The sequence below is a fragment of the Fictibacillus norfolkensis genome (assembly GCF_014836645.1).
In the GTDB taxonomy this organism is placed as follows: domain Bacteria; phylum Bacillota; class Bacilli; order Bacillales; family Fictibacillaceae; genus Fictibacillus; species Fictibacillus norfolkensis.
Genome location: NZ_JACSQM010000003.1, coordinates 173015 through 288357 on the forward strand (window position 1 = coordinate 173015; position 115343 = coordinate 288357).

Here is a 115343-nt window from a genome sequence, read left to right on the forward strand (position 1 = left end):
CTTGTACAGCGTAAACTCCAAAGACAGAGATAGCGATAATAATAGGCAGCAAGTATTTAGCTGGTGTTTCAATAATTTTCGCAAAAACCTTAACAAGCGGCATGTTAAGGATAAGAAGCATCAAGTTTCCGATAAACATCGAAGCGATTAGCCCCCATGCCACGTCCGGGTGATCACTAAATAATAAAGGCCCTGGCTGAACGTTATACATGATAAGAGCTCCCATAAGAATCGCTGTCGTTCCAGATCCCGGAATTCCGAGTGTTAATAATGGAATCATTGCTCCTCCTGAAGCTGCGTTGTTTGCTGACTCAGGAGCGGCAACTCCGGCAATCGCACCTTTTCCAAACTTTTCAGGATTTTTACTTATCTTCTTCTCAGCGATATATGAGAAGAAAGAAGCGAGTGTTGCGCCTGCACCTGGTAAGACACCAATAAAGAATCCTAAAAAAGAACCTCGGGCAATCGGTCCAGCACTTTCTTTTAGATCTGCTCTAGAAGGGAGAACTCTCCCAACTTTCGCTACCTTTTCTGCATCTTCTTCCTTATGCAGAATCGTCTTAAATACCTCACCTAATGCAAATAGACCTACAGCAACCGTTAAAAATTCAAGTCCTCCAAATAGAACAGGAATATCATAGGTGAATCGAGCAACACCAGAAACCGCATCGATTCCGATCGTGGCGATCAAAAGGCCGGTTACGGTCATCATCCATGCCTTCGTGATCGATCCTCCTGCCAAGCCACTAACTGCGGCAAGGCCTAACAGCATTAAAGAGAAATATTCAGCTGGTCCGAATTTTAAAGCCATCTCTGAAAGTGGATCTGCTAATAATACCAATCCGATGATGGAAACAATTCCGGCAAAGAAAGAACCGATTGCTGCGATCGATAAGGCAGCGCCTGCTCTGCCTTGCCGAGCCATCTGATAACCATCAAGTGTTGTAACAACAGATGAAGATTCACCAGGTGTGTTTAATAGAATGGATGTAGTAGATCCACCATACATAGCTCCATAATACACACCCGCTAAAAGAATGATAGAACTTGTAGCTGCTGCAGAAGGATCCATTCCGCTAGTAAAAGTAGCTGTTACAGGAATTAAGAGTGCAACACCACTCATCGGTCCTATTCCAGGTAAGACGCCTACTGCCGTTCCAATTAATACACCGATAAAAGCAAAGAATAGATTTTGTGGCTGTATCGCCGTTTGAAATCCTTGCATTAAAAAATCCATAACTCCCATTCTAAAACCCTCCTAACTAAACCAAATTGGCATTCCAGGCAAAGAACCTTCCAACACAACAACGAATAAGAAATAGACAAAGAATGAGAAAGCCAAAGCAATGATTCCATTTTTTATCCAACTTCCTCTTTCCATAGCTTGAAAGGAAACATACAAAAATAAGAAAGTACTTAATATATAACCTAGTGTTTCGATGAAACCTGCGTACAGAAGGCTTGCAGTTAAGATAATGATAAATCTTTTAATCTGTAAACTTTCTGTGTTCTTTTTTTCTTTTTGTATATTTTTAAAAGATTCAAGAAAGAGTTTAACGCTAAGTAATATAAGAATAAGTCCTAAGAGAAAGGGAAAAACGTTAGGTCCGACTTCACTTCCATAAGCACTTTTCGAAATGTTGCGGCTTTCTATTAAAAAAGCTGCCCCAAGTAAAGCAAATAAGATGCTTGCATAACGATCAAATTTTCCTGTTTGCAAAGTACTTCCCTCCTTATTTGAAAAAAGGAGAAGTAGAAATACTTCTCCAAGTCCCATCTATTTATTCATTCCTAATGATTTCAACAAGTCTTCTACTTGTTTTTCTTGATCTTTTAAGAAGGTTTCAAATTCTTTACCATCTTTAAATTCCGATTCCCAGCCGTTCCGCTCTAGCTCGTCCTGCCACTCTTTACTTTCGTTTAATTTCTTCAATGTTTTATCCCAATATGCCACTGCACTATCAGACATCTCTTTCGGTCCGAAGACACCTCTCCAAATCGTGAAGTCTGCATCGATTCCAGCTTCCTTAAATGTCGGAACATCTGCCAGGTCACCTTTTAATCGTTCCGTTGAAGAAATACCAAGCACTTTTACTTTCCCAGCTTTTAAATATTCACCTACCGCAGAAGCATCAGTTGCGATATAATCCGCATTGCCCCCCAAAAGGGCTGCAATTGCTTCCCCACCGCCATCGTATGAAACATACTTGACTGTTTTAGGATCAATGTCAGATTTGTAAGCAGGTAGAACAGCTACGAGATGGTCCATAGATCCTGGTGCGGATCCTCCAGCTGCTGTGACAGACTTTGGATCATTTTTAACAGCTTCCATCAATTCTTTAAGATTGTTGTATTTTGAATCTTCTTTTACAACGATTGCTCCAAAGTCTTTTGTTAATTGTGCAAGTGGTGTCGTATCCTTAAACCCGTACGGACTATTTCCTTCTTTTTTCAAGTTATTGATTAAGATCGGCGGAGAGTTCACATAAAGCTTGTAATCATCTTTTTTATGCTGTGTCGCAAATTCCGCAAGATAGACAGCTCCGCCTCCTCCAGGTTTGTTTTCAACAGTCATCGTTTGGTCAACTGTTTTCGTTTCACCTAAGATTTTGGTCAACGAACGTGCCGTAAGATCCCAACCACCTCCAGCACCCGATGGAGCAACAACTGTTATTGGTTTTTTCGGATAATCAGATTCTCCTGCATTTGAACCTGATCCTCCGGTACTACAAGCTGTTAGTGAAGAAAGTATGACGCCTGCTACAAGCCAATTTTTCCATTTCTTCGTTTTCATTTATTCATATCCCCCTCTTTTATGGTAGCGCTTTCATTTGCTTTTCATTATCCTACCATTCACATTTTTAAATGGAAGTTTAACAGCATAAAATGCATTTTGTTCATATTGTTCACGAAAAAAAGACCACTAAGAATATCTTAGTGATCCATTGCTACAAGCTGTTAACGTTGTGATGAATTTATATTTCTTCCGTAAAAAATCTCATCCATCTCAGCATTGATCCGTCCAGTGATGTGTTCTTGAGTATCGCTATCTATTTCATCCTTTGTATAACCGAAAAGATAGTTATTGAGTTCAAAATTCTTTAATTTGCACTTTGTGTGAAAGATATTTTCTTGATAGATATTTGTATCAATCATGGTATAGGTTTTTTTAATATCTGCAGACAAATAGTTTTGTATTGAATTGATATCATGATCAATGAAAAGCTTGTGGCCTTTTATATCCCTCGTAAATCCTCTAACCCGATAATCCATCGTCACAATATCCATATCGAATGAATTAATAAGATGATTGAGTGCTTTAAGCGGTGAAATTTCTCCACAAGTAGAAACATCTATATCAGCTCTAAACGTACTAATTCCCTCTTCAGGATGAAACTCAGGATATGTATGAACGGTTAGATGACTCTTATCAAGCTGCATAACAACAGATTCTGGCATGGCTGTTGAATTTTCATCAAATGAATCGGTTGGTACTTCTACAATTGGTCCTTCCGAGACAAGTACAGTAACACTGGCTCCTTGAGGCACATAATCTTGTTTGGCTATATTTAGCACATGAGCTCCAATCGTATCGGAAACAGTTTGCAAAATATTCGTAAGCCTTTCCGCGTTGTATTGTTCATCAATATACTCAAGATAAGCTTCTCGCTCTTCTCTCGTTTTCGTATAACAAACGTCATACAGATTAAAGCTAAGCGATTTAGTTAGATTATTGAACCCGTGTAATGTTATTCGTTGATCTGGTGAGATAGACATATGTTAGACTCCCCTTATGTTTAGACATTGAATATTCATTTCAACGATGGAAATATATCTATAATACCCATTTATACAATTTAAAAAACGGTTTGAGGATGAAATGGGGAAACAGCACTTTATGATGGTTTGTTTCCTGGCCGTAGAATCAGTCTATAAAAGGTGAATCCACAAATGTAGAACCCCAATCCACGAGTTTTGGGGATGAATCCACAAGTTTCGTGGCTTAATCCACGAGATTTTGCTGTTTATCCACGAGTTTACAATCCTCGACACTTATCGACACGAACCTCTTTGCAATTTTCAGCTTAAGCCAACACGAAGCAAAAAAAAAATCCTCAAAAGCCATACCAAGCTTTTGAGGATTTTTACATTTAGGCTTTCTCAACTTCAGCCACTGGAACAACCTTTTGTCGAATAAGCGGGAGCATCGTTAATATACCGATTGCAAATAGAAGTGCTGCCCCTTCAAACATCAATACCAGTGAAAATGTCTCTTTTAGCCAACCCGTAATGGACATCGTAAGAACCATCGCACCCATAAATAATGGATTTAATATTCCGTTAACACGGCCGATGAATTTAGCCTCCGTATTCTGGAGAATGAGTGTATTGATACCGATATGAACGCATGGCATGAATAGACCACTTATAAACTCGGCAGATAAGGTTAACCAGAAATGTTCGGAGAATCCCATAATCATAAATCCAATCGCACTTGCTCCCATACCTAATGCCAATAATAATTGTGGCTTTACTTTGCTTGCGATTCCGATGGTCAAACCTCCACCTAGAATCATTCCAGTACCGAAAGCGGCCATGAGCCATTGAAGTTCTTCTTTCGGAAGACCTAGTTGTTCTGTTACTAAAAAGACGGTTAATGGCTGTGTTAAGCCTAAAGCTAACCCGGCTACGGCGAAACATGCACCAAGTAAGGTTAAAGAGCGTCTGTTGAGCACATAGCCGAAACCTTCTTTCATCTCTAACCAAATAGAAGGTTTCTCTTCCGTTTTTTCTACTTCTTCATCAGGAGGAAGTAATAGAAGAATTACGGCAGACAATACGAACGCTATTCCCATGATTGCGATTGCAGCTGTAATCCCAAATTGCTGGTATACGTAAGTTCCGAGAATTGGACCTAGAATCATAAATACAGCAAAAAGTGTTTGATACATCGACATCCCTAACTGTACCATTTCCTCAGGGACATGAATCTTAAATAACTTCATACCTGATGGCTGAGAAAATTGAGACAAGATCGATGAAACGAGCGTTGCAAAGAATATGACTTTCCAGCTTCCAAAAAGCAGCGTTAATAATACAACAAAGATAGAAACAGCGCTTAATAAATCACACCAAATCATCGTCTTTTTGGGTTTCCATCTATCAGCAAACGTTCCACCGATAAATGAAAACAAAAATATTGGAGCAAACTCTGCTACAGATATTAAAGATACAGCGATTGGATTTTCGTTCGTTTTTTCTATCACGTACAATAAGATGGAATAGTTACGAACCCATATCCCTATCTGTAAAAAGAGTACCGAAAAAAGAATGGTACGAATTACTTTGTTTTGAAAAAGCATACCCATTGTGATCTTGGGTTTGTTTTGATCTTGTTCCACTTTATTAATCCCCCTTATTCGAAGAGACGTTATTTCCACTCTCCAAACCAATGTTTCCATTTATTTAAAATTATATCCTTTAATGGTGGAGAATCAATTCCTTTTTGTTTCTTGAATTCATTATAACTAGCAAAACCTATGAGAAGGATACCTGTTAATAATAAATATACCCACCATGGCATGTTCCCCCAGTATGGGCGAGTTTGAACCAAGACATTCAGAAGTAGTACGATCAAGCCAGTAAAGAAATAACTTTTTTGCTTGGAGATAAATCCATATATGATGCTAGTGAATGATAAAGAACCAAGTATGATCGCATCCATAACTTGATAGCTCTCTATCGCATCGATCATCAATGTTACCCCTATTACACCAAGTAACACATATTGAATCAGGTTAGCTATACGTTCCGAAATGTCCCACATTTTTCTTGTGATCACATAACTTAATAAGATCCACGGCAGTACAATGAGTTCAGTCTGAATAATCTCTGGAATTTCAAATTGATCAAGAAGTGAATAATAAGAGAACAGGACAAGCAAGCTGGAACACGTTTGGAGTATTCTCTTTCCGATCAAAACATCCAAGAATCGATTTCCTTGAACGTAAAAAAGAATAGCAAGTATGACTAGACCAATCGTTGTTAACATATTTTCCGATCGCACCAATCCTGTAAGTACATGAATCAATCCAAAAGCTGCAAAGAAATCAAATTGAACAAAATCAGATTTACTGTATAGCTTTTTAAAGAAATACATACCCGCCAGTGAAATCAGTATGCCTGAGATGAACCAAGCAAGTGAATACATTTCAGCGGCTATTCGATGTATGAACAACCATTCTTCTAAATCGATCATTAAGTAGATCAACATGATCACTGATGTGTATTTCCAGTACCTTTTTAACGATTGATAGAACAATATAAATCCGATTAGTGCTGCTGCATGAATAATAAGAAAGACCTCATCAGATCCTCTAATCGTTATATACTCTCCTAAGAAAATGACGGAAAAAGGTACAAGGAAGAATCGTAATCGTGTTTTCCATTGATTATTTAAAATAAAATAAAACCCTGCTAGAAGAATGCTGTAAACAACAGGACCTTCATTCGTCAGCCATTCTCTAATAAAGTATTGGAAACCAATAGCTAAAAATATCAAACTAGCATAAAGATTATACCTGATTTCGTATTCTTTACGAGCACGGTATACGTACATTCCATAAAGAATCGCAAGTAAAATGAACGGAACGGTTGATGTTGTTATGAGTAAAGCATATACTCCTAAGATTAAGGTGATTAAGTGCGATACAACCTTCGTTGGATATTCACTGCTTGAGTCGATCTTCTGGAATACCTCGCTACTCATTAATAACAAATAGGAAATGATGATGAATGCATAAACGGATTCCTCAGTCCCTAATGTAAATCCTAGTAGTTCTGCTACATGATTCAGTGTAAAGAATAATGCAATCTGTATCCCAGAGAATCCTATCGCCAAATTAAAATGTTTAGTGAAAAACCATAACACGATCATTAGGAAAATAGACGATAGAATCTTTAGCCACGTAAAATCACTTTCGACTAAGATGACCAGGAAATTCATAGTCGTCGTAATGGTTGTAATTGAAACAAATGAAGTCGCAAGCTGCTTCTGCTTTCTTTGCCAAAGATAGACTACTAAAGTGACGACACTGCCAAGAAGTAAAGAGTATGATAATGTCGGTGATGGCAAGTACTTCATCCCCAACATAGAGAAAGTAAAAAAAGTAAAAATCGGTACCAGCCAGGTGGCTACCATTTTTTCTTTTCCATTTTCAATTAAAAAGTGACGAACAGATATTATGAATAAGATAGCGGAAATCACACTTCCTTGACCATAATGAGCGAACTCCAAGGACAATAGAAAACTAATAAGTAATCCTCCACCACCGACTAATAAACTTGCTCTGTTCAGTGGTTTGAGATACTGTCCGATAGAATAAGATAATGCGCTTGAGATACCAATTGCTAGAGTCCAATAATCTTCAAAGCGATCACCCGTCACATGATACACTTCCATAAACGCACAGAATAGATAAAACGGTGCCAAATATTTAAAGAATGAAAACGTAGAGTTGTAGCTTAAGAATATAAAGTTACCAGCTAAAACTAGATACCCTAATAACAACCACACACTGCCTTCTCCTACAGACAATAGCACGCCTTCAACGGTTATATATAAGAAAGCAAGTATAGATATTACTCCATTAGCAAGCTGATAATATTTTTTTAATACTGTATCTGAAAAATTAGCAACCACCACTAATACAATCGGTATAAGCACGATCAAGAACAAACGATATTCTATTAACAGAGAGTTTTGAATCAATTGATAAAGACCGTACGTGATAAAACCGATAAAGAAAAGTTCATATTCTTTTCTTTGATTGACCATTCTCATCGACAAGTATAATACGGCGGTTAAAATAATATTGAAGCTTTGGTATAGTTGATTCTCAAATAGAATTAAAATGAACAGTGTCGATAGAATCAAATTAACTTGTATAAACAAAGGCAAGATTTGAAGAAATATAGATTGCTTTCCTTTTTTGAAATGATACAAAAGAATAAATCCTACATTTCCTAATGCATAAACAAAATAAAAAGCTTCCTTTGTTAATCCAAACGAAAGGATTAAATACGCATACCCAATTGCGATAGCGACAAAAGTAAACCAGCTGAATAGCTTGGATTTAAAGTACATCCCAAAATAATAATAGATCGGGGCACAAACGACAGTCGTCATAACGCCTAATATATATCTTCCCTCTCCATAAAAACTGAGCCATTCCCCAAATAATTCAAAGTAACCCGCTGAGAGTACGGTAATCGGAATAAACAGGGCAAACAGAACAAAGAACGTAAAGGCCGTTTTTCTGATCTGAAGTATTTTTTCCGAAAGTACGCCAAGGCCACCAAATAATAAGGCTATACCTCCAACTAGCATTGTTTTTGTAATGGAACTAAACACATCCCAGTTGCTTGTAGCAAGAGTAAGTCCTCCTAATAAAAGCAGAATCACTCCCGCTGCCATAATGGTTGTAATATTTCTTTCTCTTCTCTGTTCAGGTGTGATTTCCACTTTTGGATTAGGTGGAGGAGCTACTGTTTTTACTGGCTGTGGATTTTGTTTAGGTTCATCACTCGTAACTTCTGCTGTATGTAAATTCGATTCGTTAATTTCTTTTTTTCTAACATCTTCTCTATATCTGTAATAACCATCTAGAACCTTTAAATAATCCTTCTCTTTTACATATCCTCCTTCTTTTAACTCGTTAAGATCTTTAATGAATCTGGACTGGTCCATCATACGCCCCCCTAATCTTCTCCTTTGTTGAATGTATGTAACAAAAAGAAAAGAGATAACATGTAGTTACCTCTTTCTTAACTTCTGTATCATCGTCATAATTTTACATTAATTACCTTTACGTGTCACTAACAACTATTAGTGAAAAAGTTCATCTCACACCCTTTTCTTTCTCATCATACTCTGTATTACATCACGAAAGGGCTAAATGCCCATTTCAACGGGGAGGAATACAGATGGGCGTTGAACTAACAGCGCTGCATTGGATTTATGTTGTGTTTATCGGTTTGATCATTGGTTTTATGGTTAAGAGACGCGATACTACATTAATAAGTATTCTCGGTATCTTCTTAATCTCTATTACTGCGACTAGTTCATTAACGGGTTCTGTCAGCAGTATTTTTAATAGTTTTATTTATGCGATCACTGAGCTTCTTCCTACAATACTTGTAATCTCAATCATCGTTGCCATGAGTAGAGTTCTGACCTCAACAGGCATCAATGATGTGATGATCTCTCCATTTTCGAAATTCATTAGAACACCCGGACTCGCTTATTGGACAATAGGTATTCTAATGATGATTATTTCTTGGTTTTTCTGGCCATCACCTGCAGTGGCACTCATGGGTGCCGTGCTTCTTCCCGTTGCCATTCGGGTTGGTCTTCCTGCACTTGGCGTAGCCATGGCTATGAACCTGTTTGGCCATGGTATTGCTCTATCAGGAGATTTTATCATTCAGGCAGCACCTAAACTAACCGCTGATGCCGCAGGTTTGCCGGTAAGTGAAGTAATTAATGCGAGTATCCCACTCGTGTTTGTTATGGGTCTTGTAACGACAATAGCGGCTTTCTACTTTTTAAAGCGGGACTTGAAGTCTGGAAAGTTAAACGAGAGTACAGGGCTTACTGTGAACCCAGTAAAAACTTCAAGTGATCAAGAGTTAAAGTTGCTGTCGAGTAAGCAAAAACGATTCTTTGCTCTCTTTATCCCTGTCATGTTTGCAATGGATGTAACAGCGATGTCCATGTTTAATCTACAAGGCGGAGATGCAACTGCACTAATCGGCGGTACCTCTGTATTAATTCTGCTTTTAATTACGATGGTCAGCCATAAGAACAAAGGATTAGAGAAAACAACTTCTTACATGATTGATGGTTTCCAATTCGGATTTAAAGTGTTTGGTCCTGTTATTCCGATCGCCGCCTTTTTTTATCTAGGTGATTCAGGATTTGCTAAGATTATCGGTGAGTTCCTGCCTAAGACATCTCATGGTATCGTTAATGATCTTGGTGTAGCACTTGCTTCTGTGGTTCCGTTAAGTAAAGAGGTAGGCGCCATAACATTAACTACTGTGGGAGCTATTACTGGTCTCGATGGCTCAGGATTTTCAGGAATCTCACTGGCAGGATCTGTCGCAAACATATTTGGTACTGCAATAGGAGCAGGAGCAGCGACATTAACAGCACTTGGTCAGATCTCGGCAATCTGGGTTGGAGGAGGTACACTCGTCCCTTGGGCGTTAATTCCAGCTGCTGCAATCTGCGGAGTTGATCCTTTTGAACTTGCTAGAAGAAACATAAAACCTGTTTTTATCGGATTAGTTGTAACTACCATTGTGGCGATCTTTTTGATTTAATACGCAGAAAAAGAGGAGTGGGCTGGTTGCCTCCTCCTCTTTTTCATATTATTTTCTAAAAGATTGTTGTTTTTAGACGTTTATTTCTCTTCTTGTGCGAGTTGATTGAAGCGTAAAAACTACTTTCAAAGAGTATTAATGAATACGAAAATAGTTATTAATTATTTGTAAATGTATCCTGAACAAATTCAATAAAACGAATCATATCCTCTTTTGAAGCAAATCCAGCTTGAGCAGATTTGACAATTCCGCCGCCCTTACCATTAAAAGAACTAAGGTTTTCTTTGAAGAATGAGCCGCAAGAAACATGTGAAGAACCATCATGCATGACGATGATACGATTTTCTAAGCTGGAAGCAAGTAAGATCAATAAAGGTTCCTCACTCGCTATTTTTATAGCAAGATCTTTCGTATCATTAAAGCTTTTATCTTCAAAAACATGTATGAGCAGTCCTGCTATTGCTTTTGAAATAAGCTCTTTACTTAGAAAATGATTATTCTCCTCTTTTAGTCGTCTGTTCTCCAATTCAAGTTCCTTCTGATTGTGCTCCCATTTTTCAAGACGATTCATCACTTCATCTCGACCCGTATTAAATTTGCCTGAAATCATAGTAAGCATTTTCAAAGCTTCATTGTAGTCTACTAATGCACGCTGACCACATTTAAAATACAATCGTGTGGCACCTTTTTGTTTTTCGGCTTTCAAAAGTTTGATGATTCCGATCTCAGCGGTTGAACGAACATGAGTACCTCCACATGCATTATGCTCGATGCCTTCAATTTGAACAATTCGAATGTTCTCCTTAACTTTCGGCATCTTTAATAATGGCAATTGTTGAAGCTCTTTATCGGAAACAAAGTATGTATGTACCGTTCTGTTTTTATAAATCTCCTGGTTAACGGATTTTTCAATGAAATCCATTTGATGTTGACTCAGTGTGTCTGTTTCAATATCAATCGTTGCAATCTCTGAACCTAAATGAAAACTAATGGTACGTGCTTGATACAACGAGTAACAAACAGCAGATAGCAGATGCTGTCCGGTATGATGCTGCATATGATCTAATCTTCTATCCCAGTCTAACTCACAGGTTATCGAGGATGTTTCAGGCAGATTTCTCACTTTATGTATCACTTCGTCATCTTCAATAAAAACATCGAGTACATCATGTCCGCCAATCGTCCCTGTATCAAATGGCTGACCACCACCTGTAGGATAAAAAGCGGTACTTTCTAAGATCACAAAAAATTCTCCATGTTTATTGAACGTTGTTTTTACCTTTGTTTCCCAGTTTTTTGTATACGGTGAAGAATAATATAATTTTTCAGTCATAACTTTTCATCCCTTCTTACTCATTATTCATAGTTTAAACGAATTAGAGAGATGAATAAAACAAAAAGGAGAAAACCTAGATGGTTTCCTCCCTATGAGATGAGACACATTATATGATTTATTTAGAATCTGTATAAATGTGGATGGCATCTCGTAAAAATGCAGCGGTTCCTGGCTGTTCTTTATCATAATAGGCAGTGAACCGTTCGTCGTCTACATACATCTGTGCGAGATTCGCATGTGCTTCTTTGCTATATTCGTGCCAGTACAGCATCAACCACTTCTTGTGGAGCTCAGCTGCCTTTTGTGCTGCATCTCCAGCAGGGTCTCCTTTTTTAAAAGCTTTAGCTAGTATAGCGTGAATTTCCTCTGCAAGTTTAGTAGCATTGTCATGTTCGCTTTGAGTCATGTTCAAAACTTTTTTCTTAGATTGATCAACAGCTTGATCTCCATATTTCTCACGGATCTCTTTACCAAATTTTTGTTCGTTTTCTTCAACCATCTGTTTTTTAAATCCTTCAAATTTCTCTATATCTTTCATCGTTATTCTCCCTTCGTTCGCAGCGATCGTCTGCTCCACATTCAAAATCAGACGGTCTAACTGTTCTCGTTTGTTCAGGAGTTTTTCACGGTGTTCACGTAATGCTTCAGCTGGTGAGAAGCTTTGAGATGTGACGATTTCTTTAATTTGATGCAGTGGGAGATCGAGCTCTTTATAGAACAAAATCTGCTGTAGTCGATCCACTTCTGCTTCACCATAAATTCGATATCCTGAGGAGTTTATTCTTGCCGGCTTAAGAATATCTATCTCATCATAATATCTTAATGTTCTGGTGCTTACTCCTGCTAGTTGGCCAAGCTTTTGTATGGTGTATTCCAATGTGATCACCTCCTGACACACTTAACTCTACACCTTTACGCTGCGTGAAGGTCAATAGGCGTTTCATATATTTTTTTAGTTTTATTTAAATAAAATCATTATCAATACCCATAAAATGGTAAAATGAGATTGGAGGTAAATGCCATGAAAAAAAGTAGTACGTGGTCACTGGTCTTACTGATGTTAGGATTGTTAATTATTTTTAATGGAGATTTTTTAGGTCACAATGAATGGATGGTTCTAGGGGGATTTCTCATAATCCTGCTTGGGGCTATGTTATGTTTTGTAGCATTTTTTCAAAATGAAAAAGGCAACGCAAAATTTATAAATCTTGCTTTATCTATACTTGTGATATTTATCATCACCTGGTATAGACCTTTTGAGATTATAAGAATAATTAGTTGGCTGAAAAACATCTCTTAAATGCTATAAACCATTTACACCATGATGAAAAACGCATATTTTAATTAATATGCGTTATATTGCTTATGATATTTTAAACCTTTTTTTCGTCCTAAAAGCAGCAATAGCTGCTATTACGATTGCTCCAGCTGTATCGGCAAGTAGATCCACCATCGTGTCAAAATTCCCTCCGCCTTGTAAGGTCATTCCAAAGAATTGATCCATGCTGAATTCATAGATCTCCCAAACCACCCCTCCAAATACAGAGAAAGCCAGTACAAATAAAAACACAAGCCAATAGGAAATCTCTTTCCTAGCTTCGGGGTGCGTCATCCTTTCATAAAGTGCAATGGCTACAAAAGCCAATAATGCTCCACTTAAAAGGTGTAAGAAGGTATCCCACCACCCTAAGCGATAGAAATCTAAGATAGATCCTAAATACTGCGATGCAACCAAAAAGGCAAAGTATGATATCATAATAGGCATATTGAATTTAATCTTAGTGAATAGAATTAAACATAATGGAATTAGCCCACAGAATATACCACCGAACGCCACCTGATAACTGTGTGTCTCACCTTTTGAAAAATAATAAAAACATAGGTAAGCCATAAATATGGCATAGGCAGCACTAAGAACAATCAAGATTTTTCGTTTCAACCTATTTTCACCTCACGAAATTAATCTCTAAAACAGTAGCTAACTAAAATAACCTACAACTTTTCTTAAAATATCCTTGATTAACAGGTTTAACCTTTTGATTGCGATATATACTTGGTTTCTCTCCAAATAAAAAAGACACAGAAATGTGCCTTAAGAAACCCTTTATTCATACTTATGCATATTACGCTCACTCTATATCTTTAATGAAAGCAATCAAACGATTCACCTCTTTAAAACCTACACTTTTATGAAAGTGATAACTCGTGATATTGGACTGTTCAATATCTGAACCAATCTGACTGCAACCTTTTGTCTTTAACCAGCTTTCTCCTTTTTCTATTAATTTTTTCGAGATGCCCTTCTTTCTATACTCTGGTTTTACATAAATGCCTTCAATAAACCCTGTTGGACTGTCTTGAGATCCTTCGACATAATCACTTCTAACGGAAATATGAATAAATGCAATGAGTTGAGCATGCATTAGATATACAATCACTTTATCCTTATCAGAATTTAGAAGTTGTTCGAATTCTTTTCTCAAATCACTGAACTCATTATCTGGCCATAATGCTATAGCCAATTCGGTCAATGAATCAAGATCGTGTTCATTTGCTTCCTTAATCGATGCCATATTCAACACTCCTGTTTAGAATTTTAGACTTTCTTATTTCGACAAATGCACATGTGAAAACCTTTTTTTTGAGCGCCATAAGAAATAGTAAGCAACTTCTTTTCATTTTTTCTACCGTTGCTTTATAGTCTAAGATAATTATAGGGTTATTTTGGAAAAGAGGAGTTTTTGGTGAAGTATGCTATTAAGCTAATCTTCTTTTTTATAGGCTTATTAATCTTTAGTTATGGAATCGCCATGGCCGTTCAAGTAAAATACTTAGGAATCAGTCCATGGGACGTGTTGAACCTTGCTTTGTATGATCGGTTTGGTTTCACGATCGGAACTTGGAATATTATAGTGGGTTTTTTATTAATAACTTGTACGATGATTCTCAATCGAAAGTATATTAACATTGGAACTTTTTTAAATGCAGTATTAGTTGGAGTTTTTGTAGACTCCTTTTTATTTCTTCAGATACTTCCTAACTCAACGAACACATATATTGATACATTAATCTTGTTCTTTGGCATTTTATTAATGGGAATTGGTGGAGGTATGTATTCAGCAGCAGGAATAGGAGCGGGTCCGAGAGATGGACTCATGTTATCTTTATCAGATTTAACTGGATATTCAATTAGTAGAGTAAGAATATCCATGGAGTGCCTTGTCTTAGTGGTTGGTCTAACTATAGGTGGGCCAGTTTTTATTTTCACATTTCTATATACGTTCATCCAAAGTCCCATCTACCAAAAATCCTATTTGGGTTGTAAGAAGTGGATCGCAAAGTATATGTATAGATTTGACGAAAAAAAGAAGTTTGTTAGTTAACGCAAGCAAACATAAGAAGAAGGTTTTGCAATGAAGTATAAAAGTTTAAATCAACATAAGAGTTTTCAACTATTAGTAACATTGAGTATTGCCTTAGTAGGCGGTCTCTTATTCAACTTATTCAGTTGGCCGATTCCTTGGCTTTTAGGTACTATGACTGCCGTATTGATTGTAAATCAACTAAGTTGGACCCAGTTATACTGGCCTGTTCTTTTAAGAAATACGGGTTTGATCATCGTTGGTTATTCAATAGGTTTAACGTTTACGAAAGATACGTTAAAGCTTATGATCACTCATTTGCCATCCATGGCATTCATGACGATCCTATTATTATTAATCTGTTCAGGAATGGCATTTGTCATATCTCATTTTACATCCATCAATTTCCCGACTGCTCTTACCAGCTCAATTCCTGGTGGTCTATCACAAATTATTACATTTGCAGAAGAGACAAAGGGAATTGATATTACAACCGTTACGTTCTTTCAAGTCACACGTCTCATTGTAATCATTTTCGCTGTTCCATTTCTGATTTTCAGTCCTATATTTTCCTCAGGAAGTCCGGCTATTATTCCTAATGTTATTTCAGAAGGAACCTCTTCTTCCTTTTTCCCACAGATTATTCTATTTGGATTATTTTCTGTTGGGATGGCTTTATTAGGGAAAAGAATAAAGCTTCCTACAGCTTTTTTGCTCGGACCAATTCTAGGAATTGCAGCTTTAAATATCGTTGGTTTAACAGGACCTCCTCTTCCTGCTTCAATACTTGATGTTTCTCAATTTTTAATCGGGGGATATATTGGATTATTATTGAAGCCTGAAAAGCTTAGAAAAAAAGCTAGTATGATTCCAATTGCGTTGATCAGCGGATTCATGTTGGTAAGTATCGCACTTCTTCTGAGTCTTCTGTTGATCTATCAATTTAACTTTTCTTTCATCACTAGTTTCCTGAGTATGGCACCTGGTGGAGCTGATCAGATGGGGATTATCGGACATGAGCTAGAAGCGGATGTAACGATGATTACAGGTTATCAACTTTTCCGCATACTTTTTATCTTTTTTGCAGTACCCCCTCTCTTAAAATGGGTTTTGCGCGCTCAAATGCATAAAATAGTCTCAAAAAATGATTAATATTTCACTTTATTAAAGACTTAAACATCCCATAATTGAATGATGGGATGTTTGTTTTTTTGGAGGACTATTAAGATTTTTTTATTTTCTAATGCGAATGACTTGTCCTTTGTTTGCTTGTAACATACTATTGGTTTCTACTTTTATCAATGAAAACTGAGAACCGCCTCCCGTGTATATGTATGGAAGCTGGGTTACTTTTGGATCAACTAAAAAAATGGCTTTAAACCCAAATGACGGAACTCCTCCTGCAGGAAATCCAGTATGAGCTAATATTTCATCCTCTGTTGCGAGACGAGGGCGTTCAATATTCAGAGCTTTTCCAACTCGTGTTGTGCTCACCCGGTCTTCACCTTTCACAATGGCTAAAATGAGCTGTTCTTTATTATCTAAAAGACAAATGTTTTTTACGAAATCATGCTGGGATACATTTATGGCTATAGCAGCATCTTGAACAGAATGACAAGATTCCTTTAAAACCAGATGAATGGCACCTATATTATTCTCGGCTATAAAACTATTAATTGCATAATGATAATTTTCCACTCGTATCTCCCCTTTTACTGACGAGGTAACGCTGAAATCACGGCACCGACTGCCTGGATCCAACTTCCTGCAAAAATTATAGATTCACTATAGCTTTTATCTTCATTCGGATGGTCAAGTTCAAATTTCCCACCTAATGCCTGTAATGAGTTTCCAGCTACTTGAAGTAAATTTGAAATAATAGTTATCCCTTGATTTGATGGTGAATCGCCTAGTTCGTTATCGAATTCAACACCTAGAACAATTCCGGCTCCAAATGCTTGTAGTAAATTCCCTTTAATATTCAAGACTTGAGAAGTATCGTCCTCTAATGGTAAGACCATACCTGCGATTACCGTCGTATTTCCAATGGCTTGGACTTCATTTCCGATCCTCTTGAGGGTAAACGGGATTTGTCCATCAGCAATTAAACCATTTCCAGTAGCTTGCAGAACATTTCCTATTAAATCGAGATCTTCCTGAAACTGATCGCTCAAGACCGGAATCGGTGTGTTGGCAATCGCTGATATGACTGTTCCAATCGCCTGTATAACACCGCCAATTTGTTGTTTTTGCTGATTATCCATTCGGCAACCGTCCATTTAATGAGATGTTTTAATGTATTCGTGGACGAGAGGAAACGTTATTTTCGCTGAGGTGCTAAATTTAACTGCTTCCATATTTCAGCTAAATCATCACCGATGTCATTGATGACTTCATTCGTTTTAAAGTAATTATTGTGAGAGAGTGGTGTAGAACTGCTTATAAATCCGCCGCTGTTTAATTCTTTATCAACGGCAATTGCTCGATCATAAGAGTCATTGATCGTTTTTAGAGGATAACCGAACACGTCATCTTTATCGTACATATTTACCCATTTCCCTTGAATCTCAGGGTGATGATTCTTTAAATGTGGCGATGGAACTTGTATGGGCTTATCGAAATCTGTATACCTGAGACCCCATAACGCCAGTGGACTTCCTAATGTATAAAAGCTGGTTAGAGTCTCACCTTTTTCTAAAGGAGTCTTATGCATATTTCGCACGACATCTTCAGATATTCGTTCAGAAATGAATTGTAGATCATAAAAATAATTACTCGAAATCACGGTACCTAAACTATGTGCAATGACAAAGAGTGGTGCATCTTCACCAGCCACTTCACTTAATTTTCGAAGTCCCCTAGCATATATCTCATGTACTTTAATATAGTTCGGGTTGTGATCGACTACAGGCTGGTAGGCGATGGCATCACCAAAAAAGTGGATGACAAACTGTCTTAACTGCTTGAAATCTAAATTGTCTTCTTTATTAAGTCTTTGCCACAAGTGTGATTCCCTTTCATTAAAGACACTTCCCCAGTAAATGGGTTGGATGATCAATTCTTCTTCAGGAGTTGCATAAAACGGTTTGATCTGTTGAGAGAATCTTTTGGTAAGCACTTCAATAAACAAATCCGAAAAATCTTCGTTTTGATTACCGATTCCATGAAGAATAGCTACTGCGATTTTTTTAGACATGATGTATCACATCCTTATTTAAAAGTGTTTTTACGCAACAAAAGAATATGTTCCTAACTTAATATCAATACTAATGTTAGATTGTGAGGGATTGATCATGAAAGTTAACAAAATCCATGTGGTTCTATTAATCATCGTTTCCTTCTTTTTTCTGTGGTCACTTATTAAACCTGTACATTATCCAATATGGATACTAGAAGTCGCTCCATCTGTTATCGCTATACTCTTCGTTTTTTTCCTTTATAAAAAGCTAAGGTTCACTTCTCTTACATACAGCATCATTGCTTTATTATCGATATTGACATTCATAGGTGGACATTATACCTATGATGACGTTCCCTTTTTCGATTGGCTGCAGCAGCACTATGACTTTAATCGCAATCACTATGATCGCTTCGGCCACTTTATGAAAGGTTTGTTGGCGATTGTTATACGCGAGATCCTGCTTATAAAAACACCTTTGCACATTGGAAAATGGGTCCAATGTGTTGCAATTAGTATTACGTTGGCAATCGCCGCTCTCTATGAGATTGTTGAATGGATCGCGGGCAAGATAGCAAAACGTGAAACAAAAGACTTTTTAGGTGCTCAAGGAGATATTTGGGATGCTCAATGGGACATGTCACTTACGCTACTCGGTTCATTTCTCGCATTGTTATTGCTCACTTCATGGCATAACAAGTTGTTTCAAAAAGAAAAAAGTTAATTTTATTGTTTTATTAGTATTAGATCAATTTGATATAAACCCTTCTATTGTTTTCCCTTTTTTCGTCATAAACAAAACTGAGGTGAAAAAATGCAAAAAGTAAGCTCGGTCGTTTGTACATTTATTGCGGGATTTCTGTTGTTCTTTGCATGGTCTGGTTATTTAAAGGATGAATTTAATATAAGTGAGTATCGAGGTATCATCGTTAAAAAGGAAAGAACTGATAAAGTAATAAGCATTGGAGATTCATTCGTAACAGAACCACATTACATGGTATTCTTTGAGAACGGTAAGAATCTTCGTGTATCAAATGCTATATATATGAAGATAAAAGAAGGCACTCATACCGTGCTGATGAAACAAAATGATAACATCACCTTAATGAAATAAAGAGACTGAAGGGATATAGTTTCAGTCTCTTAAATCAGATAAATATCTCACATCGGTATTTGGTAGGAATGGATAGTGGGTAGAAAGAAGATATGCGAGTCCTAACAGAACAAGAAAATAGCATAAGAATAATAGATCATTTCTAGAAAAGCCGACCTCATAATAATAGGTCCTCTTTCTGTTCGATTGAAATCGTTTTGCTTCCATTGAAACGGCTATGCGATAAGCTCTGCGAATGCTTTGTGATAATAAAGGAATCGCGAGCCTCTGCATTCTTTTAAGAAAGTGATTCTTTTGTTCAATTCCTCTAACTCTTTGAGCATTCATAATGATTTGGTATTCCTCAATCATGATAGGAATTAATCGAATGGCTGCCATGAAACTATAAGCAAACTTGGGTGGCAGTTTAAGTTGTTGCATGAGAGAATAAAACAGCATAACTGGTTTGGTAGTTAAAGCAAATATCAATCCAAGCATCGCAAATGATAAAGCTCTAAATCCTAAGTGAATGCCTCTTATCAAACTCTCCTCTGATATTTGAACATATGCCCATTTAAACAGGATTGTTTCTCCCTTTCCAAATAGTATCATGGAAGAAGAAGTTGAAAGAAAAACAAACAAGAAGGGCAGGGATAGTAATAGTAATTGCTTATAAGAATATCCTGTACCAAATATAAACAATGTTAAGATCACACATGAAAAACCAACCATAAAACTAAGATAATGAATGTTGATGGCTAATACGAACAGACTCAACAACGTTAATAGTTTTAGAGAAGGATTTATGCTGTGTAACCAAGTGTACTTCCCACTAAATAATGAATTCATGCAGAATCTCCCTCTGTACTTTACCGCCTTTATTAAGTTGATGATCAGTTACAATTTTACCGTTCTGTACCTCCCATAACCGTGTTGCAAAACGTTCTGTGATATGATGATCATGTGTGACCATGAGAATGATTGTTCCTTTTTGACGCTCTTGTTCGATCCATTCCAAAATCCTAAACGTGTTTAAAGAGTCCTGACCAAAAGTTGGTTCATCAAGAAGTAATATATTTGGTTTTTGTAAAAAAGCAGTGGCCACACTTAGACGTCTCTTCTGACCAACAGATAATTGGTAAGGATGTTGACCCTTTTTGCTTGTCAACTCGAGAGAAGTGAGTATCTCTTTTACATCGGATTCAACTTCTTGCTCGTTTTGTAATCCATAGGTTATTTCATCGTAAACAGAATTTGTTAGAAATTGATATTCAGGGTTCTGAAATACGAGGTAAAGAAGTCCAGAGATGTCTTTCGTTTTTTGAATAGGTACATCATTGATTAAATAGTCTCCAGATGTTTTTATGAGCTGCATCATAGCTAGTAATAATGAACTCTTTCCTGCTCCGTTTTCACCCATTATTGTCACCCATTCTCCTGAATGGACCACTAAGTGATCTGCCACGATCTTAACTTCTCTGTTTCGATACCCTTTGAAATTCTGTAATTTCATGGTGTTTGAAAGTTCTTTCTTGTTATTCATGATTGGTTCTCGTTTATAATCATCCCATGCACCAGGGTACCAAATTCCATACTCTTTGATCTTTTCCTTATAATGAGTAAAGACCATTGAAGTGTTGCCATCAGCAAGGATTTCTCCATCTGGTGTAAATACAATAAGACGAACAGCGAAATCCAGGATTTTCTCAATTTTATGTTCAACAATGATTAACGTCTTATCTTTCCATATTCTTTTTACCGTTTCCCAAATTTGTTCGGTACCCTTTTCATCAATAAAAGCAGTTGGTTCATCTAAAAATATTACATCTGGTTTCAGTGCTAATACAGATGCAATAGCTAATCGCTGCTTCATTCCACCTGATAGATGTTGAATCGGTGTATGAATGTTCTCAAGTTCAAGCCCAACCTCTTTTAATAAAGAACAAATCTTGCTTGACATCTCTTCTCGAGGCACTTCCAAGTTCTCAAGAACAAATGCTAATTCTTCATCAACATATGGCATACAGAACTGAGTATCAGGATCTTGAAATACAAATCCCCATTGATCAGGGATTTGTATTTCATCACATTTCATGGGAATATCAATTGTTCGTGGTACTAGTCCAGAAAGAACTTGCAACAGTGTAGATTTGCCACATCCTGAGGTGCCAAGAAGAAGCACTTTCTCACCACGATTAATAGACAAACTCATATCTTTAAACAGCATTTCTGATTCGCCCGGAAACTTTAATCTCAGATTCTTCACAGAAGTTATGCTTGTCATCCAACCACCTCAGTTATTGATCTAATGCTTCATGATCCTTTTTTGACGAAGATCGTACTAAATTCGTCACTCCTGTAGCCTCTAAAGCTTTTGCGATAGAAACGGCAAAAAATCCTGTAAACAAGATAGAACCGATCATTCTAAATACGATTAATAAAGTTAGATTCCATGTTGAAAGATCACCGATATATCCTTTGTAAAAGTCCATGATTAAAGATCCTGTACATGAACTCAGCGCAGCGAGTGAGATGACGAAAAGGTCAAATCGTTTATAACGAAATGCGAATAGGATAAATTCTGCAAACAATCCTTGAATGAGTCCGTATAATAACACTTCAAGTCCAAATTCAGAACCCATTAAAAATTCTCCTGAAGAAGCAGCAATTTCAGCCAATAGAGCAACACCAGGCTTTCGAATGATTAGGAACGCAACTGTTGCCGCCATGAACCACATCCCATATATCAACTGATCGATGTGAAGGCCAAACGGTTTAACTGCATAATATAGAGGTCCCCAAATCTTATATAAAATGCCAAATGCGATTGAAATTACGATCGTTACAAGGATATCGGTTAACTTTAACCCTTTTTGCATGCTACCCTTCACTTCCAATCGGTGTTGTGGTCAGGCTGAATGGAATCGGCCACTTTTCCAACGTATAAGCCATTTCCCAGAAGGAATACTCATACTGACAACTGATTAAGAAATGTTGAATCATTTTGTTTTTTTCATGTTCACTTGCTTTTTCAGCCAATTGGTTCAATCGATCAATCTGTTCTTGTACAAGTTCTGAGAACCATTCTCCTCCATAGGCAGCAATCCACTCTTGATAGATAGGCTCTTGTGGTGAAGCCCCTTTGAACGTTTCACCAATCTCCTGATAGATCCAATAACATGGCAGGATGGCTGCGATGATTTCTCCTAAACTTCCAGACTCTGCTACACGATAAAGGTGAGATGTATAATGATAAGCGGTCGGTGCAGGTTCAAAATTATCTAGTTCTTCTTCTGTCACCCCAAGCTGTTTCATAAATGTCTCATGAAGTCCTAACTCCGCATCATTCGTACCTTGTGCATGCGCGGCCATCCTAGAAGTCGTATATAAATCCTCTGCTCTTGCCGCACCCATCGCTTGTATTCTTGCAAAATGAGATAGGTAATACGAATCTTGTAAAACATAGTACCTAAAGCGTTCTAAAGACAGGTCACCATCTGTAATTCCCTTCACAAATGGATGTTGAAGGTTCGCTTCCCAAATGGAAGCCGCTCTTTCTCGCAAGATATCAGTAAATGTGTTCATATGAATCCTCCTTGTTTTATCCAACAAAAAAACCACTCTCAGCTAAGAAAGTGGTTGTATATGGAGAATTCAACACAGGAATAAAGACTCCGCAACACCACTTCCCTACGCTGGTATAATCCAGATCAGGTTCTAAGAGTCTCAAAGTCACACTTTGATCTCAGCCTTATAAAAGGCACCCCTAGTGGTTAGTTTTTATGTAGTTGGTTTATGTCTTAAATGATAGCAGTCTCGTTTAGATTGTCAACTGTTTTTAAAAAACCCAACCTTTGTATAGCAAAGTAAAGGGCAAAGCCGTAGTAGGCTTTACCCTTTAAGGCCTTCATTTACTTACTCATCGTTTCTGTTAATACAGGTACGATTTGTTTTTTACGAGAAACAACACCTTTAAGGACGGCTGTATTGTTTTCTAATTTAACGTTATAAGCTTCTTCAACAGATTGTGATCTCTTACCAAGAGCTAACGCTGTCGAGTCATTTGTTAAAATATCTGTTACAACAAACATGAATAAGTCTAGACCTCTGTCAGAAATCACTTTAGTAATCGCTGATTCTAATTCCTCTTGATGCTTTAATACATCGCTGGCATCAACCGTATTCACTTGAGCAACTTCAATTTTGCTTTCACCGATGTTAAATTCTTTTGCATCCAGTGAGATTAACTCTTCAACAGATTTATCACTTAGGTCTGCTCCTGCTTTTAGCATTTCTAAACCGTACTTTTCCGCATCTACTCCTGCAATTTCAGCAAGTTCGCGTGCTGCAGCAACATCTTCTTCTGTGCAAGTAGGTGATTTGAACAACAAAGAGTCAGAAATAATCGCAGAAAGCATAAGTCCTGCAATATTTTTCTCTACTTGAATACCGTTCTCTTTGTACATCTTGTTCAAGATTGTAGCTGTACAGCCAACAGGCTCTGCACGATAGTATAATGGATCGCTTGTTTCAAAATTCGCGATGCGATGATGATCGATTACTTCTAATACTCTTACTTTTTCAATATCATTTGCACTTTGTTGACGTTCATTATGGTCAACTAAGATTACTGCGTTTGCTTCAGCAGAGACATGTTCTACAAGTCGAGGAAGCTCAGCATTGAAATGATCTAATGCATATTGTGTTTCACCGTTAATTTCACCTAGGCGAATAGCTTCTACATTTTGTCCTAATTTAGATTTCAAGTCAGCATAAACGAGTGCTGATGTAATCGTGTCAGTATCTGGATTTTTGTGTCCAAAAATAAGTACTTTTTCCATGCGTCTACTCCTTATAAATGAAAAATTGTGTTTTGCCTAAGCCTTATTTTATCATAGATAAAAAGCTTATGGCTTTTGGAGTTTATTGTAGCATGGAAAAAAGTATTAAGGCAAAACCGTACTGCCCATCAACGATAGATCAACTTGACGTGCACAATCACGACCTTCTTGAATTGCCCAAACGATTAAACTTTGACCTCGTCTAGAGTCACCTGCTGCAAACACTCCATCTACATTTGTTCTATAGTCACCATGTTTAGCATTGACTTTATTATTATTAATTTCTACACCAAATTCTTTTAAGACTGGAAGTTCAGCACCTTCAAAACCGATCGCAACAAAAACAAGATCTGCCGGCCAAACCTTCTCTGATCCTGGAATTTCTTCAAAAACCATATTTCCAGCATCGTCTGACGTACGTTTCATTTGAATCGTATGAAGTTCTTTTAATCGACCATTATGATCTGATACGATTTTTTTCGTTTGTACAGAGTACTCTCTTGGATCATGTCCGTATTGAGCAGTCGCTTCTTCATAGGCATAATCCATTGTAAAAATATTCGGTTGCTCAGGCCACATGTTTGCATCACTGCGTACATCAGGAAGTTTAGGGTGTTTGCCAAATTGAACGATACTCTTACACTTTTGCCTTAGAGCTGTTGCCACACAATCAGCACCCGTGTCTCCACCACCTATTACGATGACATTCTTACCTTCTGCATCAATAAATGGTTCAGAAACTTCAATATTCAATAGTCTTTTTGTTGCCTGAGTTAGATAGTTCATAGCAAAATGAACACCTTCAGCTTCTCTTCCAGGAAGAGTCAAATCTCTTTGTTTCTGTGCTCCTGTACACAGAATGATTGAATCAAATTGATTTTTTAGTTCTTCAGAAGTAATATCTTTTCCTACCTCTGTGTTAAGGATAAAATCAATGCCCTCTTGCCTTAATAACTTGATTCTTCTTTCCACTACATCCTTATCTAACTTCATGTTAGGAATTCCATACGTTAACAATCCGCCAGCTTTGTCTGCTCTTTCATAAACTGTAACAGAATGACCAGCTTGGTTCAGCTGATCTGCTGCTGCAAGCCCGGCTGGTCCTGACCCAACGATTGCGACCTTTTTTCCTGTTCTTTTATTTGGAATTCTAGGTTGAATCCAACCGTTCTCAAAACCTTTATCAATGATTGCTTTTTCAATGTTCTTTATCGTAACAGCAGGACCAGCTAACTCAACTGTACATGAACCTTCACAAGGAGCCGGACAAACTCTACCAGTAAATTCAGGAAAATTATTTGTTTTTAATAGACGATCTAAAGCTTCTTTCCATTTCCCTCTATAAACAAGGTCATTCCACTCTGGAATGAGGTTACCAATGGGACAGCCAGCTGCAGCCCCATTAATCTCAATACCGATATGACAAAAAGGTGTTCCACAATCCATACATCTAGCGCCTTGTCTTTTTAACATATCTTCAGGTTGTTTTTTCGTATATTCTTTCCAATCTTTAAGACGTTGGAGAGGCTTTCTCTCTATCGTTTCTTCTCTTGGGTATTCCAAAAATCCGGTTGGTTTGCCCATTTAAATCTCTCCTCTCATCTCAATTTATTTCAGAATTAATTTTGTTGGTCCAGGTCTACCACTTGCTTTCGCTGAGCTTGATCCAGCTTCAAAAGCATTCATGATCGCTTCATCTTCTGTATAACCCGCTTTTTTCTCTTCTTCTATTTTCTTAATCATTTCTTTATAGTCATGTGGGATGACTTTCACAAAATGCGACTGTTCTAATTTCCAATTTTGCAGAATAGCAGAGGCTTTTTTACTTTGAGTGTATGAAAAATGATTGATGATCATCTGCTTAACCGTTTCTGTTTCTTCAGAATCCATTAATCTCTCAAACTCAATACCTTCTTTGTTGCATAACTGTTTTAGTAAAAGTGGCTGATGCGTGTAGATGTAGGCGATTCCTCCACTCATACCTGCTCCAAAGTTCTTTCCAACATCACCTAAGACAACTACACGGCCACCTGTCATATATTCACAGCCATGATCTCCGATTCCTTCAACAACGATGTTGGCTCCACTATTTCTAACTGCAAATCTTTCTCCAGCTAATCCATTAATGTATGCTTCACCACTTGTTGCTCCATAAAAAGCAACGTTTCCTAAGATGACATTGTCATCAGCCAAATATTCTGCTGATTTAGGAGGTGCAACAATTAATTTCCCGCCAGATAAGCCTTTTCCAAAATAGTCATTGCTGTCTCCGTTCAGATAAAGCGTCATGCCACGTGGCACGAATGCTCCAAAACTTTGACCAGCAGATCCAGAAAAGTTAAGTGTTACAGTATCTTCTGCAAGACCTTCTTCCCCAAATCGTTTTGTTATTTCACTACCTGCAATCGTACCTGCTACACGATTCGTGTTCTTGATCGGTAAGTTGAGTGAAACAGATTTCTTCGTTTCTAATGCTGTCTGGAGCTCCGGTAGTATTTCATTCATATCAAGGGATTGATCGATCTTATGATTTTGAGAGATCTGTTTCGTGCGATTACCTTCTGCTTGATATAGCAGTTTTGATAAGTCGAGATGCTTCGCTTTCCAGTGTTTTCTCGCACGATCTCCCACCGTTAATACGTCAGTACGCCCGACCATTTCCTCCATCGTACGGAAGCCTAGTTCAGCCATAATCTCACGAATTTCTTCAGCCACAAATCTCATATAGTTTACAACGTGATCAGGATCACCCATATATTTCTTTCTTAATTCAGGATTCTGTGTCGCTACACCAACAGGACAGGTATCAAGATGACAAGCTCGCATCATGACGCATCCTAATACAACGAGTGGAGCTGTAGCAAATCCATATTCCTCAGCACCTAACAATGCAGCAAGCACAACATCTTTTCCTGTCATCAGCTTTCCGTCTGTCTCAAGTGTTACACGTTCACGAAGTCCATTAAGCATCAACGTTTGGTGTGTTTCAGCAAGTCCTAACTCCCATGGAAGACCAGTATGCTTGATACTTGTTTTTGGAGAAGCTCCTGTACCTCCGTCATAACCACTGATTACGATTACATCAGCTGCGCCTTTTGCAACACCTGCCGCAATCGTTCCAACACCAGATTTCGCCACAAGCTTAACGCTAATTCTTGCTTCACGGTTTGCGTTCTTCAGATCATGAATAAGTTGGGCCATATCTTCAATTGAGTAAATATCATGATGCGGTGGAGGGGAAATCAATCCTACCCCAGGAGTTGATCCACGGACATCTGCTACCCAAGGATAAACCTTATTGCCAGGCAACTGGCCGCCTTCACCTGGTTTAGCTCCTTGTGCCATCTTAATCTGCAGTTCATCTGCGTTTACAAGATAGTGGCTTTTTACACCGAATCTACCTGAAGCAACTTGTTTAATGCTGCTTCTACGGTTATTGCCAAGTTCATCAGGGATAAAACGGGCTGGATCTTCTCCGCCTTCACCACTATTGCTTTTTCCGCCTAGACGGTTCATTGCGATAGCAAGAGATTCATGTGCCTCTTGACTGAGAGAACCGAAAGACATCGCACCAGTTTTGAAGCGCTTTACAATCTCTTCAACAGGTTCAACTTCATGGAGTGGTATAGACGTTGTTTCAGGCGCAAACGAGAATAAGTTTCTTAAAAAAGTTGTTCTCTCGTCATCAGCCAGTTTTGAGAACGTTTTAAACAGTGAATAATCATTCTTGCGACAAGCCCATTGAAGGGTGTGAATCGTTTTTGGATTAAAAGCATGGTGTTCACCATTATTTCTCCATTGAAAATCACTTCCAGAATCCAAAGTATCATCGATGTTCTCTTTAAAGCCTTGTTGATGTCTTAGAGTAGCCTCTTTTTCGATCTCAGCTAAGGTGATTCCATCAATTTGAGAAGAAGTAGCTGGGAAATAACGATCGATCACTTCTTTTCCGATTCCGACTGCTTCAAAGATTTGAGCACCTCGATAACTCTGAACCGTTGAAATACCCATTTTTGACATCACTTTAACGATGCCATCTGTTATTCCTTGTTTATAGGTTTTGATGGTCTCAGATAAAGAAAGATTGATGTGTTCATCTTGGATCGCTTCTTCAAAGGTTTTATAAGTTAAATACGGATAGATAGCATCTGCGCCGTATCCAATGAGCGCTGCAAAATGATGAACTTCTCTAACTTCACCTGATTCTACGATCAAACTTACTTTTGTCCGGAGTCCTTCTTTTACAAGATGATGATGCAGAGAACTTACAGCAACTAAGACAGGAATAGGAATAGAAGATCTATTCATTTCTCTGTCAGACAAAACTAATAAAGTTGCTCCATCTTGAATCGCTTCTTCCGCATATTTAAATAGAGATTGCAACCCGAGTTCCAAATCTTCCGAAAATAAAGTCTGTAGAACTGCTGTTTTAAATTCATAAATCATGTTGTCTGTGATTTGATTAAACTCATTCGATGTTAACACAGGAGAGTTCAATTGAATTCTCTTCGCATTCTGTGGTCCAGGATGCAGAAGATTTCCTTCAGCTCCGAGCAGCGTCATCGTAGAAGTAACAATCTTCTCGCGAATAGCATCAATCGGAGGATTCGTAACTTGGGCAAATAGCTGCTTAAAATAATTAAATAGGGATTGCGGGTTATCAGATAGAACCGCTAAAGGTGTATCGTTCCCCATTGACCCGAGTGGATCTTTTCCTTCTGTAATGACAGGAATCAAATATTTATGAATATCTTCATACGTATAGCCGAATGCTCTTTGTTTACTTCTTACATTTTCAATAATAATTTCAGGCTCTTCGCCATTTTCATCTAAGTGATGCAGTCCATTCGTCAGCCATAATTCGTATGGTTCTTTACTCGCCATTTCTGTTTTGATCTCATTGTCTGTAATGATTCTGCCTTCTTCTAAATCAATCAAAAGCATTCTTCCTGGACTTAACCGCTCTTTATATAGAACATTCTCTTCTTCAACTTCAATAACTCCTACCTCAGAAGAGAAGATAATATAATCATCCTTCGTTACATAATATCGCGCCGGACGAAGGCCGTTTCGATCGAGTATCGCTCCAATTTGCTTTCCGTCTGTGAAAGAGATAGCAGTCGGCCCATCCCATGGCTCCATCAGACAACTATGATACTCGTAAAATGCTTTTCTCTCTTCTTCAAGATGAGGATTCTCACTCCATGGTTCTGGAATAAGCATCATAGCTGTATGGGAAGGCTTTCTCCCTGCCAGTACAAAAAATTCAAAGGCTTGATCAAGGATAGAAGAATCGCTGCCATCGGCATCAAGAATAGGAAGCAGTTTTCCAATATCATCTCCGAATGCTTCAGAAACAAATTGCTTCTCACGTGCCTTCATCCAGTTCATGTTTCCTTGTAAAGTATTGATTTCTCCATTATGAATGATGTATCGGTTTGGATGCGCTCGTTCCCACGTTGGAAACGTATTTGTGCTAAAACGGGAATGCACTAAAGCGAAAGGAGACACGAAATCAGTATCTTGCAGATCATAATAGAAGGCATCCACCTGTTCTGGTGTTAACAGACCTTTGTATACGATCGTTTGTGATGATAGACTAGAAAAATACGTTTGAAGTCCTTGTTCTCTTGCCCAGTGCTCTGCTTGTTTTCTGATTACAAATAGTTTCCTTTCAAAAGCTAGATTCTCTGAAATCATATCGTTGCAAGCAATAAAAACTTGTTTAATTAAAGGACAAGTTTCTTGAGCCTTTTTCCCGATTGTTGTTACGTTGACGGGTACCGTTCTCCAGCCTAATAATTGTTGTCCTTCTCGACTAATAAATTGATTGATTTGATTCTCTAATCTCTGTTGAGCTGCTGGATCATTGGGAAAGAAGATCATTCCTACCCCGTAACGTCCTTTTTCAGGCAGTTCAAAATCTGTAACTTTTTTAAAGAAATCATGCGGTATCTTTGTCATTAAGCCGGCTCCATCTCCCGTTAAAGGATCACTTCCTTGTCCTCCCCGGTGGTCAAGCTGACATAGCATATGAAGGCCTTTTTCAACAATCTCATGGGTAGCATGCCCTTTCAAATGAGCATATAGACCAATGCCACAAGCGTCATGTTCGTTCTTTGGATTATATAAACCTTGTGGTTCTGGAAATTGACTAAAGGTCATTTTGAACTCCCCCTTAAGTTTATCAACTGAAATATTCGAAACTTTCTTTCATTTAGTTTAGGTTTTATAATTAATCGAAACAATATATAATTTAGATTAAAACGATCTCAAATTGAGAATGATTGGTTGTGACAAGGCATGGAATTCAGACAATTACAATATTTTATTGAAGTTGCAGAACGAGAACATGTTTCGGAAGCAGCAATTGCTTTGCATGTTGCACAATCTGCAGTCAGTCGTCAGGTTGCAAACTTAGAAGCTGAACTTGGTGTAGAGTTGTTTGAAAGAGAAGGTCGTAATATTAAGCTTTCTCCTGTTGGTAAGCTGTTCTTGATACACGCAAAAACAGCTATGAAAGCAATCGAACATGCAAAAAAACAGATTGATGAATATTTAGATCCTGAAAGAGGAACGATCAAGATTGGATTTCCTACAAGTCTTGCAGGACATCTTCTGCCAACTGTTGTATCAGCTTTTAAACGTGAACATCCGAATATAGCCTTTCATTTAAGACAAGGTTCTTATCGATTTCTTACAGAAAGCGTTAAGAGTGGAGATATTGATCTAGCATTTTTAGGACCTGTCCCTACAAATGACCCTGATTTAGAAGGACATATCCTTTTTACTGAAAAAATTTCTGCACTATTACCTGAACAGCATCATTTAGCAGAAAAAAGAAGTTTATTATTAAGTGATTTACGAAATGATGAATTCGTGCTATTTCCGGATGGGTATATTTTACGAGATGTAGTTGTAAATGCTTGTAAAGAATCAGGCTTCGTTCCTAAGATTGCATGTGAAGGTGAAGATCTAGATGCGATAAAAGGGCTAGTAACAGCTAGTATGGGTGTTACCCTTTTACCCGATAGTTCCTTTTATGAAACGAAGCCACGTTACACAGTAAAAATACCGATCGAGATACCAGATGTTAAACGTACAGTGGGAATCATAACCCCACGCAGTCGTGAACTAGCACCTGCCGAACAAGTTTTCTTTGAATTTGTGATTAAGTTCTTCTCTGTTTTAGAGCAATATCAGTAATTGACTGTTACTTAAAGATGTTGAATGATGAAACAGAAAAAGCTTGGCAATTTTTTGCCAAGCTTTTTTATCTTAGTCAATTACGTTTAACTAGCAACATGAGATTGGCTGTTTTCTTTTCTGATGTTCCGAATATTGATGCGAATAAGCAGGGAGATAGCAAGGGCCAGAACAAACGCACCTGTAAAGATATACAGCGTTAAAGAATAACTGTTCGTGGATTCACGTATCCAAGAGACAACTAATGGACCTACTAGTCCAGCTGCGGCCCAAGCGGTCAAAATATACCCATGAATCGCTCCAAGTTGCTTCGTTCCGAACAAGTCTCCTATATATGCAGGTATGGAAGCAAAACCTCCGCCATAACAAGTAAGAATTAAATATACAAGCAACTGAAAGAAAAAGGCGTTCGTAACATTTGGTAAAAGAACGAATGCCACCGTTTGTATCGCGAAAAACGTAGTATAAACGTTGGGGCGACCGATATAATCTGAAATCGACGCCCAGCCGATTCTTCCAAAACCGTTAAACAATCCCATGATCCCAACCATCGTAGCAGCTGAAGCGGCACTGAGATTTGCAATATCTTGTGCCATGGGAGACGCCACAGAAATAATGGCGATCCCGCATGTAACATTTATAAATAACATCGCCCATAAAGCCCAAAAACGAATTGTTTTTACTGCTTCATTTGCCGTTAATTGCGCAAGATCTTTTGTTTGGCCATCTTTATTCTTACTTTCTTCTTTCATTCCTTCTGGCTTCCAATTCTTTGGAGGTGGCGTTAAATATAAAGAAGAAAGTAACATAATGGTAAAATAAACAGCACTTAGTACGTAAAACGTATTTGAAATACCTATACCTGTGATCAGCCTCGCGATTACAGGGCTAGCAATAAGGGATGCAAAACCAAACCCCATAATAGCAAGACCTGTGGCTAATCCTCTTCGATCAGGAAACCATTTTACAAGTGAAGAGACAGGTGTGATATAGCCAATACCCAGTCCGATCCCTCCTAAAGCACCATAAAAAAAGTAAAGCAGATAAATAGAGCCTAATTGATCAGCAAAGCCTGAACCTAGCAACCCTGCACCAAAACAAAATGATGCTATGATGCCTGATTTACGAGGTCCATATCGTTCAACAAAATGCCCCATAAAAGCAGCGGATAAACCTAGAAACAGGATTGCGATACTGAACGTTAAAGAGATTTCACTTAGTCCCCAATCGTGTTCTTCCCGGAGCGGATTTGTGAATACACTCCATGAATAGACAGATCCGATCGAAATGTGAATACCTACAGCAGCTGCAGCAATCAACCATCGGTTTTTTACCTTTTTAGCCATCCGGAATACTCCTCTACACTTTTATTCTAAGGTTTTCTCCTTACTCTGATTTACACGTTTTTGAGGTGAGTTCCCTGTTGTCTTTTCAATATGTTCTGTTTCTTGGCCCATGCCTTTTAAGAACTGCATGAGAATGGTCACAGCTTTATTAATTTCAGGATCTTTTAGTGAACGAACTAAATCAAAGTAACTCGTCTTCTCTTCCGTATCTTTGTATTCAGCCACTCGTGCGATGCCTGCATCTATTTTTAGAAGAAAAGGTTCAAGTTGCTTTACATTAATCATTCCTAGAGTACCTAAGAGCAATAGAAGATTTTTTAATGTATTTGTGTTCTCAGGCTTGTCCATCGCTTTGACCGCAATATCCATTACTTTATCTCCTTGCCCGAACAATCCATTTAATAGAGGCAAAATTCCTTTATCGTGCATATGGTTCATGATCTCAAGTGTTTGAAGAATCGCAGTCTTGTTCTCAATTAGAGCATCTTCGACTTCTCGGAGGTCATTAGAACGTTTCTCTTCTGCTGTTATCGTTTGTTTTTGAACGTTTTTAATCGCCTTAGCCATGTTGATTTCGCTCCTTTTTCACAGCATCTCCTGGGAAAATATAATCCTTTCTTGCCCATTTCTTCTCTACGTTAACTCCGATTTGTGGTTGTGGATTTCCGTACCTGAAATTTGTTTTTGGCAACGGATTCACACCCTCTTCCAACAAGATCTCAAGTTTAGCACTTGTCTCTTTGTAGGCAGGTGTATCTGTATCTTTATCTGAATAACTGCTCGTAAGTAGATTGATAGCCGCTTCTCCGCTATCGTTCATAGGCAGATATACTTCTTTGCCTTTTACACGATCCGTTATTAAACAATGAACTTTTACATTTCCGTAAGGCGATGATAATCTTACTTGTGTTCCATCTTTAATTCCTCGTTCTTTTGCTAGTTCAGGAGAGATTTCAAGAAAAGTGTTAGGCGTCTTAGATGTAATCCCCTCAGATTGATACGTCATGTTCCCTTCATGAAAATGTTCTAAAAGTCTTCCGTTGTTAACGTGAATATCGTATTCTTCTCCGAACTCAACAGGCTCTGTCCAGTTTACTGGAAATAGTCGCGCTTTCTTATCTTCAAAAGGAAATCCTTCTTTAAAAAGTATTGGAGTATCCGTTCCGTCTTCAGCCACTGGCCACTGCAGGCTTTTGTACCCTTCTAATCTTTCATAGGATACTCCCGCAAATAATGGCGCTAGTTGTGCAGCTTCTTCCATAATGTCACTCGGATGTTTATAATCCCATCCAGCTCCAAGCCGATTTGCAATATCACGGATAATCTCCCAATCTGGTTTAGAATCTCCGAGTGGCTCCAGCACCTGATACAATCTTTGGATTCTTCTCTCCGTGTTTGTAAAAGTACCTTCTTTTTCGAGACTTGGACTTGCTGGTAAGACAACGTCAGCAAACTGAGCCGTTCGTGTAAGGAATAGATCTTGAACAACAAAAAAGTCTAGTTTCTCATAAGCTGCGTGAACATGGTTTATGTTTGAGTCAACGATTCCCATGTCTTCGCCTTTTAAATACATACCTTTTACATGACCATCATGAATACCTTGAACCATTTCATGATTGTTAAGACCAGGTTCTTCTGGAATCTTTACACCCCACGCTTTTTCATACTTCTCTCTAACCTTTCTATCGGCAACTTTCTCATATGAAGGTAAGCGATCTGGCATGCTACCAAAGTCACTCGCTCCTTGAACATTGTTATGTCCACGTAACGGGTAAGAACCTACTCCTTCTCGTCCATAGTTTCCTGTCACTAAGAGTAGATTGGATATAGCCGTGCTCGTATCACTTCCGCCCATATGTTGAGTGACTCCCATTGCCCAAAGAACACAAACACTTTTTGATTCTGAAATGGTTTTTGCTAACTGGATAAGGATATCTCCAGAAAGTCCTGTTACTTTTTCTGCATATTCTAATGTGAATTTTTCAAGGTTCTCTCTAAAATCATCTAATCCATTCACATGCTTTTGCAAAAAATCATGATCAGCTAATCCTTCATCCAAAATATACTTCGTAACGGCAGAGAGCCACACGAGATCCGAACCAGCACGTGGCTGAATGAATAGATCGGCACGTTCAGCCATCTCATGTTTTCTAAGATCAGCGACGATTAGTTTTTGGCTGTGTAATTTATGTGACCGCTTAACACGTGTTGCTAAGACGGGATGAGATTCTGATGTGTTTGAGCCGATTACGATAACCAGCTCTGATTTTTCAATATCTTTTATAGATCCTGAATCACCACCGTGTCCTACCGTTCGAAATAATCCCATCGTGGCTGGAGTTTGACAATAACGCGAACAATTATCAATATTATTTGTTCCGATAACACCACGTGCTAATTTTTGCATCAGATAGGATTCTTCATTCGTGCACTTAGATGAGCTGATAAACGTAAGTGCTTGAGCACCATCCTTATCTTTTATCTCTGTAAATTTAGAAGCGATTAGGTTGTATGCTTCGTCCCAAGAGGCTTCCCTAAACACATCACCTTCACGGATTAAAGGTTTTGTTAATCGTTCTTCACTGTTAACAAAATCCCAACCGAACTTACCTTTAATACATGTTGAAATGCCGTTTGCAGGTGCTTCGATCTGCGGATCTACTTTTAAGATTTCTCTGCCTTTTGTCCAGACATCAAAGCTACATCCTACGCCGCAGTAAGTGCAAACGGTTTTTGTTTTCTTTATTCTTTGTTCTCTCATCGCAGCTTCCATATCTGAAATAGCGAGTATAGACCCATAACCTGTCTCAACACCTTTTGTGATCTCAATCATCGGACGAAGTGTTTCGCGATTGATACCCGTCATATAACCTGTTTCACCCTCCATACCTTTTTCCATCATGGCGTTACAAGGGCAAACAGTAGAACAGTGACCACACGATACACATGATGATTCATTGATTGGAACGTCTTTGTCCCAAATCACTCTTGGCTTTTCTCGTTCCCAATCTATTGTGAGTGTCTCTGTTACTTGGACATCTTGGCATGCTTCAACACATCGCCCACACAATATGCATTGATCAGGATCGTATCTGTAAAATGGGTTTGAGTTATCTACTTCATATGGCTTATGTTCAAAAGGAATGCTTTGGTGGTTGATCTTCATTTCTTTTACCGTGTTATGTACTTCACAACCGCCATTGTTATAATCACAAACCGTACAATATAACTCATGATTAAAAAGGATTCGATCCATTCCGATCACTTGAGCTTCTCTTACCTCATCAGAATTTGTATCAATGTCATCTCCGTTATTAAGTGTCGTGGAACACGCTCTAACAAATTCACCATTCACTTTAACGATACATGTATCACAGGTTTCAATCGGTCCTAGGCTCGGATGATAACAAACATGAGGGACTTGATCTGGAGAGCCATCTAGCAGATTTAATACGGTTTCTCCACTACTAGCACTCGTTTTTGTTCCGTTTATTTTAATCGTTAAATCTTTCAAATGACCTTCACCCTTTCTTGAAATAAACATACAAAACATTCTGACATCTCAAACATCCGTTTCCCTAATCGTTATTTCCTTAAACAAATGCAAATTATTCATTCCTTGGCAGATAAAGAGACACTCTTAATGAGTGCCTCATTTGCCTCTTTGTTTAATCATCTAAATCAATCTCAATAAGATCATAAGAAGTAAAAATGCCTAATGGTTTTTCGTTCTCACTTCCATTTAAAGTGATGATGATTGCCTCAAGCTTTTTCCCTTCCTTATGGATGCTTTCAAAGATCTCTTCTGCTTTAAAGATACTTGAAGTTTTAGAAATAAAAGCAACCAGCTGTTTTTGTTCATTGCCTGCAATATCTGATATTCTTGCGTTGTTAAGATCGATTACTTGATCGGCAAGCCGGTCTGTCAACCAATTCAATAAGTATGTAGCCGTTAAAAGCCATAGGTACTCTCCTTTGTCATTATAAATTGGAAAACGTGAATACGATGTTTTTCGAATACAGCTTAAAACATTTTCCAACCGGTCACTTTCTTTAAAATGATGAACTTTTTTTGTTGCAATGTTCAGCGCTGTTTCAGGTTTCATAAAATAACCCGCTATTTTTTCTATTCTCTCTACGATCTCTAAATGTGGTTCAGCAATGTAAAAATCATGATCAACTTTCTCATGGACTATAGCATTTCTAAGCTTTGCGAACTGACCCAGCTCATTATAAAAAGATCGGATAAGAGAATGCTTTTTCATTCCTGTTTCCACCAGGTTTTTAAACCGATCATCTTTCGTATCTTTGACTTTGTCGATTAAACATTTGTGTATCTGGTTAAAGGCGATCTCAAAGCGTTCTGAAAGACTGTTTTCTTTATTGGATTTTATATGAGTGACGTTCATGGATCGATCTCTCCTTCTATCTCGCTATACCATTTTACTACCCAATTTTCCAACAACTTCAAACTAAAATTTCTTGTCAATATGTAAAGTTTTGGAGAGTGCTCATGCTAACATTTTGTTAATCCTTTAAAGAACTTATAGAAAATAAAAACGAACCCAGAATGGATTCGTTTGTTTATATTATTCACTTTCAGGAAAACGAGGTAACGGATCGTTAAGTTTATCCCAATCTTCGTTATCCATTTCAGAGTCAGTTAATAAGCATCGATCTAATTGTTCTAACAACTGTTCTTTGTTGTAATCAATTCCGATAAACACTAGTTCAGTAATTCGATCACCATATTCTTCATCCCAGTTTGGATTCTGACTCTTTTCCTCTTCTATGATTTCCTCTTGTTCTTCTTTCGGCAGAGCTGCCACCCATTGACCAGCTGGCTGGAAGATAATACTCGTTCCTGCTTGACTTAACAAGATTGCCCAATCGTTTCGTGAGGCTACCTAAATAAATCCTTTTGCTCGAACAATTTCAGCTGGCCAATTCTCTAAAAAGGTAAAAAGTCTTGCAGGGTGAAAAGGTCTTTTCTTTCTGTATACAAAAGAAGAGATCCCATACTCATCTGTTTCTGGAATATGTTCTGTTTCAAGCTCTTTCATCCATCCCGCAGATTCACTTGCCTTCTCAAAATCGAAAAGACCTGTAGATAGAATGTCTTTGGGATCTACTTTACCGAATTCTGTTTCAATCAGTTTTGCTTGTGGTTGTAATTTTTTCAATACTCTTCTGAGTTCTTCTCGGTCCTCTTTCTCCAATAAATCACACTTATTTAAAACTAAAACATCACAAAATTCTATCTGATCAATGATCAGGTCTACTACTTCTCTCGTATCGGTCTCATCTAATGCTGCTTTTCGATCTAATAAACTCTCTCCAGAAGCAAAATCGTTCCAGAATCGATTTCCATCAACTACAGTTACCATCGTATCCAATTTGCATAAAGAAGCAAGATCAACACCTGAATCTTCATCTAGATAAGTGAAGGTTTGTGCAACTGGAATCGGCTCGCTTATGCCCGTTGATTCTATGAGAATATAATCAATATCACCGTTTTTTACGATTCTTTCTACTTCTATCAGTAGATCCTCTCTTAGGGTGCAGCAAATACAGCCATTTGTCATTTCAACGAGCTTTTCTTCTGTTCTAGATAACTGCGTCTCATTTTTTATTAATGCAGCATCAATATTGATCTCACTCATGTCATTAACGATTACAGCAACCTTTAAACCGTCTCGATTTGATAAGACATGATTCATCAATGTGGTTTTACCTGCTCCTAAAAATCCGCTCAACACGGTTACTGGTACTCGTTTTGTCAATGTATGAAGCATGTATAAAAACTCCTTTTAAATCGTAATCATTACGATTAATATCGTAAATCAGGTTACAGCACAAGTCAAGGCTTACTTGCCAAAGTCTTATTTTTCTCATGTTATGGATAAACGAGCACAAAAAAAAGACGTGTTTTCATTTCAATACACGTCTTCTACTTAAAAATCGTTCCATTCAATTTTTCCGCATTTATTTTCTGGATCAAGTTCAATTGCAAAATTATGCTTTTCATAAAAATGAATGAGTCGATCTACATGTCCCCAATCTCTTTTTGCAATATCGCCTTTTATCGTTGGGATATTTTTATCCGATGCTGTCTCTTTCAAATAATGCATACAGATTGAGCCGTATCCTTTATTAGCAGGCCCTTTAATATCACCAATATGAAGGGTGTTTTCATCTTCATAGACGGCATCAATTGAAAAATCCCATCCATCATACCTAGATTCACAATCATTGATCATAATTTTACATTGATCCAGTTGTTCAGATTTATAGACGATCACAAGGTTATCGTCCTTTGTTTGATCCACTCCGATCACATCATAACTTTTAGCAATTTGCTTCATATCGTTCTGCATACGCAATAATTGAAACTCGAGTTCGTTGCGATCGAGTGTTATTTCTTTATCTTGTTCTTGTCCAAGCAATAGCATTTAATCTAATCTCTCCCCTACAACAAGCTGAAACACACAGTTTCTCATTGTACAAGAGGTTAATAGATATTTCAAATGTATTTTATTACCACTTCGGCTCGATTAGATAAAATTCTGTTTGTCTGCCTGTAAAAAACTGCATTTTACCTTCTCTCAAACAAACCGTCTCCTCTAGATAGATCGGAACAGCTTTGTTCCATTCTGGTATGAAATGTCTAATGTTAAATTCTAGTGCATAGCATGTGTTATTCTCAATCCTTAGCTCTCCCCGAACAGGAATATACTCTTGTTTATCATACAGTCCGATAATCGGTCCTGCTCCATGACAATGATAGCCGATCGGATGTGAATAAAGCATAGCATCGATATGATTTAGTTTTGCTTTTTTTAGTACACTTAAAAAAACTTCATTACCCGTCATTCCAACTTTACTTTCTTCAAAGAAAAAATCTTCAAATTTGTTCGCCTCACTTAATGCGTTTATTAGCCCTGCAGGAGGTTCTTTTTCGTTATCTCTAAGAACATAAGCTAATTGTTGTGTATCTGTACAAAGACCTAGATATTCAATGCCAAAATCTAGATGTAGAATATCGCCTGGAAGTATAACGTCTTCCAATCTGTCTGAAGATCCATCCTTTCTTTGAATATCTACAGTAGGATAGAAGGATGTTTTCAAGCCTAAGTCTCTAACGTGTTGTCTGATCCTCCCAACTATATCCTGTGTTGAGGTTACATGAGGTTTGATTCGTTCGTTCGTAAACGTTTGTTTCACAATCTCTTTTGTTATGCCTTCTAATATTTTATACCAATTAAGTTCAGATTCTGTCCTTGTTTGAAGCCAGTCAACCGCAATGGATTCAGATGACATCAATTTTTCTGCATGTCTCTTCTCTAAGACTTTCAGTAATTCCACATAATTTGAGTGGCTTAATCCATCACAAAAAGCATAATGCAATGAAGTATTAACGGCTATTGATTCAGGGTCGTATTTATCAACCAACCGTTTTAAACCAGTAAAAGAGTCTTCACTATCTCGCAGTGGAAAGCATGAGTAAAAAGGTTCGAAGTTTTTGTTTGAAGAGATAACAAACCGTTTAATTTCGTCAGAATGGATATCCTTAACAAATGCAAAAATGGTTAGTCTTCTCGAACTATCGATCGCAGCCGGAAAGAAAGTCTCTCCAAGTGGATCTTCCTTGTATTCTTTGCCGATCGTCAACCACATGTCTACGTTATGTTTCTTCATTAATAAAGGCAATAATTGCTGCAGTCTTTCAAAAAGCAACTGATCCATAATCTTTTCTTGTTCTGTTAATGATAGAATTTGAATGGCATTTTGTTCTGTATGTAATGTCACAATAATCTCTCCTTGTTCTGCTATAAGCTTATCTTCTCCTTTCAATGTTTAAAGTCCTTCGAGGTCTTGTTTCATTTTTTTTGCATATGAATAAAAGGACAACGTGTACAAGGAGATGCACTCATCGTATGAATATATTTTTCAGAGGAGTATTGTTGCTTGCTGCTGCTGCTTTAGTCGGCGAAAGTTTAGAATTTATTGTGAACATGGTTTTAGCTAGAGAATTAGGTGAACTAGGACTCGGTCATTATATGTCGATCTTTCCGACAGTCATTTTAATCATCATTATCGCGAGTTTGGAATTGCCGATCTCCATCTCAAAGTTCGTTGCAGAAAAAGAAGAAAAGCAACACTATAGCATGTTAAAACATGCCACAAAAATGACAATTTTATTGACTGTAGTAATGATTGTATTTGCATTAATAATCTTGCCTTTCATACCTGTTTTCAATAGTTATCATCCTTTAGTGCGATGGCTTATGGTCTTATTGATCCCTTTAATTTCTCTAACATCGATTGCTCGAGGGTTTTTTATGGGCAAACAGCAGATGGGTAAGCTGGCGTTCTCAAATTTATTTCGAAAACTAGCTCAGCTCATCTTATTAACGGGTATCTATCAGATGTTTTCTTTTGATAATGAAACGGCAATCCTTATAGCTTTAGCCACATTTGTAGGTAGCGAACTTATCGTTTTTGTTTATTTATTCACAGCCTATTTGATTCAATACAAAAGAATGCAATCACACAATAATGAACACCTCTCTTCCAATGAAGTAACTAGAAGCCTTATGGCCGTAACGATTCCAACCACGGGCCTGCGACTATTTCATGCAGTTACGAATGCGATACAGCCCTTTTTAATTAAGTATGCGTTATCGCTTGCAGGCTTTTCTGGAGTTGCAGCAACGGCAGAGTTTGGTTTATTGGCAGGAGTAGCAATATCAATCGGTTTCTTCCCTGCGTTTATTGCTCACTCTCTTTTGGTCGTCTTGATTCCTACTGTCTCAGAAGCTACGGCTAAAAAAGACGTAGAAAAATTGAAAAGCCTTTTAATTCGTGTAATGGGCATAACTGCATTATATGGGTTTCCAGCCGTCGCTATCTTCTTAATGTTCTCAGAAAAACTTACCTTAATGTTCTTCCATTCACAATCCGCAGCCACGTATTTAGAACTTTTGTGGCCGAGTTTTTTATTTACTTTTTTCTTGATACCTCTCCAAGCATATTTAATCGGTTTGGGTTTAATTACAACAGCATTGGTTCAATCAATTTGGTCAACTACTTTATCATTTGTTCTAATGTACATGTTAGGATCTCAACCATCATTAGGAATGCATGGCATCATCATTGGAATGAACGCAGGTTCCGTGCTCTTAATGCTTCTTCATTATTTCTCAGTATGTAAAGCGATCGGTTTCAACACATGGTTGAGTGCAAGAAATAACTATCAAGATTAAAAAAAGCGCAAAAGCAGGATATATTTCCCCGCTCAAGCGCTTTTTTGTAATCTACACGTTAGTTGAAGTCGTTTGCGTTAAGAAAGCCTGAACGCCGTACTTTGTATGTTCCTGCTTCTTGAATGCCCATTGCGAAGGGATTCGTGAACGAAGAAAATCAAGCTGCTCATCTGAGAGGTTCATTTCCATTCCAGATTCACTCAATAAAAAATCTTCGTTTTCTTTTAGCTTATACTTGGTCTGCATTAAGTTCAACAATCCCCTGATCGTAATAAACTTGAACGTGTAGCCCATTGTAATCGCAGAAACAACCATTTCCCAGTTCTGTTCTGCAAAATCGAAAAAGTAAGCCCAGCTCGACTCTTCTTTACCCACATGCTGAAGTGCTTCGTAATTTCTAGATTTAACAACTTCTAACAACCGTTCTCCAGAAACACCGCCTGCTATAGCAGATTCCAACAATAAGCCGACAGGCATCGATAACTTAACCATTCTGTATTCTCCTCTAAATCCTATTTCATTGCTACTTCTCCGTTTCTTCTAGTAGCAAGTCTCCAAATAACGAATAACAAAAGTAAAATAGCTAACGTAAAACTCGTGTAGGTAAGAATATCGATCTCTCCCTTATGTCTAACCCCTATTCCTACATAGGCCCATACAAAAACGAGTGGATAGATAACATCTTTGTTCAAAAGGGTAAAAAAGATCGCTAATCCTGTACCAACGATTAGCATGATCACAGTCCAAGTAACTGATGAAAGTCCAAAACCATTCCAGCCGCTATATTTTAAAACAACAGCGGTATTGACGATTGTCGCCACACTGATCCATCCTAGATATACCGAGAACGGAAGTCGAATGAACGAAGACTTGTTATCTTGATTTTGAATTTTCGTATAGATCATAATGAGTGACAATAAGAGGCCGATCATAACAATCCAAGACAAACCTAGAAGTTCATGATGCCAAACAAATATCCATGTACAATTTAAGATACAGTTCAAAACAAACCACAGACCGATACTTTCATACACGGGTTCATTTCTGTTCTTAGGGAGCACTTGAATGATCACCCAGATCGTTAGCAGTACATATATGAGTCCCCATATGGAAAATACATAACCTGCTGGAGTGATCAACACATTATATTTTGCTGATAATTCTCCTGTTGTCCTTCCATTCAATGGTAGTGCATTAGCAAGATAATTAACAAAGATTACTGCTGCAAGTGCTACAATGTTCAAAATAGCTCTAAATGTTGCTGACATGAATGGTTCCCTCCTTTGGATGTATAGTTTCATATATACCCAAATTGGAGTGGAATTATGAGAAAAAGGCAATCTTAGTTAAATTACCTAACCATTGTTAACTGCTAAATGCTTGTGTTCCAATATCCGCTTCACGTTTAAACAACCTGCTGTATACACCATTATCAGACTTCAGCAACTCTTCGTGAACCCCGTCTTCGATCATTACTCCGTTCTCGATGACGATCACTCGATTAGCAGCCAAAACAGTTGAAAGCCTGTGCGAAATAATAAAGAGCGTTTGTTTTGATTTTCTTTTGTTGATCGCTTCATTGACTTGCACTTCTGTAATGGGATCTAAAGCAGAACTTGCTTCATCAAGAACAAGAACGGCGGCATCTTTTACTAGAGCTCGTGCTAATGACAACCTTTGCTTCTGACCTCCAGACAACAAACTTCCTCTTTCACCGACAAGGGTGTTCAGTCCTTCAGGAAGAGTAAGTAAGAAATCTCCAAGACCGCTGTCTTGAAGAGCAGAAATCAATTCATCATCTGTTGCTTCAGGTTTGGCGATTCGTAAATTATCCGCTAAAGAACCATTTCGAAGCTGGACATCTTGTGAAACGATCGCAATTTGTGAGCGAAGCCATCCTGCATCAATCGTTGATAGCTCTTCCCCATCTATAAAGATAGCTCCACTCTCGGGCTCATACAATCGCAATAATAAATCTACAACCGTTGATTTTCCAGATCCACTCGGTCCTACAAGTGCTACTGCTTCTCCAGGCTTTACAGAAAATGATAAACCTTTTAATACTTTATCTTCTTTTTCAGGATAACCGAATGCAACATCTCTAAATTCGATCTCTCCTTCAACTTCTTTAGGTATAAATCCTTTTTCTGTTTCGGCACTCGATACATTTTGACTGAGTAAAAGTTCAGATCGATCTAATGCAGGGCCAGTTCTTCTTACAGAAAGCCAGTTTCTTAACATTCGTTGCATCTCATTTGCGGCGATTGCCACGAGCCCAGCTGCAGTTAGCATCTGACCAGCAGTTAATTTATCGGTCCAGATCAAATATGCGCTTAGTCCATACACGACAGCTAATGCAAGACCGTTGTAGCTTCCGATAACCACAATCGATTGCATCCTAGCTTTTAATTCGTGTCGAGATTCTCTAATGAACGATTTTCTAATCTCAGCTACGCTTGATACCTCACCATCAGAAACGCCTAATACTCTTGAAAGGTGGATCCCAGTTACAGACTCCCGAAGTCTCTCTAGATAACGAGAAGCTTCTTTTCTCGCATTCGCAGAAGATTGCCGTGTCCGTTGACCGACAGCGTTTGATGTTAAATAGAAGATAACGCCTAACACAACACTCGTAATCATTAGATATGGATGAATCCAAAGAAGGACGATACTGTATAAAATAACACCTTGAACGGATGCCATAAAAGTCGAACCTTCCCAAGCCAGGAAATTATGCAGTGTATCTGGATCATCAGAAACACGAGCCATCATTTCACCAGATTGGTTGTTTTGATAAAAAGAAAAGGGTAGGTTCTGCAGATGTTTAAACAATCTTAACTTTTGCCAGTTCGTTACGGTCTTCGCGACTTGGTGACAAAAATATTCATCGATAACCATTAGAATCAAGTCAGCAACAGCAGCAAAGATCAATAGCCACATCAATCCCCATAGAAGTTGATTGGATTCACCAGGTAAAATGGAATCAACAAGCCAGCCTAGTGCGAGAGTTGGTATAAGGGCAGAAAACACTTGTGATACGGCAATAACAAACGCATCAGCTAATACCCACTTTTTATGTGGCTTTAAAAAGGCTAGAACGCGTCTGCCGTCTCGATTTTTTTGTTTTAATGCTGTCTGGCTCATATCGCTCTCTCCTTTTCTAATTCACTGTACTGCGCCATATAAAGTTCATAGTACTGCCCCCGCTCTGTAAGAAGCTCTTCGTGCGTACCAGATTCTGCTACAACACCTTTGTCTAGAAGTATGATTTTATCTGCACCCCTAACCGTGATCAGCCGGTGAGCAATCGTAATTGTCGTTCTGCCTGGTATGAGCTCTTCAAGAGCGGATTGAACGCGTTCTTCTGTCTCGCCATCCAGTGAAGAAGTTGCTTCATCAAAGATTAATAGCGCAGGGTGCCGAAGAATTGCTCTTGCAAGTGCAACACGTTGTCTTTGTCCACCAGAAAGTTTAAGCCCCCGCTCACCAACAATAGTCTCGTAGCCTTCTGGCAAAGCAGCGACAAAATCTGTAAGTCCTGAAGCCTCACATGCTGCATCTAAATCGGCTTGAGTTGCATCTTTTCTTCCATATAATAAGTTCATCCGCAGTGAATTGTTTAAAAGAAACGTTTCCTGCGAAACGACTCCTACCTGCTGACGAAAAGAATTCCTATTATACTCAAACAAGTTTTGTTGGTCGATTTCAATAGAGCCTGCCTCAGGTTCATAAAGACCGAGCAGCAATTGGATGAGCGTAGATTTACCGCCGCCGCTAGTACCGACAATACCAATATGTTGGCCAGCTTTCATATTCAATGAAACGCCTTTTAACACATATTCTTCGTTGCCCGGATAACGAAACCAAAGATTATCAATATCAATGTCCCCTCGAACAGGTTGCATCTTTGGAAGATCATCTTCATGTTCTTTTGGTAAATCAAAATATTCATAGATTCGCTGAAGAGCAGGAATAGCCTGTTGTATGATCAATGCATTCTCAGCTAGTGAACGAATGGGAAAAAACATCGTAGGAATAAACCCTAAACAAGCAACAAGTGTACCGACAGAAATCGTATTATTCCAGACTGCGATTCCTCCAACAAGCATGACTACGCCTGGTGTAGCGATATTAAATAGATTACCAAGACGCCAGTTTACTTTTCCGATTAAAGCGGCACGTATGGAATAATTCTTCCAATCTGTAAGCTTTGTATCTTGTGTATGTATTTCTCTTTCTTGAGTTTGAAAAGTACGAACTAGTCTGGTTGATTCGATACTTTCTTGAAGGTGGTGATAAATATCTGCGCGCATATCCCTCTGAACAGCACTCATTTTTCTCATAGTCGTTCCAAGTTTAAATGATGGGTACAGATAGATAGCGAATACACAGAACATAACGATCGCAACTGGCCAGTATAGAGCAAAAACTGCAATAAAAGCAGCGATCGCACTAACTACTTGTTGTACGAATCGAGGCACGACCGTATTATTTAAGTTCTGTACAGCTTCTACGTCGTGAGTGAGACGATATAACATATCACCACGAGGTGTAGTCGTAAAAAAGGACATCGGTGTTTTATGCAACCTTCCAAATGCACGCATCTGCATATCTGTGATAACATCTAAACCAATCTGAATTTGAATAAATTCTTGTATTGATTCAAATACTACCTTAAACAAAAATGAGAAAAGAACTCCAGCTACTAGCCAACCGATCATATCCGACATCTCATTCGGCAGAATTTCATCAACAAGCTTTCCTGCTAGTATGGGTGGGATTACGGTAAAAGCGCCACCGATCAGCGAACAGATAAAAGCCAGAAGAAGCCCCCTCCAATAAGGCTTAAAGTGCTTTAATGTCTCTCTTAAAAGCTTCAATTTCATTTCCCCCTCTCGCTTTCAAGCACTTTATTTTATACTAAATTCATAAAATTTTCATTATTTTTACTTGTTATTTTTTTGAAAATATAAGAATAAATTCATTTATATTTAGTTAGCACTATATTAAACATGTAAGATTTTTATTCAAATTTAGTGTTCAATCAAAAAAATAACTTATTAAAGCTAATAAGCACTTTAATAAGTCATCTTCTTGTTCGTTTATTGTAGTTCTACACGTTTGAGAGGTTTTTTTGCTGGCCCTTCAACGACCGAACCATCGAATGAAAAACGTGAACCATGACACGGACAATCCCATGTTCGATCACCGCTGTTCCATTCTGTTTCACAACCAAGATGTGTACATGTGGTGTCTACAATATGAAGTTCACCATCTTGATCACGATAAGCCCCACACCTTTCACCATCAACCGTAACGGCACATCCTTCATCTTTATTTAAACTTCTTGGATGTTTAGACGGTTTGTCTAACTTCCCAGAAACAAAATGCTTTGCGACATCTGCATTTTCTTTTATAAACTGTTTAATATCAGAGGGATCACCTTGAAACCTTTGTGGTTTGTATAGATCAGCATATTCATTCTCTCTACCCATGATATGATCTCTTATAATTAATGCAGCAAGAGTACCTGTCGTCATCCCCCATTTTTTGTAACCGGTAGCTACAAAAATGTGATCATGCTTATGCGTAAGCTTGCCGATGAATGGTATTTTATCGAGTGTAATCAAATCCTGAGCCGACCAGCGATAAAGGACTCTATCTAATTTTAATGATTTTCTTGCTTCTTTCAATAAAGCCTCATAGTGCTGATGCGTTGGAATTCCCTGTCCTGTTTGATGACTTTCTCCACTTAATAACACGATCTTTTCTCCATCTTGTAAGATAGAACGATAAGAAAATGAGGTTTGATCTACTCCCATATACATCCCATTAGGAAATGTATCTTGTGTTTTTACGGCCAATACATATGAACGCTCTGCCATCATTCTTGTAAAATAAAAACCTAATCCATCAAAAAACGGAAAATGTGTGCAACAAGCTACAAAGTCAGCAATAATTTTGTGTCCATGACTTGTTTGCACTACAGCTTTTTTGTCATTCTCTTCTATAATATCTGTTGCTGTCGTGTTTTCGTAGACCTCAACACCTAGCGAGTCCATCTCTTGTAATAAAGCGGCTAAATATTTTACTGGGTGGAAATGTGCTTGATTCCTCATTACAAGCGCTTTTTTATGCGGTATGTTAAAAGGCAGTTTTTCAACTAGCTCACCATCGATCTCTAACTTTTGGTAAGCACCTGCTTCTTTGTTAAGCTTTTTGATTCCTTCATCGGTGTTGGCAAATAGATAGGCATCGTGTTTTTCTAAGTTACAATGAATATTGTTTTGTTTAACAAGATTCTCAATAAACTGTTTAGCTTGTTCGTTTGACTCATAATAAAGACGTGCCCGATCTAATCCGATGTGTGAAATAAGGTGATCATAGATAACATCATGTTGAGAAGTAATCTTTGCAGTTGTATGACCAGTTGTTCCATTAATCACTTTGCCTGCCTCGATCAATATAACCTTTTTACCTTCTTTTGCTAAAAGATAAGCTGTTGTTATCCCGCTTATCCCAGCTCCTACAACAACAACCTCCGTTTGTGTATCTTCATTTAATATAGAGTATGTAGGTAGGTTTAATTGCTGCCTCCAGATTGGTTCTGGAAACTGTGGCATGTTATTTTCATAGTTACTCATAAGGTACCTCCTGTTTAGACACGTTTTCTCACCATTATTCCCTATACCTCGAAATAACAATCAATAAAAACTGTATAAAAGAAGGATCTTTTCTAAAGGATGTTTTTCGAATAGTTTAAAGCTTTTGGAAGTAGTTGATTTACGTTCCAGGCTGCTCGATTTCCACGGGGCAGGCGGTGAGCCACATTCGTACGTTTCACTCTTAAGTGTCTCACCTGGCTAGTTGCAGTGGCTAGCCCCTCGAGGTCAAAAGTTAAATAGACCATGAAGGCAAAGAGCGCCTTCATGTCCCATTTCACCTTTTGTTTGTCGAATCTGGATAGAGCCATTTCCACTTTTAGGACTGCCCGCCTGTCCCGTACCCTGGAGCTGAAACCAACTCCTTATAACAAAAAAGAAACAGGCTATTTAAAATATCCTGTTTTATCAGTAGAATAGATGAATTTATTTGCTTAACCGCTTTTCAATCGCATAATCAAAATTCCCATTATAACTTTCTAGACATCCGCCTTCTAACCAAATGGTACGTTCAAAGAGTTTGTTCATAAAATATCGATCATGTGAGACTGATAGGATCGTTCCATTAAACTCTTCTAGAGCTTGTTCTAATGCTTCACGTGAATCAATATCCAAATGGTTTGTTGGTTCATCCAAGATTAAGAAGTTGAATCCTTCATAAACAAGCTGTGCAAGCCTGAGTCTTGTTCGTTCTCCACCGCTCAACTCATTTCCTTTCCTATAAACAGCTGCTCCGTAGAACAAAAACTTTGCTAGATGATGACGAGCTTCCCCTTCTTCCATCGGTACTCTTTCTCTGAAAATATCAAGTACAGTTCCAGTAGAACCAGCAGTAAGTCCACTTTGAGAAAGATAACCTATCGAAACAGATGGTCCAAGTTTTATATTGCCGTTGCTGTGATCCAGAGTTTGTATGATCTCTAGCAGTGTCGTTTTTCCTGAACCGTTTTTACCGACGAGGGCTACCTTCTCACCATATCGAATCTGTAGTTCAAGATTACTTAGGATGGAACGACCTTCAATCAATTTATTTAGCCCTTTAATTACTGCAACGTCCTGACCGCTTCTCTTGTTAACTGAGAATTCAAATGCCGCTTTTTTACGTTCCAGTTTAGGGCGTTTCATACTCTGTATTCGTTGAAGTGCTTTCTCCATGTTCCTCGCTCTTTTAAAGAATTTTTCATTTCCTGATCGAGCGCCCCAGTCTCTTAGTTGTTTGATAGACTCTTTAATCTTTTTAACTTTCTTTTGCTGTTCTTCATATTTCTCAAATTCTAGAAGAAGATTGTTTTCTTTTTCCTTGAGAAAACCTGAGTAACTTTGATGATATAAAGTACATTCACCATCCTCTATATCAATAGTCTTTGAGGTTACTTTATCTAAAAAATAGCGATCATGACTGATAATAATAACGGAACCTTTGTATTTTTGAAGATAGATTTCAAGCCAATTCATCGTTTCGATGTCGAGATGATTGGTAGGTTCGTCTAAGAGTAAAAGCTCTGGCTCTTTTAATAACAAACAAGCTAGACCGACCTTCGTTTGTTCTCCTCCACTTAGTTGCATAAAAAGATGGTGAGAGAGTTGTGTTAGACCTAAACCAGCCAAAACGCCATTTATCTTCGACTCAATCGCATAACCACCGAGCTCTTCAAATTCTTCTTGCAATCTATAAAGCTTATTCAGATTTTTGTCTAATCGGTGTGTATGCTCTGGATCACTTAACAATGCATTAACCTGCTGAATTTTATGTTCAATTTCATTGATTTCTTGAAACGCTGATGAAACTACATCATATACTCTCATATTCTCGGAATGCTCAGGAAGTTGTTCCAAATAACCGATCTCCGCATCCTTCCTGATGGCTATAGAACCTGAATCCGGATGATCAACACCACTTAACAGCTTAAACAATGTCGTCTTTCCTGAACCATTCTGTCCTACTATACCTATGCGATCTTGTTCGTGAATTTCAAAAGATATATTTTTTAGAATCTCATTTCCACCATACATTTTTTTAACTTGATGAACAGTGCAGACTATCATTTTTATTTTCTCCTTTTAATCCAATGCCACTGTCCTTTTTTGTATACAAAAAAACCATGAGCAACATACCTGCCCATGGTTACTAACAATTAAAAAAGGATAGGGTAAGGTTACTTTGTGATGTACTTTAGTGTTTTAACTGTAAATGGACAGACTCCGCCAATTTTTGAAAATACATAAGTAATCGCACGGAAAACCACCAACCAGTCAAACATTTGTACACCTTTAAGCATGCCTTACACCTCCTTTTAAGAATTTAAAAAATATTCTAGTAATAGTATATGGTATTATTACTTAATATGCAATTAAGAATAAAGTTGAGGATAAAGAAAGGAAATTTGCTTTTTTTGTCGAAATAGTTTTAAATATTTATATTATTCTGAAAAGGGTGTGTCCTATGAAAGTAAAATCCAACTATCTAACTAAATCAAAAGTAACGTATGTAACAGAAAACATGTCAATCAGCGAAGCTCGATATACCATTATTCAATCTGGGTATCGCTGCATACCCGTTTTGGATGAATCCGAACAAAAATTTGTAGGGCTTCTTTTTAAAGAGACTACATCTGATTATATTATTGATAATATCGGTTCAGTTAAAGATCAAGTTAGTAGAATTGTAGAAGAGAAAGACGCATTTATTCATGAGAATACAGCTTATTTCAAAGTGCTTTTCACAATCAGACGCCTGCCATTTATGGCTGTAGTCGATGATGATCATAATTTCCTAGGAATCATTACTCACTCAAAAGTTATGGATATTCTAGAAGATTCTTATGGTATCAAGAAGGGTGGATACTCTCTAACGGTTTCTACTACTGAAGGTAAAGGTTCGCTAAGAAAACTATTTACAGCTATCCATGAAGAATACAATATTGAAGGTGTTTTCACGCAAGACGCAGGTAAGCAATTTCTTCGCAGAGTTATTATCACTTTCAATGAAAGTGTTTCGCGTGAAGAAATCGATGAACTCGTACACCGAGTCGAAGCGAATGGGTTCAAGGTGGCAGACATTGAAGATCTACGAACATTCTCAAGTGTTCAATAATACAAAAAACGTTCCCTTTTAATAAAAGGGAACGTTTTTCTTTACGATGAGAGGACATTCAATTGTTCAAAGAATGAAGGGTATGAAACAGCGATCGCTTCACTGTTTGTAAGCGTTGTTTCGCCTTCTGCGATACAAGCGGCAACACTCAACATCATTCCAATTCTATGATCTCCGTAGCTTTGCACTGAAGCTCCTCGCAGTGAAGATTTACCCTGTATGATCATACCGTCTTCTGTAGCTTCAATATCTGCACCCATCTTTTTTAGCTCGTTCACAACGGTTTCAATTCGATCTGTTTCTTTCACTCGAAGTTCATGCGCGTCTTTTATGATTGTCTTTCCTTCTGCTTGAGTTGCGGCCAAAGCTATGATTGGAATTTCATCGATCAATCGAGGGATAAGATCGCCTTCAATAACCGTTCCTTTTAAATCAGAGCTTTTAATGACTAAATCTCCGAAAGGTTCTGATGCTTCCTCATTTATATTTTGGTAGGTGATATCTGCCCCCATATTTTTAAGTACATCCAATATTCCGGTACGCGTTGGATTCAACCCTACTTTTTTTAACGTGATCTCACTGTTTGGAACAATCGCACCGGCTACTAAGAAAAAAGCGGCTGAAGAAATATCACCTGGTACTTCAATGTGTGTTCCCTTTAACTTCTGGCCACCTGCGACTGAAACATTTAGATCATCGGTTTCAACTTCTACTCCAAACGCTTGTAGCATTCGTTCTGTATGGTCTCTCGATTTGAAGGGTTCTTCTACAGAAGTTGTTCCTTCTCCATCTAATCCAGCCAGAATAATAGCTGATTTAACTTGAGCACTGGCGATTGGAGAGGAGTAATGAATACCTCGTGTTTCGCCCCCTTTTATATGAAGAGGGACCTTATTTCCTGAATCATTTCCATCAATAGCAGCTCCCATTTCTTTTAAGGGTTTCGTCACGCGATTCATCGGTCTTTTTGCGATTGACTCATCCCCTGTTAAGGTGGATTCAAACGGTGTATTAGCGAGTATTCCTAGCATCAGACGGATCGTAGTACCTGAATTCCCTACATACAAATCTTCTGAGGGTGGTGTTAATCCTGCAATTCCTTTTCCTTCTACTGTTACTTTTTCACCTTCTTGTTTTATCGTAACACCAAGTTTCTTGAAACATGAAATGGTACTTAAACAATCTTCGCCTGTTAAAAAACCATCGATTGTCGTTGTACCGTCAGCGATGGATCCAAACATGACTGCTCGATGTGAAATAGATTTGTCACCAGGCACTTTAATAGATCCTTTTAATTGTTGAATAGGTTGTAATTGCTTTGCCATAGAATAGTACCTCCTTATAAAGTGATTTGTGTTAAGTAATTCTCTTTTTGTAATATTTCTTGTGCCTGGTCTCGATCATTGTCATCTTGAAAACTCAATCGAAGTACTCCATTTAATCCTTCTCTTACTTCTAAAATACTGAGGTTGATTATGCTGATCTCTGATTGTGCCAAAAGAGCAGTTATGTGAGATAGAGCACCTACTCTATCGAGGATATCCACATATAGATCTGAAAACGGATGAATTGCGCCTTTTGACCGAACAGGTAAGGAATCTCGGAATGATTTTGCTCCATCAAAGTATTCATAGAGTTCCGCTTCATCTCCCTTTTCTACGAACTCTATCACCGTATCCATTTCATTTTTCCATTCGTGTAAGAGAGTAAGAAGATGTGTCTTATTTTGACTGACTATATCGCTCCACATTTTAGGAGAGCTTGAAGCTATGCGCGTAATGTCTCTGAATCCTCCTGCTGCAAGTTGCTGAATCAACGGTTTTTCCTTCGCATGATGCTGTGCAATCCTCACAAGGCTTGAAGCGACAAGATGCGGAAAGTGACTTACAATGCCTGTAAGAAAATCATGTTCATCTGGATCAGTAACGAGAAATTTGGCTCTAGTCCCTTTTAGCCAAGTCTTAGCTTCATCAATATCCATATCAGTTGTTATAGAGTTTGGTGTTAGAAAGTAAAAGGCATTTTCTAATAGATGGACTTTCGCACTTTCTGCTCCCGTTTTATGAGATCCAGCCATAGGATGACCTCCAATAAAACGAATACCAAAAACAGCCATTTCCTCTGCTTTATTCATAATGGATTTTTTTGTGCTTCCAACATCCATAACTAACGCTTTAATTACAGGTGAAATGGAAGCTAGTTTCTCCATCACCTGTAACGTTGCTTCAACAGGTGTTGCAATTATGATAAGATCTGCTATTTGAGCAATCTCTGTGAAGTCTGAAACAGCTTCATCAATTACACCTATTTCTGCTGCAGTTACACTATTTTGAGCATAAACGTCATACCCATAGATTGTTGCTTCGTGTTCTTGTTTGATAGAAAGAGCGATTGAACCACCGATCAATCCAACCCCTATTAGTAAGACGTTCTTCATTTACTCCTACTCCTTTTTAAGCCTCTTCTATAAAAGAAGTTAATTTTCTCTCTAATGATTCTGAAGTAAAAGGTGATAAATAGGGCTTACCCAAACCGTTCAGAAGCACCATTTGAATCATGCCTTTTTCCGCTTTTTTATCTTTTTTCATTCGATTGACTAGCGAGGAAGCAGATAAGTGCTTAGGAAATGATGGATAACCTAAACTTGTTAACCAATCCTTTAGTTCTTTTCCTAAAATTACAGTATCTTCTTTAAGTGAAAGTGCAAAAAGCATACCTAATGCAACTGCTTCACCATGAGTGATTCCTTTGTATTGAAGCTCTCCTTCTATAGCATGGCCGAGTGTGTGGCCAAAGTTTAAATAAGCTCGAATTCCCTTTTCTTTTTCGTCTTGTGTAACGATCTCATTTTTAATTTTAATGCCTTGTATGAGAGCTTTTTGGAGAGAGTCTCCGAAGAGATCATCGATGTTTTTAATGTTCTCATGCAAAGAATGGTATAGATTTTCATCAGCGATCAATGCATGTTTAATGACCTCCGCAAAACCAGATCTTTTTTCACTTGCTGGTAAAGTAGTTAAGAAGTCTGTTGAATAGATTACCGTTTCTGGTTGATGAAAGACACCGATCATGTTCTTACCTTCAGGATGATTAATACCTGTTTTTCCTCCTACTGCACTATCATGTGCGAGAATCGTAGTCGGAATTTGAATAAAGCGGATTCCTCGCATATAGGTACCCGCCACAAATCCAGCAAGGTCTCCAATCATTCCTCCACCAAGCGCAATAACAACAGATGTCCGGTCCAGTTCTTTACTTAAAGCAAAGCTTTGACAAGCCATATAATTCTCAAATGACTTTTGATCATCACCAGCTTGAATCTGAATCGTTTCATGAGAGAAAGCATCGCCGATCACCCTTTGTACGGTTTCTAAATAGAGACCTCCAACGTTTTCATCTGTTATGATCAATAGGTTCTTAGGTGAAGGGCTAAGGCTTTCTAAGACTGATTTAAGCTCATCAATTACGTTATCACCAATAAAAACCGGGTAGTTTTTTGAAGGTGTTGTTATGTGAATCGTGTTCATTTAAAACACCCTTGCACGTTCTTGGTGCTGCACGATGTTTTTCTTAATCACTTCCATGTTATCTTGTCCAAATTGATTAACTAGCGCACTTGCGAGCTCCCAAGCAACAACAGACTCTGCTACAACACTTGCAGCGGGAACTGCACAACTGTCAGACCTTTCAATGCTTGCGGCAAAGACTTCTTTTGTTTCAATATCCACACTGTTTAGCGGTTTGTATAAAGTAGGAATCGGCTTCATCACACCACGAACAACAACTGGCATCCCGGTCGTCATTCCTCCCTCAAAGCCTCCTGCGTTGTTTGTTCTTCTAGTATAGCCACGTTCGATATCCCAAACGATCTCATCATGTACTTCACTTCCAGGTTTTCGTGCTGCTTCAAAACCAATACCGATCTCAGCACCTTTAAATGCATTGATACTCATGATTGCTGCTGCTAATTTGGCATCTAACTTATTATCATAATGTGTGTAGCTACCTACACCTACTGGCATACCTTCTACGATTACTTCTACAACCCCACCGATCGAATCGCCGTTTTCTTTTGCGGTATCGATCGCTTCCATCATCGTCTTTTCAACATTTTTATCAAAACATCTAACAGGAGAAACCTCCGTTTTTTCACGAAGTTCTTCTAACGATTCATATGAAGTATTCTCAGCTACGACACCACCTAGTTCTAACACGTGGCCTCCAACTTCAACTCCAAGCTCTTTTAGAACTTTTTTCGCAACAGCTCCTGCTGCTACTCTTACCGTTGTTTCTCGGGCTGAAGAGCGTTCTAGTACGTTTCTCATATCTCGATGATTGTACTTAATAGCACCGTTTAAATCTGCATGACCTGGTCGAGGTCTAGAGATAACACGCTTCACTTCAGCGTTCTCGTCTTCGAGAGGTTCAGCACCCATGATCTTCGTCCAATGAGTAAAGTCTTTGTTCTCTACTACAAGTGTAATCGGTGAACCAAGCGTTACTCCGTGTCGTACACCACTTACGATCTGAACCTGATCTTTTTCAATCTGCATACGTCTTCCACGACCATGCCCTTTTTGACGTCTAGCTAGTTCTTCGTTAATGTCTTCTGCTACTAGAGGCAAACCTGCTGGTACACCTTCAATGATTGTTGTGAGTTGAGGGCCGTGTGACTCTCCTGCTGTTAAATATCTCATATTCTATTCCTCCTGTTTGCCTTTTTTTATAGAGAAAACTTTTGTAAACCACGTTTTGATCTAGTCACTCTTTTATTTCTGATAGTACAAAAAAATCCCTGCTAATAAGCAGGGACGAATTATCATCGCGGTACCACCCTGACAGCAAAGAATAAATCTTTGCCACCTTCATTTTGTTAACGGAAATTTTTCCGGCTTTTTTACAAAAGCATGCTCAAGAATTGTAATTCGTGAAAGGCTGTGTACTGATTTGCACCACCATCAGCTCTCTAATAACAGGGAACCATTCCACTACTGCTGTTCTATCATTGCGATTTATTTTATAAAGTTATAAACAGTTTTAGCACGTTGAAGCGTTGTTGTAAAGGGAATTCATGCATTTTTCTTAAAATTTACAATACCTTCATCTATATGTCAAAAAGCACTTTAAACAGCTTCAAAATTATTTTAAATCTTTTTTCTTATAAGTACTTGACATTCTTTTGAAATCCCTTTAAAGTTACAAACAATACTTTATGAGACACACGCTTTAAAGCGCGAAAGTGTCTATGTAACGATGTATATAAATAAGCCTATGAGCGGCCGCGATATAGGAACTAATGACACGAGTATAAATATGGGGAGGAACCGCACATGTCAAACGAATTAGTAGACTTACGCAAACAGATGGATGATATTTCTTTAAAGATTTTAGAGCTTCTAAATGAACGAGGAAATGTAGCCCAACAAATTGGGAAGCTTAAAGAAATGCAAGGTGTTAAACGCTTTGATCCTGTCAGAGAGAGAGAATTGCTTGATCTGATCGCTTCTCATAACGATGGTCCTTTTGAGACGTCAACGGTGCAACACATCTTCAAACAGATCTTCAAAGCAAGCTTAGAGCTTCAAAAAGACGATAATCGAAAAGCGTTACTCGTATCTCGTAAAAAGAAACCTGAAGATACAATTGTAAATGTAAAGGGTGAAAAGATCGGTGATGGCAATCCTCACTTCATCATGGGTCCTTGTGCGGTAGAAAGCTACGAACAAGTGAAGCAAGTAGCAGAAGTCATTGCAAAAAAAGGATTAACTTTAATACGAGGTGGCGCATTCAAACCGCGTACGTCTCCTTACGACTTCCAGGGACTTGGACTAGAAGGGTTAAAAATTCTTCGTAAAGCAGCAGATGAACATCAGCTGGCTGTTGTGAGTGAAATTTTAAATCCGAACGATATTGAGATGGCACTAGATTATGTTGATGTGATTCAGATCGGCGCACGTAACATGCAGAACTTTGATCTGTTAAAAGCAGCTGGATCTGTGAACAAACCGGTATTGCTGAAGCGTGGGTTAGCTGCAACGATTGAAGAATTCATGTACGCTGCAGAATACATCTTGGCTCAAGGTAACTCACAAGTTATTCTATGTGAACGCGGAATTCGTACGTACGAGAGAGCAACAAGAAACACGCTAGACATCTCAGCGGTACCTATTCTTAAAAAAGAAACGCATCTACCTGTAGTCGTGGACGTAACACACTCAACAGGCCGAAAAGACCTTCTCCTCCCTGCCGCTAAAGCAGCAATGGCGATCGGTGCAGATGCAGTTATGGCTGAAGTGCATCCTGACCCAGCAGTAGCGCTATCCGATTCAGCGCAACAGATGAACATTCCAGAATTCCACGAATTCATGGATGCTCTTTTAAACAAAGAAAAAAAGAAGATTCATTCTTAATAGAAAGAAAAAGCCTGGCTCGCTGAGTCAGGCTTTTTCTTTAGTTACTAAAGGGCTTAGCCTTCGAAATATTCTTTGTAGTATCCACCTATTTTCCCTGTGTTATCTACTACAAAATAAAATTCCTCTGTTTCATTCTTTAGTTCATAGGTTTTACCAGCAGTTAAAGCACGGTTAACCATATATTTTTTTGCATCCGTATGTACACATTTAATCTCACGAATTGTGTCTCGATCCGCCCACTCTAAATGAATCATGAAGTCTCTCTCCTTATAAATTTCTTTTGTTAAATCATAATGTGCCCCGCTCTTTCTGTCAAATTCATTTCCTAGGGTACCTTTCCTAGTATTTCACTAATCGTTTCGGTTAATATGATAATGAAGATATTATTAGAATGGAGATTTACATATATGAAAGCATTAGTTTTTGACTCCTTCGGTGGTCCAGAGGTTTTAGAATATCGAGAAATCAACGACCCAATTATCGAAGAACAGGACATTTTAGTTGAAATGAAGGCCATTGGCTTAAACTTCGCTGATGTTTATAGAAGAAAAGGAAATTATCATCTTGAAGGACAGCCTCCTTACATCCTCGGATATGAAGGAGCCGGTATCGTAAAAGAAGTTGGTAGTGCTGTTAATGGTGTTTCAGTTGGGGATCGTATCGCATTCGCAGATGTACCTGCCGCTAACGCGGAACTTGTCTCTGTACCTCGCGACAAAGCAATTCCCATTCCAGAAGGTGTTTCCTTTGAATCAGCTGCCTCTCTTTTGTTACAAGGGTTGACTGCACATTATCTTACGCGGGATAGTTTCTCCATTAAAACAGGTGACGTGGCATTGGTTCATGCTGCTGCCGGCGGTGTTGGCCAGTTATTGATTCAAATCATCAAGTTGCTTGGAGGAAAAGTTATTGGTTTAACTTCTTCAGAGAAAAAGCGTCAATTCGCTCTTGAAGCAGGTGCAGATTCCATATTCCTATATAATGATAATTGGAAAGAAAGCGTGTTGAGTGAAACTTTTGGCAAAGGTGTAGACGTTGTTTACGAGTCGGTCGGTTCTACGATAATGGATAGTTTTGAAGTTACAAGGATTGGCGGCACCGTTGTATTCTTCGGTATGGCCGGCGGTGACCCTGTGTCCATTGATCCTCGTATGCTCATGGATACTTCTAAGACGTTGACCGGAGGCGACTTGTGGAATGTTCTAACCTCTCATGAAGAACGTTTGATGCGTTCAAGTGAGTTATTTCAGTGGATTAAGGATGGTCATGTGAAAATAACTGAGACATCTTTTTCTTTACAAGATGGTGCAAAGGCTCATGAATATTTAGAGAGTAGAAAAAGTACTGGGAAGATTTTGTTGATTCCCTAAGATGTATAATAGAAAAATTAGGGTGGCTGCTGGTTGCAGCTGCCTTTTTTGTGTTTTAGTTGCATAATGCAAATGTTACAATCTTTGAATAGTCGTATTCTACAAGTATAATCAGTTGCATTTTGCAAGTTACTATTAGTAATTAAATAGCAGGTTCGTTGATTCATTTTTTTATTAGATTAAAATAATTTTTTGCTAGTTGAGTTATTCAGGAATCTGTAGCTGGTACGTTGCTGAATTAGTAGGGCCGCTCGGGGTAAGATTCATGGATTTCAGAAGATTTTTCATACATGTAGATGAATCGATGTGTAAAAAACGTCGTAACATTTTATTCTTAGCAGGTTCTTCAAAAATCATTGCGTAGTCTTGGATAGCTTTTTTATGAGCATCTTTGGATTTTATATTGCACTTAGAACAAACCCAAGTACTTCTCTCTCGTCGCATAGGAATATGATTGCAGCCTGGACAAAAGACTCCGGTGATAATGTCCGTGTGATTGATATTGTAAGTTTTTAATAAGTCTGGGTTATGTCTTTCATGTTGCTTTAATAGTTTTGAAGTTATTTTTGAGAGGTCCTTCTTTGAGAGGGTTTCTTTATGGTACGTTGAAATTTGTTGAACTTTGTTAGCTAAACCCTTAGCTCGAATAATATGGGCCGCTTTTTCGCCATAATGCGGTGATAGCGTAATAAAAGATTTTGGATTAGTTAGAACAACGAGGGAATAAAGCGGGATTCTAGGCAACTGATTTCTTTTCAACCAGCTTTCGAGATATATTTTTTGTTGTTGGACCTGGTTTACTGGATCAGGAAATGTTTCATCTACTCCATTTTTCGTTCGTTTCATCTGATCGAAGTGATGATCAAAATATAGATCACCAGAGAGATTTTTAACTTCGAGCAAAACGCCAAACGAAGAATGAAGGATCAAACAGTCAATTTGAAAGTAGTACTTCTTTTCTTTATCTCTCGGTAGTCGCAAGTCATGAAAAATGAGGTATGAATTCTCATCTAAATCGTGCAGAAAATAATCTAATGCCACTTCGCCTCTATAACCTGCTGAATATCTTGCAAATTCAGTTTGTAATTCACCGTGTTTCAGGTGATTGTGTACTAATCTTGGTAAGATGGCGTCCAATTTTAATAATTTTAGGGACTTAGTACGTGGTTTTTTTATCAAGGTATCACCTCTTGCTTTTTAATACATATTTCATTCGATAAAAATTGATAAAAAACCTTTATTTTCAGCAATGGTTTGATGATTATTTTTTGCTCAGAATTTAGGTTGTGCACAATTAAGTCTAAAATGAAGAAATTAAGTCGGAATGGACTATCATTAAGTCGTGCAGCGCACCAATTAAGCTGATATTAACCGCAATTAAGTCGAAAATCAAAAATAAAGGCCATTCGACAAATCCAGCCGCCTGTATACTCGCTAACGAACAACCTGTTCAAACCCACCAAAAAAAACCCCCTGCAAGCAGGGGGCGTTCCATATCATCATTAAATTACTAAACATTAACCTTCTAAAAGAAGTGATTCTGGATCTTCCAGAAGTGATTTGATCGTTGTTAAGAAGCTTACTGCTTCTTTTCCATCTACAATACGGTGATCATAAGAAAGCGCGATGTACATCATCGGACGGTTTTCCATGCGCTCTTTATCGATCGCTACTGGTCTCCATTGGATTGTGTGCATTCCAAGGATACCTACTTGAGGTGCATTCAAGATAGGTGTAGAAAGCATAGATCCGAAGATACCACCGTTCGTGATTGTAAATGAACCGCCTTGAAGGTCTTCTAATGATAGCTTTTTAGAACGAGCCTTCTCAGCTAAGTTTCCGATTTCTCTTTCAATACCGGCGAAGCTTAGACGGTCAGCGTTGCGTACAACTGGTACAACTAATCCTTCTTCTGCTCCAACTGCGATACCGATATCGTAGAATTTCTTAAGAACCATTTCATCCCCTTGGATCTCAGCGTTGATCGCAGGGAACTTTTTCAGTGCTCCTACAACAGCTTTCGTGAAGAATGACATGTATCCTAGTTTAACTCCGTTTTGCTCATAGAACTTGTCCTTACGACGAGCACGAACTTCGTTGATCGCCGTCATATCAACTTCATTAAACGTTGTGAGCATCGCTGCAGTTTGTTGAGCTTCAACTAAACGTTTAGCGATCGTTTGACGTCTGCGGGACATCTTCACGCGCTCTACAGGTTTCTCAGGATTTACCGCTTCAACAGAAGCAGCTGGTTTAGAAGCTGATGCTGCTGGCTTAGATGCTGAAGCAGCTTTCTCCGTGCTTCCACCTTCAGCATGACGCTTCACATCTTCCGTGCGAACGCGTCCTAGAGGATCGCGGGCATTCACTTCAGAAAGATCGATGCCTTTCTCACGAGCAAGCTTGCGAGCTGCAGGAGATGCGATCGGGCGATCAGAAGCTTTAACTTCTTCTTCGGCCGCGTCTTTTTCCACGACTGGCTCTTGTTTTTGTTGAGTTGGTGCTTCTTTTTCTTCTGTCTTTTCTTCTGCTGCTGGTTCTGCAGACTCAGAAGCACCGCCTTCAACGATAGAAGCGATGATATCCCCAACTGCTACAGTGTCGCCTGGTTCAACTTTAATGTTTTTTAGTACGCCATCTCGCTCAGCACTGATTTCAATGTTAACTTTATCAGTTTCTAGTTCTACTAAATCTTCACCTTTAACAACTGTGTCGCCTTCTTTTTTAAGCCATTGTGCTACTGTACCTTCTGAAATTGATTCGGCTAATTCCGGAACTTTAACGTCAAACATGTTCACGGCCTCCCTCTCGCGATTGAATGTCTAGTGCTAATGATGTTTGGATAATTTGTTCTTGTTCTTTTTTATAGATGTCTGGTTCCCCACCAGCCGTACTCGAACGTTCTTGACGTCCAATATAAGAAACGTGTGCTTTTGGAGCTACAGCACGAAGTTTAGGCTCGATGTATAACCAAGATCCCATGTTCTTCGGCTCTTCTTGCACCCAGATCAAGTCTTCAACGTTTGGATACTCTTTTAACAGAGCATTCATCTCTTCTTCTGGGAACGGATAGATCTGTTCAACTCGAACGATATGCATTTCCGTTCTTGCTACTTGATCTTGCTCAAGTGCTTTTTCAAGATCAATCGCAATCTTACCAGAGCAAAGCAAGATTTTCTTCACTTTGTCTTTTTCTTTTCCTAGACCAGGCTGTTGTAACAACGGCATAAAGTGGTCACTTTCAAATGCTTCCGCCATGGATGCTACTTTCGTGTCACGCAGCAAGCTCTTCGGTGTCATAACGACTAACGGACGAACTTCATCCATAGATAAGAGCTTAGCTTGACGTCTTAGCAAATGGAAGTACTGAGAAGCAGTACTTACGTTAGCAACTGTCCAGTTATTTTCTGCACCTAACTGCAGGAATCTTTCTAGACGTGCACTTGAATGCTCAGGTCCTTGACCTTCATATCCGTGAGGAAGAAGCATCACCATACCTGATTTTTGGCCCCATTTCGCACGACCAGCAGATAAGAACTGATCGAACAGAACTTGTGCAACGTTTGCGAAATCTCCGTATTGAGCTTCCCAAATAACAAGCGTTTCAGGTGCAAAAACATTATATCCGTACTCAAAACCAACAACTGATGATTCTGACAGTGGACTATTATGAATCGCAAACGAAACATCGATGTCATCCATCGCATGCAACGGAGAAAATTTCTTTCCGCTCTCGCTATCGTTTAAAACAAGGTGTCTTTGCGCGAACGTACCACGCTCAGAGTCTTGCCCCGTAATACGAATCGGCGTTCCATCTTTTAGGATAGAAGCGAACGCTAATGATTCAGCCATACCCCAGTCGATCTTTTCCCCTTGGAAAGACTTGCGTCTCCGTTCGAGGATTCTCTTGATTTTAGGATAAACGTTAAAGTCTTCTGGGAACTTAAGCATGTTCTCTGTAAGTTCTTGAAGATCACTAACTGAAATGGTGGTATCGATATCAGGAAGTGCTTTCGATAACGGATCAGGAAGTCTCGTGTCTTCCAATTTAAATTTTTCTTTGCGATCTTGAACTTTTTCATATTCAGTCTGATGCTTCGTTAACACATCATCTTCAATGGATTTAACTTCTTCTTCAGAAAGTACTCCTTCTTTAACAAGCTGTTTTGCATAAACGTCACGAACCGTAGGGTGACTGTTTACTTTTTTATACAATTTCGGCTGTGTTGCAGATGGATCGTCCATTTCATTGTGACCGAATCGACGATATCCGATCAGATCGATCAAAACGTCTTTTTGGAACTTTTTACGATATTCATAAGCAAGATGTACAGCTGCAATACATGCTTCTGGATCATCTGCATTAACGTGAATAATCGGGATCTCAAACCCTTTAGCAAGGTCACTCGCATATTTCGTTGAACGAGAATCGTCGCTATCTGTTGTAAAACCTACTAGATTGTTCGCGATTATATGAAGTGTCCCACCGGTTTGGTATCCTCTAAGACGACTTAAGTTCAGAGTTTCAGCAACGATTCCTTCACCAGGAAAAGCAGCATCACCATGGATAAGAATCGCAAATGCCTTCGAAGTATCTTGAACCGGATACCCTTTTTTGTCACGCGTTTCCTGAGCCGCTCTTGTATACCCTTCAACAACTGGATCTACATACTCTAAGTGACTTGGGTTATTCGCAAGTGAGATTTTAATTTTATGAGATTGATCTGTTTCAACCAAACGGCTTGCACCTAAGTGGTACTTTACATCCCCAGTCCATCCAAAGTTAATTCCTCTCGAACCTTCAGAAGGAATTAGCTCTTTGTTTGGAGAATGATGAAATTCTGAGAAAATTAATTCATAAGGTTTGCCAAGAACGTGAGCAAGAACGTTCAGACGCCCACGGTGTGCCATTCCGATCAGAGCATGTTCTGCTCCGTCACGGCATCCTTCTTTAGCTGCTTCATCAAGCATCGGTACCAGCATATCAACGCCTTCGATAGAGAAACGCTTTTGTCCAACGAATGTCTTATGAAGAAATTTCTCAAATCCTTCAACTTCACTCAGTCGTGTTAAAAGGTTCTTCTTATCTTCAGCCGAAAATTTAGGATAGTGTTGGCTAGTTTCAACCATGGTGTTTAACCATTGGCGTTCTTCAGTCTCATGTACATGACTGAATTCATAAGCGATTGTTTTCGTATACACTTCCTGAAGCATTTGGATCGCTTGATAGCCGTCTTTAACGCTTGATGGCGCTTCTTTCCAAATAAAGGAAGGTGGTATCGCTTTCAAATCTTCTTTTGTTAAGTTAAATTCTTTCGGGTCAATATGGTGGTTGTCTTTCGGAAATTCCCCTACTGGGTATAAGTTAGCTGCTAAGTGACCGTAAGTGCGAATGTTTTCTGCTAATTTTAGTGCAGCTGCTAATTTCTCGAAATCCAATCCATCAAAACTCTGTGCAGTACGTTGATTTGATACAGAGTCCTCAATCGGAGGCCCCCAAGCATCAAATTTCTCTTTGAATGAACTGTCAACAGATTCCGGATCCACACTATATTGATCATATAGTTCAAGGATGTAGGCCGTATTTGGTCCACTTAGTCCCTGCCAAGGATTTTCTGATTTGGAACGTTGATGACTCATCTTTTGTTCCCTCCTGCTTCCCTTTGTAAGTATTGTGCTGTTGCTGTTAACAGGTGATTCATCATTTCTCGCCATTGAATTTTTCCCTATTTAAAGCGCTCTCAAACAATGAATGAAAAGAACCTTATCATTGATAAGGTTTCAACTGTAACAATGGTCATTGCCATTATACTATATTTTCGCAGAAAGTGAATTTTGTTTTTTACGATTTATGAGATAATTTGCCCATTTTGTTCTGCTGACAGTAAAAATAAGGAGCGCAATCCATATCAAGGTAAATGAAATGACATGAATCTGACTAAATGTTTCATGATACAAAAATACACCTAATACGAGCATGATAGTAGGAGCAATGTATTGTAGAAAACCGATCATCGTCATTGAGATCCGCTTTACACCTTGCGCAAAGCAAAGTAATGGTACTGCAGTCACTAATCCAGCTCCCCATAAGAGCAGTGTCGTAGAAGGGCCTCCATAGATAAATGACGCCTCTCCGTTCCATTGAAGATAGATTAAATAAATGAAAGCGAATGGAAAGACAAACATCGTCTCAAATGTTAAGCCCGTTAACGAGTCAAAACTCCCAAGTTTTTTTACAAGTCCATACAGGCCGAACGAAAGAGCTAGTGAAACAGCTACCCAAGGAAACTCTCCATGTTGCCACGTTAATAGAAAAACACCGCAGGCGGCTAACATAAAGGATACGAGCTGCCAGCTGTTTAATTTTTCTTTCAATACAAGCATGCCCAGAATTACACTAACAAGTGGATTAATATAATAGCCTAGACTAGCTTCAACAACATGGTCTGTATTAACGGCCCAAATATACATGACCCAATTCCCGCTTATTAATAGTGAAGCGGTAAATACAGATAGAAATTGTTTCTTATTACCAAAGAGCACTTTTACATCTCTTGTAAGAGAGTTTTTCTTTTTTAATAAGAACATTACAGCGATCATTAAAAGAAAAGACCATAAAATGCGGTGTGCTAAAATCTCAACGGAACCTGCTGATTGAAGTGGTTTCCAATACAGTGGAAGGAATCCCCATATTAAATAAGAAAAAGCGGCATACCATATACCCTTCGTATGTTCATTTAATTTCATTGTCCGTTCCTCGATCCCATAATTTATATGAAGTTATAAGATTATATAACGGAATCTAGATGATTTGCTACTAAATAAACTTTGCTGCTAAATTACGGATAACTTTACATTTTATTCGGTGTTTGCACGCCTAATAATCGTAATCCTTCTTTCAGGACGATCTGAACTGCTGCACAAAGCGCTAGTCGTTCTGCCGTTTCTTTACTATCTAAGATTTTCACATGAGCATAATAATGATTAAACTTATGAGATAGCTTTAAGACATATTTCGAAATTACAGATGGTTCTTTTCTGTTAAAGGCCAGTTCAACAACTTCCGGAAACTCATTTAATTCAGATAGGATTTCCCAGCTTTCAGATTCGATGGACAACTCTTGTGGAACACTTCCGTTAAAGTTCCCTTTGTTCAATAATGTTTGAATTCTAGCTGCTGTATACTGCACATACGGTCCTGTATCACCTTCGAACTTGAGCATCATCTCAAGTGAGAATTCCACATCGTTTCCCTTCTCATTTTTTAAATCATGAAAGATAACGGCACCTACCCCTACTTGACGAGCGACAGTTGCTATTTCTTGGAGTTCAGGATTTTTGCTTTTAATATTTTGTTCTGCTAACCTAACAGCTTCTAAAATAACAGTTTCTAATAGAACCGTTTTTCCTTTTCGAGTACTCATCTTCTTACCGTTCTGTAAAATGAGCCCGAAAGGAACATGGTGCATGTGATCAGCCCAATCATGACCCAGCTTTTTCAATACGCGTTTCACTTGTTCAAAATGTAGAGATTGTTCGTGTCCGACAACATAGAAAGCCTCGTCAAAGTCATAGGTCTTCTTTCTGTAGATAGCAGCAGTAATATCACGTGTGGCATATAAAGTGGCACCGTCTGTTTTTTTGATCAAACACGGTGGCAGATCATCACCTACACTTACAACCTGAGCACCATCAGAGTGTTCTAACAAATTCTTATCTTGCAGTGCTATTACGGAAGCTTCCATCTTATCGTTAAAGAACGCTTCACCGTTATAAGAATCGAATTGGACATCCAACAATTTATAGATGTTCTGAAATGCGTCTAAGGATGCTTCTTTAAACCAGATCCATAATTCTTTTGCTTTGGGATCATGATCTTCTAATTTCTTAAACCACATTCTCCCTTCATCATTTAACGAAGGATCTTTTTCAGCTTCTTCATGAAAGCGAACGTAAAGTTTAGTCAGCTCTTCGATCGGATTATTTCGTACTTTATTTTCCTCGCCCCACTTTAAATAAGCTGAGATCAATTTTCCAAACTGAGTTCCCCAATCTCCTATATAATTTATTTTAACTGTCCGGTAGCCGCATTTTTCACTGATAGCGGCTATTGAGGAACCGATTACAGTTGAGCGTAGATGTCCCATTGAGAACGGCTTTGCGATGTTTGGTGAGGAAAGATCTAGAACGATCGTTTTTCCATGACCGAAACGATGGTTGGCATAAGCGTCCTTCTCTTTTAAAATTTGATTCAGCAGCGATAGAGCTTCTGCTTTTTTATTTAAAAAAACATTTACATAGCTCCCTACAGCTTCAATTTTCTCAAACTCACCTGAGATGCTTCCTTGAGCTAACGTTTTTGCGATTTCATTTGGAGATTTCTTAAAGATCTTAGCTAACTGAAAACAAGGAAATGCTAGATCACCATGTTGGATCTGTTTTGGCTTTTCAATAGAGGCCTCAATTTGTTCCAATGTTAAGCTGTTACCGATGTGATCTTGTAAATAAGCTGCAAATAAATGTTTTCCGTTCATTCGTTTCCCTCCCTAAAATAAAAAAATCCGCCTCTTCTAAATTAATAGAAGAGACGGATATTAACCGCGGTACCACTCTCATTGCCTAAAGGCCACTTGACTTGTTAACGGGAAGTCCCGATTTGCTCTACTTCGTTTTCAAGCAAACATTTCCAAAGTGCGCTTCGTCTGAAAGTTGTGCAAGGCTTACACCAATCCCTTGCTCGCTATGAACATCCTTACAGATTACTCTCTTTTTCATAAATGTTCTGAGTTATAGTTTTTCATATTATATGAAGGTAAAAGCAAAAAGTCAACTTATTCCTTTTTATCAAAATCCAAGTAATCTCTCATTCGTTTGATGTATCGTTTTAACCGAAATAACGTTTCCGTTCGTAAATACTTTGAGTTGAAAGCAGCTGTAACTGCTGGGACCGATACAAATACTCCATGCTCAGTTACTCTTACCGGTATGACACCTGTATAAATTGTTTCCCCACTGGTTTTATATAAAAGCTCTGTTGATACCAGTACAATTTTTTCGTTGCTTTCCTCTCCTGGCAGAACAGATTGAACTTCAAAAAGAAATTGAACACTCATAGTTTCTCCTTCACGTATATTAGTTATGTTTTATGATATAATGCATTGTCTCGAATTGACAGTTTAACTACTAAAGGAAGTATGCAGATGATACAAACATATTCGTTAAGAAGTAAATATAAAAATTTCTTAATACTGGTTATTCCTGTATTGATCACTCAGTTAGGCTTATATGCCATGAATTTCTTAGATACGGTAATGAGCGGCCGTTCTGGTGCTGATCAACTAGCAGGTGTAGCTATCGGATCGAGTTTATGGGTTCCGATCTTCACTGGACTAAATGGTATCTTAATGGCATTAACACCTATCGTTTCACAGCTTGAAGGAGCTAAGAATACAAAAAATGTGCCCCGGTCCGTCATGCAAGCTGTTTACTTGTCGGTCGTAATTTCAGTCATCGTTGTTGCTTTAGGATCAGTTGTGTTAGATCCTATTTTAGGGGCGATGTCTCTCGAAAAAGAAGTAGAAAATGTTGCAAGAGGATATTTAATCGCATTATCTTTCGGCATCATGCCTCTGTTTTTATACGGTGCACTTCGATCTTTCATCGACGCTTTAGGCCAAACTAGAATTACGATGTTTATCACACTGATTGGATTACCCGTAAATGCTATCTTTAACTACCTATTTATATTCGGTAAGGGTGGTTTTCCAGAATTAGGTGGTGTAGGTGCTGGTGTGGCAACAGCAATAACCTATTGGGTAACTGCGATGATAACCGTTATGATCGTTGTTAACATGAACCCGTTTAGAAGATATAAACTGTTTCGAACGGTCTATAAACCTTCTTTAACTGCTTGGAAAGAACAGTTGAAGATCGGAGTTCCGATTGGTCTTGCCATCTTCTTTGAAGTAAGTATATTTGCTGCTGTTACACTTCTAATGAGTGATTTCAACACGATAACAATCGCGGCTCATCAAGCTGCACTAAACTTTGCTTCATTCTTATATATGCTGCCTTTGAGCATCTCTTTTGCACTCACGATTGCAGTTGGTTATGAAGTAGGCGCGAAACGCTTTAAGGATGCCGCACAGTATAGCTATATAGGAATTGTTACAGCTGTTGGCTTTGCCCTAATTCTCTCTGGTCTCTTAATGGTGTTCGATGAACAAGTAGCAAGAATCTATTCAAAAGAACCTGAAGTCATTCAACTTACGACTTCGTTCTTATGGTATGCGGTTTTCTTTCAACTAGCTGACGCTATAGGCGCTCCGATTCAAGGTGCACTAAGAGGCTATAAAGATGTAAATGTGACCTTTATGCTTTCGTTTATCTCCTACTGGGTGCTTGGTCTACCGGTTGGATACTACCTAGCTAATTTTACTTCGCTTGGTGCTTATGGGTATTGGATTGGATTAATATCTGGTCTTTCAGCTGGTGCTATCATTTTATTTGCTCGATTAAAATATATACAATCTCATTCTTATTCCTCTTCTGAACAAAAATAAACCAGCTCAAGGCTGGTTTATTTTTGTTCGAAAAGAGTGAGGTATTCTCCGTATCCTTTTTCTTTTAGTTCGTTCTTAGGAATAAAACGAAGTGCTGCAGAATTGATGCAATATCTTAATCCACCTTGATCTCGTGGACCATCTGTGAATAAATGTCCTAAGTGAGAATCTGCATCCTTACTTCTTACTTCCGTCCTGATCATGCCGTGAGATAAATCTTCCTTTTCTTCGACAGTAGATGAACGAACAGGTTTTGTAAAACTTGGCCAGCCACAGCTGCTATCAAATTTGTCTAATGAACTGAAAAGAGGCTCCCCAGAAACGATATCCACGTAGATTCCTTCTTCTGTATGGTTCCAAAATTCATTTTGAAATGGAGGTTCTGTTGCATCTTTTTGTGTAACGTTATATTGCATAGGGTTAAGGGTTTTCAGTATTTCTTCTTTTTGCCCACTATCTACCCAGTGTGATTTGATAAAGGCATCTCGTCCTGAGCCTTGGCGATAGCGCTTGTAATGAAAAGGATTCTTTTTATGATAATCCTGGTGATATTCTTCAGCCGTATAAAACGTATCAGCAGGTAAAATTAAAGTTGCGATCGGCTTGTCGAATCGACCGCTCTCTTCTAATTCCCTTTTTGATTTTTCAGCAATCATTTTTTGTTCTTCATCATGATAGAAAATGGCAGTACGGTACGAATCCCCACGGTCGTAGAATTGTCCGCCAGCATCAGTAGGATCAATTTGTTTCCAAAAAACTGAGACGATTTTTTCATACGAAATGATGGATGGATCAAATGGAATTTGGACTGCTTCAAAATGGCCGGTTGTTTCACTGCAGACTTCCTTATACGTTGGATTTTCTTTGTGACCACCTGTATAGCCTGATTCTACAGAAATAATGCCTGGCCACTCTTCAAACGGTGTGACCATACACCAAAAGCATCCTCCAGCAAAAGTAGCTTTTGCATAGTTACTCATGAGATCAATCTCCTTTTTCATCTGTTTGTTTCATCATATAAGAATGTCCATAAAAAGCATAGAAAAAGGCTCTTACCCTTTTTTTACAATTGGACCTGCTGTCACTGGTGGCTTGATCGGTGCAGGACGGGTGCGTCTATTTTGTTTTCGCGTATTTTGCAAGAAGTAATACAGTCCAGCTAACACGATAGCACCACCACTCCATTGAGAAAGAGTTAGTGATTCATCAAGAAATAAGTAAGCTAACAAAGTTGCCCCAACAGGTTCACCTAAGATTGCCATTGATATCGTAGCAGCTGTTACATATTTTAATAGCCAATTGAACAATACATGTCCAAATACTGTTGGTATGATGGCAAGCAGAACAAAGATCCCCCACTCTTTCTCTGGATAGCCAGTCATCGGTATAGCTAATGTCAAATTATAGATTCCAAAAACAATGACAGCTACAAAAAATACAGAAAAACTATAAAGTGTAGCAGGAAATGTTCTTAGAAGCTTTTGACCGATCAGCATATGAGCTGCAACTACAATTGTCCCTAAAATAGATAAAACATCTCCTTGAATATGTTTTATTGAGATGCCAATATCTCCCCAACCAATCATAATAGCTCCAACGATCGCAACCACCATCCCGATGATTGCAGCCTTTGAAGTTTTTTCGCGAAAGGCTATGTAAGCCCCTATCATTACAAAAACAGGCTGTAAAGAAAGCAGTATCGTAGAGCTTGCAACGGTAGTTAATTTCAAAGACCCCATCCAAAACAAGAAATGAAGAGCTAGAAAGGTTCCCGATAAAAATAACAAAAAGCCTTCTTGCCAAGTCATTTTTTTCAAAAAACGAACTTGTTTCCAAACAAATGGAAACATTAAAATCAATGTAAATAATAATCGATACATTCCTTGAACAGAAACAGGTGCATCTGACCATTTAACAAAAATAGAAGAAAACGATATTGCGATGATCCCAATTACTAATGGAATAAATACAGGTATCTTTAGTGAATTATTATTCAAGTGGTCACCTTTCACTTTCTAGGCATATTTATGATATTATCTATAACTAATACTTTTATTTTTTAAAAAATATGTTACAGGAGGATATATATGAAAAAAAGATATATCATCTCCTTGTTTGCTTTGCTGTTGGTCATAAGTGCAGCCGGGTGGTATTATTATCCACAATATAAAATAAACCAAATCAAGAAAGAATCTGTAATCGATCAAAGTGATTCTTCAGATTCGAAACAGATCACTTATCTGCAATATCTAAAGAATTCTCCAAAATCCACTTTGAATCACCTCGTGCTAGGCGATTCAGTAGCTGAAGGAAGAGGCTCTGAGCAAGGTGGTTTCGCTAACAAAGTGAATGAGAACCTGCAGAACTTGACAGAAAAAACCTTTATTCTCGAAAATCAGGGTGTTTCTGGTTTTACGAGTCAAGGCTTACTGAATCAACTGGACATTCCAGCTGTTCAGCAATCTGTAGAGAAAGCAGACATCATTTCAATAAATATTGGCGGTAATGACCTCGTACAAATTGCAAAGAAACAAGGTCCACTAAAAGCTATACAAAGTTACGATGATGTTAAATCTGAGTATCAGCAAAACTTAAATGATATTTTCGAAAACATCAGGAAACATAACCCTAACGCAATAATCGTGTTGAATGAACTGTATAACGTTGTTAATGCTGAACAAAAATATTACCCAGCGACTGAAAAACTATTGAATGATTGGAATCTTATCGCATACGAAACAGCTCTTTCACACAAGCCTGCTTTGGTTGTTCCTGTTAGCGATGCTCTTCAAACAGACGATATGGATAAATGGTTGTACGATTCTATCCATCCAAATGAAGAAGGATACGATCGGATCGCTGCCAAAACCGTTACAACGTTTCAAAATCAATCTTATAAAGAAGCACAATAAGGATCAGAAGAGCTGCATAATGCAGGCAGTTCTTCTACTACCCCATTCCAATGTATAATCTGCGGTAGAAAATAAAATGTAGTTGCTTCAGATAATTTTTGCAGCACACCTTCTGGGTCGTACAAAATAACGACTTTCTTATTCCCTAAAGCAATACCAAGTTCAGTATGGCACCCTTTCCCACCAGGTAAGATCACGATCGTTATATCAGCTTCCATGACTGCTTCATATTCTTTTATTCCTATTTCAGCCAGATCTTCTTTCGTTTCTGCTCTATCGTTAACTGTCCAATCATAAGTGAGCTGCCAATGAAGTTTATTGTGCAGATCTTTACCTAACTTTTTTACACGTTCTATATTTTGAAATCCCGAAGCCACATAAAATTTCATTCAAGCTCCTCCTTTGTTTCCTATGTAAAAATCATATTACATTCCTGTGGAAATGGATATAACGACTTGCATCTATTTGTGAACATGTTAACATAGTACTTTATAAATAAGTAAAATCATTGAAAGAGGGGTTGCATGTTAAAATACAGAAATATTACTTTTATTGGTGCAGGTTCAATGGCAGAAGCAATGATATCGGGATTGATCAACAAAGCCGAAATTTCTCCTGATCGAATCATAGCCGCGAACCACACAAATGAAAACAGAAGATTAGAACTGACTTGCAGATATAACATTACGACAACTTCAGTTCAAGAACTCTCATTAACGAACACAGATGTGATTATTCTTGCGGTAAAACCAAAACAAGCGGAAGAAGTACTTCAACAACTTAAACCCGCACTTCAAGATCACCATGTCATTTTATCCGTTCTTGCCGGAATTTCAACAACGTATATAGAGGAGATCCTCGACAGATCTTTACCTATCATTCGTGTTATGCCTAATACTTCGAGTATGATTGGTGAATCCATTACAGGTATTAGTGCCGGTAAGTATGTAAAAAATGAAGATTTGGATTTAGCTCAAGAATTGTCGAAAGCTATTGGCAAAGTGAAAATTATATCTGAGAAACAGATGGATGTTTTCACTGGATTAGCCGGTAGTGGACCTGCATATTTTTACTACTTGCTTGAACATATGGAAGATGTCGCTGTGGAAAACGGTCTTGATCGTGAACTAGCACGTGATATTGCAGCTCAGACACTTTATGGTGCAAGTAAGATGGTTATGGAGTCCGATGACTCCCCAGCTGAACTAAGAAAGAAAGTGACTTCACCAAACGGTACGACTGCAGCAGGTCTTGACGCACTTGCAGAAAATGGCGGTGGTGTTGCCATTGAAAAAGCGGTGGAACATGCTGCAAAACGTTCCAGATCACTTAGAAAAGAATTTGAAAAAGTTCCTGTTATGTAAATAAATTTTCCAGAGGAGCTGTCATTTTTAGACAGCACCTCTTTTTTTTTGTCTATAGATGTATTTTGTTTTTTAAATATATAAAATTCTTACGGTACGTGAAATTTTATTTGTTTTATTAAATTCATCACCATTTACTCGATATCTGTAAAACCTAAATCAAATAAAGAGACGGCTATGACTTGATAGCCTTTTTTGTTTGGATGAATCGTATCAAAGCATACTAGCTCTTTTTCTCTTCCAACAAACACACTATACAAGTCTGCTACTTTCACATGAGGCATCATCTCATAACTTTTGATCAGATCGTTAAACATGTTGACCCATTGCATGGCTTTACTCCATTTAAAGTACGGGTTATACAGTGTGCATATTCTGATGATAAACGGCTCCCGTGAATTTCTTTTTAGTTTATAGATCTTCTTAAAAATTTTGTTCAGATTTTTTTTGCAATTTTCAAGCGCCAGGGAGATCAATTCTTCTTCTTTCGTAAACATATATTTAAAAGCCGCTTGAATAAGATCGTTACCACCAGCTGTGATTAGTATGATTTTAGAATTCTTAATCGACCGTTTGATCTCTTTATCTTTTAAGGAATTTAATATTTCTTCAGATGTTGTTCCAGTTACTGCGAAGTTTTTTACTAAGATGTGCTTATCAAAAGTGGTTTGTGTGAAGTTTACATATCTTCCAACATATCCTTTACCAAACACTGGTGCCCCTACTCCAACAGTTAAGGAATCACCTATCGCTGTTAACAACCATTCTGAAGTATGATCATCTGACATAAATCCCTTATCCTCCTTTTCGAAGCACACATTTCTATTATTAAAATATGATGTGTTTTAAATTTGGACAGGGCGTTTTCATCAGTTCCACAAAAGGGTTATGTCCCTTTTTCGTTCGTTGAATATACATATATAGAAACTATTATGAGGTGATACTTTTTGAAAGAGAAATCTGTAAGAATGTTCCCATATGGCGGATACGACCCTTTTAATACACCTACTGCAAAGGGATATGCAAATAGCCAAACGGTACCCGGCAGACCGCCATACGCTCCAGCAGCTCCAGCTTCTATGCCACAGCAGCAATATTCACAAGGATTAACTCAACAGCCATTCATGCCATATATGATGCCGATGATGCCTCCTGGTGGAATGCCGCATCCAATGATGCAAGGTATGCCTTTTAACCAACAGCAGAGTCAAGGCAATCAAAATTCAATGGGGATGATGCCAAACAATCAAGGATCTGGTCTTAACTTCGGAAAAATGATGGGCGGAGCTAATCAAGTGATGGGCCTTGCACAGCAAATGGGTAACATCCTTTCCTTCTTTAAATAGAAGCCTTTACCAAAGGTTTCTATTTTTTTTTGAGCAACTTATAATATCGATTGAAAAGAAACACAGACTCAATTTTGTGAAGACCAGACCAATACGAGATCCATGTGGGGGGAGAAGATTTATTCAGTAACTTCATCTTCTCTAAAACAAACTCTTCATCTTCAAACCAATTCGAACCAAGATAAGGTCCATTAAAGCTGTACTTCCATACATCTAGAAGAAATGGACTATATATTTTCGTGTTATTTTTCACTTTGAAAAAAGAGAGCTTTTCTTTAGGAAACTTTTCAAGAGAAGTATTAAAAACTGTAAAACTATCGTCATCATAATCACATCGCGAACCAGTATGAGGAAAAGTATTTGCAAAGCTGTGTACCTTCTTTATAAATTGAGGCTGAAATAATGTGGCATATAAGTTTTGTCCCAATCGAATCCTTTCGTCCAGATCTTTAAAATGGTTCATGTTTCTTCCTATTGAATGTTTTAACGGCCATGTAGGAAACAAAATTTGAGAAAGTCTCAGCCATTCTTGCAGTCGATATGTGAGAGAATTTAATAATTTCTTATACTCTTCTGTTTGAACAAGTGCTTTTTCAATATGACTTTGTTCATTGATAATTTGTGCGACAGGTAATAAAAAGCTCTGATCTTCTCGACGTATATAAACCTCCCAAACTCCTTCAATAAAAGGAGAAATGTTAAAATTAGAACTAAGATGAAACAGAGATATCCCCCTGTTTTTACTCTCTTCGTATAGCAGTAATTGAGGATAAGCATCCTCAAAGATCATACTGTTACCTTTTTCTAGCATATCGTACAATTTTATTAGAAATGTTTCTTCAAGAATATGTGGTAAGAACTCTCTTTTTAGATCACTCATAAAATAACCAGCGTTTCTAGAAACCATATGTGCTAAAAATGACCATGTGATCTCAGGGTGTTTATTATAGAACGTTAAATAAGCTGCGGTGCGTGTAACATTATTCTTGTTATAGCGTTTAGTCTCTGCTCTGATTCTTTGAACGAGCTCCTTGCTATTGCTTTGAAGATTTATCTTAACTTCTCCGTTTCTTCTTTTTATTCTCTTCCATTCATCTTGAAGCAACGTCCTCTGCTCGTTACTTAGTTCCCAAATTACTTTTTCTCTATGAAAAAATGGAAAAGCGTTTATGACCATTTCGAATGGGATGAGTGTTAATTTTGTCAATAACCGTTTTGAATTAACCACGCTTAACACCCTCCTTTTCTTTCAATGTATGAGAAAAGGAAAGCGAAAAACACCCTTTCCATTGCAAAGGGTGTTTGTTCATTGACTATATTACTTTGTTGCGACGCCACCCGATAATAAAAATTTCATGGCATCTTCAGGTTTTACATCGAGAACCTTGACCTTGTCTTTTGGTACTAAAAAAGTAAAGCCTGCAATCTGAAACGTTTGAGGGATATATACAGCAACGTGATCTGCTAACTCGTCACTTAAGCTGCTTACATCTTCAGTCGTAACAAAACCAACACTTTTTAAATTCAGTTCAGGATATTCGATTAGGACAACCTTGGAGAAAGATCTTTTCTCTCCAAACAGAGAGTGGATCGTATCTTTAATTACAGAATATATCGTTTTAACAAATGGTGTCTTCTCTAGCACCCGATCGATAAGGCTAAATATTTTTCCTGATACATATTGAGTAGACATCCAGCCTAAGACCGTGATCAGAACGAACGTTGTGATGAGACCGATGCCGGGTATATAATCTTCTTTTAGAACATCTTTTAATAAGTTTCCAAGGATGCTGTCTAAGAATCCAAAAATCTTATAAATAATATAAACAGCTAACACGATCGGAAGGATGGTCAGCAGTCCATTTATAAAGTACTTGAGTATTTTTTTCATGTTTTCCCCTACAATTAAGACTAGTTAACGACGGAAGTATTCTTTATAATCTGTTTCTTAAAGTCATCCTGCAGTTTTAGAGTTACAGGACCAATGTTGTATGATTGACTCTCTGAGCCTACAAGTTTTGTAACTGGTGTAACTTCCATCGTTGTACTTGTAATGAAAACTTCGTCAGCATGTAAAAGGTCATCTACCGAAAACGCTTCTTCTAAAACTGAGATCCCATTTTGTTGTGCTAATTTAATCACGATTTGTCTAGTGATCCCATTTAAAATTAGGTTCGTACTTGGATGTGTTTTCAATGTTCCATTTTTTACGATAAATACGTTGGACGAAGATCCTTCTGTTACTGTTCCATCTCTGTGCTGAATCGCTTCTTGACAGTCAAAATCTGCAGCTTTCCGTTTTGCCATTACATTGCCAAGAAGGTTTAAGCTCTTAATATCACATCGAAGCCAGCGGATATCTTCCGTTAGATACGTGCTGATTCCGCTTGCTTGAGATTCTGCAATGTTTTCAAGTGAAACAGATTTTGCAAAACCTGTTACAACGCTTTGCATATTTCTTTCATAAAGATGATTTCTGGGTGCTACTCCACGCGTCATCTGAATATAGACCATTCCATTTTCAATGTTGTTCTTACTGATCAGTTCATCTGTAAGCTTTTTAAACGTAGATACATCATAGGGCATGGTCAGTTCTAGTTTCTTAGCACTTTGTTCGAACCTCGCGAAATGCTCTTTAAACGCAAAAGGTTTTTTGTCATAAACAAAGACCACTTCATAGATTCCGTCTCCGAAAAGGTAGCCTCTGTCTTGGGGATCAACTGGTATCGATCCGTCTTTAATGATTTGATCATGATACAAAATGTATGAATTTTCCATGATTTTACCACCCCATCAATATAATATGTATATAGTTGAGCTTTCATCTACTTTAAATGAAAAAGTGAATGCCTTCAAGAGTCACTTTGTATGTATTCACAGTTGTTTTTGTTTATAGTTGTTTTATTACAGGTTGCTCGATTTTTTGCGGTAAAACAACGCATAACAACTAATCAAACAAAAAACCGCTCTTGATAAGCGGCTTCTTTCTTATTTTTGTTTTACAGTTTTAACAACTTTATGATCTTCTACTGTCACGATATATAGTTCCTTGTCCATTTCGATAAGAAAATCATTATCATATTGTTCTTTTAACTCTTCTTCAATCTTAAAAGGTTTCTTAAAATGCCCGTCGATAACATTTAATCGATCTTTTCTTTCGTTCTCGCGATTAATGGTATCATAAACAAAATATGCTAAAAATACGATACCTAATGAGATGATGATCTTCGCCGTTCTACTCAAAGTTATGTATCCCCTTCCCCTTTATTCCAAGAACAAGTATAACCTAAAAGCGGCAAAACAAAAACACCTGGTTTCCCAGGTGCTCTTTACTTACTTCCACCATGTATCGTGAATGGAAGCAGGATGGTTTCTTTTATGCATGGTTTGGATATATCTTTTTTCAATTTTTTCTTTAGATGACGAAGAAACTTCTTTTCCTTCTAGATAGTCATCGATTTCTTCGTATGTTACTCCGAGTGCAGTTTCATCAGGAATCAGCGGCTTGTCGTCTTCAAGATCAGCAGTAGGTACTTTTAAATAGAGACGTTCCTCAGCGCCAAGTTCTTTTAACAGCTCTCTTCCTTGTCTTTTATTTAATCCGTACAATGGAACGATGTCGCATGCTCCGTCACCATGTTTTGTAAAGAAACCAGTTATCGCCTCTGCTGCATGATCTGTACCAATGACCAAACATTGATAAGCCCCTGCAATATCATATTGTACTTTCATTCTTTCGCGTGCTTTCGTGTTCCCTTTTAAAAAGTTAGAAAGTTCTATTTCGGTCGCTTTCCTAAATGAACTCATGGAAGCGTCAACAGCCGGTTTAATATCGACCGTTAAAGACACATCAGGCTCGATGAATTTTAGAGCACGCTGCGCATCTTCTTCATCTTTTTGTACGCCATATGGGAGTCTAACCGCTACAAAAGTATATTTTTCTCCCGTTTCATCACTCATTTCGTTCATAGCAATCTGAGCTAATTTACCGGCAAGGCTTGAGTCTTGTCCACCACTGATGCCAAGAACATACCCTTTTGCACCCGATTTTTTTACATAGTCTTTTAAAAATTGAATCCTGGATTTAATCTCTTCTTTTACATCAATTTTTGGTTCCACTTTTAACTCTGAAATAATCTGTTTTTGAAGTTCCAATTCTATCGCCACCTTTTGGTCTATATTATCTTCTTTCCACTGTCTATCCACTTTTAATCAAGTTTATAGTCTTTTTCTAATGAAAATAAACAGTCCAAAGACCGTTTTGCCCATGGGCTAGCGTCCGCTTCTAACTTCTGTATGTATTGATTTAAGGCTTGTTTTAGAGATTCTTTGTAGGTGGGAAGTTCACCGTCATAGTTCTTTACTGTATGCACGGGCACCCAGGTTTTCTCTCCATAACTCAGCGCTCTTCTTTCCTGGAAGAATGGGACATCCGCTTGTTTAGGGTTATGAAGATCACCTTGCCAAGGGTGGTTTTTTACCGCCAAAACTTCAAATAACACCATCTGGTTACGCTCTTCTCCTGCTTTTCCTATATACTGCCCGGTTTTATAACTTGCGAGTACAAGTTTTTCGCTATTCATTCTTTTTTGTCTCCTTCATCGCATTGATTTCATTAGACACTACAAAGGCAAGGTCTTCATTGCCGAATAACGATAAAACTTGAAGTACAGTATCATGAGGGATGTGCTCTGCTTCATCGATTGAAACAGTTTGCTCTAACATATGCATCACATACTCATTCTTACTTTGGTCTGGATACGCTTTAAGATAGACAGCTTTAGGATCGAGCTTATTATTCACACACCATTGAGCGTAAATGATGATCATCATACCTTCATCTTTTTGATAATTACTTATCACTTGTTCAGAAATATCGTTTGCTTTATTATTCATCTCTGTCACCTCTTTAATCACTCTTTTAAGCTGTTTTTGCATCCGATTTTTCAATAACAGCGTCTTGAAAAAAAAGTCATCTATATACCGTTAACTTTAAAACAGGAAAATAAAAAAAGCCAGCATTATCACTGGCTTTGTAGCTTAAACAGTTTGTTGTTCTTTTAGTTCGGTCTCATAACGGTTACGCGGGTGATCTAAACATTCTTTCGAACAAGAACGCTTATGCTTCACTTCACACTCCGTACAGCAAACATGTTGTTTGTTACATTCTGGGTTTGCGCAGTTCACATATCGATCTTCTGTTTTTCCGCAATAATAACATGTAGCGATCACTACATCTTCCTCTGTACGGTTAACGGGAACTGAGATACGTTCATCAAATACATAAAGTTTACCATCCCATAGCTTCCCTTGCACTTCATTGTCTTTACCGTACGTTACGATTCCACCCTCAAGCTGTGATACATCTTGAAACCCTTCTTGAAGAAGAAAGCCTGAGAACTTTTCACAGCGGATACCGCCTGTACAATATGTTAGAACTTTTTTATCTTTAAATTGGCTGATATTTTCGCGTACCCATTTCGGAAAGTCTCGAGATGCTTTTACATCTGGACGGATAGCACCGCGAAAATGGCCAATCTCAAATTCATAGTCGTTACGTCCATCAATTACGATTACATCTTCATCTTGCAACGCTTCGTAAAATTCTTTCGGAGATAAACGTTTACCTGACAATTGGTTCGGATCAACATCATCTTCAAAACGCCAAGTTACGAGCTCTTTTTTATGACGAACAAACATCTTACTAAACGCATGTTCTTCAACCTCATCTATTTTAAAAACAATATCTTCAAATCGCGGATCTGCTTTTAAATGATCCATGTAGATTTGAGTCTGTTCATACGTTCCTGACACGGTTCCATTGATTCCCTCAGGAGCAACGATTATCCTACCTAGAAGACCTAAATCTTTACAAAACTTTAGATGCTCGTCTTTGTAGCTCTCTGGATCATCGATTGGAACATACTTGTAATACAATAGTACTCTCATTTTTTCTGACACAATTAATCACCAACCTGCAACGTTAGTTTATTTTTGTGACGCCAAATAAAAAACCACCGGTCCCAATAGCCTTCCCCGTGGTGAGTACCGGTCTAACCGATATTCGAGATATTCAATTGGAAGTGGCGCGCCCACCAGGATTCGAACCCAGAATACGAGAGCCGAAATCTCGTGTGATATCCATTTCACTATAGGCGCTAATTACGTCACGATTAATATCATAAGCTTTTTCAGAGAATAATACAAGTGTTATTTACATGAAATCCACAACCAACCCTTAATTTACCAAATGAAGTAAATCCAGCTTTTCTTCAACACTCTCATAGATCGTGATGACTGGTTCTTCTGGATGCCATTTGAATACACCTTTTTCTCCATTTAATATAGCTGGAAAATGGAGTGTCGATGAGAAGGCATCTTCAAACCAAACACCATGAGACAAGATATTTGAAATAAACATTTCAGCTTCAAGTTCCATAAATTGAATTCTTTTTTCCCAGGCAGCTTTTTCTTCAGCATTTAACTGAGGCTCTACCTGCTGAAAAGATTCATACCACAAGTCAAACTCTCTTTGTAGATTATGTAGAGAATCAAATTCTTTTGAGAGTACCGGAAGCAATTGGTTGGCTTCTTCTAATGTATAGCGCTTCATTACATCGTTCTCCTTCATCTTCTTGTACGTATTATATCAAATGATAAATACTTTGCACACAAAAATGACAAGAAGAAAACCTTTTGGGTTACCCAAAAGGTTAAACGGTTAGACATATTTCTTTCTTTGGATTCTTTAAGTCTAAATAAAAATCCCTAACTGTTTCATCTTCAAGAAGTTCTGGAAAATCTCTTCTATATTCCGAACTGATTAAGATTTGCTCCACTAGATCAACAGATCCTCTTCTTAATAAAAGTCTTAACGTCAACCATTTATCACGTTTTGATTTCAGATGAAACTTCGTAATAAACAACATGATTCTATCATCACTTGAGAACGTTTTTTCCTTTTCTTTTCGTAAATTAATTTGAGATACCGTTTTCATAGAGAACACCCTCCCTTTAATTTGCGAGCTCTTAATACCATTATTATTCAGTTTTTTCTGAAATATACTTGTCCATCCTAGAAATCTAGTTTTTTGTGGACGGGTATTAATAGAAAAGCCAGCATTTGCCTCATCAATCTTAATTTGATTAAATATGTTTATAAGCAATTAACTAGGAGCTGTGTTTAATGAAAAAACATCAAAATGAAATCGTACTTGGCAATTTCCATTCTATACTGACTGAATCTGAAACGTGGAGGATCGGAGGATTCCCTCTTCCAGATGGATCCTTCCATGAGTTTAGAGAGCCTGAGGCAGTTGTAATCGTTCGTAATGACGAGCTGTATGTCAGAGTTAATCCTTTCACTAAATCCCACCCTTCTGTTCAGTTCTTAGATAATGCAAAACACATGTATTATTCAAATGAACCGATCAAAGTGCCACAAGACGGAACAGTTTCTTTTCAATGGAGAATGCGTTCACGTCCGATCGGAACGAATGCGAATGATCTGTATGATGGATTTGTTTCTGTAAACTTATTAGACTTCACTACAGGAGCGGCACTTGATTTCTTTGCAGGTAACGATAAGTATGCAAGTGTCTATGCGGTACTCCCATTTCCAGGTGTTTCTGTACCTGAAACAGATAAAACAAGATATTTTTGTATCTTTAAAGAGGAGCAAGAATTCAGTCAAAGAGAATGGAACGAATATCAAATCACATACAATCGTTCCGGTGATGAAGTTATATTCTCTGTGAACGGAAATATTGTTCGAACTGAAAAAGATGTACCGATCAAATTCAATGAGTTCACGGTGGCGCTAGGACTTATGACCGAAAAAGACCTATCACCTGAAGGAAGTACATCACTTCATGGTCAAGGGATTATCGGTGAATGGTCACCTATGAAAGTATTGATGAATGAATAATACAGAAATCGGCTAAAACCCTTAAAGGTCTGCATGATGCGGGCCTTTTTTTATTTATTCTATAAATACTTTGAAAATTCCTTTTTTTGCGACAGTTTTATATAATAAGTATTGAGTAATTAAGAGAGGAAGCGGCAAAATGTCACAAAATATTGTGTTGGATTTAAATGAGATCACACTTGAAAAGGTACAGCATTATTTTGAGAACGGTGACTTAACATCAGTTGAACTGGTCATGTTTTATCTTGATCGCATCTCTAACTACGATAAACAAGGACCTATGATCAACTCCGTATTAGAGATCAACCCTGATGTATTATTCATTGCGAAAAGTTTGGATCTTGAAAGACAAAACGGCAAAGTTCGAGGACCTTTACACGGTGTTCCCGTCATCATTAAAGATAACATCGACACTGCCGATCAGATGCACACGAGTGCTGGATCTTTGGCTTTAGAAGACCATTATGCCAAAAGTGATGCTTTTGTCGTTAAGAAGTTGAGAGAAGCTGGTGCAGTCATCATCGGTAAAGCAAATATGACGGAATGGGCGAACTTCATGGCATATGAAATGCCAAACGGTTTTAGTTCTAGAGGAGGTCAAGTATTGAATCCATACGGACCTGGAGTATTAGATGTGAGTGGATCTAGTTCAGGATCTGCCGCAGCTGTAGCAAGTAATTTTGCTGCGCTTAGCATAGGAACTGAGACTTCAGGCTCTATTCTTTGTCCCGCTGGAAACAATAATATCGTCGGAATCAAACCTACTGTTGGTTTAGTCTCTCGATCAGGTATCATTCCCATTTCAGTTAGTCAAGACACTGCAGGTCCTATGGCTCGAAACGTTAAAGATGCTGCGATCCTCCTTGAAGCTATACAGGGAATAGATCCATTAGATGCTGCAACATTATCTACTCGAAAGTATTCAAGCTATATAGAAGGTTTAGAACGAGCCTCACTAAAAGGAAAGCGATTTGGTGTAGCTTATGAATTTTGTATAAAGCATTTAAATCAAACGCAGAGATCTGTTTTCGATGAAGCTTTAAAGCTCATAGAGGATGAAGGTGGAGAAATCATTTATTTAGAACAGATCTCACCTTTTGAGAATATTGAATCCGATTATAAGGTTCTCTTACACGAATTTAAATCTGGTCTCAACCATTATTTACGTACTGTTTCATCAGGGATAAAGATCTCCTCATTACAGGATGTTATCGATTTTAATGAACAGAATAGTGAAAGGTGTTTAAAGTACAACCAAGAACTGTTGCTAGAAAGTAATAGGACTGACGGGACTTTAACGAGTCCAGAATATCTTTCAGCGAGATTGAACGATCTTGAGATGACTCGAAAAAAAGGAATAGATCTTGCAATGGATAGATATAACCTGACTGCTCTAATCAGTCCAAACGATGTCTGGTACGGTATTCCTGCAAAAGCAGGATATCCTTCCATTTCAGTTCCTTCTGGCTTTGATGATGACGGGATGCCACTAAGTGTTATTTTTACAGGAGAAGCATACTCTGAGAAAAAATTGATTCATACAGCTTATGTCTTTGAACAGATTTCGAACAAGAGAGTTCCTGTAGTATTTTAAGAGACACTAATGATTTACACAAGACCGCCTAAAACACATAAAGGATGAGCCTTCATGTAGAGGCTCATCCTTCTATTTACAGTTCCTTGTTTCATCAGTTATTGAAATACATCTATTATCCTACTACTCGTCTTAAGGCGGAGATTGCATGATCGATATCTTCTTCACTAACATCATAATGCGTTGTTAATCGGATCTGACCTTCACCGAACGATACGGCAAGAACTCCCTCTTGCTTTAGTCTTTCTAAAAACTCTTCATTCCTCTGTTTTGTGTTTTCAATATTCATGATTACAATATTTGTATCGGGTCTATTGACTACTACCAAACTCTCCATATCTTCGATGGCATCTGCTAACCTTCGTGCTTTATGATGATCTTCAGCTAATCGGTCGACCATTTTTATTAATGAGATGATACCACTAGCTGCTAAGAAACCTGATTGTCTCATTCCTCCGCCCAGACGTTTTCTCCACTTACGAGCTTTCTGGATAAATTCTCGGTCTCCTGCAAGAATAGAACCCACAGGTGAGCCTAATCCTTTAGATAAACAGAATTGTACCGAATCACAATATTGGGTAAAGTCCTTCACATTCTTGTTCGTCGCTACAGCTGCATTAAAAAGCCTGGCCCCATCGATATGTACTGGGATTCCTGCCTCTTTTGCCACTTCGTATATCTTTTTCATGTTTTCTAATGAAACGACAGATCCTCCTGAACGGTTATGTGTATTCTCAAGACAAATTAACGTTGTATCTGGAAAATGAATATCTTCAGTACGAATCGCTTGTTTGACTAGAAGAGGATCCATCTCTCCTCGAACGCCTTCAATAACTCTTGGCTGAACACCCGCTAATGCAGAGATAGCAGCTCCTTCATAAAAGAAGATATGAGACTCTGATTCAACGATGATCTCATCACCAGGTGAACATTTAGCCAACACCGCCAACTGATTTCCTTGTGTTCCACTCGTTACAAACAAAGCTGCCTCTTTTCCTGTTATCTCAGCAGCTAACTTTTCAAGTTTGTTTATTGTTGGATCTTCTCCATATACATCATCACCAACAGTTGCTGTGTAGATAGCGTCTCTCATTTCTTTTGTAGGTTGTGTTAGCGTATCACTTCTAAGATCGATCATGTTCCACCTCATCCGATTTTTTTCTGTCTTAACTTTTTAGTTACCACCAATAACACCGTATAAAAAACTAGCGTTTCGTTTTATGACGGAAAATCCTAAGTCATAAAACTTCGTACTCGTTTTGTTGTCTTTCATTACCACTCGTTTTGAAGCTACTCTTTTTGCTTCATGAATGGTCGCTTCTGTTAGGATACTATAATCAGCACTGCTCTTTAATCCTTGAATGCCAGGTGATGAGATCGTTGATTCGAACATCGGATCAAAATAGACCACATCAAAACTGTTATCGTGTTGTTTTTTTAGAAAATTATAATGATTTTCATGAACCACTTCAATTCTTCTCATCGCTTCATTCATCTCTTCAGAATTAGAATCCCACACTTGAAGACCGCTCTTCACAACAAATGAAATCGCCCTGCTGCTCTCTACTCCGACTACGGCTCCTGAACTTCCTGCTACTAAACTAGCAACGATCGCATCAGAGGCAAGGCCTAGCGTACAGTCTAAGATCTTCATCCCCTCTTTAAGCTGAGTCGCTTCTATAAAAGCATCTTTTTCCCCTCGAAGGATCTGTTTTACACGAAACATAGAAGAATTGGGATGAAAAAAGAACGGTGTGCTCTCGTCTTTAGGATGATACGAGATTTTGTCCACTCCGATCATAAGAACATGGTCATCATATGTACTAATCATAGAAGCTATGGAATGACTCTCTCTATCCACAAAAGTACCGTCCATCGAGACGGCTACTTCTTTTGCTTTATTTCTTAATCGTGTTGCATTCTTTCCAGCTGTCGTAATGATCATTGTTTTCACCTATCTGTTTTATTATGAACAATTCCTTATAGCAATCGGCCCCTTATAAACCTGCTGCTAGGATTACGTATCATTTGCATATCTCATTGAACAAACCTAAAATATGGGAAGATAGAAGTATGAGGAGGCTCCAATAATGAAAAAGGGTTTATCGTTTCAAGCCTTAGGAAAATTTACATACCGTTTCCGCAAGCTCATTATAACATTTTGGGTTCTAACTACCATTCTCTTAGGCTTTTTTGCTGTTAAACTCCCTTCGATCTTAAGCGGCAGCGGGTTTGAAATGGATGGATCTTTCGCAAAAGTAGAAAACATTCTTCAAGATAAGTTTGATCAGCCGAAATCCTCTGTGATGCTCGTCTTTGATTCTAAAGAGTACTCTCCGGAAGACGCTGAGTATAAGTCATTCGTTATGGACACGATTAAAAAGATGGACGGAGTCGACGATGTAGTTGACATCCAAAGTCCATATGACGTTCCTGAAAAAACTATAAAAGAGAACGTTTCTTTTGCATCAGTTCAGTTCGATAAAAGTTTTGGAGACCTGAAAAAGTCTATTGATCAAATAAGAGACCGTATGCCAGAAGACAATGAAATTTCTGTTTCATTAACAGGTGGACCCGTGATTGCTGAAGATATGAACACTGCTAGTCAACACGATCTAGCTAGGGCAGAGGCGATCGGGATACCTGCTGCATTAATCATTCTTCTGTTCGCGTTCGGGGGTTTGATCGCAGCAGGCTTACCGATCATTGTCGGTTTAATCTCAGTCGCAAGTTCGCTTGGTCTTCTCTATTTCTACGGTCAAACAACGAATGTGAGTATCTTCTTACTCAATGTTGTTCCTATGATCGGACTTGCATTAGGAATAGATTTCGCTCTTCTCCTCGTCAACCGCTTTCGTGAAGAGCTTCATCGTGGTGTTGAAAAAGCTACGATCATTTCTGTACAAACAGCTGGTCGTTCGATCGCCTTCTCAGGTTTATGTGTCTTCTTAGGACTATCTGGAATGCTGTTGATCGATATTGATATTTTTAAGACCGTTGCCATCGGGGGCATGGTCGTTGTAGTCCTATCGGTTCTGAATGCGATAACGTTCTTACCAGCCCTATTAGCTGTTCTTGGCCAGAGAGTGAACGCATTGAAATTGTTAAAAACAAAAGAGAACACAAAATCAGTTTGGCATAGTTTTGCAGCGTTCGTTATGAAAAGACCTATTATCATGGCTGTGATCGCAGCTCTGGTTTTAGGATTATCTGTTACACCTGTTAAAGATATGAAGCTATCCATACCAGAAGCCGACGCACTTCCACCGGATTATGAATCAAGGTTAGCCTTTGAAAAATTTGAAAAAACGTTCGGTGAAGATGAGTTATACCCTGTAACAATAGTTGCTGAATCTAAAAATTCTTTTCTAAAAGATGAAAAATCACTTTTAGCACTGGAAAAACTTATAAAAGATCTTCAAATTCAAAAAGAAGTAAATAAAACAGAATCTATTTTCACGTACACGAATCAATTAAACGGTTCAGAACTCTTTCAAGCTCTGCAGACCGAGCAAGGTAAACAGCAGTTCTCTCCTGTTCTGAAACCTTTTATCAATGACGATACTGCTGTAATTAAAGCTTATTTATCAGTAGATGTGACAGGTGATAAAGCGAAACAGTTCGTCAAAAAATGGGAAAAGGAACATGAAGGATTGTCCATCACGATTGGTGGAGTTACGAAGTTTAATCAAGAGATTTTTGATGAGATCATCGAAAAGGCTCCTTATGGCTTAGCTATCGTTCTTATAACAACACTCTTCATTCTCATGATCGCATTCCGTTCTGTATTTATTCCGGTAAAAGCGATCTTTATGAACATGCTGAGCTTGTCCGCTACTTTTGGAATACTTGTTTGGATTTTCCAAAGCGGTGTCATCATGGAACCTGTTGATATCGGCTTGATGATTCCCGTCTTTACTTTTGGAATCGTTTTTGGACTTAGTATGGATTACGAAGTGTTTTTGATCTCTAGGATTCAAGAGATATACGAAGAGACTGGTGATAATGATCGTGCTACCCTACTTGGATTAACTTCCACATCTAAGATCATTACATCTGCTGCAGCGATCATGATTGTAATCACCGGCTCGTTTGCTTTTACAAACGTCATGCCTGTCAAACAGATCGGTATCGCTATTGCTCTTGCTATATTTATTGATGCAACGATCGTTAGGATGATATTCGTACCGTCTCTTATGAAACTTCTTGGAGACTGGAACTGGTGGATGCCATTCATAAAGAGAAAAGAGAAAAAGCAAAGCGGCACCCTTTCTTAAAGGGATGCCGTTTTTTAAAGTAATTGTGGGAAAACGAAACATAATATCCTATAATAAAAATAGCTAGTCTCATATTTAAGGGGTGTTCATATGTTTGAAATTATCATTATTCTTTTACTTTCTTATTTACTTGGCTCGATCCCCTTTGCACTCTTAGTTGGAAAAATAGGATATGGCATTGACATTAGAGAACATGGAAGCGGTAACTTAGGCGGTACGAACACATTTAGAACATTAGGAAAGAAAGCTGGATTTATTGTCTCAGCAGCAGATGTTCTAAAAGGAACTCTGTCTGCCAGTTTACCTATTTTATTGGATGTTGACCTTCATCCTCTCATCGCAGGAGTACCTGCAGTAATTGGGCATTGCTATCCCGTGTTCGCAAAATTCAAAGGCGGCAAAGCAGTCGCTACTTCTGGTGGCGTTTTATTATTCGCTCAACCGTTATTGTTTGTACTTGTGTTGTTCACTTTCTTTTTGACATTATATTTAAGTAAATACGTTTCACTGTCGTCCATCATGGCTGGAGTGGGCTCTGTGGTACTAAGCTTCTTCATCGCAGGTGATTGGCTGACTACGTATATCTTGATCGGTTTTACACTGTTCTTAGTCTATCGACATAGACAAAATATTATAAGGATCGCTAAGAAAACAGAGCCAAAAGTTAAATGGATCTAGGAATCGTTCTTTTTTAAGAGCGGTTTTTTTTTACGCCTAAACTTCGAACTTTCTTTTATTGGAGACAAGATTAACTTCCTGCCCGATTATCAAGACTTTTTGATAAAAGTCGAAAAATAGGCTCTTCTCCTAAAAAAGTACAGGCGTTTTCACTAAAAACTCCGCATTTGTCCGTGTCCGTTTAGGTGTTTCGGTCATATGGTGTAATGTGACGTTGACCTAGACTTAAATATTTGGAGGGACTGAAATGGAAAATAAAAAAATGAATATGCCTTATGGTGACAATATGAACATGAACATGAAGCCGGTAGCGAACATGCCGATTCATCATGGTGATTATCATGGTGGAGGTTATGGTGGCTATGGACACGGATGCGGCTTTTTAATCATTGTTGTTCTATTCATCCTGTTGATCATTATCGGTGCTACTGCGTTTCATGGTAAAGAAGAAGAAGAATACGACTGTGACGAATCTTCATCTTCATCTTCATCCTCTTCTCATTAAGTCATCATATTTTTAAAAAAGAAAGAGAGAAGCAGATCAGCTTCTCTCTTTCTTATGTTCAAAAATCCATTTATATAGATGTAGTGAATTAGCAATGCTCATCATACGCTCCAAGAAGATTCTCAAGAATCTCTTCAGGTGCATGATTTTCAATGTTATGACGATGAATAAAGTGAACGACTTTTCCATCCTTTAGTACAGCCATAGACGGAGAAGATGGTGGGATCTCCCCAAAGAATTCTCTCATTTGAGCTGTCGCTTCTTTATCTTGACCAGCAAAAACAGTCACAAACTGGTCAGGTTTTACCGTATGATTAATAGATGCTACTGCGACCGGACGAGCAAGACCAGCAGCACAGCCACAGACTGAGTTGATCACAACAAGCGCTGTACCTTCTGATTCTTGCATAAAATAATTTACTTCTTCTGGTGTTTTTAATTCTTCAAACCCAGCACGCGTTAGTTCGTCTCTCATCGGCTGAGCCATCTGTTTCATATATTCTTCATAAGCATTCATGATTTATTCCTCCTGAAAACGATTCATTTACATACAATGTTATTATAACGTAAACAGACTAGCTTTTTAAAATGTTTCTGCTTATCTCATGTATCTTCTTGTTCTCGATAATTTTTACGGAATCAATTTGGGCGTTGAATGCGTATTGTATCATCGCTTTTGCAACTGAGCTTGATTCTACCGGTTCATATTTACTAGGATAGATGAAAGGAATTGCTTTATAAAGCTTTTCAGCCAATCTTTCTCCGAACCTGAACTCTTCACGATCACCGATCAATAAAGATGGTCTTACAATCGTCAAAGAAGGGAAGTTCATTGAGATCAAATGGGACTCCATATTCCCCTTTACACGATTGTAAAAAAAAGTAGACTTAGCATGAGCACCCATAGCTGAAATAACAGAAACATGAGTTATATTTAACTTGTGAGCAAGTTTTCCTAATTTAACCGGAATATGTAGATCTACTTCTTCAAATGCTTTTTTTGATTTTACTTTATTCATCGTCGTTCCGATACAGATGAACATAACATCCGCTTTTGTATGTTCTAGGCTGTATTCAGATGCAGTAAAATCAAATATCACTTCTTTGATCTTTTCATGCTTCATACCCGATGACTTTCTAACTAGTAAGATAATCTCTTTACACTGTGGATCAGTCAATAATTGCTTTACCACTTCTTTTCCTACTAATCCGCTTGAGCCTGCAACAATAACAGTATTCTTATTCATATGTTACGGTCCTTTCTGTTACGAGTAAACTTATCTTATCATGAGCTGAGGTGTATATCGATGAACCATACCTATTTTATCACCGGTTACCCAGGATTTATAGCTTCAAAGCTTGTAAGTGCTCTTCAAGCAAAGTATCCTTCTTCTACCTTTTATTTATTGATCTTAAAACATGAACGTGAACTAGCAGAGCGAAAATTAAGATCTCAACCTAAAAATATACATCTTGTCGAAGGAGATATTACAAAACACAATTTAGGTCTAGCATCTCACACTATAGAAGATCTTTACAAACAGGTTACACACTGTGTACATCTTGCAGCTCTTTATGATCTCACTGTTGCTTATGAACCTGCCTATCTTTGTAATGTGATCGGCACAAAAAACGTCTTAACTTTTGTTGAAAAGTGTCCGAGTTTAAAGCGTTTTTGTTATTTCAGTACAGCTTATGTTTCAGGAGATGAAAAAGGATTGATCATGGAAAACGACATTAGTATGCCGAGTCGGTTTCGTAATTATTATGAACAGACAAAACACGAAGCAGAAGTGCAAGTCCGTGATAGAATGAATGAACTTCCGATCACGATCATACGACCTGGTATTATTGTAGGTGATTCAAAGACAGGAGAAACGCTCAAGTTTGACGGTCCTTATTTTATGATGCAATTCATAAAGCGGCTTTCTAAGTTCCCCATTCCCTATATCGGAAAAACTTCATCCAAGATTCATCTCGTTCCTGTCGATTTCATCATTGACGCTTCGGTCTATCTCATGCACGAGACTGTCGGAAAATCTAAGACATATCATGTACTTAGTCCAGATTCACCTTCCATACAAGTTGCATATACTTCTTTATGCCAAGAGCTTTTAGGGAAAAGACCAAGCTGGACATTGAATAGAAGAATTGCTGAACAATGTCTTTCGTTTTCACTTGTTTCGAAATGGCTTGGTGTACCTTTAGAAACTCTTTCGTATTTTTCTCATGATGCGAAATATGATACTTCTCAACTCGTAAAAGATCTAAAAGGATCAGGAATTGAATGTCGTCCGTTCGATGAGTATGTAGGCTCGATGGTACACTATTATAAAAACAATGCTCATGACAAGAACTTAATACGATATTAAAAAAAGGGTGACAAGTCACCCTTTTTCTTATCCTAAGATAAAACTCTTAAAAAAATTGAATGTATCAGCCACTTTATAAAGAGAGCCTCTTCAACAGGCTATCGATCATAAACCCTAAATTAACCAAGCGTTTCAATCTCAACACTTCGGATACCCTCAATCTTTTTCACATCATCATATAGATCCGTGGTGTATCTTTTTTCATAGATGGATGCTGCCATCTCCATTTTTTTGTAATCATTCTCAAGATCCTTTATTCGAACATTTACGATCTTTACTTTCAGCTCATTGATCTCTTTCATCACATCACTCATGATGGTGTCTGGGTTAACTACCAATTTTAACTTAATATCGATCTGTCTTAATGCTTTTGGACCGATCCATTTCATGATAAGAGGAATCAGTTCAACACTGATAAGAATTAAAAAAGCACCTGCAGCGGCTTCTTTATAGAAACCAGCTCCGGCGGCAATTCCTAGTCCAGATGCTCCCCATATCATAGCTGCGGTTGTTAACCCTGAAATCACATCGTTGCTTCTTCTTAAGATAACACCTGCTCCAAGAAAACCAATCCCACTTACGATCTGAGCTGCTAAACGCATTGGATCCATCACCGTTTGACCAGATAGAAGTGAAAATTGTTTAGCAGATTCTATGCTGACAATCGTGAGCAAACAACTGCTGATGGAGATAACAAGGCTCGTTTTAAGACCAACGGGTTTATTCTTCAACTCCCTCTCAATTCCGATGATCAATCCGAAGAATGCCGACATTCCAAGTTTCACCAAGACAAGACTCATGGATGTTTACACCTCTCTCCTGTTTTTGCCCTTATTTAATAATACGCAAATCATCCCATTAAATCCTTCTAAATTCAAGACCGATTCCCGTTGAATCATAATGTTTCTCCGTATATAATAGAAGTTGATTTTATCAGAAAATAAAGATTATTCAGTAAAAGGGGGCGTGTATGTTAGGTTGATTCAATTTAATTAGAGGAGGAAATTGCATTGTTACCAAAAAAACAGCAAAATTTTGAACACTCAAGGTACAGCGAAGTCGTGAACACGAACACATTTCAGCAATTAATGGCTGAGAAAAAACGTTTCATCCTGCCAATGACCGTGTTTTTTTTACTGTTTTACTTCAGCCTTCCTATTCTAACCGCTTATACAGATGTATTGAATCAGAATGCGATCGGTGATATTACTTGGGCTTGGATCTTTGCTTTCGCTCAGTTCATCATGACATGGGCTCTGTGTATGATCTATACGAAACGTGCCAAGCGCTTTGACGAACTCGCTGAAAAAGTGATAGCTGATATGGACAAGGAGGCTTCCTCATGAATGGTACCGCATTTTCTTTGTTTTTAGGAATCGTTGCACTTACTTTAGTCATTACCTTTTTTGCTTCTAAGAAAACAAAAACAACGAGTGATTTCTACACAGCTGATGGCGGATTGACCGGAATGCAGAATGGACTTGCCATTGCAGGAGACTATATGTCAGCTGCTTCATTCCTAGGTATTGCAGGCACGATCGCACTATCAGGGTTTGATGGCTTTTTTTATAGCATCGGCTTTCTAGTAGCCTATCTTGTTGTTCTGTTCTTAGTAGCTGAGCCTCTTCGAAATCTTGGTAAATATACGATGGCGGATATGATCGCTGCGAGGTTTAATGACAAAAAGGTTCGCGGTGTTGCTGCACTGAATACGATGGCGATCTCTACCTTTTATATGGTCGCCCAATTAGTAGGTGCAGGTGCTCTTATCAAACTATTACTAGGTATTGAGTACATATATTCTGTACTTATTGTAGGCGTACTGATGACGGTTTATGTGGTGTTCGGTGGTATGACTGCTACATCATGGGTACAAATTGTAAAAGCAATTCTTTTGATGCTTGGAACGTTTATCATTTCTGTGATGGTGTTTGCTAAATTTGGTTTTAGCTTTACTGAGATGTTCAATCAAGTTAAAAGTGCTACACCACTAGGCGAGTCGTTTTTGAACCCTGGTAATAAGTTTAAAGATCCTCTTGATACGATCTCCTTAAACTTAGCACTTGTCTTAGGAACTGCCGGTCTTCCTCATATACTTATCCGGTTCTTTACGGTAAAAGATGCTCCCACTGCCAGAAAATCCGTTGTGTATGCAACTTGGCTGATCGGAGCGTTCTACATCATGACGATCTTTTTAGGATTTGGTGCTGCAGCTTTTGTTGGACAAGATCAGATCTTAGCTGCAAATGCCGCTGGAAATATGGCAGCTCCACTTTTAGCAGAAGTACTCGGAGGAGAGTTTCTATTTGCCTTTGTTTCTGCCGTTGCGTTCGCTACCATTCTAGCCGTCGTAGCTGGATTGGTTCTATCAGCTGCTTCAGCTTTTGCTCATGACTTTTATACACACATCATCAGAAAAGGTCATGCATCAGAAAAAGAACAGATGAAAGCCGCCAAATGGGCTTCAGTAGGGGTAGCGATCATCTCCATCATACTCGCATTATTCGCACAAAAATTAAATGTTGCTTTCTTAGTCTCTCTTGCCTTTGCTGTAGCAGCTAGTGCGAACCTTCCTATCATTCTTTTAACGATTTTTTGGAAGCGCTTTAATACGGCGGGCGCAGTAACTGGGATGTTAGTCGGACTCATTAGTTCACTTGTTTTAGTAATGATTTCACCTAGTGTATGGTCTCCTGTAGAAGGAGCGGCGATCCTTACAGGAGAAGCCATCTTTCCACTTGCAAACCCAGGAATTGTTTCCATACCACTTGGGTTCTTAGGAGCTATCATCGGAACGATGCTTTCCAAACCATCAGACGTTGATAAGTTCAATGAAATTTTAGTAAAAGCAAATACAGGGTCAGGCCTTCGAAAAGGTGCATAATTAAAAAAACCGGCTAAATTTAATCAGCCGGTTTTTTGATGGTTTCAGTTTGTTTTGGAACGAAGGGGTAAAATAAGATGCCTGATGCAAGTAAGGCGATTCCGAATAAAAAGGTCTTTAGATTAGCCGTTCCTGCATAGATGACCCAGAACGAATAGATGGCAGCAACTGCAGCAATAATACCATCGGTCGTTCGACTTCTCCCCGACTCTTCATACGTCTCACCTTTCATAACGAGCTTCAACTGATACAGAGAAGCGAACAAATAGGGAACGAGAAAAGCCAGTGTCGCAATAAAAATCATAAAATCAAAAGCAGACGCCATCGACTGAGAAATAACAGAAAACAAGAATAGCTGAGTACAAAGGTTTGTGATCCAAAGAGAGAAAACGGGTGCACCTTTTTTGTTTTCTTTTAAAAAGTTCGTGATAAACATCCGCTGCTGTGCTGCCTGAAACGGCACTTCAGCGGAAAGCAAAACCCAACCAACAGTCGCTCCCAATAATGAGACCACTCCTAAGACGGCCATTATCATACTGCCAGATGGTCCAATTGCTGCCATCAATGAATCAACAAGTGGTTTTTGAGAGTTGATCAATTCTTCTTGCTTAAGAGTTCCCATGACTAACAACGTGATACTTAAATACAAAAGAAGTGCAATGATCAGACCAAGGATCGTCGCCTTTTTTACATCTCTCTCTCTTTTGGCACGAGTAGCGAAAACAACAGCAGATTCTACTCCTACAAATGCCCAAAGGGTTGCGATCGCGGCATTATTTATCTGAGATAGAAAACCTGAAGTAACACCGCCCTCACTCTCGATCGGAGCATAGAAAGGAACAAGATTACTGCTTTGAAATGCAAATAAACAAGCTATTATAAATAATAAGAATCCTAAAACTTTGGCAAAAGTTGCAATAAAGTTCACTTTTCCTGCTCCCTCGATACCGTTAAGAATCAATATGTGTACGCTCCACAAAAGAACGGAACAGATAATAAATGTGATGACTCCACCTAATCTTACAGAAGTCCCCATCACGGTGAATAAAATAGCTTTGTTCGTCATAACAGGGAAAAAAGTTGAAAGATAACTAGCAAACGTAGTGATGATCGCAACGTTACCTGACCAGTTAGCCACCCAATATCCCCAGCTTACAAGGTATCCTGCTAATAGTGAGGATTGTGAATTCTCTTTAAACAAAGCCTTCGCGTAGTTTTGAGGGCCTCCATTTAATTCAGGTTTTCTTAAACTCAGGTTTCCAAAAACAAGAGCTGTCATCAATACACCAAAACCTGTGATCACCCAAGCTGTTAATACACCAGATGGACTAGCTACTTCTGCTAATGATCGTGGCAACATGAAAATACCCGATCCTACCATATTTCCTACTACAAGCGCAGTTAAGACCCAAAAGCCTAAATTTCTTTTCAAAGTGATTCCACCTTTCTCTTCGTATTTTACCCAATGAAGTACATTGCAAATCCTGAAGTAACATTGGATAAAAAGTCTAAACTTAAAAGTAAGAATGGAAAATAAAAAATAGAGACCTTAAAAAGAAAAAAGAGCCTGATTAATCAGACCCTTTACCTTAAATTTGAAGATATGTTTTTCCATCTTCTTGAATGATTTTCTCTTCTTTCATAAGCTTACCTAGAGCTCGTTTGAATGAAGCTTTGCTCATCTGAAAAGTCTCTTTGATCTCTTCTGGAGATGATTTGTCTGTAAGTGGCATCTGCCCTTTGTTTTCTCTTAAATATTGATAGATCCGTTCAGAATCCTCACTGTACGCAATCTCTTTTCTTGCTCTCATCGATAAGTTCATTCTTCCATCTTCTCGAACGAATGCTACACGAGCTCCGAGCTTCTGACCAAGACGAGGCTTCACCTTTAACTCATCGTTATGAATGAATCCGATGTGCCCTGACTCAGTAAACAGGAGTACACCCGCTTCATTAATCTTATAAACATATCCTGATGTTTGTTGGTTAAACATCTCTTCTGTTGCTGCTTCTGCTTGTTCTACCATCTCTTCTTCTGTAGCTAAGTCAGCAAAGATTCGGCCTTTTTTATCTAATTTCATGCCTGAATATACACGGTCGCCTAGATGCGGCCATTCGTCCCATGATTCAGGAAGATCGTCTTTTGATAAGAGGATATCTTTCTTAATGCCGATATGAAGAAATACCCCTAACTTCCGATTCACACCTGCAACTTCTAGCCAAGCTAATGAATCGAGACGAACTTTTGGTATCGTTTCGGTAGCAGCCAGTCTTCCTTCGTGATCTTGATATAAAAAGACTTCTACCATGTTTCCTTCTTCATGTTTGCTCTTTGCTTCAGCCCGATGTAAAAGAACTTCTTTGCCATCTTCAAGATCTAATACATAGCCAAGATCCGAAATTCGTACAACTTTAAGTGTATACACTAAACCAGGTTTTTTTGTTTCCATATTTTCATTCCTTTTTTTAAAAGATAGATAATAAAAAAGAAAAAACCTACATAGTAGGTTTTCGCCTTCTTGTTCTTAATTATTCATCCTTATTTTCTTTGGATGCTTCCAATTCCATCAGCTTTTTTACCAAAATATGCTGAGGCATATGCATCAACTGTTCAAGAGGCACGTTTAGCGCTTTTGCTAATTTCACCGCAGTATCAGCTGAAAGTTGTAATGGTTTCATATGCATCCCTCCTACAGAAGTATAGCAGTTTATAAGGATACTTTACACTATTTCTTAAAATAGTCCTACTGCTTTCCCGTCTTCTGATACATCCATGTTGTTTGCCGCCGGAACTTTTGGCAGCCCTGGCATCGTCATCACATCACCTGTAAGAGCGACAATAAAACCAGCACCGATCGAAGGTTTTAGTTCTCTTATCGTTATCGTAAAGTTTTCTGGACGGCCGAGTTTTTTCGGATCATCTGAGAAGGAATATTGAGTTTTAGCCATACAAACCGGCAATTGATCCCACCCGAAATCAGTGTACTGCTTCATTTGTTTTACAGCTTTTGGTGAGAACTGTACTTCTCCTGCTCCATACACTTTTTTACAGATCGTCTCAATTTTTTCTTGTAAAGAAACGTTTAGTTCGTAAAGAGGTTTGTAGTTATTCTCTTCTGTTTCTATGGTTTCTAACACTCTATTCGCTAATGCTTCTCCACCTTGTCCGCCTTTAGCCCAAACATCAGCTTCTTCAGCAGCAACACCTTTAGAGTTGCACCAATCTTTTATAAAAGCAACCTCTTCGTCAGTGTCAGTTACAAATTTGTTGATAGCTACAACAACAGGAACCCCAAATTCTTTTAACGTTTCTAAATGTTTCTGGAGGTTAGGCATACCTTTTTGAAGTGCTTCTAAGTCAGGATTCTTTAAATATTCTTTTGCAAGACCGCCATGCATCTTAAGCGCTCTTACTGTAGCAACAATAACAACTGCACTTGGATTGATACCAGCATATCGCGCTTTAATATCCAAGAACTTCTCCGCTCCAAGATCAGCACCGAATCCAGCTTCTGTTACGACCATCTCACCAAGTTTAGAAGCTAACTTTGTCGCGATCACGCTGTTACACCCATGAGCAATATTAGCAAACGGTCCACCATGAACAAGTGCCGGCGTGTTTTCTAATGTTTGTACAATATTCGGGCGAATCGCATCTTTTAAAAGTAATGTAAGAGCACCATGAGCATTCAGATGTCCAGCGGTTACAGGCTGATTGTCATGATCAAACGCCACTACCATCTTAGAAAGTCTCATCTTCAAGTCTTCTAGATCATTAGCCAGACAGAAGATCGCCATCACTTCTGATGCTACGGTAATATCGAATCCATCTTCTCGCGGTACACCTTGAACAGGTCCACCTAAGCCGATGACAATCTTTCTTAATGCTCGATCGTTCATATCTAACGCACGCTTCCAAAGGATTCGGCGTGGATCTATATTCAATTCATTCCCTTGATGTATATGGTTATCGATTAATGCAGCTAATGCGTTATTAGCAGTTGTAATAGCATGCAGGTCTCCTGTAAAGTGCAGATTGATATCTTCCATCGGCATCACTTGAGAGTATCCTCCACCAGCTGCACCACCTTTAATACCCATGCTAGGGCCGAGTGATGGTTCACGTAAAGCGATAATCGTTTTCTTTCCAACTCGATTGAGTGCTTGTCCAAGCCCCACGGTTACTGTAGACTTGCCCTCTCCTGCTGGTGTTGGACTAATCGCTGTAACTAAGACTACTTTTCCATCTTCAACATTCTGAAGCTTTTGAAACAGATCTAATGAGAGCTTTCCTTTGTATCTTCCATAAGGTTCCCAATCATCTTCTTCAATTCCTAGTTGTCCTACAATTTCTTCGATTCGCAGCATTTTCGCTGATTGGGCAATCTCGATATCACTTTTGAACGTAACCTTTTCTAGCATGTTGATTTAACCCTCCATCATATGTAATTGACTCCACTCTCTATTGTATATGAAACAAGTATGTGATGCGATTAGTTTTTCTATTACAACTTCTAATCCTATAGTTTACTTGCTAAGAGGTTATCGTATAATAAGAATGGAAAGATATACTAAGTGTTTATTTTAAGGAGGCAGGTAAAATGGCAAAAATTGATGTGCGTGGATTTGGTACATATGAGATTGAGAATGGCAAAAAACTTGTAAATGCACTTGAAGACAACGGAATTGACATCCTACACCGCTGTGGAGGCAAAGCAAAATGTACAACATGCCGAGTGGAAGTATTGTCAGGTGATCTAGGTCCGATCGGAGAAAATGAAGCTAATATTATCGCTACGAAGGGTCTATCAGGTAATGTAAGATTATCTTGCCAGATTTGTGTGAGTGAAGATGCATCGATCAATCCAGTTCTTACGGTAACATCAGAAGGATTAGACGCTGGACCTCGACCAGCAGAAGAGTGTTAGTCTAGATTCTAAGTAATTAAAAAAGGCCATTATTTTGGCCTTTTTTTAATGCAAATCATTCACTTTGAAAGGACAAACTAAACTAAGAATGTTGATTTTGAATGTTTATTTTCTCTTCCTAGGAATGTTGATTGGAGCGCAAGGTTGCCGACTCCTATGGGACGAGCGGTCAGTCCAAAAAGTGGAAGTGGCGCGTTCAGCCCCGACAAGCAAAAGGTGAATGGGTTTGAAGGCGCACTTTGCCTTCTGAGCCATTTAACTTTTGACCTCGAGGGGCTAGCCACTGTAACTAGTCAGGTGGAGACTCCTAATGGCACGAAGTGGCAGGAGGCTCACCGTTCGCCCCATGGAAAGCGAGCAACCTGGAGCGGAAATCAACCACTTTCATAGAAAACTTACTCACCTTCTGCCTTCCCACTCTTCAAAAAACTGCTCTAGAAAGTTTTCTAAAAAGGCATGCCGGTCATCTGCTAGTTTTTTTGCATAAGGAGTATTCATCCCATGCTTTAACTTTAACAGCTTTTCGTAGAAGTGATTTATAGCTGTACTTCTTTCATTGCGATATTGCTCTTTGGTCATCGTTTCTCGAACAGGTATCTCAGGATCATACATCAACTGTCCCTTCGCTCCAGAATAAGCGAATGTTCTACCGATTCCTATTGCTCCGATCGCGTCTAAGCGGTCTGCGTCCTGAACGACTTTACCTTCAACTGATTCCATCTCTTTTCCGTTACCGCCTTTAAATGACATCGTAGAGATGATTGACAATATGTGCGTGATGTAAGGTTCCTCGACAGAAATAGATTCTAACCAATTTTTCACTTCTTGAAGTCCTTCTTCTTCAGTTCCTGCAATTTTTTCATCTGCTATATCATGAAGAAGTGCCGCCATCACACATACAAAGTGATCTGCACCTTCTTTTTCTGCAATGTTCAGAGACAGATTTTTAACACGATAGATATGATACCAGTCATGTCCACTGCTCTCGTTTCTTAACTTATCTTTTACAAACTTCTCTGTCTGTTGAATTATCTTCTGTTTCATGCTTACCCCACTGTATAAGAATGTTTTCTTTCGTTGTTGGTTTGCAGCTGATCTAGTAGTTCATACGCTTTTTGCTTTGAGGTGATATTTTCGTTAACTAAAGACTCTAATATAGCGATAAAGTAACTTCCGTCAAACGATAACTGTTTAATTAATGTAACTTCTAATGCTATCTTCACTTGAGATTCACTTGCATCTGTATAGTGTTTTCCAAAGTCCACAAAATGAAGGTCTCCATCATTAAGACGAAAACCTTTTGAAGCTAATAATGCTATATAGTCGCCTAGAACGTTCTCATTCATTTCTACCTCAACCCCAAAATCAAAAGATTCTAGTAAATTGTACCAGTAACATTCAGGAATTATCAATGACTTCTTTCTTCGCTTGTATGATCTTTCCGTTTAATGCTTGTGTTACGAGATGATCGGCATCTTTGTTCTTGTTTCTAGCCACCCATTCATATACAGGTTCGATCTGAAGTTTCTTCAATAGTGTTTCGATTTTATCTGCCCAGTTCTGGAGGTTCGTTTCATAACAAGGCCATTCCCCTTTTAATTGCTCTATGACAACCTTTGAATCTCCTTGAATTCTAACTTCTTCATATTGAACTCCAAGTTCTTCAAGTTCTTTTACAGCGATCCACAATGCAGCATATTCCGATTCATTATTCGATTCAATATTGGTTAGACTTGCATTCTTTTTAATACGATAGGTTATACCGTTTTGAGAGAAATGAACAATAATACCTTGACCACTTGTTCCCGTCTCTGACTTGAAACCTCCATCAAAATAAATGGAAATATCTTTTGGTTCTTCTTTTTTGACTTGTGTTAATTTAGTCAGCTCTTTCTTCGACCACGTTACACCTTTCGTATCGATAAAGACCATTTCAGATACTCTTCCAGTCTTCTCTATATCAGTTGCCGTAAAAAGTGCTTCTGTTAACGACATAGGATCAGAAACAAATCGAATCTTAAAGGGGGATTTAGGATGTTTATACATATACTCTATTGAGAAGTTCATAGTAATCTCCTTTTTGTTTTTTATAAAGTCCTTTATAATACGAATATAATCATATAGAGGAGAGAAAGAATTGATAGAGATATACATTGATGGTGCAAGTGCAGGTGATCCCGGACTTTCCGGAGCTGGCGTATATGTAAAAGTCGGAAACGGCACTACACATTCGTATCGTTTTCCAATCGGTACGATGAGTAACCATGAAGCGGAATTTAGAGCTCTTATACATGGTTTAGAATTATGTATCGAACATAATTGGAGAATCGTATCGTTCCGCACAGACTCACAAGCAGTTGAGAGCGCGGTGGATAAAAGATTTGCAAAAGATAAACGTTATACCAAACTTTTAGAAGAAGCTCTAAATCTTTCAGAGCAATTGGATCTGTTCTTTATTAAGTGGATTCCTTCAAAGCAAAATAAGATTGCAGACGAACTTGCCCGACAGGCCATTCAATTAAACAAGAGACCGACAGATGTTTAGAAAGACTTGGTTTGCCGACTTCAATCTACTCCTTGTAGCTCTGATCTGGGGTTCGACTTTCGTTATCGTCCAGAAAGCAATCGCGTTCTTAGAACCTTATTCATTTAATAGCGTACGTTTTTCCATTGCCGCTATAACATTATTGCTAATTATCTTCTTGTTTAACCGTTCGTCACTCAGTCATTTTACAGACAGGAGGATATGGATCAGCGGTATCATACTTGGCTTTTGGCTATTTTTAGGATACGGATTTCAGACAGTAGGATTATTATATACCACGTCTTCCAAAGCTGGGTTCATAACAGGATTAAGTGTTGTCTTGGTGCCTTTATTCAGTTATTTATTGTTAAAGAACAAACTGAATTGGCAAGTAGGAATTAGCTCTATAATAGCTGTACTCGGTTTATATTTATTAACGATCCACAACAGCCTTTCGTTGAACACTGGCGATGGTTATGTTCTATTATGTGCTATTTCATTTGCTCTTCATATCGTGTTCACAGGAAAGTTTGCTTCATCATACAACGCTATATGTCTCACCATTATCCAACTTTTGACCGTTGCTCTATTTAGTTTTATAACTGCCATCATGATGGAAGATTGGCAGCAGATGTTCACGGCCAAGTTGGTTCAACAGCCGGAAGTAATCAGTGCTCTCTTGATCACCTCATTCTTTGCAACAGCTCTAGCTTTTTTGGCTCAAACACACTTTCAATCGTTTACAACGCCTGCAAGAGTGGCTTTAATCTTTGCGATGGAACCTGTTTTTGCGGCACTTACTGCTTATATCATGCTAAATGAACGACTGGGTTTAAAATCATTGATTGGTTGCGGGTTGATTTTATTCGGCATGATTTTATCTGAAATTAAGTTCAAAAAGAAGTTGATAAAACGCAAACAAAAAGAGTGGGATCTTATTTAACCCACTCTTATTTCAATCTCTAATTCTTCTAATGCGCTTCGAACACTCTGTTTATCTAAAATATATCGGCATTCCTCTAAGTCTCTGTCGACTACTTCAGGAACATCAGTAAAAATCGTACATAAATCTTTACTAAGAACAGCCATCTCGCGCCCTGCTTCGAGTTTTTTCAAATACCTCTTATATCTAGGATCTAAATTCTCGAAATTTTCATAGATCGATTCAACAGCACCATATTGTTGTATGAGTGGAAGTGCAGCTTTATCGCCAACTCCCGCTACCCCAGGAATATTATCACTTTTATCGCCTAGTAAAGCTTTTACATCGATCCACTGAGCAGGTGTTATTCCATACTCTTCCTGGAAGTGATTCAGCGTATATTTTAGCTCATCTCTTTTTACTGTAATAAGCTGTGAAGTCTTCTCGCAAAGGAGCTGCAAAAGATCGCGATCGTTGCTGTAGATGATACATTCTCCGTCACGTTCGTTTCGCCAGCGATATGCCAGTGTACCGATGATATCATCCGCTTCATATCTAGGAATCGTAAGCTGTGTGATTCCGATGTTATCAAAAAGTTGAACAAGTGTCTCAAATTGCTGGATAAGTGGTTCAGGCAACTCGTTTCTTGTCCCTTTGTAATCAGCAAATTTTTCTCTTCGGAGTGTTTCATCGCGTTTAACATCCCAAGCAACAACAATATGAGAAGGCTCATGATCTCGAACGAGCATAAGCAGTTTCTGAATGGTAACGCGTATGGCATTCGTAAACTGCCCTTTTGAGTTTCGAGGAAGATCATGCATTTCTTTTCCATAAGCTGTAGCAAAATAACATCTGCTAAGCAGATTGAATCCATCGATTAACAGTAATACTTCTTTCTTTTCCATCTTCTTTTTATCCCCCGGTAAAAATATGTTATGAAAAAAGCGCATTTTACATGTGATGTAAAATACGCTTGTTGTCGTTTAAGTAAAATCCGCTCTGCCGTGGCTTTATATGCCTTTGGAACCTGATTTCTCAGGTGGGTATCCGCAGCTGCCGTTACAGCCTTCCAAGTCGAATGCTAGGCTTGACTGTCTGACAGATCATATTGGATTCCCGTCATTAGCACATAGGTTAAAGACATGGAAAAGCCACGAACATCGCAGAATTTTATTATACTACCAGTTTCTTAAGAAGTAAAATCATTTTGTTTTTTTGCCGTGATGCATCTTTTCCACTTCCATCTCAGCATAAGACGCAAATTCCGTTTGGTTGTCTGCACCGTTTTCTTTCACGTTATTATTGCGCTGTGCATTAGCGTTGGCTTTTTTCTGTTTACCCATAATGTATCCCTCCTTTTTCTTACTATGGCTAAATGAAATAAAAATATAACTTACATAATTTTTCCTTGATTGGTTAAGTTAAGACTAAAAAGGAGGGTTTCTTAAAAATGGCAAATCCTTATTTATGTCCAAACTGTAAGACGAACCGAACGCGTTTTAACGTGATCGAACAAAGCCCTGTAGCGGTTAAGCTTGATCCATCCACTGGTGATGTAGTTCAACAATACGAAGATGGTGAGTTGGATATGTTCCATCTTCCGTATAAAGGTTCAGAACGACTGATTCAGTGCGGAGCATGTGGCATCGTGGGAGAAGAAGAGATGTATATCAAACGTGCACAAAGTAATCCAAGAGCATAGAAAAAAGACTGCCGTTATACATTGCGGCAGTCTTTTTCCTAATGGTTGTCAGCTGCAGGAAGTTTTAACGGGACTTCTACCTTTTCTTGTAAAGGATAAATTTTTGCTATATTTGAAAGAGTAATGGTGAGGTCACCCTTCGGAAGACCATCATGAAAAAATAATAAGAACCCCGATTGCTCACTATCGTACGTTTGCATCACATCAAAATTTTGCAGTGTTTCTCCTGACGAATTTTTTATCGTGACGAGGTTGTTCAAAAAACGTTCTTCGTTATGGATCCTATTCTCATTATAGTTGGGTTGAAAATAAAGATATTCTTCTTGTCCTACATTTTCTACTTTGCTCTCGATAGAAAACCGAATTCCTTTTTCGTTATTGGAAACATCATTTTCAATTCCTCTGTAAATCACTTTATAATCACTATCGTTAGCGACAACTTCATTTCTTGTTATATCTTTTTCAGGATTGCTTGCAAATTGCTCAAGATCTTGTTTAGATACCGGAAATGTATACGATTTGTCCGTTCTATGAACGGAGTGTGTAAACGACAATTTTAAATGATCTGAATCGTCCATATTAAGAAGGTCATCTAGAGCAGAATACGTTTCCATATAGTACCCTGAACCTTCATTTTCTGTGATATCTGCATGTAACGTGTAATTATCCTGTCCATTTTCAATGGTTCCAAATAGAGAAACAAGATCTTTAATATTTGAGTCCAACTTGATTCTTGATCCCATTTGATAGATTTCAAACTTATCCAAGTGAACTTCTTCGTTGTTGTAAAGCTGCAGAGATCGATCAATTTTTTCGGCAGCAAGAACAGGAGGCAGTTCAAAAACATTATGAGGTCTGACTTTAAAAGTTAAGTGATCTAACTTCATCTTCCCTTTGTTTGAAGTCAATGTTGGGTTCAGAAGCTTAACCGTCTCACTGCTAAAGACCTCTTTCCAATCTTCATCTGTTTCAATGTTATCATATTGCGCATGTACCATCACGGACCGGTATAATTTATGTTTGTACACAACACCACCGATCGCGCCTTCTCCTTCATAGATATCGGTAGGAAAACGAAAAGTCTTTCCCTTCTTGGATGTGATCTCAACTTGATTAACCGATAATCGAGGAATATCACTCTCCTCTTTATCCCGTTCTACAAGGTCTACACTATATAAAATGTACAGCTGTTGTCCGAAGTTATAGGTTCTTTCTACCTGAAACTTTCGCTGATTATTCGCTAACGGTATAGAGATCTGACTGTTTTTTAATAGCTTGAAATGATCGGCAAACTTAAGGTCGCTGAATTTTGATTTCTCTGTATCCATAAGTTCTTCCCAATCTTCCATCACAACAAAATTTTCATCGTTAACTTTCCACGTTGGCTCTGCGCTTTTTTCATATTGCGTGTAAATGACAAATGCAATTAACAGCAAAAGCCCAATGATGATCTTATTTCGCTTGGTGCTCAAAGTAACCTGTCTCCTTTACCACTTTCATCATTTGTTCAGTTCACGATCATGATGTTCTTATACTTAATGTCCACCGGATTTTTAAGAGGCTTTAAATAAGAGAGATTTGATAAAGTAATCGTCAAGTCACTCTCAGGAATTAAGATTGGTTTCATCTCACCGTTTTCCATCTCTTCTTTGTTATAAAACGTGATATAGTAGGTGGCTTTGTTTTCTTCTTCTGAACTATGTACTTCGAAGTTATTAATTCTCGTTTTCTTCTCATCTGAAATCGAGATAATATTGTTTTTATACACCCGTTCGTAATCGTCAGGTACTTCGGCATTACTATAATAATGATCGGGATCCAGGCGCAGGTGATGTAAATGCTGACTAGAATCCGTGAATATGCTCAACCTAATTCTAGGGCTCCCCTCAAACATGGTCATGCCTTCATAACGTATAACCGTATTACCTATCTTTAAAATTTCTTGGCTCTTTAATACCGGTTGATTTGTATTAGCTAAAAACGTTTCAATATCTTTCTTTGGAATTGTCCATGAGAAAGAACGAGGATCTTTATGTACAGAAGAAGTAAAAGTGACAGACCTTTCTTTTTTCTTGTTAACATCTCCTGGCATATCATAGATGGGAACGTAAAACCCGTTTTTATTAGTCCCTAGAATCCCATATGTCAAAGGTTGGTCTTGTAATTTATTTTCTTTGCTAGCAAATCCGATTAAACTTACATCATTTGGGATTTCTACGCTTAGTCTTTGTTCATAAAGTAAAGCATCAATTGATTTGATCTTTACTTTTTTGTTATCACCATATGTAAACGTTTGATCGATCGGTTCACTTTTCAATACTGTTGAATAAGGATCTTCTGAAGGAACCGTTAACCCAATATCTTGAATCGAGTCTATCCCTTTATCTTTAGAAGAAATCGTAAGGTCCTGTAATCGAACGATATGAGCTTTTGAAACGATCGACCAATCGTTCTCTGAAGAATCGAACATACTCGGCATCAGCATCATGGAGCGGTATAAACGGTGCTTATAAACGAATCCTTCGTCTCTAGTTCCCGGCTGCCCCATCTCTTCACCAGCCTTGAGCACGAGTTCCTTACCCTCTTTTGTCTGAAACTGCATGTTTTTAACAGAGAGCCTCGGAATATGATACTCGTCCTTATCTCTTTCTTTAACATCCACACTGTATAATAGATACATGCGTCCATTCATGTTCCAGAGCTTTTCAATCTTTAACGTTCGATACGATTCTTTTAGCGTCACTGTCTTGTTTACGTCTTTAAGAAAACCGTATTTATCTATCATCTCTAATTCATCGAACTTGATATATTCTCTTTTCATTCCATCCTTGAATGTGTTTACGACCGAAAATTCTTCCTTATTTACTGTCCAAGTTGGTTCAGCACTTTTTTCGTATTGTGTATAAACAACGAATCCTCCAATTAAGACAGAACCGATCAATAGTTTTTTAATGATTTGCAAGTCGTACAGCCCCTTTAGCATCTATACCATCATATTAGCATAATTTTCCGAATTTTCATTCCGTTAATATCCATTAATTTGAAAAAACGCTCGAAATAATAAAGTAACCTCGTCTGAAGAGACGAGGTTACAATCAGTATTTATGACGATACCATTTCACTGACCTTCGTGAGCTGTTTCTCAATCACGTTCAAACCTTTAAGAAGCTGTTCATCAGAGATTACGAGTGGAGAGAGAATACGGATAACGTTACTGTAAAGACCAGCCCCCATAATGGCTACTCCATTTTGGTTACAAAGTGCAATGATTTTTTTCGCACGATCCGGGTCAGGTGTTTTCGTCACTTTATCTTTCACGATCTCGAGTGCACACATGGCTCCTATACCTCTGACATCACCGATAAATTCGTATTGGTCTCTCCATTTTGAAAAGGTATTGGTGATCATTTCACCAATCTGATTTGCTCTTGTCAACAATCCTTCTTCTTCAATCATTGAGATAACCTCTAACGCGGCAACACATCCTAATGGACTTCCTCCATAGGTACCCCCGATTTCACCTGGCGCTGGTGCATCCATGATTTCCGCTCTGCCTGTTACAGCTGAGATCGGCAGGCCTGCCGCTATCGATTTTGACATCGTCATGAGGTCTGGGACAACATCAAAATGTTCCATCGCAAACATTTTTCCTGTACGACCGAAGCCAGTCTGTATCTCATCAGCGATTAACAGGATATTGTATTTATCACAAATCTCGCGAAGACCTTTAACGAATGTTTTCGAAGGAATAACGAATCCACCCTCCCCTTGAACGGGTTCAAAGATGATCGCTGCAATTTCCTCAGGTGGAACCTCGCCTAAGAAGAAGTCTTCGAATTTCTTTAAGATCGCTCTATCGGTTTCCTCCACATTACGATCTTCTCGGTAATAATATGGATAGGGCATCTTATACGTTTCTGGCGCAAAAGGTCCAAACTCAAACTTGTATGGTTTTACTTTGCTTGTTAAACTCATGGCGAGCAACGTCCTGCCGTGAAATCCTCGTTCGAATGAGATGATGGCTTTTCTGCCTGTGAATTTTCTGGAGATCTTAACAGCGTTTTCTACAGCTTCTGCACCACTGTTTAAAAAGAACGTTTTCTTATGATGGTCTCCTGGTGTGATGTCGTTTAATTTTTCTGCAAGCTGAACGTAAGGTTCGTACATCATCACGTGAAAACATGGGTGAATATATTTTTCTACTTGGTTTTTTAGGGCTTCAACTACTCTAGGCGGACAATGACCAACGTTTAATGTTCCGATTGCTCCAGCAAAATCAATATATTCGTTACCATCTACATCAACCATCGTACTTCCGCTAGCATGATCCACAAAATTCAAGACCGTATTAAAAGGACCTCTTGGGACGTTTAATTCTTTTCGCTTTAATAACTCTTCTGATTTCTTCATCTATTCTCGCCTCCACACCAGTCATAGATCGTTAAAGCTATGATCTCAGCAGCTTCCATGATCTTCGAAATCTCAATATATTCGTTTGGATAATGTGCGACCCCTGTAACTCCTGGCCCGAACACGATCGCCGGAGTGTCGCCGACATGAGATAATAAGCCGCCATCAGTTCCCCATGGAGACGCTTCGATGATGGGTTGCTCTCCAACTACATCTTCAAAATTCTTTAAGAGCATGTTCATGAGAGGATGTTGTGTTTCAATCAAACCTGGCAGCCACTGTGCACCAAACCATTCTACAGAGATCTTATGCTCTTCTAGCCACGGGTCTGAAACATTTAATAGATAGCTCTGAAGTTCGTTTTTTACTTCTTCCAATGTTTCATTAGGAGCAACGCCTATTCTTCCTTCAATTTCAACCGTATCTGGAACAGACGACGGCCAGTTTCCTCCTGAGATCTTCCCTACATTGATCGGAACGGGGATGGGAATATCTTTGTATAGAGGATCTGTCACTCTATCATTTCTGATGATTTCCAATTGTTTAATAGCATCTAGTACGACTACCGCTTTTTCGATAGCACTAACTCCTTCATAGCGAGTTCCCCCATGTGCCGCTTTTCCTTTTACGGTTAGCCGGAACCACATAGAACCTTGCTGAGCAGGAAAGATCTTCATATTCGTAGGTTCGGGAATAATGGCAGCATCTGCTTTGTACCCTCGTAAAACTGCAGCGAGCGTTCCTGCACCGCCACTCTCTTCTTCTATGACACTATGAAAGAGTAGATCGCCTTTTAACTGAACCCCTGTTTCTTTAAGTGCTTGAATGGCTAGTAAGAGGGAGAGGTTTCCACCTTTCATATCTGTTGATCCTCTGCCGTAGAGTCTACCATCTATTATTTTGCCACTGTAAGGCGGATCGTTCCATTGGTTAATATCACCTTCTGGCACGACATCCACATGACCGTTTAGAACAAGTGAACGCCCGTTTCCTTTTCCCCGCCAGATTCCAACAACATTAGGACTTGTACTGAAATCTGTCCGGCTTGCACAAAAATTAGGATGTTTCGCTAACTCTTCTCCATCCGGATACCACATATCAACCTCGAGTCCCATTTCCTCAAGTTTTCTTGCAATCAATTTTTGTACACCCGTTTCATTTCCAGTCGTGCTCGCTTCTTGAACCGTTTTTTGTAAAAAATGAATGGCGTTTTCTTGTTCGCCCATCAACCAGTTTGAGAGTTTTTCTTTAACTAACATATTTTACCTCCCTAACTTCTCATTGGAAAACAGATATGTGTTCATCTACAACAATAGAAGCACCTGTTGTCTGGATAACTTCCTCTACCGTATATGGGCTCATGATCTCACGAAGATAAAGTTTTCCATCTTCACAGTGAAAAACGGCTTTCTCTGTGATAATCATGTCTGCGCCTTCCTTGACCGTAAGCGGAAGAGAGCAGTCTTTAACAATCTTAGGATTTCCGTACTTATCCGTATGGTTCATTAAAATAATGACTTTCTTTGCTTTTTGTGCAAGATCGATCGCTCCACCCATTCCAGGAACCCGCTTTCCTGGGACGATCCAATTTGCTATATCTCCTTTTTCACTCACTTCTAGTGCTCCTAATATGGTTACATCAAGCAATCCCTTTCTAATGATTCCGAATGCCGTGGCGCTGTCAAAGTAAGAAGCTCCTGGCTTGATGGAAACTGGATATCCTCCGGCATTCGATAGGTTACCATCTTCACTTCCTGCTTGTGGTGACCCACCCATGCCTAAGATACCGTTTTCTGTATGCAGCATTATATGTAGGTCTTTTTCAATATAATCTGCAACAAGCGTGGGAATACCGATTCCAAGGTTAACGATCATTCCATTACTTATTTCGAGGGCTGCCCTTCTTGCGATCCTGTGCCTTGTTTCAGTTCCCAAACCCATTTCCAGTCCACTCCTTTACTCTGAATGATATAGTCTATAAAGACGCCTGGCGTAACGATCTCTTCCGGATTAAGGGAACCTACGGGAACGATCTCTTCTACTTCTGCGATTGTTATTTGTCCCGCCATAGCCACGAGTGGATTCGTATTTCGAGCGCTCTTATCATAGATGAGATTTCCATACCGATCGGCTTTTTTGGCATAAACGATCGCCACGTCAGCCGTTAAAGCTGGTTCGATCATGTATTCTTTGTTCTTGACCAAGACTTTTTCTTTGTTCGCTTCAACAACCGTTCCTAGACCAACATCTACTAAAATACCGCCAAGTCCCATACCTCCAGCTCTTATTTTTTCAGCAAGTGTACCCTGCGGAACAAATTCCACTTCTAGGGACCCATCTTGCATCTGTTTACCCGCTTCAGGGTTTGAGCCGATATGAGAAGCGATTAATTTTTTTACCCTTTTTTCCGTGATCAGCTTACCGGGTCCGATCCAAGGGAAACCCGTATCGTTACTTATCAGAAAGATATCATTAATATCTTTTTCTAAAATGAGATTAACAAGAGTTGGAGGAGCACCCACTCCTCCAAAGCCGCCGACCATAAGTGACATGCCATTATGAAAATAAGAAGAGGCACTTTCTAGTGTGATCTGTTTATCAACACCTTTGGCCATTCACAACACCTCTTTCAGCTAGTTGCTTCTGTAATATATAAACCTTCTTTAATGAGCAGGGTAGTCAGTTCACCAATGGATTGATCTAGAATATCCATGATATCTGTGATCTGTTCTTTCGTAACGTTCAACGGCGGAGACAAAAGAATTGAGTCTCCAGAAAATCCAGTTACTCCCCCTACCGCAGGATAAACAAGCAAGCCGTTTTCAAAACAGATAGATAACAGTCGATCGGTAACTTTTGTAGTGATCTCAAAAGGTTCTCGTGTGATCGGATTTTTAACAAATTCAATGCCACATAACAAACCCTTGCCTCTTACATCACCGATTAACGGGTACTTCCATTGAAGTCGCTGTAGATGATTGATCAGATACTGTCCCATAACCCGAGCATTGTCCTGAAGTTTATTTCGTTCCATATAATCAATAACAGCAAGGCAAACAGCAGCAGATTGTGGATTTGCGCTAAACGTGTGTCCGCTCATCACTACTTTACTTCCTGCTTCGATCACGTTCATAATTCGGTCTGAAACGATGGTCGCGGCCATCGGTGTATAGCCTGCACTCATGCCTTTTCCTATCGCAATAATGTCAGGAGTTACATTCCAATGTTCCATCGCGAACATTTTCCCCGTACGGCCCATGCCTGTCATTACTTCATCAGCGATCAGTAAAATATTATATTTATCACAGATCTCTCTAATTTTTCCGAAGTATTCGTCTGGTGGTACGATCGCTCCTCCAGATGCGCCGATGATCGGTTCCGCGATAAAAGCAGCGATCTGATCTGGTCCGATGGCTTGAATCGATGATTCTAAGTCATCTGCACATTTCACACCGCAACCAGGGTATGTTTCTTTTAATGGGCACTGGTAACAATAAGGTGGATGTGCAGCAGGAAAATCTTCCAGCAATGATGTGAACCGTTGTCGTCTTAGTTTGTGACCGGACATTGACAGTGCGCCAAGTGTTATTCCATGATAACTGGTCCATCGGGATATCATTTTTGTTTTCGTCATGTTTCCTTGTTCTTGAAAATACTGAATAGCAACCTTAAGTGCTGTCTCGGTTGCTTCTGATCCACTATTTACAAAGAACACTGAATTCAAATCTCCTGGCGCATAATGAGCTATTTTTTCCGCTAATTGTTCTGCCGCTTCACTTGTAAACTGCGAACGGTAAACGAAAGATACATGATTTGCTTGATTCCACATGGCTTCAGCAACTTCATGTACTCCGTGACCGATATTACACGTGATCGCACCTGACGAGCCATCAATATATTGCTTTCCGTCTTTATCGTATAAATAGATTCCTTTGCCATGACTGATAACAGGGTAAGCGCTTCCTAGAACCGGTTTGATGAGATGTGATTTTCTCATAAAAAAGGCTCCTTCCTCATGAGGGTTAAAAAGGGAATATCACTATTAAAACAAGGCTGTTTCGTAAACATTGTTGTCAAAAGACCAATCTTTTAAGAAACAGCCTAAAACAAGATACTCCCTTACTCTACTGATGTTACAACTTAAAATAATTTTTCTTTAAAAACCTCGGTATGCTCATTAATTCTGTATAGGAAATCGTTGAATCTATCTTCTTTGTATCTATTAACATGAGTTGATCTTCAATTTCATCTACAATATGATCTTCTTGATATTCCATACCGCAAGAAGAACAGGATACAGAAGGGATTACAGTTATTTGGACGGCTCTTGAACCATCCGGCAGTTCCCAATACCCTGTCAATCCTGCCTGCTCTGCTTCTTCATTCTCACACCATAAGCACTTCATGTTATCCTCCTCTCTATGCATTTCTTTCTTCAGTAGTCGCTGAAATTCCTTCGTCTTTTGTCTGTTCAAACTTATATTTTTTCTCTTTCAATTCATCACGTTTGTCACGCTTATCTTTTAATGAACTATGCTCCGGATTCGTATCATAATCTTCTCTTCGTTCAAGGCGTTTTAATCCTTCCGGAACCAGGTTGAACGCTTCATCGCTCATGAGTGCCGAAACTCCGATCGCAGGTTTGATGTGATCGGTTCCCATCACTTCATTGAAATAAGCGTCCGCTGTTCCAGCTTGATAGTTCTGAGGCTCAGGATAAGAAGTAATCACACCTTCAAAATTACGAAGCACTACCTTTTCTGGTGATTGAGAGATGAGATAGTTTGGCTGAACAGCTATCTTCCCTCCGCCTCCTGGAGCATCTACTACGAATGTTGGAACAGCGTAACCAGAAGTATGACCACGCAAACCTTCTATAATCT

Annotated in this window: 108 protein-coding genes, 1 tRNA gene, 1 other RNA gene, 2 pseudogenes, 1 riboswitch and 2 other annotated features (2 of these 115 running past the window's edge); of the genes and pseudogenes, 27 read left to right on the forward strand and 85 right to left on the reverse strand. The window is 38.5% G+C overall.

Going from position 1 to position 115343, the window contains the following annotated elements:
- The 6 genes from H9648_RS08195 to H9648_RS08220 form a co-directional block, all read right to left on the reverse strand.
- Positions 1-1246: the 5' portion of a tripartite tricarboxylate transporter permease gene (locus tag H9648_RS08195; RefSeq protein WP_191753413.1), read on the reverse strand. The gene continues 281 nt to the left of window position 1, outside the view; only the first 1246 of its 1527 coding nucleotides appear in the window; its start codon is at positions 1244-1246; its stop codon lies beyond the left edge, outside the window.
- A gap of 12 nt (positions 1247-1258) precedes the next feature.
- Complete coding sequence (locus tag H9648_RS08200; protein ID WP_225218804.1) at positions 1259-1720, reverse strand: tripartite tricarboxylate transporter TctB family protein; 462 nt, start codon at positions 1718-1720, stop codon at positions 1259-1261.
- Between the two features lie 57 nt (positions 1721-1777).
- A complete protein-coding gene (locus tag H9648_RS08205; RefSeq protein ID WP_191753415.1) occupies positions 1778-2794 on the reverse strand; it encodes a Bug family tripartite tricarboxylate transporter substrate binding protein in 1017 nt (338 codons plus the stop codon).
- Positions 2795-2958: 164 nt separating this feature from the next.
- Positions 2959-3777 (reverse strand): adenosylmethionine decarboxylase, encoded by an 819-nt coding sequence (gene speD / locus H9648_RS08210; RefSeq protein ID WP_191753416.1) that lies wholly within the window; start codon positions 3775-3777, stop codon positions 2959-2961.
- A gap of 374 nt (positions 3778-4151) precedes the next feature.
- Positions 4152-5369 carry an MFS transporter gene (locus H9648_RS08215; protein WP_191753725.1) on the reverse strand — a complete coding sequence of 406 codons (1218 nt, stop codon included), beginning with the start codon at positions 5367-5369 and terminating at the stop codon, positions 4152-4154.
- A gap of 62 nt (positions 5370-5431) precedes the next feature.
- The gene (locus tag H9648_RS08220; RefSeq protein ID WP_191753417.1) at positions 5432-8749 is read right to left on the reverse strand and encodes a hypothetical protein; all 3318 of its coding nucleotides are present in this window, start codon (positions 8747-8749) and stop codon (positions 5432-5434) included.
- A gap of 236 nt (positions 8750-8985) precedes the next feature.
- Here H9648_RS08220 and H9648_RS08225 point away from each other — a divergent pair, with 236 nt between their 5' ends.
- Positions 8986-10386: a hypothetical protein gene (locus H9648_RS08225; RefSeq protein WP_191753418.1), complete on the forward strand. Its 1401-nt coding sequence runs from the start codon at positions 8986-8988 to the stop codon at positions 10384-10386.
- Between the two features lie 157 nt (positions 10387-10543).
- On the opposite strand, the gene H9648_RS08230 is transcribed toward H9648_RS08225, so the two are convergent.
- On the reverse strand, positions 10544-11719 hold the full coding sequence (locus H9648_RS08230; protein ID WP_191753419.1) for an alanyl-tRNA editing protein: 1176 nt from the start codon (positions 11717-11719) through the stop codon (positions 10544-10546).
- A 118-nt stretch (positions 11720-11837) separates the two neighbouring features.
- Positions 11838-12599 (reverse strand): MerR family transcriptional regulator, encoded by a 762-nt coding sequence (locus H9648_RS08235; RefSeq protein ID WP_191753420.1) that lies wholly within the window; start codon positions 12597-12599, stop codon positions 11838-11840.
- Between the two features lie 144 nt (positions 12600-12743).
- On the opposite strand from H9648_RS08235, the gene H9648_RS08240 reads away from it, so the two are divergent.
- Positions 12744-13022 (forward strand): hypothetical protein, encoded by a 279-nt coding sequence (locus H9648_RS08240; RefSeq protein ID WP_191753421.1) that lies wholly within the window; start codon positions 12744-12746, stop codon positions 13020-13022.
- A 63-nt stretch (positions 13023-13085) separates the two neighbouring features.
- Here H9648_RS08240 and H9648_RS08245 read toward each other — a convergent pair whose 3' ends face one another.
- Positions 13086-13661, reverse strand: a complete 576-nt coding sequence (locus tag H9648_RS08245) for a DUF2238 domain-containing protein (RefSeq protein ID WP_191753422.1) — start codon at positions 13659-13661, stop codon at positions 13086-13088.
- Between the two features lie 190 nt (positions 13662-13851).
- Complete coding sequence (aac(6'), locus tag H9648_RS08250) at positions 13852-14295, reverse strand: aminoglycoside 6'-N-acetyltransferase (protein ID WP_191753423.1); 444 nt, start codon at positions 14293-14295, stop codon at positions 13852-13854.
- A gap of 171 nt (positions 14296-14466) precedes the next feature.
- On the opposite strand from aac(6'), the gene H9648_RS08255 reads away from it, so the two are divergent.
- Both H9648_RS08255 and H9648_RS08260 read left to right on the forward strand, forming a co-directional pair.
- Positions 14467-15105 (forward strand): YczE/YyaS/YitT family protein, encoded by a 639-nt coding sequence (locus tag H9648_RS08255; protein WP_191753424.1) that lies wholly within the window; start codon positions 14467-14469, stop codon positions 15103-15105.
- A gap of 30 nt (positions 15106-15135) precedes the next feature.
- Positions 15136-16236, forward strand: a complete 1101-nt coding sequence (locus tag H9648_RS08260; protein ID WP_191753425.1) for an AbrB family transcriptional regulator — start codon at positions 15136-15138, stop codon at positions 16234-16236.
- A gap of 81 nt (positions 16237-16317) precedes the next feature.
- Here H9648_RS08260 and H9648_RS08265 read toward each other — a convergent pair whose 3' ends face one another.
- The 3 genes from H9648_RS08265 to H9648_RS08275 are packed head-to-tail and all read right to left on the reverse strand — an operon-like array spanning position 16318 to position 18280.
- Positions 16318-16782 (reverse strand): aminoacyl-tRNA deacylase, encoded by a 465-nt coding sequence (locus tag H9648_RS08265; protein WP_191753426.1) that lies wholly within the window; start codon positions 16780-16782, stop codon positions 16318-16320.
- 14 nt (positions 16783-16796) lie between these two features.
- On the reverse strand, positions 16797-17348 hold the full coding sequence (locus H9648_RS08270; protein WP_191753427.1) for a DUF6944 family repetitive protein: 552 nt from the start codon (positions 17346-17348) through the stop codon (positions 16797-16799).
- 56 nt (positions 17349-17404) lie between these two features.
- Complete coding sequence (locus H9648_RS08275; protein ID WP_191753428.1) at positions 17405-18280, reverse strand: chemotaxis protein; 876 nt, start codon at positions 18278-18280, stop codon at positions 17405-17407.
- Positions 18281-18377: 97 nt separating this feature from the next.
- Here H9648_RS08275 and H9648_RS08280 point away from each other — a divergent pair, with 97 nt between their 5' ends.
- Positions 18378-18986 carry a DUF2238 domain-containing protein gene (locus tag H9648_RS08280; protein WP_225218806.1) on the forward strand — a complete coding sequence of 203 codons (609 nt, stop codon included), beginning with the start codon at positions 18378-18380 and terminating at the stop codon, positions 18984-18986.
- A 90-nt stretch (positions 18987-19076) separates the two neighbouring features.
- On the forward strand, positions 19077-19376 hold the full coding sequence (locus H9648_RS08285; RefSeq protein WP_191753430.1) for a hypothetical protein: 300 nt from the start codon (positions 19077-19079) through the stop codon (positions 19374-19376).
- 21 nt (positions 19377-19397) lie between these two features.
- Here the strand turns inward: H9648_RS08285 and H9648_RS08290 are convergent, their stop codons facing one another.
- The 7 genes from H9648_RS08290 to gltB all read right to left on the reverse strand — a co-directional run bounded on the left by H9648_RS08290 (position 19398) and on the right by gltB (position 30361).
- Positions 19398-20204: an energy-coupling factor transporter transmembrane component T family protein gene (locus tag H9648_RS08290; protein ID WP_191753431.1), complete on the reverse strand. Its 807-nt coding sequence runs from the start codon at positions 20202-20204 to the stop codon at positions 19398-19400.
- Entirely contained in the window at positions 20188-21639 is a 1452-nt protein-coding gene (locus H9648_RS08295; RefSeq protein ID WP_191753432.1) for an ABC transporter ATP-binding protein, read from the reverse strand. The genes H9648_RS08290 and H9648_RS08295 overlap by 17 nt, the downstream gene beginning before the upstream one ends.
- 13 nt (positions 21640-21652) lie before the next feature.
- Positions 21653-22234, reverse strand: coding sequence for an ECF transporter S component (locus H9648_RS08300; protein ID WP_191753433.1), 582 nt, complete (start codon positions 22232-22234; stop codon positions 21653-21655).
- A 1-nt stretch (position 22235) separates the two neighbouring features.
- Positions 22236-22940 (reverse strand): thiaminase II, encoded by a 705-nt coding sequence (gene tenA, locus H9648_RS08305; RefSeq protein WP_191753434.1) that lies wholly within the window; start codon positions 22938-22940, stop codon positions 22236-22238.
- Positions 22941-23025: 85 nt separating this feature from the next.
- Positions 23026-23133: riboswitch (TPP riboswitch) on the reverse strand.
- Positions 23134-23266: 133 nt separating this feature from the next.
- A complete protein-coding gene (locus H9648_RS08310) occupies positions 23267-24196 on the reverse strand; it encodes a manganese-dependent inorganic pyrophosphatase (protein WP_191753435.1) in 930 nt (309 codons plus the stop codon).
- A gap of 105 nt (positions 24197-24301) precedes the next feature.
- Positions 24302-25780, reverse strand: a complete 1479-nt coding sequence (locus tag H9648_RS08315; protein WP_191753436.1) for a glutamate synthase subunit beta — start codon at positions 25778-25780, stop codon at positions 24302-24304.
- A 24-nt stretch (positions 25781-25804) separates the two neighbouring features.
- Complete coding sequence (gene gltB, locus H9648_RS08320) at positions 25805-30361, reverse strand: glutamate synthase large subunit (protein ID WP_191753437.1); 4557 nt, start codon at positions 30359-30361, stop codon at positions 25805-25807.
- 138 nt (positions 30362-30499) lie between these two features.
- Here gltB and gltC point away from each other — a divergent pair, with 138 nt between their 5' ends.
- Complete coding sequence (gene gltC, locus H9648_RS08325) at positions 30500-31402, forward strand: glutamate biosynthesis transcriptional regulator GltC (RefSeq protein WP_191753438.1); 903 nt, start codon at positions 30500-30502, stop codon at positions 31400-31402.
- An 86-nt stretch (positions 31403-31488) separates the two neighbouring features.
- On the opposite strand, the gene H9648_RS08330 is transcribed toward gltC, so the two are convergent.
- The 7 genes and pseudogenes from H9648_RS08330 to H9648_RS20990 form a co-directional block, all read right to left on the reverse strand.
- On the reverse strand, positions 31489-32748 hold the full coding sequence (locus H9648_RS08330; RefSeq protein WP_191753439.1) for an L-lactate MFS transporter: 1260 nt from the start codon (positions 32746-32748) through the stop codon (positions 31489-31491).
- 21 nt (positions 32749-32769) lie between these two features.
- Positions 32770-33315 carry a helical membrane plugin domain-containing protein gene (locus H9648_RS08335; RefSeq protein WP_191753440.1) on the reverse strand — a complete coding sequence of 182 codons (546 nt, stop codon included), beginning with the start codon at positions 33313-33315 and terminating at the stop codon, positions 32770-32772.
- Positions 33308-36292, reverse strand: a complete 2985-nt coding sequence (fdhF, locus tag H9648_RS08340) for a formate dehydrogenase subunit alpha (protein ID WP_191753441.1) — start codon at positions 36290-36292, stop codon at positions 33308-33310. Before fdhF ends, H9648_RS08335 begins: the two co-directional genes overlap by 8 nt.
- Before the next feature lie 124 nt (positions 36293-36416).
- Positions 36417-37157 (reverse strand): CBS domain-containing protein, encoded by a 741-nt coding sequence (locus tag H9648_RS08345; protein WP_191753442.1) that lies wholly within the window; start codon positions 37155-37157, stop codon positions 36417-36419.
- A gap of 180 nt (positions 37158-37337) precedes the next feature.
- Positions 37338-38543 (reverse strand): annotated as a pseudogene (locus tag H9648_RS08350) (GTP-binding protein).
- A 159-nt stretch (positions 38544-38702) separates the two neighbouring features.
- Positions 38703-39200 (reverse strand): hypothetical protein, encoded by a 498-nt coding sequence (locus tag H9648_RS08355; protein ID WP_191753443.1) that lies wholly within the window; start codon positions 39198-39200, stop codon positions 38703-38705.
- Between the two features lie 85 nt (positions 39201-39285).
- A complete protein-coding gene (locus H9648_RS20990; protein WP_191753444.1) occupies positions 39286-40557 on the reverse strand; it encodes a M24 family metallopeptidase in 1272 nt (423 codons plus the stop codon).
- A gap of 128 nt (positions 40558-40685) precedes the next feature.
- Between H9648_RS20990 and H9648_RS08365 the strand changes: the two genes are divergently transcribed.
- A complete protein-coding gene (locus tag H9648_RS08365) occupies positions 40686-42014 on the forward strand; it encodes an oligosaccharide flippase family protein (protein ID WP_191753445.1) in 1329 nt (442 codons plus the stop codon).
- Positions 42015-42065: 51 nt separating this feature from the next.
- Here H9648_RS08365 and H9648_RS08370 read toward each other — a convergent pair whose 3' ends face one another.
- The 8 genes from H9648_RS08370 to H9648_RS20860 form a co-directional block, all read right to left on the reverse strand.
- Complete coding sequence (locus tag H9648_RS08370; RefSeq protein ID WP_191753446.1) at positions 42066-42506, reverse strand: hypothetical protein; 441 nt, start codon at positions 42504-42506, stop codon at positions 42066-42068.
- A 20-nt stretch (positions 42507-42526) separates the two neighbouring features.
- Positions 42527-43282 carry a TspO/MBR family protein gene (locus H9648_RS08375; protein ID WP_191753447.1) on the reverse strand — a complete coding sequence of 252 codons (756 nt, stop codon included), beginning with the start codon at positions 43280-43282 and terminating at the stop codon, positions 42527-42529.
- Between the two features lie 97 nt (positions 43283-43379).
- Entirely contained in the window at positions 43380-45158 is a 1779-nt protein-coding gene (locus H9648_RS08380) for an ABC transporter ATP-binding protein (RefSeq protein WP_191753448.1), read from the reverse strand.
- Entirely contained in the window at positions 45155-46894 is a 1740-nt protein-coding gene (locus H9648_RS08385) for an ABC transporter ATP-binding protein (RefSeq protein WP_191753449.1), read from the reverse strand. Before H9648_RS08385 ends, H9648_RS08380 begins: the two co-directional genes overlap by 4 nt.
- A gap of 222 nt (positions 46895-47116) precedes the next feature.
- Complete coding sequence (locus tag H9648_RS08390) at positions 47117-48658, reverse strand: FAD-dependent oxidoreductase (protein WP_191753450.1); 1542 nt, start codon at positions 48656-48658, stop codon at positions 47117-47119.
- A 92-nt stretch (positions 48659-48750) separates the two neighbouring features.
- A complete protein-coding gene (locus H9648_RS08395; protein ID WP_191753451.1) occupies positions 48751-48945 on the reverse strand; it encodes a hypothetical protein in 195 nt (64 codons plus the stop codon).
- A gap of 157 nt (positions 48946-49102) precedes the next feature.
- Positions 49103-50722: a ribosomal protection-like ABC-F family protein gene (abc-f, locus tag H9648_RS08400; RefSeq protein ID WP_191753452.1), complete on the reverse strand. Its 1620-nt coding sequence runs from the start codon at positions 50720-50722 to the stop codon at positions 49103-49105.
- Between the two features lie 110 nt (positions 50723-50832).
- Positions 50833-50955: a hypothetical protein gene (locus tag H9648_RS20860; protein ID WP_263600207.1), complete on the reverse strand. Its 123-nt coding sequence runs from the start codon at positions 50953-50955 to the stop codon at positions 50833-50835.
- Positions 50956-51119: 164 nt separating this feature from the next.
- Here H9648_RS20860 and cbpA point away from each other — a divergent pair, with 164 nt between their 5' ends.
- Entirely contained in the window at positions 51120-51770 is a 651-nt protein-coding gene (gene cbpA / locus H9648_RS08405; protein ID WP_191753453.1) for a cyclic di-AMP binding protein CbpA, read from the forward strand.
- Between the two features lie 41 nt (positions 51771-51811).
- On the opposite strand, the gene aroA is transcribed toward cbpA, so the two are convergent.
- The 4 genes from aroA to aroC are packed head-to-tail and all read right to left on the reverse strand — an operon-like array spanning position 51812 to position 56467.
- Positions 51812-53095, reverse strand: coding sequence for a 3-phosphoshikimate 1-carboxyvinyltransferase (aroA, locus tag H9648_RS08410; protein ID WP_191753454.1), 1284 nt, complete (start codon positions 53093-53095; stop codon positions 51812-51814).
- 14 nt (positions 53096-53109) lie between these two features.
- Positions 53110-54207: a prephenate dehydrogenase gene (locus H9648_RS08415; RefSeq protein WP_191753455.1), complete on the reverse strand. Its 1098-nt coding sequence runs from the start codon at positions 54205-54207 to the stop codon at positions 53110-53112.
- A 16-nt stretch (positions 54208-54223) separates the two neighbouring features.
- The gene (aroB, locus tag H9648_RS08420; protein WP_191753456.1) at positions 54224-55297 is read right to left on the reverse strand and encodes a 3-dehydroquinate synthase; all 1074 of its coding nucleotides are present in this window, start codon (positions 55295-55297) and stop codon (positions 54224-54226) included.
- Positions 55298-56467 (reverse strand): chorismate synthase, encoded by a 1170-nt coding sequence (gene aroC / locus H9648_RS08425; protein ID WP_191753457.1) that lies wholly within the window; start codon positions 56465-56467, stop codon positions 55298-55300.
- 107 nt (positions 56468-56574) lie between these two features.
- Positions 56575-56785 (reverse strand) — a binding site (T-box leader).
- 315 nt (positions 56786-57100) lie between these two features.
- Between aroC and H9648_RS08430 the strand changes: the two genes are divergently transcribed.
- The gene (locus H9648_RS08430; RefSeq protein WP_191753458.1) at positions 57101-58180 is read left to right on the forward strand and encodes a bifunctional 3-deoxy-7-phosphoheptulonate synthase/chorismate mutase; all 1080 of its coding nucleotides are present in this window, start codon (positions 57101-57103) and stop codon (positions 58178-58180) included.
- A gap of 56 nt (positions 58181-58236) precedes the next feature.
- On the opposite strand, the gene H9648_RS08435 is transcribed toward H9648_RS08430, so the two are convergent.
- Positions 58237-58437, reverse strand: coding sequence for a DUF6501 family protein (locus tag H9648_RS08435; RefSeq protein WP_191753459.1), 201 nt, complete (start codon positions 58435-58437; stop codon positions 58237-58239).
- 153 nt (positions 58438-58590) lie between these two features.
- Between H9648_RS08435 and H9648_RS08440 the strand changes: the two genes are divergently transcribed.
- Complete coding sequence (locus tag H9648_RS08440) at positions 58591-59553, forward strand: quinone oxidoreductase family protein (RefSeq protein ID WP_191753460.1); 963 nt, start codon at positions 58591-58593, stop codon at positions 59551-59553.
- 204 nt (positions 59554-59757) lie between these two features.
- Here the strand turns inward: H9648_RS08440 and H9648_RS08445 are convergent, their stop codons facing one another.
- The 6 genes from H9648_RS08445 to H9648_RS08470 form a co-directional block, all read right to left on the reverse strand.
- The gene (locus H9648_RS08445) at positions 59758-60732 is read right to left on the reverse strand and encodes a nuclease-related domain-containing protein (protein WP_191753461.1); all 975 of its coding nucleotides are present in this window, start codon (positions 60730-60732) and stop codon (positions 59758-59760) included.
- Between the two features lie 338 nt (positions 60733-61070).
- Positions 61071-62345 (reverse strand): 2-oxoglutarate dehydrogenase complex dihydrolipoyllysine-residue succinyltransferase, encoded by a 1275-nt coding sequence (odhB, locus tag H9648_RS08450; RefSeq protein ID WP_191753462.1) that lies wholly within the window; start codon positions 62343-62345, stop codon positions 61071-61073.
- The gene (locus H9648_RS08455; protein WP_191753463.1) at positions 62338-65193 is read right to left on the reverse strand and encodes a 2-oxoglutarate dehydrogenase E1 component; all 2856 of its coding nucleotides are present in this window, start codon (positions 65191-65193) and stop codon (positions 62338-62340) included. Before H9648_RS08455 ends, odhB begins: the two co-directional genes overlap by 8 nt.
- 171 nt (positions 65194-65364) lie before the next feature.
- Complete coding sequence (gene rarD / locus H9648_RS08460; RefSeq protein ID WP_191753464.1) at positions 65365-66300, reverse strand: EamA family transporter RarD; 936 nt, start codon at positions 66298-66300, stop codon at positions 65365-65367.
- A gap of 104 nt (positions 66301-66404) precedes the next feature.
- Positions 66405-68087 carry an arginine--tRNA ligase gene (gene argS, locus H9648_RS08465; protein WP_191753465.1) on the reverse strand — a complete coding sequence of 561 codons (1683 nt, stop codon included), beginning with the start codon at positions 68085-68087 and terminating at the stop codon, positions 66405-66407.
- 46 nt (positions 68088-68133) lie between these two features.
- Positions 68134-68337: a binding site (T-box leader), on the reverse strand.
- Between the two features lie 47 nt (positions 68338-68384).
- The gene (locus H9648_RS08470) at positions 68385-68666 is read right to left on the reverse strand and encodes a hypothetical protein (RefSeq protein WP_191753466.1); all 282 of its coding nucleotides are present in this window, start codon (positions 68664-68666) and stop codon (positions 68385-68387) included.
- Between the two features lie 87 nt (positions 68667-68753).
- On the opposite strand from H9648_RS08470, the gene H9648_RS08475 reads away from it, so the two are divergent.
- Positions 68754-70115 (forward strand): MATE family efflux transporter, encoded by a 1362-nt coding sequence (locus H9648_RS08475; protein WP_191753467.1) that lies wholly within the window; start codon positions 68754-68756, stop codon positions 70113-70115.
- Between the two features lie 17 nt (positions 70116-70132).
- Here the strand turns inward: H9648_RS08475 and msrA are convergent, their stop codons facing one another.
- The gene (gene msrA / locus H9648_RS08480) at positions 70133-71095 is read right to left on the reverse strand and encodes a peptide-methionine (S)-S-oxide reductase MsrA (RefSeq protein ID WP_191753468.1); all 963 of its coding nucleotides are present in this window, start codon (positions 71093-71095) and stop codon (positions 70133-70135) included.
- 72 nt (positions 71096-71167) lie between these two features.
- The gene (locus tag H9648_RS08485; protein WP_191753469.1) at positions 71168-72112 is read right to left on the reverse strand and encodes a DMT family transporter; all 945 of its coding nucleotides are present in this window, start codon (positions 72110-72112) and stop codon (positions 71168-71170) included.
- Positions 72113-72202: 90 nt separating this feature from the next.
- Between H9648_RS08485 and H9648_RS08490 the strand changes: the two genes are divergently transcribed.
- Positions 72203-73027, forward strand: a complete 825-nt coding sequence (locus H9648_RS08490) for a GDSL-type esterase/lipase family protein (protein ID WP_191753470.1) — start codon at positions 72203-72205, stop codon at positions 73025-73027.
- On the opposite strand, the gene H9648_RS08495 is transcribed toward H9648_RS08490, so the two are convergent.
- Entirely contained in the window at positions 73009-73416 is a 408-nt protein-coding gene (locus H9648_RS08495; RefSeq protein WP_191753471.1) for a group-specific protein, read from the reverse strand. The genes H9648_RS08490 and H9648_RS08495 overlap by 19 nt on opposite strands.
- A 135-nt stretch (positions 73417-73551) precedes the next feature.
- On the opposite strand from H9648_RS08495, the gene proC reads away from it, so the two are divergent.
- Positions 73552-74391, forward strand: a complete 840-nt coding sequence (gene proC, locus H9648_RS08500; RefSeq protein ID WP_191753472.1) for a pyrroline-5-carboxylate reductase — start codon at positions 73552-73554, stop codon at positions 74389-74391.
- Positions 74392-74525: 134 nt separating this feature from the next.
- Here proC and H9648_RS08505 read toward each other — a convergent pair whose 3' ends face one another.
- A complete protein-coding gene (locus H9648_RS08505; protein ID WP_191753473.1) occupies positions 74526-75179 on the reverse strand; it encodes a GDSL-type esterase/lipase family protein in 654 nt (217 codons plus the stop codon).
- Between the two features lie 159 nt (positions 75180-75338).
- On the opposite strand from H9648_RS08505, the gene H9648_RS08510 reads away from it, so the two are divergent.
- The gene (locus tag H9648_RS08510; RefSeq protein WP_191753474.1) at positions 75339-75737 is read left to right on the forward strand and encodes a hypothetical protein; all 399 of its coding nucleotides are present in this window, start codon (positions 75339-75341) and stop codon (positions 75735-75737) included.
- A 19-nt stretch (positions 75738-75756) separates the two neighbouring features.
- Here the strand turns inward: H9648_RS08510 and H9648_RS08515 are convergent, their stop codons facing one another.
- The 11 genes from H9648_RS08515 to H9648_RS08565 form a co-directional block, all read right to left on the reverse strand.
- Positions 75757-76965: a DUF2515 family protein gene (locus H9648_RS08515; protein ID WP_191753475.1), complete on the reverse strand. Its 1209-nt coding sequence runs from the start codon at positions 76963-76965 to the stop codon at positions 75757-75759.
- Between the two features lie 90 nt (positions 76966-77055).
- Positions 77056-77628: a DUF502 domain-containing protein gene (locus H9648_RS08520; protein ID WP_191753476.1), complete on the reverse strand. Its 573-nt coding sequence runs from the start codon at positions 77626-77628 to the stop codon at positions 77056-77058.
- Between the two features lie 20 nt (positions 77629-77648).
- Positions 77649-78515, reverse strand: a complete 867-nt coding sequence (gene dat / locus H9648_RS08525) for a D-amino-acid transaminase (RefSeq protein WP_191753477.1) — start codon at positions 78513-78515, stop codon at positions 77649-77651.
- A 210-nt stretch (positions 78516-78725) separates the two neighbouring features.
- Positions 78726-78980: a hypothetical protein gene (locus H9648_RS08530; RefSeq protein WP_191753478.1), complete on the reverse strand. Its 255-nt coding sequence runs from the start codon at positions 78978-78980 to the stop codon at positions 78726-78728.
- A gap of 90 nt (positions 78981-79070) precedes the next feature.
- Positions 79071-79892: an ammonia-dependent NAD(+) synthetase gene (gene nadE / locus H9648_RS08535; protein WP_191753479.1), complete on the reverse strand. Its 822-nt coding sequence runs from the start codon at positions 79890-79892 to the stop codon at positions 79071-79073.
- A gap of 53 nt (positions 79893-79945) precedes the next feature.
- Positions 79946-80320: a kinase-associated lipoprotein KapB gene (kapB, locus tag H9648_RS08540; protein ID WP_191753480.1), complete on the reverse strand. Its 375-nt coding sequence runs from the start codon at positions 80318-80320 to the stop codon at positions 79946-79948.
- A complete protein-coding gene (locus tag H9648_RS08545) occupies positions 80313-80633 on the reverse strand; it encodes a hypothetical protein (protein ID WP_191753481.1) in 321 nt (106 codons plus the stop codon). The genes kapB and H9648_RS08545 overlap by 8 nt, the downstream gene beginning before the upstream one ends.
- A 144-nt stretch (positions 80634-80777) precedes the next feature.
- Positions 80778-81686 carry an oxygen-dependent tRNA uridine(34) hydroxylase TrhO gene (gene trhO, locus H9648_RS08550; protein ID WP_191753726.1) on the reverse strand — a complete coding sequence of 303 codons (909 nt, stop codon included), beginning with the start codon at positions 81684-81686 and terminating at the stop codon, positions 80778-80780.
- Positions 81687-81821: 135 nt separating this feature from the next.
- Positions 81822-81896: transfer RNA gene (locus H9648_RS08555), tRNA-Arg, on the reverse strand.
- Between the two features lie 79 nt (positions 81897-81975).
- Positions 81976-82350, reverse strand: coding sequence for a DUF2203 domain-containing protein (locus H9648_RS08560; RefSeq protein ID WP_191753482.1), 375 nt, complete (start codon positions 82348-82350; stop codon positions 81976-81978).
- Positions 82351-82450: 100 nt separating this feature from the next.
- On the reverse strand, positions 82451-82735 hold the full coding sequence (locus H9648_RS08565; protein ID WP_191753483.1) for a hypothetical protein: 285 nt from the start codon (positions 82733-82735) through the stop codon (positions 82451-82453).
- A 188-nt stretch (positions 82736-82923) separates the two neighbouring features.
- Between H9648_RS08565 and H9648_RS08570 the strand changes: the two genes are divergently transcribed.
- Together H9648_RS08570 and H9648_RS08575 are read left to right on the forward strand one after the other, a co-directional pair.
- Positions 82924-83664 (forward strand): DUF6081 family protein, encoded by a 741-nt coding sequence (locus H9648_RS08570; protein ID WP_191753484.1) that lies wholly within the window; start codon positions 82924-82926, stop codon positions 83662-83664.
- Positions 83665-83803: 139 nt separating this feature from the next.
- A complete protein-coding gene (locus H9648_RS08575) occupies positions 83804-85258 on the forward strand; it encodes an amidase family protein (RefSeq protein WP_191753485.1) in 1455 nt (484 codons plus the stop codon).
- A gap of 115 nt (positions 85259-85373) precedes the next feature.
- Here H9648_RS08575 and ltaE read toward each other — a convergent pair whose 3' ends face one another.
- On the reverse strand, positions 85374-86396 hold the full coding sequence (gene ltaE, locus H9648_RS08580) for a low-specificity L-threonine aldolase (RefSeq protein WP_191753486.1): 1023 nt from the start codon (positions 86394-86396) through the stop codon (positions 85374-85376).
- A 36-nt stretch (positions 86397-86432) separates the two neighbouring features.
- Positions 86433-87203: a class I SAM-dependent methyltransferase gene (locus H9648_RS08585; RefSeq protein WP_191753487.1), complete on the reverse strand. Its 771-nt coding sequence runs from the start codon at positions 87201-87203 to the stop codon at positions 86433-86435.
- Positions 87204-87348: 145 nt separating this feature from the next.
- Here H9648_RS08585 and H9648_RS08590 point away from each other — a divergent pair, with 145 nt between their 5' ends.
- The 3 genes and pseudogenes from H9648_RS08590 to H9648_RS20685 all read left to right on the forward strand — a co-directional run.
- Positions 87349-89535, forward strand: a complete 2187-nt coding sequence (locus H9648_RS08590; RefSeq protein ID WP_191753488.1) for an MMPL family transporter — start codon at positions 87349-87351, stop codon at positions 89533-89535.
- Positions 89536-89625: 90 nt separating this feature from the next.
- Positions 89626-90213 carry a glycerol-3-phosphate 1-O-acyltransferase PlsY gene (plsY, locus tag H9648_RS08595; RefSeq protein WP_191753489.1) on the forward strand — a complete coding sequence of 196 codons (588 nt, stop codon included), beginning with the start codon at positions 89626-89628 and terminating at the stop codon, positions 90211-90213.
- Positions 90214-90529: 316 nt separating this feature from the next.
- Positions 90530-90643 (forward strand): annotated as a pseudogene (locus H9648_RS20685) (YjcZ family sporulation protein); the annotation flags it as partial.
- A 163-nt stretch (positions 90644-90806) separates the two neighbouring features.
- Here H9648_RS20685 and H9648_RS08605 read toward each other — a convergent pair.
- Positions 90807-91238: a BrxA/BrxB family bacilliredoxin gene (locus tag H9648_RS08605; RefSeq protein WP_191753728.1), complete on the reverse strand. Its 432-nt coding sequence runs from the start codon at positions 91236-91238 to the stop codon at positions 90807-90809.
- A 55-nt stretch (positions 91239-91293) separates the two neighbouring features.
- The gene (locus tag H9648_RS08610; RefSeq protein WP_191753490.1) at positions 91294-91965 is read right to left on the reverse strand and encodes an NAD(P)H-binding protein; all 672 of its coding nucleotides are present in this window, start codon (positions 91963-91965) and stop codon (positions 91294-91296) included.
- Positions 91966-92025: 60 nt separating this feature from the next.
- On the opposite strand from H9648_RS08610, the gene H9648_RS08615 reads away from it, so the two are divergent.
- Positions 92026-93090, forward strand: a complete 1065-nt coding sequence (locus H9648_RS08615) for an SDR family oxidoreductase (protein ID WP_191753491.1) — start codon at positions 92026-92028, stop codon at positions 93088-93090.
- A 119-nt stretch (positions 93091-93209) separates the two neighbouring features.
- Here H9648_RS08615 and H9648_RS08620 read toward each other — a convergent pair whose 3' ends face one another.
- On the reverse strand, positions 93210-93890 hold the full coding sequence (locus H9648_RS08620) for an MgtC/SapB family protein (RefSeq protein ID WP_191753492.1): 681 nt from the start codon (positions 93888-93890) through the stop codon (positions 93210-93212).
- A gap of 210 nt (positions 93891-94100) precedes the next feature.
- On the opposite strand from H9648_RS08620, the gene H9648_RS08625 reads away from it, so the two are divergent.
- Positions 94101-94436 (forward strand): DUF485 domain-containing protein, encoded by a 336-nt coding sequence (locus H9648_RS08625; RefSeq protein ID WP_191753493.1) that lies wholly within the window; start codon positions 94101-94103, stop codon positions 94434-94436.
- Complete coding sequence (locus H9648_RS08630; protein WP_191753494.1) at positions 94433-95974, forward strand: solute symporter family protein; 1542 nt, start codon at positions 94433-94435, stop codon at positions 95972-95974. The genes H9648_RS08625 and H9648_RS08630 overlap by 4 nt, the downstream gene beginning before the upstream one ends.
- A 19-nt stretch (positions 95975-95993) precedes the next feature.
- Here the strand turns inward: H9648_RS08630 and H9648_RS08635 are convergent, their stop codons facing one another.
- The 4 genes from H9648_RS08635 to H9648_RS08650 form a co-directional block, all read right to left on the reverse strand.
- Positions 95994-97412, reverse strand: a complete 1419-nt coding sequence (locus H9648_RS08635; RefSeq protein WP_191753729.1) for an amino acid permease — start codon at positions 97410-97412, stop codon at positions 95994-95996.
- 151 nt (positions 97413-97563) lie between these two features.
- A complete protein-coding gene (locus tag H9648_RS08640; RefSeq protein WP_191753495.1) occupies positions 97564-98424 on the reverse strand; it encodes a CvfB family protein in 861 nt (286 codons plus the stop codon).
- Between the two features lie 79 nt (positions 98425-98503).
- A complete protein-coding gene (locus tag H9648_RS08645; protein ID WP_082861366.1) occupies positions 98504-98653 on the reverse strand; it encodes a YycC family protein in 150 nt (49 codons plus the stop codon).
- A gap of 54 nt (positions 98654-98707) precedes the next feature.
- Entirely contained in the window at positions 98708-100396 is a 1689-nt protein-coding gene (locus H9648_RS08650) for a formate--tetrahydrofolate ligase (protein ID WP_191753496.1), read from the reverse strand.
- A gap of 179 nt (positions 100397-100575) precedes the next feature.
- Between H9648_RS08650 and H9648_RS08655 the strand changes: the two genes are divergently transcribed.
- A complete protein-coding gene (locus H9648_RS08655) occupies positions 100576-100902 on the forward strand; it encodes a 2Fe-2S iron-sulfur cluster-binding protein (protein ID WP_137789531.1) in 327 nt (108 codons plus the stop codon).
- A 399-nt stretch (positions 100903-101301) separates the two neighbouring features.
- Here the strand turns inward: H9648_RS08655 and H9648_RS08660 are convergent, their stop codons facing one another.
- The 3 genes from H9648_RS08660 to H9648_RS08670 are packed head-to-tail and all read right to left on the reverse strand — an operon-like array spanning position 101302 to position 102969.
- Positions 101302-101946, reverse strand: a complete 645-nt coding sequence (locus tag H9648_RS08660; protein ID WP_191753497.1) for an HD domain-containing protein — start codon at positions 101944-101946, stop codon at positions 101302-101304.
- Positions 101947-101948: 2 nt separating this feature from the next.
- Positions 101949-102248, reverse strand: coding sequence for a DUF6123 family protein (locus H9648_RS08665; protein ID WP_191753498.1), 300 nt, complete (start codon positions 102246-102248; stop codon positions 101949-101951).
- Positions 102249-102300: 52 nt separating this feature from the next.
- Positions 102301-102969 carry a reverse transcriptase-like protein gene (locus tag H9648_RS08670; protein WP_191753499.1) on the reverse strand — a complete coding sequence of 223 codons (669 nt, stop codon included), beginning with the start codon at positions 102967-102969 and terminating at the stop codon, positions 102301-102303.
- Between the two features lie 70 nt (positions 102970-103039).
- Here H9648_RS08670 and H9648_RS08675 point away from each other — a divergent pair, with 70 nt between their 5' ends.
- Both H9648_RS08675 and H9648_RS08680 read left to right on the forward strand, forming a co-directional pair.
- Positions 103040-103447, forward strand: a complete 408-nt coding sequence (locus tag H9648_RS08675) for a reverse transcriptase-like protein (protein ID WP_191753500.1) — start codon at positions 103040-103042, stop codon at positions 103445-103447.
- Positions 103440-104369, forward strand: a complete 930-nt coding sequence (locus H9648_RS08680) for a DMT family transporter (RefSeq protein ID WP_191753501.1) — start codon at positions 103440-103442, stop codon at positions 104367-104369. The genes H9648_RS08675 and H9648_RS08680 overlap by 8 nt, the downstream gene beginning before the upstream one ends.
- On the opposite strand, the gene H9648_RS08685 is transcribed toward H9648_RS08680, so the two are convergent.
- The 3 genes from H9648_RS08685 to H9648_RS08695 all read right to left on the reverse strand — a co-directional run bounded on the left by H9648_RS08685 (position 104366) and on the right by H9648_RS08695 (position 105691).
- Positions 104366-105253, reverse strand: a complete 888-nt coding sequence (locus H9648_RS08685) for a 5'-3' exonuclease (RefSeq protein WP_191753502.1) — start codon at positions 105251-105253, stop codon at positions 104366-104368. The genes H9648_RS08680 and H9648_RS08685 overlap by 4 nt on opposite strands.
- Positions 105254-105335: 82 nt before the next feature.
- Positions 105336-105520, reverse strand: a non-coding RNA gene (gene ssrS / locus H9648_RS08690) — 6S RNA.
- A 30-nt stretch (positions 105521-105550) separates the two neighbouring features.
- Complete coding sequence (locus H9648_RS08695; RefSeq protein ID WP_171005448.1) at positions 105551-105691, reverse strand: hypothetical protein; 141 nt, start codon at positions 105689-105691, stop codon at positions 105551-105553.
- A 107-nt stretch (positions 105692-105798) separates the two neighbouring features.
- On the opposite strand from H9648_RS08695, the gene H9648_RS08700 reads away from it, so the two are divergent.
- Positions 105799-106050, forward strand: a complete 252-nt coding sequence (locus H9648_RS08700) for a DNA alkylation repair protein (RefSeq protein WP_191753503.1) — start codon at positions 105799-105801, stop codon at positions 106048-106050.
- Positions 106051-106088: 38 nt separating this feature from the next.
- Here the strand turns inward: H9648_RS08700 and H9648_RS08705 are convergent, their stop codons facing one another.
- From H9648_RS08705 to kamA, 9 genes are all read right to left on the reverse strand, one after another.
- On the reverse strand, positions 106089-107522 hold the full coding sequence (locus H9648_RS08705) for a hypothetical protein (RefSeq protein ID WP_191753504.1): 1434 nt from the start codon (positions 107520-107522) through the stop codon (positions 106089-106091).
- A 35-nt stretch (positions 107523-107557) separates the two neighbouring features.
- Entirely contained in the window at positions 107558-109012 is a 1455-nt protein-coding gene (locus tag H9648_RS08710) for a hypothetical protein (RefSeq protein WP_191753505.1), read from the reverse strand.
- A 140-nt stretch (positions 109013-109152) separates the two neighbouring features.
- Complete coding sequence (gene gabT, locus H9648_RS08715; protein WP_191753506.1) at positions 109153-110460, reverse strand: 4-aminobutyrate--2-oxoglutarate transaminase; 1308 nt, start codon at positions 110458-110460, stop codon at positions 109153-109155.
- Positions 110457-111719 carry a peptidase gene (locus H9648_RS08720; RefSeq protein ID WP_191753507.1) on the reverse strand — a complete coding sequence of 421 codons (1263 nt, stop codon included), beginning with the start codon at positions 111717-111719 and terminating at the stop codon, positions 110457-110459. The genes gabT and H9648_RS08720 overlap by 4 nt, the downstream gene beginning before the upstream one ends.
- Positions 111720-111738: 19 nt before the next feature.
- The gene (locus H9648_RS08725) at positions 111739-112401 is read right to left on the reverse strand and encodes a 3-oxoacid CoA-transferase subunit B (protein ID WP_191753508.1); all 663 of its coding nucleotides are present in this window, start codon (positions 112399-112401) and stop codon (positions 111739-111741) included.
- Entirely contained in the window at positions 112344-113075 is a 732-nt protein-coding gene (locus tag H9648_RS08730) for a CoA transferase subunit A (protein WP_191753509.1), read from the reverse strand. The genes H9648_RS08725 and H9648_RS08730 overlap by 58 nt, the downstream gene beginning before the upstream one ends.
- A 14-nt stretch (positions 113076-113089) precedes the next feature.
- Positions 113090-114457, reverse strand: coding sequence for an aspartate aminotransferase family protein (locus H9648_RS08735; protein WP_191753510.1), 1368 nt, complete (start codon positions 114455-114457; stop codon positions 113090-113092).
- Between the two features lie 136 nt (positions 114458-114593).
- Positions 114594-114866 (reverse strand): YokU family protein, encoded by a 273-nt coding sequence (locus tag H9648_RS08740; protein WP_191753511.1) that lies wholly within the window; start codon positions 114864-114866, stop codon positions 114594-114596.
- Positions 114867-114879: 13 nt separating this feature from the next.
- A protein-coding gene (gene kamA, locus H9648_RS08745; RefSeq protein ID WP_191753512.1) for a lysine 2,3-aminomutase crosses the window boundary here: on the reverse strand, positions 114880-115343 show its 3' end. The gene runs 961 nt beyond the window's last position; 464 of the gene's 1425 nt are visible here — the last part of the coding sequence; the start codon falls outside the window, past its right edge; it ends in the stop codon at positions 114880-114882.

Excerpts from the sequence above, each read along its gene's own strand:
- H9648_RS08205 (WP_191753415.1), bottom strand. The coding sequence starts at position 2,794 with ATGAAAACGAAGAAATGGAAAAATTGGCTTGTAGCAGGCGTCATACTT.
- speD (WP_191753416.1), bottom strand. The coding sequence starts at position 3,777 with ATGTCTATCTCACCAGATCAACGAATAACATTACACGGGTTCAATAAT.
- H9648_RS08215 (WP_191753725.1), bottom strand. The coding sequence starts at position 5,369 with ATGGGTATGCTTTTTCAAAACAAAGTAATTCGTACCATTCTTTTTTCG.
- H9648_RS08220 (WP_191753417.1), bottom strand. The coding sequence starts at position 8,749 with ATGGACCAGTCCAGATTCATTAAAGATCTTAACGAGTTAAAAGAAGGA.
- H9648_RS08225 (WP_191753418.1), top strand. The coding sequence starts at position 8,986 with ATGGGCGTTGAACTAACAGCGCTGCATTGGATTTATGTTGTGTTTATC.
- H9648_RS08230 (WP_191753419.1), bottom strand. The coding sequence starts at position 11,719 with ATGACTGAAAAATTATATTATTCTTCACCGTATACAAAAAACTGGGAA.
- H9648_RS08240 (WP_191753421.1), top strand. The coding sequence starts at position 12,744 with ATGAAAAAAAGTAGTACGTGGTCACTGGTCTTACTGATGTTAGGATTG.
- H9648_RS08260 (WP_191753425.1), top strand. The coding sequence starts at position 15,136 with ATGAAGTATAAAAGTTTAAATCAACATAAGAGTTTTCAACTATTAGTA.
- H9648_RS08270 (WP_191753427.1), bottom strand. The coding sequence starts at position 17,348 with ATGGATAATCAGCAAAAACAACAAATTGGCGGTGTTATACAGGCGATT.
- H9648_RS08275 (WP_191753428.1), bottom strand. The coding sequence starts at position 18,280 with ATGTCTAAAAAAATCGCAGTAGCTATTCTTCATGGAATCGGTAATCAA.
- H9648_RS08280 (WP_225218806.1), top strand. The coding sequence starts at position 18,378 with ATGAAAGTTAACAAAATCCATGTGGTTCTATTAATCATCGTTTCCTTC.
- H9648_RS08285 (WP_191753430.1), top strand. The coding sequence starts at position 19,077 with ATGCAAAAAGTAAGCTCGGTCGTTTGTACATTTATTGCGGGATTTCTG.
- H9648_RS08290 (WP_191753431.1), bottom strand. The coding sequence starts at position 20,204 with ATGAATTCATTATTTAGTGGGAAGTACACTTGGTTACACAGCATAAAT.
- H9648_RS08295 (WP_191753432.1), bottom strand. The coding sequence starts at position 21,639 with ATGACAAGCATAACTTCTGTGAAGAATCTGAGATTAAAGTTTCCGGGC.
- H9648_RS08300 (WP_191753433.1), bottom strand. The coding sequence starts at position 22,234 with ATGCAAAAAGGGTTAAAGTTAACCGATATCCTTGTAACGATCGTAATT.
- tenA (WP_191753434.1), bottom strand. The coding sequence starts at position 22,940 with ATGAACACATTTACTGATATCTTGCGAGAAAGAGCGGCTTCCATTTGG.
- H9648_RS08310 (WP_191753435.1), bottom strand. The coding sequence starts at position 24,196 with ATGGAAAAAGTACTTATTTTTGGACACAAAAATCCAGATACTGACACG.
- H9648_RS08315 (WP_191753436.1), bottom strand. The coding sequence starts at position 25,780 with ATGGGCAAACCAACCGGATTTTTGGAATACCCAAGAGAAGAAACGATA.
- gltB (WP_191753437.1), bottom strand. The coding sequence starts at position 30,361 with ATGACCTTTAGTCAATTTCCAGAACCACAAGGTTTATATAATCCAAAG.
- gltC (WP_191753438.1), top strand. The coding sequence starts at position 30,500 with ATGGAATTCAGACAATTACAATATTTTATTGAAGTTGCAGAACGAGAA.
- H9648_RS08330 (WP_191753439.1), bottom strand. The coding sequence starts at position 32,748 with ATGGCTAAAAAGGTAAAAAACCGATGGTTGATTGCTGCAGCTGCTGTA.
- H9648_RS08335 (WP_191753440.1), bottom strand. The coding sequence starts at position 33,315 with ATGGCTAAGGCGATTAAAAACGTTCAAAAACAAACGATAACAGCAGAA.
- fdhF (WP_191753441.1), bottom strand. The coding sequence starts at position 36,292 with ATGTTTATTTCAAGAAAGGGTGAAGGTCATTTGAAAGATTTAACGATT.
- H9648_RS08345 (WP_191753442.1), bottom strand. The coding sequence starts at position 37,157 with ATGAACGTCACTCATATAAAATCCAATAAAGAAAACAGTCTTTCAGAA.
- H9648_RS08355 (WP_191753443.1), bottom strand. The coding sequence starts at position 39,200 with ATGCTATTGCTTGGACAAGAACAAGATAAAGAAATAACACTCGATCGC.
- H9648_RS08365 (WP_191753445.1), top strand. The coding sequence starts at position 40,686 with ATGAATATATTTTTCAGAGGAGTATTGTTGCTTGCTGCTGCTGCTTTA.
- H9648_RS08370 (WP_191753446.1), bottom strand. The coding sequence starts at position 42,506 with ATGGTTAAGTTATCGATGCCTGTCGGCTTATTGTTGGAATCTGCTATA.
- H9648_RS08375 (WP_191753447.1), bottom strand. The coding sequence starts at position 43,282 with ATGTCAGCAACATTTAGAGCTATTTTGAACATTGTAGCACTTGCAGCA.
- H9648_RS08380 (WP_191753448.1), bottom strand. The coding sequence starts at position 45,158 with ATGAGCCAGACAGCATTAAAACAAAAAAATCGAGACGGCAGACGCGTT.
- H9648_RS08390 (WP_191753450.1), bottom strand. The coding sequence starts at position 48,658 with ATGAGTAACTATGAAAATAACATGCCACAGTTTCCAGAACCAATCTGG.
- H9648_RS08395 (WP_191753451.1), bottom strand. The coding sequence starts at position 48,945 with ATGAAGGCGCTCTTTGCCTTCATGGTCTATTTAACTTTTGACCTCGAG.
- abc-f (WP_191753452.1), bottom strand. The coding sequence starts at position 50,722 with ATGATAGTCTGCACTGTTCATCAAGTTAAAAAAATGTATGGTGGAAAT.
- H9648_RS20860 (WP_263600207.1), bottom strand. The coding sequence starts at position 50,955 with ATGCTTAAAGGTGTACAAATGTTTGACTGGTTGGTGGTTTTCCGTGCG.
- cbpA (WP_191753453.1), top strand. The coding sequence starts at position 51,120 with ATGAAAGTAAAATCCAACTATCTAACTAAATCAAAAGTAACGTATGTA.
- aroA (WP_191753454.1), bottom strand. The coding sequence starts at position 53,095 with ATGGCAAAGCAATTACAACCTATTCAACAATTAAAAGGATCTATTAAA.
- H9648_RS08415 (WP_191753455.1), bottom strand. The coding sequence starts at position 54,207 with ATGAAGAACGTCTTACTAATAGGGGTTGGATTGATCGGTGGTTCAATC.
- aroB (WP_191753456.1), bottom strand. The coding sequence starts at position 55,297 with ATGAACACGATTCACATAACAACACCTTCAAAAAACTACCCGGTTTTT.
- aroC (WP_191753457.1), bottom strand. The coding sequence starts at position 56,467 with ATGAGATATTTAACAGCAGGAGAGTCACACGGCCCTCAACTCACAACA.
- H9648_RS08430 (WP_191753458.1), top strand. The coding sequence starts at position 57,101 with ATGTCAAACGAATTAGTAGACTTACGCAAACAGATGGATGATATTTCT.
- H9648_RS08435 (WP_191753459.1), bottom strand. The coding sequence starts at position 58,437 with ATGATTCATTTAGAGTGGGCGGATCGAGACACAATTCGTGAGATTAAA.
- H9648_RS08440 (WP_191753460.1), top strand. The coding sequence starts at position 58,591 with ATGAAAGCATTAGTTTTTGACTCCTTCGGTGGTCCAGAGGTTTTAGAA.
- odhB (WP_191753462.1), bottom strand. The coding sequence starts at position 62,345 with ATGTTTGACGTTAAAGTTCCGGAATTAGCCGAATCAATTTCAGAAGGT.
- H9648_RS08455 (WP_191753463.1), bottom strand. The coding sequence starts at position 65,193 with ATGAGTCATCAACGTTCCAAATCAGAAAATCCTTGGCAGGGACTAAGT.
- rarD (WP_191753464.1), bottom strand. The coding sequence starts at position 66,300 with ATGAAATTAAATGAACATACGAAGGGTATATGGTATGCCGCTTTTTCT.
- argS (WP_191753465.1), bottom strand. The coding sequence starts at position 68,087 with ATGAACGGAAAACATTTATTTGCAGCTTATTTACAAGATCACATCGGT.
- H9648_RS08470 (WP_191753466.1), bottom strand. The coding sequence starts at position 68,666 with ATGAGTGTTCAATTTCTTTTTGAAGTTCAATCTGTTCTGCCAGGAGAG.
- H9648_RS08475 (WP_191753467.1), top strand. The coding sequence starts at position 68,754 with ATGATACAAACATATTCGTTAAGAAGTAAATATAAAAATTTCTTAATA.
- msrA (WP_191753468.1), bottom strand. The coding sequence starts at position 71,095 with ATGAGTAACTATGCAAAAGCTACTTTTGCTGGAGGATGCTTTTGGTGT.
- H9648_RS08490 (WP_191753470.1), top strand. The coding sequence starts at position 72,203 with ATGAAAAAAAGATATATCATCTCCTTGTTTGCTTTGCTGTTGGTCATA.
- H9648_RS08495 (WP_191753471.1), bottom strand. The coding sequence starts at position 73,416 with ATGAAATTTTATGTGGCTTCGGGATTTCAAAATATAGAACGTGTAAAA.
- proC (WP_191753472.1), top strand. The coding sequence starts at position 73,552 with ATGTTAAAATACAGAAATATTACTTTTATTGGTGCAGGTTCAATGGCA.
- H9648_RS08505 (WP_191753473.1), bottom strand. The coding sequence starts at position 75,179 with ATGTCAGATGATCATACTTCAGAATGGTTGTTAACAGCGATAGGTGAT.
- H9648_RS08520 (WP_191753476.1), bottom strand. The coding sequence starts at position 77,628 with ATGAAAAAAATACTCAAGTACTTTATAAATGGACTGCTGACCATCCTT.
- dat (WP_191753477.1), bottom strand. The coding sequence starts at position 78,515 with ATGGAAAATTCATACATTTTGTATCATGATCAAATCATTAAAGACGGA.
- kapB (WP_191753480.1), bottom strand. The coding sequence starts at position 80,320 with ATGAATAGCGAAAAACTTGTACTCGCAAGTTATAAAACCGGGCAGTAT.
- H9648_RS08545 (WP_191753481.1), bottom strand. The coding sequence starts at position 80,633 with ATGAATAATAAAGCAAACGATATTTCTGAACAAGTGATAAGTAATTAT.
- trhO (WP_191753726.1), bottom strand. The coding sequence starts at position 81,686 with ATGAGAGTACTATTGTATTACAAGTATGTTCCAATCGATGATCCAGAG.
- H9648_RS08560 (WP_191753482.1), bottom strand. The coding sequence starts at position 82,350 with ATGAAGCGCTATACATTAGAAGAAGCCAACCAATTGCTTCCGGTACTC.
- H9648_RS08565 (WP_191753483.1), bottom strand. The coding sequence starts at position 82,735 with ATGAAAACGGTATCTCAAATTAATTTACGAAAAGAAAAGGAAAAAACG.
- H9648_RS08570 (WP_191753484.1), top strand. The coding sequence starts at position 82,924 with ATGAAAAAACATCAAAATGAAATCGTACTTGGCAATTTCCATTCTATA.
- H9648_RS08575 (WP_191753485.1), top strand. The coding sequence starts at position 83,804 with ATGTCACAAAATATTGTGTTGGATTTAAATGAGATCACACTTGAAAAG.
- ltaE (WP_191753486.1), bottom strand. The coding sequence starts at position 86,396 with ATGATCGATCTTAGAAGTGATACGCTAACACAACCTACAAAAGAAATG.
- H9648_RS08585 (WP_191753487.1), bottom strand. The coding sequence starts at position 87,203 with ATGATCATTACGACAGCTGGAAAGAATGCAACACGATTAAGAAATAAA.
- H9648_RS08590 (WP_191753488.1), top strand. The coding sequence starts at position 87,349 with ATGAAAAAGGGTTTATCGTTTCAAGCCTTAGGAAAATTTACATACCGT.
- plsY (WP_191753489.1), top strand. The coding sequence starts at position 89,626 with ATGTTTGAAATTATCATTATTCTTTTACTTTCTTATTTACTTGGCTCG.
- H9648_RS08610 (WP_191753490.1), bottom strand. The coding sequence starts at position 91,965 with ATGAATAAGAATACTGTTATTGTTGCAGGCTCAAGCGGATTAGTAGGA.
- H9648_RS08615 (WP_191753491.1), top strand. The coding sequence starts at position 92,026 with ATGAACCATACCTATTTTATCACCGGTTACCCAGGATTTATAGCTTCA.
- H9648_RS08620 (WP_191753492.1), bottom strand. The coding sequence starts at position 93,890 with ATGAGTCTTGTCTTGGTGAAACTTGGAATGTCGGCATTCTTCGGATTG.
- H9648_RS08630 (WP_191753494.1), top strand. The coding sequence starts at position 94,433 with ATGAATGGTACCGCATTTTCTTTGTTTTTAGGAATCGTTGCACTTACT.
- H9648_RS08640 (WP_191753495.1), bottom strand. The coding sequence starts at position 98,424 with ATGGAAACAAAAAAACCTGGTTTAGTGTATACACTTAAAGTTGTACGA.
- H9648_RS08645 (WP_082861366.1), bottom strand. The coding sequence starts at position 98,653 with ATGAAACCATTACAACTTTCAGCTGATACTGCGGTGAAATTAGCAAAA.
- H9648_RS08650 (WP_191753496.1), bottom strand. The coding sequence starts at position 100,396 with ATGCTAGAAAAGGTTACGTTCAAAAGTGATATCGAGATTGCCCAATCA.
- H9648_RS08655 (WP_137789531.1), top strand. The coding sequence starts at position 100,576 with ATGGCAAAAATTGATGTGCGTGGATTTGGTACATATGAGATTGAGAAT.
- H9648_RS08660 (WP_191753497.1), bottom strand. The coding sequence starts at position 101,946 with ATGAAACAGAAGATAATTCAACAGACAGAGAAGTTTGTAAAAGATAAG.
- H9648_RS08665 (WP_191753498.1), bottom strand. The coding sequence starts at position 102,248 with ATGAATGAGAACGTTCTAGGCGACTATATAGCATTATTAGCTTCAAAA.
- H9648_RS08670 (WP_191753499.1), bottom strand. The coding sequence starts at position 102,969 with ATGAACTTCTCAATAGAGTATATGTATAAACATCCTAAATCCCCCTTT.
- H9648_RS08680 (WP_191753501.1), top strand. The coding sequence starts at position 103,440 with ATGTTTAGAAAGACTTGGTTTGCCGACTTCAATCTACTCCTTGTAGCT.
- H9648_RS08685 (WP_191753502.1), bottom strand. The coding sequence starts at position 105,253 with ATGGAAAAGAAAGAAGTATTACTGTTAATCGATGGATTCAATCTGCTT.
- H9648_RS08695 (WP_171005448.1), bottom strand. The coding sequence starts at position 105,691 with ATGGGTAAACAGAAAAAAGCCAACGCTAATGCACAGCGCAATAATAAC.
- H9648_RS08700 (WP_191753503.1), top strand. The coding sequence starts at position 105,799 with ATGGCAAATCCTTATTTATGTCCAAACTGTAAGACGAACCGAACGCGT.
- gabT (WP_191753506.1), bottom strand. The coding sequence starts at position 110,460 with ATGAAGAAATCAGAAGAGTTATTAAAGCGAAAAGAATTAAACGTCCCA.
- H9648_RS08720 (WP_191753507.1), bottom strand. The coding sequence starts at position 111,719 with ATGTTAGTTAAAGAAAAACTCTCAAACTGGTTGATGGGCGAACAAGAA.
- H9648_RS08725 (WP_191753508.1), bottom strand. The coding sequence starts at position 112,401 with ATGGGTTTGGGAACTGAAACAAGGCACAGGATCGCAAGAAGGGCAGCC.
- H9648_RS08730 (WP_191753509.1), bottom strand. The coding sequence starts at position 113,075 with ATGGCCAAAGGTGTTGATAAACAGATCACACTAGAAAGTGCCTCTTCT.
- H9648_RS08735 (WP_191753510.1), bottom strand. The coding sequence starts at position 114,457 with ATGAGAAAATCACATCTCATCAAACCGGTTCTAGGAAGCGCTTACCCT.
- H9648_RS08740 (WP_191753511.1), bottom strand. The coding sequence starts at position 114,866 with ATGAAGTGCTTATGGTGTGAGAATGAAGAAGCAGAGCAGGCAGGATTG.